Source organism: Exiguobacterium sp. s194, assembly GCF_018618275.1.
Lineage (GTDB): Bacteria > Bacillota > Bacilli > Exiguobacteriales > Exiguobacteriaceae > Exiguobacterium > Exiguobacterium chiriqhucha.
Genome location: NZ_JACSLT010000008.1, coordinates 1 through 114,737 on the forward strand (window position 1 = coordinate 1; position 114,737 = coordinate 114,737).

A 114,737-nucleotide genomic window follows, 5' to 3' on the forward strand; every position below is an offset into this window, starting at 1 on the left:
TCGTTCTACAACCACGAGCGTCTCCAGAAACGACTAAACGGCTTGAGCCCTGTCGAATACAGGTCTCAAGCCGCCTAGGTTGGTTTTCATTATTTGCCCTGTCTACTTGACGGGGAGCAGTTCATTTGCGAATGGTGATCAGTCTTCATATTTGGTGCCATCGAAGTGGTAGTCATGGATGAAAGTCGTCTCGTCGAAGCCATATAGTCGATCATGACGATTCAAGTCCTCAATCGTCTGAATTTCATGCATCGCCGGTTCTCCCGGTAAGGAATCGCGGGCGACGTTCAAATACCGCTCGGTGAAGTCATCATCCTCATACGGTGTCCCGTCGAATGAGAAGTGAACCGAATAGACGTCGTCCTCCAAAGCGCGAATCACGTCGAGCATCCGTTGTTTCTGTGCATCAGTGTTCGCCCAGTCCTCATGGAACATGACCGACACGTCCAAGAACTCTTTCGACTCGACGTCGAAGACGGACGTCGGGGTAGGGCGTACGGTCGTCGCAACGCCTTCATCCACACCGGTCGGCACACTCGCGCGGACCGTCTCTGCCTCCGTCAACAAATCGAGCTGCTCGAGTCGCTCCTTGAACGTGTCTTCGGCCTCTTGTTGCCAGACGTGTTCGAGCACGTTGTCATGGATCGTTTGATCAGACCGATACGTCTCGGCCCAATAGTCCCCTTCGAGTATCGGATCAGTCAGCGTGAACTCGGCCGCATAGCCGCCCATCTTCCAGTCGCGCTTGAGCGTGACCTCGACGTCCTCTCCATATGTATCTTCAATATAGGATGCGTATCGTTCTTCTTCATCTTGTTTTGCATACGTCGACCATGTCGTGCCAAGCGCGGTCACGGCGACAGCGGTCGCGACTAACCATCGTTTTCTCATTTTTGATTCACCTCTCTACCAATGTACCTGAAATGGAAGTGTCCTACCTCGGTCCAAAGTCGTATTCAATTTATTACCAAATACCTGTAAACTGAAAGTGCCCTTGAAGAACTAATATCTTTACGTGTACTAATACATATAATACACTTAAGTTACGTACACAAGAAAGGGTGTGACCCATGTTATATAAAATTGATATGAAGAGCGCGGAACCGCTGTATGAACAAATCGTCAACCAGACGAAAGCGCTCGTCATCCGTGGCATCTTACGTCCGGGGGATAAAGTCATGTCGGTGCGTGAACTCGCGACCGACCTCGTCATCAATCCGAACACGGTCAGCAAGGCGTATCAGGAACTCGAACGGCTCGGCTTACTCGAGATGCATCGCGGACGCGGGACGTTCGTGTCCGAGGACTGGATTGACCAAGACTCGCCGCGCGCGCCGATCCTTGAAGCGATCAAGAAACTCGCCATCGATTGCCATTATGCCAACATTGAGCTCACCGAAGCGCTGACGCTATTTGAGACAGAGTATAAGAAAGTAGGGGAGAACCATGCTGACAGTACAGCAACTGAGTAAGACGATCGATCGCCAGCCAGTGTTAGAAGATATCGACTTCACGGTCAACTCGGGTGAAATCATCGCGCTCGTCGGCCGGAACGGAGCCGGAAAAACGACGCTGCTCCGAACGATGGTCGGCATCATTCGACCGGATAAAGGTGATGTCCGCTACGGACCGTCAAGCATCTTTGAGAAAGCAGAGTTGAAGCGTGACGTCATCTTCGTCCCGGATTCGGCCGATGCCCTCAAACATTATACGATTAACGAAGCGGCTGCGCTCTACGAATCGATTTACCCATCGTTCAACCGATCGATTTTCAGAGAGACGCTCACTCGCTATAACATCGATAACAAGAAGATTCGCCAGCTCTCGAAAGGGCAAAAGGCGATGGTGACGCTCTCGCTCGCGTTCGCCGTCCAAGCGAAATATTATCTGCTCGATGAGCCGACGGACGGACTCGACGTCGTCGCCAAGTCGGACGTGTTGAAGTTGATGATTGCCCAAGTCGAGGCACGGAACTGTTCCATCATCGTCTCGAGTCACCAGTTACATGAGCTCGAACGAATCGCCGACCGCATCATCATGATCGAGAAGGGCCGCGTCAAGGCGATCATGTCGCTCGAGGAGGCGCGCGAGACGAGCGTCAAACTGCAAGTCGTCTTCAACGACCAAGTACCGGTCGAACTGCTCGAGCGCAAGGACATCGAAATCATCAATGTGACCGGACGCGTCGCCTTGTTCATGGCGAAAGAACGGACGAAAGAGCTCGATACGTTCGTCGATGCGCACGACCCGATGCTCGTCGAAGAAATCCCGATGTCGCTCGAAGACATCTTCCGGGTCCAATTAGGAGGTGAGGCAAGTGTCTTTTAAAGTCCTATTAAAGAAAGATTGGAAACAAGTCTCGATTTTGTGGATGTTGCTGGTTTTTCTCGGAGTGATTGCGTTCACGGTACCAGTTTGGTCACAAATGCAATACTTTGACCAGGAACTTCGTAACATTCAAGAAAATCCAGATGAATATGCCGATTGGATCGATGGGGATTCGTCTGATTTGTCCGTCCAAGACTTTTTTAATGAAAATAATGGAACAGGCTATTGGATTGGTGACTTACAATCGCTCATACCGATGGGTGGGGTATTGTTTTTATTCGTTATTTTTGGTGCTCTCATGGCATCCGTCTTGATTGGAGCAGAACGGAACAGTCAAATGTCCGATTTCACGATGTCTCTCCCGTTCACAAGGAATCAGCTTTACATATCGAAATGGTTAATTGGAACGGTAGGAATTATTGTATCGTCTGTGCTCGGTGGTACGCTCATGATAATAATGATTCGCTTCTCGGACTACGCGTTTTTAATGGAAGGAAGCACGAATCGAGTCATCGCGCTTGTCGTTCTTTTGATGCTTAGTGGTATCTCTTTCTTCTCAGCTGCTCTATGGATGGGATCGTTCGGAGGAGAATCGATTTCACAGGTGATTTGGACATTCATTGCGTTAGTCTTCCCAATTGGTTTGATTGCGCTCGTGCAAGGATCTGTCTATGCGTTTTCACAACAGTATGATTCGAGGTATGCATTCTTCGACGATTTGTTCCAGAGTACGTTTTTACGTGTTTTGTCGCCATTCTCTAACTTGGCAAACGTAGACATGTATCAATACTTTACTAACCAAGCTGAATGGCAGAAATTCTTAGCAATTGCGCCATGGAGCGCACTAGCTTTCATCGCATTATCATTTGGACTCGGCCTTTGGATGTTCAACCGAGCACCTCAAGAAAACAACGGACGATTTTTTATGTTTTCGAAATGGCTATGGCTGATCCACATCATCATGGTTCTCTGTTTCGCCATGTTAGGAGGAATCGTTCTCTCAGCATTCTCGATGCAGTCAGGTTTTGCACTATACATCGTTGGCTTCCTGATTGGCGGCTTCATCGCCCACTTGCTCGCGAAACGGTTGCTTTACCGCTTTAACTTGAAACTAAAATCGTAAGGAGGATTCTCATGAAACGGCTCAGTCTGCTCGTCGCCTTGCTCGTCATGCTCGCGGGATGCGGGGATACCCATCGACCGAACGCCTTCCAATACAAAGATTCATACGTCGGGGACAACAGCGCCGTCTCGGGCATCGCCCAGACGTTGCCGATGCATGACTGCTACAAGTCGATCGAGCTACAGACGTCGAAGCGGCCGTACGGCTTAACGGTGCGCTACAGCGACCCGGAAATCGAGCGCATCGAGCAAGAACGGTTGGCAATCCGCAACGCGGCGACGTATTTCACGCTCGTCCAAAACGCGGAAATCGTTCGCTTCGCCTTCCCGAACCGGACGTACGCATTCTCACGCCCGGAGATGGAGGCGTGGCTCGACATCGACTTCTCGACGATCAAGTGGGAAAAAGAGTTGAAGGACCGCTTGGACGAGAAAATCAGCAACGAAGAACAGACGGAAGCCTATTTCAAGAGAATCTGAACGTGTGCGGAAACTTTCATCCGCACACGTTTTTTCGATATTTTCTGAAAATTATCGGGTAAAGGGTAGATGAAAGCGTTTTCTTGGCATTATAATAGAGTTAACTGAATGACTATTCATTCCAAGGAGGAAAAGCGATGAACAAACCGTGGTTGCAAGATTATCCAGCTGACATGCCAAAAACGATTGACTATGAGGTGAAGCCGCTCTATGATGCGCTATCCCGAGCCGCGACCGATTTCCCGAACAAGACCGCCATCTCATTCATCGGCAAAGAGTTGACGTTCGCCGAAGTCGACGATGCGGCGAAACGGTTGGCGACGATGCTTCAATCGAAAGGGCTGCAAAAAGGGGACCGTGTCAGTCTGATGCTACCGAACTGTCCGCAGTTCGTCATTTCGTTCTATGCGGTCCTGTACGCCGGCGGTACGGTCGTCCAGACGAATCCGCTCTACACGGAGCATGAGCTCGAGAACTTGATCACGGACTCCGGTGCGAGCATCATCGTCACGCTCGACCTCCTGTATCCAAAATCACTTCGTGTGAAGCAGAAGACGGACGTCAAAATGATTATCACGACGAGTATCGCCGACTATCTACCGTTCCCGAAAAATAAGCTGTATCCCATCAAAGTGAAGCGCGAGAACAATATCGTCATCGATACGACAGGTTCGGTCGCGTTCAAGGACTATAAACAGTTCGATCCAATCACGCCGGTCACAGTCGACCCGAAAGAAGACGTCGCGGTGCTGCAGTATACTGGCGGGACGACGGGACTGCCGAAAGGCGTTATGCTGACCCACTTCAACTTGACGGCGAACGTCGACCAGATTTCGAACTTCTTCTATAGATATAACCGTGGTGATGAGAAACGCGTCTTATGCGTCGTGCCGTTCTTCCATATTTACGGCATGTCGTGCTGTTTGAACTTCGGGATGGCGAACGGATATGAGCTCGTCCTCGTGCCACGCTTCGACGTCACCGACGTCCTGAAGACGATCAATAAGAAGAAACCACACTTCTTCCCGGGCGCCCCGACGATGTACGTCGGTATCCTCAATGACCCGAAACTGAAGAAATACGACTTGTCGTCAATCGAGGCGTGTATCTCGGGATCGGCCCCGCTGCCGGTCGAAGTGCAGGAGCAGTTCGAGAGTATCACGGGCGGACGCATCGTCGAAGGCTACGGCTTGTCGGAGACGTCACCGGTCACGCATGCGAACTTCTTATGGGATAAACGGATTGTCGGCTCGATTGGGGTGCCGTTGTCGGACACTTCTGCTAAAATTGTAAAGGCAGATGGAGAGACGCTGGCTGATATCGGCGAGATCGGGGAAATCATGCTGCACGGTCCGCAAGTCATGAAAGGGTACTGGCAGAAGCCAGAAGAGACGGCAGCCGTCTTGAAGGACGGATGGCTCGCGACCGGTGACCTCGGCTATATGGGCGAGGATGGATTCTTCTATATTGTCGACCGGAAGAAAGACATGATTATCGCCGGAGGCTTCAACGTCTATCCGCGTGAGATTGAAGAAGTGCTATACGAACATCCGGCCGTCAAGGAAGCTGTCTGTATCGGCGTACCGGACCCGTATCGCGGTGAGACGGTCAAGGCGTTCATCGTGACGCGTGACGGCACCAGCGTGATGGAAGAAGAGCTCGACAAGCACTGTCGCGAGAAGCTCGCAGCGTATAAAGTACCGAAGCTGTATGAGTTCCGGGAAGAGTTGCCGAAGACGTTCGTCGGTAAGATTTTACGTCGTGTCCTCGTCGACGAAGAGAAAGCGAAACAAGTGAAACAAAGCAGTTGACACAAGCGTGTCACATGATAGAATAATAAATGAATGAACCATCATTCATTTTTAAGCAGCGGTAAGGAGCTTGGGTGTTTATGACAAAGAATGGATCAAAAAGTGACCGCATTATCGATGCGGCAGTGAAAGTGATTGCGGATCATGGCTATCACGGTGCAAAGGTGACGGCCATCGCCAAAGAGGCGGGCGTCGCCGACGGAACGATTTATCTGTACTTCAAAAACAAGGAACATCTGTTGATTGAATTGTTCCAGACGAAGATGGGCCTGTTCATCGACTACTCGAAACAACAAATCGAGCGGGAGACGACGGCCGGCGACAAACTGTATCAGTTGATCGAGTCGCACTTGAAGCAACTATCGGCCGATTACGACCTCGCCGTCGTGACGCAAATCGAGCTCCGGCAGTCGAACTTGGCGCTCCGTCAAAAGATTAGCGAAGTGCTCAAACCGTACTTGAACTTAATCGATGCGGTCGTACAACACGGAATCGACACCGGCGAATTCGATCGCGATCTCGACTATCGACTCGCTCGGCAGATGATTTTCGGCACGATCGATGAAGTGGTCACGAGTTGGATGGCGAGCGGCTTCAAGTATGACTTGATGTCGACGCTACCGAAAGTACACCATATGTTAAAAAAAGGGCTTGCTTAACCGTAAGCCCTCTCGCTAGCTCAAAAAATGAACGCTGATTCATGAATGATGGTGCGAACAACTTATAAGGGGGAACTACGATGAATATTTTTGTATTGCTGAAGCGTACGTTCGATACAGAGGAAGCGATTCAGCTCGAGAATGGGGAAATTCAAGAAGACGGCGCTGAGTTCATCATCAACCCGTATGACGAATATGCGGTCGAAGAAGCCATCCGTAAGCGTGACGATCTCGGGGGAGAAGTCACGGTCGTGACGGTCGGACCGGAAGACGCGGACAAAGAACTTCGGACGGCGCTCGCGATGGGAGCGGACAAAGCGGTTCGCATCTCGATCGAGGATGACGTCGAGGACGCAGACCATGTGACGATTTCGAAAGTGCTCGCCACGTACTTGAAAGAGCAAGCACCAGATCTCATCTTCGCGGGGAACGTCGCCATCGACGGCGGTAGCGGCCAAGTCGCACCACGCGTCGCTGAACTGTTGGACATGAACTACGTGACGACGATCACGAAGCTCGACATCGACGGCACAACGGCGACGGTCACACGCGACGTCGAAGGGGACACTGAAGTGATCGAAGTGGCGCTCCCGCTCCTCGTGACAGCGCAGCAAGGATTGAACGAACCGCGTTACCCGAGCCTTCCAGGCATCATGAAGGCGAAGAAGAAGCCACTCGAAGAGCTCGAACTGTCGGACATCGACCTCGATGAAGACGAGATCGAAGCGAAAATCGAGACGATCGAACGTTTCTTGCCGGAAGAGAAGAAAGCTGGGCGCATCCTTGAAGGGGATACGTCGTCACAAGTGAGCGAGCTCGTTCAATTACTTCGCACGGAAGCCAAAGTCATTTAAGGGGGACACATAGATGAAAGCTTTAGTACTCGCAGAAGCGCGTGAAGGCGCGTTACGGAACGTATCATTTGAAGCAATCGCCGCAGCGAAGCAATTGACGGACGACGTGACGGCGGTCGTCATCGGGGATGACGTCAAAGCACTCGCGACGGAACTCGGGGAGTACGGCGCGGGTCGCGTCCTCGTCATCGAAGATGAGCGTCTCAAGCACTACACGCCGGACGGTTATGGGCAAGTGCTCCGCCAAGTCATCGACCAAGAGTCACCGGACATGATCGTGCTCGGTCATACGGCACTCGGGAAAGACATTGCCCCGAAACTCGCGGCGCGTCTTGACGCAGGTCTCATTAGTGACGTCGTCTCAATCGAAGGGTCAGGCAAAGACGCCGAGTTCGTCCGCCCAATCTATTCAGGGAAGGCGTTCGAGAAAGTGAAGTTCAAAGACTCAGTCATGTTCTTCACGATCCGCCCGAACAACATCGACGCACTTCCGCGTACGGCCGGGGTGAGCGCTACGGTCGAGACACCGAGCGTTGAACTGAAAGACCTCGCCATGATCGTCAAAGAAGTCGTCCGCAAGGCGACGGGGAAAGTCGATTTGACGGAAGCGAAAGTCATCGTCGCCGGTGGCCGTGGTGTCAAGAGCGAAGACGGCTTCAAGCCGCTCGAAGAACTCGCTGAACTGCTTGGCGGTGCCGTCGGTGCTTCACGTGGAGCATGTGACGCCGACTATTGCGACTATGCACTTCAAATCGGTCAGACGGGGAAAGTCGTCACGCCGGACTTATATATCGCCTGCGGCATCTCGGGCGCGATTCAACACTTGGCTGGGATGAGCAACGCCAAAGTCATCGTCGCCATCAACAAAGACCCGGAAGCGAACATCTTTAGCGTGGCCGATTACGGCATCGTCGGCGACTTGTTCGACGTCGTCCCACTCCTGACGGAAGAGTTCCGCAAACACCTCGTCAATAGCTGATATGCAGAACGTTTGGGGAAACGTACCCTCCGTGGTATACTCTGAACATGAAATGCATGAGAGTGATTCATTCGGCTCTCACATCTTACTGGGGAGGTATTTACCAAATGGCTATTAAACACGCAACGACTCAAACATTTGAACAAGAAGTAAAAGAGGGCGTCGTCCTCGTCGATTTCTGGGCAGCTTGGTGTGGACCGTGCCGCATGATCGCACCGGTACTCGAAGAGCTTGACCAAGAGATGGGCGACCAAGTCCAAATCGTTAAACTCGACGTTGACGAGAACCCAGAAGTAGCGGGCGCTTTCCAAATTCAAAGTATCCCAACACTTATGATGTTCAAAGACGGACAACCTGTTTCGAAAACAATGGGCTTCCAACCAAAAGAAGCACTCAAAGAGTTTATCGCAACAGCACAATAATCACGTACAGCCGACCGGGCAACTGGTCGGCTGTTTTTTGTTGGGCGTGTTAGGGAAGAAGGAGTTTAGTCGTTTCGCATGGAATATCAACGGTTAAGGTTCGGTACGGATTGAGGGCGAGAATTCGGAAAAATCACCACCTGAAAACGCATACATATAGAGTGCGATTGTAATTTTTTTTCGTCGCTTTTTGTCGACTCCCTTCATATTTAACAGTTCGGGAGAAATCGGGGAGGCGTCAAAATACGCGAAGGTTTTATCATGGAAACAGACTGAAAATTTACGCTATACTCATGAAGAAGACGTGATGGCGTCAAATGACCTTAATAATTAAGCCATCGTTTGTAAGACTCTGTTCGAAGGAGGAATTTTCTTGTCGGTGTTACATTTAGCTATCTTATTGCCGCTTCTCGCGGCACCGTTCATCCCGTTCTTGTTCCGGGCGCTGAAGCGAATCCATACGGGTTGGTTCGTGTTAATCGTTCCGGTCGTCCTATTCGTGTACTTCTTCCGCTTCATCGGAATCACGAGCGCGGGAGACGTCGTGACGGAAACGGTCGAATGGATGCCATCGCTCGGCATCAACTTCACGGCCTACGTGGACGGGCTCGGACTTTTGTTTGCCCTCCTGATTACAGGGATTGGGGCGCTCGTCGTCCTTTATTCGATTTATTACTTGAATAAAGACAAAGAGTCGCTCGGTCATTTTTATGTGTATCTGCTCTTGTTCATGGGCGCGATGCTCGGTGTCGTCCTTTCGGACAACATGGTCGTCATGTACATGTTCTGGGAACTTACGTCGATTTCGTCGTTCCTATTGATCGGGTACTGGTACGAGAAAGAGCGCTCTCGCTACGGGGCGCGTAAATCGATGCTCATCACCGTGTTCGGTGGTCTGTCGATGCTCGGGGGGATCGTGATTCTCGAGTCGATCGTCGGCTCGTTCAGCATCCGCGACATGGTCGCCAATCAGGCGGTGATTGCGGACAGCCAGTTCTTTATCGCGGCGATGATACTCATCTTGCTCGGAGCCTTCACGAAGTCGGCACAATTCCCGTTCCACATCTGGTTGCCGGACGCGATGGAAGCGCCGACCCCGGTCAGTGCGTACCTCCACTCGGCGACGATGGTCAAGGCCGGTCTCTATCTCGTCGCACGGATGAGCCCGGTGTTCCAAGAGTCACCGATTTGGCTATGGACCATCGCCGCGGTCGGGACGTTCACGTTGTTCTGGGGCTCGTTCAATGCGGTCAAACAGACCGATTTGAAAGGGATTCTCGCCTTCTCGACGGTCAGTCAGCTCGGTCTGATCATGTCGCTCCTCGGCCTCGGTGCCGCGGCGCTACATTATGACGGGATGGATGACAACATCTATATGGTCGCGACAATCGCCGCAATTTTCCATTTGATTAACCATGCGACGTTCAAAGGGTCGCTGTTCATGATGGTCGGAATCGTCGACCACGAGACGGGGACGCGTGACATCCGCAAACTCGGCGGTCTCATGACCGTCATGCCGATCACGTTCACGATCGCCGTCATCGGTTCGTTGTCGATGGCAGGGTTACCGCCGTTCAATGGCTTCCTCAGTAAAGAGATGTTCTTGAAAGCGACGACGAAAGTGTTCTCGATGGACTTCTTCGCACTCGATACGATCGGCATCTTGATTCCGGTCGTCGCGTTCATCGCGAGTGTGTTCACGTTCATCTACAGTTTGATCATCTTTACACGGACGTTCATGGGCAAAGCCCAGTTCGACAAGTTGCCGAAACAGCCGCACGAGGCACCAATCGGGATGCTCATCCCGCCGGCGATTCTTGCCATCCTCGTCGTCGTTCTCGGTTTCGTGCCGAACGTCTTATCGAACTCGCTCATCAAGCCGGCCGTCGAATCGATTTATCCGACGCTCGTCGCGAGCGGGCAAGAAGTCAAAGTAGACATCTACTTCTGGCACGGATTGACACCGGAGCTGTTCATGACGATCGGCGTCATCTTGCTCGGGACGCTCATGTTCTATACGATCAACAAGTGGATGGGCATCTATAACCGGATTCCACACCGCCTGACGCTCAACGGCATGTATGACGGGACGCTCGTCTGGTCGAACAAGGCGGCGTACCGCTTCAAAGATAACTATATGACGGGCTTCATCCGCTCGTACTTGGTCTACATCTTCTTGTTCTTGTCAGGCATGATGTTGTTCTCGATGTATTGGTTCGATTTGTTCAACTTCTCGTTCGGCAAGATGGAACCTGTCGCACCGTATGAATACGTCCTCGGGGCTGTTGTCATCTTGGCATCAATCGCGATTCTGTTCATGCGTTCGCGCCTGCCATCGATCATCCTGCTCGGTGTCGTCGGGTATTCGGTCGCGTTGTTCTTCGTCTTCTTCAATGCACCGGACCTGGCCTTGACGCAGCTCGTCATCGAAACGGTATCGGTCGCGCTGTTCTTGCTCGTCTTCTACCATATGCCGGAGATCAGCAAGAAAGAAGTGCGCGTGAAATTCAAAATCGAGAATGCGATCGTCTCGATAATCGTCGGGGTGACGGTCATGCTCCTCAGCTTCATGGCGCTATCGAACCGTTCCCTGTCGTCAATCTCAGAGTACTATAAAGAAAATGTCTATGATTTAGCAGCCGGGAAAAACATGGTCAACGTCGTCCTTGTCGACTTCCGGGGCTTTGATACGTTGTTCGAGATCGTCGTCCTTGCCATCGCGGCCATCGGGATTTACACGATGATCAAATTCAGAACGACAGAACGTACGAAAGGAGCACGCGAACATGAACCGAAAAAATGATCAAGTCAATGACGTCATCTTACAGACGGCCGCGGTGATCATCTTCTTCATCATCATCGTGTTCTCGATCAATCTCTTCTTCGCCGGGCACTACTCGCCGGGCGGAGGCTTCATCGGTGGTTTGATGACGGCAGCTGCGCTCGTATTGTTGCTCCTTGCCTTTGATTCGAAAACGCTCGCCGACGTGCTTCCGTTCGACTATCGCAAGATGACGGCGCTCGGTCTCGCCATCGCGTTACTGACGTCGCTTCACAGCATCTTCTGGGACCGTCCGTTCCTGACGCATGCGTATGGTAAGTTTGACTTGCCGCTCTTAGGCGAACAGACGCTTCACACGGCGATCGCCTTCGACCTTGGTGTTTACCTTGTGGTCATCGGTGTGACGATGACGATCATTCAAACGATTGGAGAGAGTGAATAATGGAAATCTTCGTTAGCATCATCATCGGTGTCTTGACGATGAGCGCTGTCTATATGATTCTCTCAAAGAGTTTGTTGCGCATCATCATCGGCACCGGCCTGCTCAGTCACGCCGCCCACTTACTCGTCTTGACGATGGGCGGATTGAAAACCGGAGCGGCACCAGTCCTCGTCGACGGGGTGACGGAATATACCGATCCGCTCCCGCAAGCGCTCGTCTTGACGGCCATCGTCATCAGCTTCGGGGTGACCGCGTTCTTCCTAGTGCTCGCGTATCGGGCCTATCAAGAACTGAATACGGATAATATTGAGGAAATGAAAGGAACGGAATCGAATGATTAACTTACCGATCTTTCCGATTGTCATCCCGGCGCTTGCGGCCATCATCCTCCTCTTCGCGCCGAAGCAGATTCGTCTGCAACGCGGAGTGGCACTCGGGGCTTTACTTGTAACGTTCGCAGTGACGGTGCTGCTGATCTTCACCGTGTCACAGGACGGCATCTTGACCGTCAATTTAGGAAACTGGCCGGCACCGTTCGGGATCACGCTCGTCTCGGACATGCTGTCGGCATTGCTCGTCGCCACGTCGACGTTGATCGTCTTCTTCATCGTCTGGTTCGCGACCCATTACTTCTCGGACGCGTATGAGTCGAACTACGTCTATGTCGCGATGCTTTTCCTCCTAGTCGGGGTGAACGGTGCCTTCACGACAGGCGATATCTTCAACTTGTTCGTCTTTTTCGAAGTGTTCCTCATCTCGTCATACGTGTTGATCGTCCTCGGAGGGAAAGGGGTCCAACTTCGCGAGTCGATCAAGTACTTGCTCGTGAACGTCATCGCCTCGGCGTTGTTCGTCATGGCCGTCGCGCTACTTTACGGAACGGTCGGCACGCTCAGCTTGGCTGACCTCGCGCAGAAGATTCCGCTCGTCGAGAATCAATCCGTTCTCGTCGTCATCGGGGTATTGTTCATGATTGTCTTCGGTTTAAAAGGGGCACTCGTACCGTTACACTACTGGCTCCCGGGCTCGTATGTCGTGGCACCGACGCCAATCCTTGCTATGTTCGGGGCGCTTCTGACGAAAGTAGGGGTGTACTCGATTTTGCGGACATACACGCTCCTGTTTGATGTCGGGTCGTTCACGCAGAACTTCTTGATTATTCTCGCCGTGTTGACAATCGTCATCGGGATGATCGGCGCCATCGCCTATAATGACGTCAAATTGATCATCATCTACAACATCATGATCGCAGTCGGCGTGATTCTCTATGGGATTGCGCTCAACACGCAGACGTCGCTCGAAGGGGCGCTTTACTACTTGATTCATGACATGTTGATCAAGGCCGCCTTGTTCATGCTCGTCGGCATGATGATCGGCATCACCAAGTCTGGTCAGTTACGCGACATGGGTGGCTTGATTACCCGGTTCCCGCTGTTCGGCTGGACGTTCTTCATCGCCGCCTTGTCGCTCGCCGGGATTCCGCCGCTTAGCGGATTCTTCGGGAAACTGTTAATCGTTCAAGGTGGGGTCGCCGAGGGCAGCCTGTTCGGACCGCTCCTCATCTTGCTGTCGAGTTTGTTCGTCCTCTTCTCCGTCATCAAAATCTTCTTGTACGGATTCTGGGGAGAAGAGAAGCGTGCCTACGACGGTCCGCTCGTTCCGCACATGAAGAAACTCATCGTGCCGACGTTCTTGCTCGTCGCCGTCGCCGTGGCTTACGGGTTCGGCGCCGAGGCGATGCATCCGTTCATTACCCAGGCAATTGAACCGCTCGTGCAACCCGAAATCTATATCGATGCCGTGATTAAGGAGTGATTTAGAGATGGCTTACCAACTACTCATCAACTTTTTCCTGGCGTTCATTTGGATGTTCTTCACGGGTACGTTCACGACGAGCGGATTTCTCATCGGCTATTTGCTCGGATTACTCGTCATCTTCATGATGCGCCGCTTCTTCAAGAATACGGATTTCTATTTCATCCGCGTCTTGAAACTGCTTAAACTGTTCTTGATTTTCTGTCGGGAGCTTGTCCTCGCCAATGTCGAGGTGCTCCGGCTCGTCCTCAGCCCGAAACTGAAAATCCAACCAGGCATCTTCCGGTACCATACCGAGCTCGATGCCGGTTGGAAGGTCAGTTGGCTGTCGATGCTCATCACCCTGACACCAGGGACACTCGTCGTCCAAGTGTCGGACGACAATAAGACGCTCTATATCCATGCGCTCCATATGCCGGATAAAGAGTCGCTCAAGCAAGGCATTCACGATAACTTTGAGACGAAGATTAAGGAGGCGACCAGCTAATGTTAGATATTATTATTTACGTGGCGCTCGCCATCCTCGTGCTCGCCATGCTCGGCATGCTGTATCGGGTCGTCAAAGGACCGACGACGGCTGACCGTGTCATTGCGCTCGACTCGATCGGAATCGGCTTGATTTCCGTCGTCTCGCTGTTGTCGATTCTGCTCGACACGACGATGTTTTTCGAAGTCATCCTCTTGCTCGGGATTTTAGCCTTTATCGGAACGGTGGCGTTCTCGAAATTCCTCGAGAAGGGAGAGATCATCCAACATGACCGCAACAATGATTTATGACATTTTGACCGGTGTCTTCACAATCATCGGGGTATTCTTCACCGTCGTCGCGGCCATCGGTCTCATCCGGCTGCCGGACATCTACTCGCGGGCCCATGCGGCCTCGAAGAGTGCGACGCTCGGCGTCATGTTCGTCTTGTTCGCGGCGCTCCTGCACGTCTGGGTCGACCAGCGCATCTTTGACGCACGACTCCTGCTCGGCTTGTTCTTCGTCTTGTTGACGGCTCCGGTCGGCGGACACTTGATTGCTCGGGCGGCTCACGCCCAAGGGGTCAAGCTCTGGGACAAATCGCTCCAGGACGCCTTGCAAGAAGATAAGGATAAAGGAATCGAATGACGAAAGGCTCTTCCATCGCACGATGGAAGAGCCTTTTTTAGATGAGGTACGAAATATCGGACGCGGACGTCGGATACGCGAACTCCAAGTGTTTGACGTGTTGATGGGTCATATTGTTTTGTATAATGAATGAGAACAAGTTGATCAGTTCCGGTGCGTGTTGCCCAATCAAGTGGGCGCCGAGCACATGACCGTCCTTGCTGAGCAAGATGCGGGAGAACGCCGTCGTGTCGTTGATGCGCTCATACGTGAGGAAATGGGACAAGTCGTTGTCTTTACATTCATAGTCGATGCCTTGCGCCTTGGCCTCGTCGACCGTCAGCCCGACCTTTGCAATCGGTGGTGTCGTGAAGACGACCGTCGGGGCGGGGCGTTCGGGGAGCGGACGCGTGTTGTTGCGGAGCAGGTTGAGCGCGGCGATGCGACCTTCCTGTCCGGCGAACGGGGTGAGGGCCGGGTTGCGGCTCTTGGCGACGTCTCCGGCCGCATAGACGTTCGGATTCGTCGTCTGGAGAAACTCGTTGACCAAGACGCCGCCGTGGTCGGACTCGATGCCGGCCGCATCCAAGCGAAGTCGCTCGATGCTCGGAATCCGCCCGGTGGCGTTAAGCACGAGCCCTTCAAGGGTAGAGTCATCTGATAGTGTCACGACGTCGCCATTGATGTCGACCGGTTCGATTCCATAGCGGACATCGATCCCGATTTGAATCGTCTCATCGACAAGCCGTTTGACGACTTTACGGTCGAATGGCTTCAGCGCCCGCGACCGGACGAGGAGCGTCACGTCACATCCGAACCGGCGCAGAATATGGGCGAACTCGAAGGCGATATAACCGGCTCCGACGATGATGACGTGTTGCGGTAACACCTCAAGGTCGAAGACGTCGTTGCTCGTGATGGCAGCGTCTCCGCCGGGAATGTCGAGTGGACGCGGAATTTGCCCCGATGCGATCAAGAATTGATGCGCCGAGATTTCATGTCCTTCGATGACGATTGAGTCTTCATCGATGAAATGTGGTTCGCCTTCGAACAAATCGATGCCGTGTTCTTGCCAATGATGCATCTTCGTCGTCGGGACGGCAAAACGGTATTCGTCGACACGATGTTTGAAGGCGTGCCAGTCGAGCTTGAGTTCGCCGGTCACACCGAGCGGTTTCATTCGTTCGGCCCGGGCAATCAGCTCGGCTCCTTCCGCGAGCATTTTTTTCGGGTCACACCCGCGCTGCGGGCACGTCCCGCCGAACGTCCAATTCTCGACAATCGCAATTTGTTTACCGGCGTCACGTAACACGCTTGCGGCTTGGCTCGCTGCCGAGCCGCTGCCGATGATGATGACATCGTACCGTTTCATTCCAAAACCCTCCCTCTGAGACTTCATCAATTTTTTCCCGTCTGGAAGGAACCTAAACTGAGGTGATTGAATTTGAGTCATTCTGACCACATTAAACATAAATTGGCGCTCCTCCCGGACGAGCCCGGCTGTTACTTGCATAAGAACGAGTACGGGGAAATCATTTACGTCGGGAAAGCGAAAAATCTGAAGAACCGGGTCCGGTCGTATTTCACCGGGGCGCACGACATCAAGACGATGCGCCTCGTGGCCGAGATTCGCGACTTCGAATATATCGTCACGGCGAGTGAGCTCGAGGCGCTTCTGCTCGAGATGACGCTCATCAAAAAGCACGACCCGAAATATAACATCCGCTTGAAGGACGACAAGTCGTACCCGTATATCAAAATTACGAACGAGCCGTATCCGCGGTTGCTCACGACACGGAAGCTGAAGCGGGACGGCGGCTTCTATTTTGGGCCGTATCCGAACGCCTATGCGGCCAACGAGACGAAGCGGCTGCTCGACAAGTTGTATCCGCTCCGGAAATGCCAACCGATGCCGCGCAAGCTCTGTCTGTATTACCACATCGGGCAGTGTCTCGGACCGTGCGAGCTCGCCATCGACACGGACGAGCAAAAAGAGATCGTCCAAGAGATTCGACGCTTCCTGAACGGGGAGACGAGCGAGACGCTCGCCAAACTCCAAGTCGACATGGGACTGGCTGCCGAAGACATGCAGTTTGAACGCGCCGCCGAGCTCCGTGACCAAATCCGGGCCGTCGAATCGATTATGAACAAACAGAACATGATCACGGCCGACCCGACAGCACGCGACGTCTTTGGCTACACCCTCGACCGCGGCTGGATGTGCGTCCAAGTGTTCTATATGCGAGGCGGCAAGATGATCGAGCGCGACGTGTCCCTGTTCCCACTTCACGGGGAACCGTCCGAGGAGCTCGAGAGTTTCATCGTCCAGTTCTACGAGCAGAACGTCTTGCCGAAGGAAGTGCTCGTCCCTGAGATTGTCCGCATCGATCTTTTGAACGAGGCGATCGGCACGAAAGTGATGCAGCCGAAACGAGGGGCGAAGCGACAGTTGCTCGACTTGGCGACGAAAAATGCGGGAATCGCCTTGAACGAAAAGTTCGAGTTACTCGCTCGCGACGAAGAGCGGACGCTCCTCGCCATGCGTGAACTCGGTGAGGCAATCGGTATCCCGAACTTGTCGCGCGTCGACATCATCGACAACGCCAACATCCAAGGGGCGGACGCCGTCTCGGCGCTCGTCGTCTTCGAGGATGGCAAGCCGCTCAAGAAGGAATACCGGAAATACAAGATTCGTACCGTCCAAGGACCGGACGACTATGAGACGATGCGAGAGGTCGTGCGCCGTCGGTTCCGCCGTCTGTTGACGGAAGAGAAACGTCTGCCGGACCTGCTGTTGATTGACGGAGGCATCGGGCAATTGAATGCCGCCCTTGACGTCCTGCAAAACGAGTTCGGGCTCGACTTGCCCGTCGGCTCGTTGAAAAAAGATGACCGTCACCGGACGAGCCAGCTCTTGTTCGGGGAAGGCGGCGGGGTCGTCGAATTGAACTCACGTTCGAGCGCGTTCTATTTGCTCCAACGTATGCAAGACGAGGTCCACCGCTTCGCCATCACGTTCCACCGCAGCCTGCGGACGAAGAAGATGACGAAGTCGGTGCTCGACGATATACCGGGCGTCGGACCGAAGCGACGTCAGCAGTTGATCCGTCATTTCGGGTCGATGAAGCAGATCCGTCTCGCCTCGCTCGAACAGTTGAAAGAAGCGGGTCTGCCGGAGAAGTTGGCCGAGACCGTAATCCAATACGTCCATGAGGAGACCGATGAATGAACCGAGACGCGTTAGCCGATTTTCCAGACGAGACATCCCCTTTTATTGAACAGTTCGTGCGTGACCTTGCGGACGTGACCGACGCGATTCAACATGCGTACGTGCACGGGTCTGTGACGATGGGAGGCTTTCATCCGAGACAGAGTGACGTCGATTTACTGTTCGTGAGCGACCGAGACCTGTCGGACGAGGAGCGGCTCGGTTTGATGCGACTGTGCCTGGCGACATCGACGCAGCCGTATCCGCTCGAGTTGACCGTGATGACGGAACGAGCGTTACAAGAATGGGTCCATCCGAGTCCGTTCGAGTTTCATTATAGTGAGCAATGGCGCATGCGATTAGAAGAAATGTCAATTGATGAACTGCTCCATGAGCAACAAGGTATGACGGATCCGGATTTGGCCGCCCACCTCAAAGTCATCATGGAGCGAGGCTGTGTCTTGTTCGGGGCTCCGCTGCATGAGTTGTTGGTCGGGTTTGAGGAAGCGCACTACATTCAGGCGATTAAGGACGACGCATTAGATTGCCTGAGCTCGCTTGATAACCATCCCGTGTACAGCGTATTGAACCTCGTGCGGGTGATGGCCTACGAGACGGATGGACGTGTGCTCGCCAAACGAGAAGTGCTCGAGTGGGCGAAGCGACAATCGATTCCGACTGATCTCCTGCATGTCATTCAAAAAGCGGCAGCGGCGTATGCGGGAGAAGACAGTACGTTCTCAAGGTCGGAACTCATCGACTTTTATATCTTTGCCAATGAGCGTCTCTTTCCGTATAAAGAGATGGATGAGTTAGAGGATTAACTCAAAAAGAAAGAGCCGATGCGGTGTAAAAATCGCATCGGCTCTTCGTCATTCATACGTATCTTTTCGGTCTAGTTGGACGGTGATGTGGACGGCCTTGCGCGTCACGTCGGCATATCCTTCGGCGACGCATTGGAAACGACCCGCAATCTGTTCGGCTAAAAAGCCAGCCTCGAGCTGGAAGTAGCCCGTCGCCTTTTCTTGGGTCGCGGGTGGGGGCGTGAGCTCGAACAAGAATTTATTTCCTTTTTCTTTCAACAGCGTCAAATCTCCCCAGCCGGCCTCACTAAAGAAGGCGCTCAGTTCCTCATTGGGCATGACCGGGAACTTGCTTGCGACCCGTTTACCCGACCAATAGATGACTTGGGCGTAATCGTCCCCAAGCAAATCCGTCAACACATAATCGCGCAACAGTTCGATCGCGAAAGTGGGTTGGCTCATCGTTTCCATCTTCTTCCATCACTCCAATCTCTCTATACCATTATAACGACGAATCGGCTTTTGGTCACCGGGTATTTTGCAAAAGAATGTGTCACAAATCGGTCAGGTTGTCTTGTCATACAAAATTCACAAGAGTAGAATAGGAGACAGAAAGCTATATTTACATTTGAAAACGCTTTTATTTACAAAACGAGCCAAGGGCTCGTACAAAGGGGGAACTAGAATGGCTTCGCAGCGTGACTATTTCAGTCGTAAAGTCCATTCGCTACTTGGGGTCATCCCAATCGGCCTGTTTTTGATCGTCCACTTGTCGGTCAACTACTATATCGTCGATGGGGTGGAGTCGTTTAACAAGGCAGCAAAATTCATGGAGAGCTTACCGTACTTGTACTTCCTTGAAGTCACCATCATCGCTTTGCCGATGATTTTCCACGGCGTGTATGGCGTGTATTATGCGTTTCTCGGTTCGATTAACACGAACCGTTACTCATACGCGCGTAACTGGATGTACATGCTCCAACGCTTCACGGGCGTCTTCCTCGTCATCTTTATCGCTTGGCACGTTTGGGAAACGCGCTTGGCGAAGTTACGTGGCGTTGAAGTGAATGCGGAGATGATGCAAAACATCGTCGACAATCCGCTCATGCTTATCTTCTACATAGTCGGGATCCTCTCGGCTACGTTCCACTTCGCGAACGGTCTCTGGTCGTTTGCCATCACGTGGGGGATCACACAGTCGCCTCGTTCACAGCGCTTCATGAGCTACGTCTCAGGCGCGGTCTTCTTGGCACTATCTTTTGTCGGCATCCGTTCAATCTTGACGTTCGCTGGCATCTTGTAATAGGGGGAAAAGTACATGGCAAATCAAAGTTTGATCGTCATCGGTGGCGGTCTAGCTGGACTCATGGCGACAATCAAGTCGGCTGAGATGGGTGTTCCGGTAAAACTATTCTCGCTTGTACCGGTCAAGCGTTCACATTCAGTTTGTGCACAAGGCGGCATCAACGGTGCCGTCAACACGAAAGGGGAAGGGGATTCTCCTTGGCAACACTTCGATGATACGGTCTATGGGGGCGACTTCCTCGCCAACCAACCGCCAGTCCAAAAGATGGCGGAAGCGGCACCGAAAATCATCCACATGTTCGACCGGATGGGTGTCATGTTCAACCGGACGCCAGAAGGTCTTCTCGACTTCCGACGTTTCGGCGGCACGCTCCATCACCGCACGGCTTACGCCGGTGCGACGACAGGGCAACAGCTTCTTTACGCACTAGACGAGCAGGTCCGTCGCTATGAGGCGCAAGGGCTCGTCGAGAAGTATGAAGGCTGGGAGTTCCTCCGGGCCATCATCGATGAATCAGGCGTCTGCCGTGGTGCGGTCTGTCAGGATTTACGCTCGATGGAAATTAAAGCGTTCCCATCGGATGCGGTCATCCTTGCGACAGGCGGCCCAGGAGTCATCTTCGGTAAATCGACGAACTCGGTCATCAACACCGGCCAAGCGGCTGGAGCGGTTTACCGTCAAGGCGCGGTCTACGCGAACGGCGAGTTCATCCAAATCCACCCGACGGCGATCCCAGGGGACGACAAGCTTCGTCTCATGAGTGAGTCAGCACGTGGTGAAGGCGGACGTGTATGGACGTATAAAGACGGCAAGCCATGGTACTTCCTTGAAGAGAAGTATCCTGCCTACGGAAACCTCGTGCCGCGTGATATCGCGACGCGTGAGATCTTCGACGTCTGCGTCAACCAGAAGCTCGGCGTCAACGGCGAGAACATGGTGTACCTCGACTTGTCGCATAAAGACTCGAAAGAGCTCGACATCAAACTCGGCGGTATCCTCGAGATTTACGAGAAGTTCGTCGGCGACGACCCGCGGAAAGTCCCGATGAAGATTTTCCCGGCCGTTCACTATTCGATGGGCGGACTCTGGGTCGATTACGACCAAATGACGAACATCCCAGGGCTATTCGCTGCCGGTGAGTGCGATTACTCGATGCACGGTGCCAACCGTCTCGGTGCCAACTCGCTCCTCTCGGCTGTATACGGCGGGATGGAAGCCGGTCCTGCGGCCGTTCATTACATGCGCGGTCTCGACCAAGCGACAGAGAGCGTGCCAGAAGCACTCTTCAACTTCAACGAACGTGAAGAAATCGAGCGGTTCAACGACATCCTCGCGATGGAAGGTACGGAAAACGCGTATCAAATCCACCGTGAGCTCGGCGAACTCATGACCGACAACGTCACGGTCGTTCGTTACAACGATAAGCTCGAAGCGACGGATCTCAAACTCCGTGAACTTCGTGAACGCTATAACAACATCTCCGCGACCGATACGGCCCGCTGGAGCAACCAAGGGGCATCGTTCATCCGACAGCTCGACCACATGCTCGACCTCGCACGCGTCATCACACTTGGCGCCTTGAAACGCGACGAGAGCCGTGGGGCTCATTACAAGCCGGACTTCCCGGAACGTGATGACGAGCGCTTCATGAAGACGACGATGGCACGTTACGACAATGGGGAAGTCGATATCTCGTTTGAAGAGATCGACGTTTCGTTAATCCCGCCACGTAAACGGGATTACTCGAAGAAAGGGGCGAAGACGAAATGACGACGCCGATGCAAGCAGATCAAAAAGACATTCGTTTTATCATTGAACGCCAGGACGGGCCGGATCAACCGACCTATACGGAAGAGTTTACCGTCCCGTACCGTCCGAATATGAACGTCATCTCGGCACTGATGGAAATCCGCCGGAACCCGGTCAACGCGAACGGGGACAAGACGACACCAATCAACTGGGACATGAACTGTCTCGAGGAAGTGTGTGGCGCTTGTTCGATGATCATCAACGGCAAGCCGCGCCAATCGTGTACGGCACTCGTCGATAAACTCGAGCAGCCGATTCGTCTTGCTCCGATGAAGACGTTCCCGGTCGTCCGTGACCTTCAAGTCGACCGTCAGCGCATGTTCGACGCGTTGAAAAAAGTGAAGGCTTGGGTTCCGATTGACGGGACGTACGATCTCGGACCAGGACCACGGATGCCAGAGAACAAGCGTCAATGGGCGTATGAACTATCGAAATGTATGACGTGCGGTGTCTGCCTCGAGGCATGCCCGAACGTCAACGACAAATCGAACTTCATCGGACCGGCTGCCATCTCGCAAGTCCGTCTCTTCAACTCGCATCCGACCGGCGCCTTCCACGCGGAAGACCGTTTGGAAGCGCTCATGGAAGACGGCGGCCTCGCACAGTGCGGAAACGCACAAAACTGTGTCGAAGTTTGTCCGAAAGGCATTCCGCTCACGACGTCAATCGCTGCGATGAACCGTCAGACGACGCTTCACTCGTTCAAATCGTTCTTCGGTAGCGACAAAGGCCGCACCGGTTCTGCGGTCGAGGCGTAAGGGTTACGGATGACGAAGTACTTCCGGGAAGCCGATTGGGAAACACGTGTCAGAGCAGGGGTCGCGCTAGACGTCAAAGTCCGATTTTCGGAGTGCGATCCGTACGGCCACATGAATAATACGATTCCGTTCATCTATTTTGAGGATGCACGGATCGAGTTGCTTGAAGCGACAGGGTTCTCGTTGAAAGATGGGTTCGTCGTCGTCGCGGACGCCCAATGCGACTATGTCCGCCAGGTGATGCCGCGCCAATCGATCAAGGTGTATGCCAATGTCTTGACGGTCGGAAACACTTCATGTGATATTCATTACGGGGCATATGATGGAGAACAGCTCATGTTCGCGGGGCGCACGAGCCTCGTGCACTTGTCGAAATCCGGTCGTCCGACCGAATGGACTCCAGAATATAAAAATCGCTTGCAGAATTTTTGCGAATCCGCTATCATTTGATAATGAGTTCACAAACAATTATTCTGCAGGTTCACCTGTAGAATTGAAATTTGAAGGGAGACTATCACGTCATGGAAAAAACGTTCACAGTCGTTGCAGATTCAGGAATTCACGCTCGTCCAGCTACACAGTTGGTTAACACAGCTTCTAAGTTCCAATCAGATATCAACCTTGAGTACAACGGTAAGACAGTAAACCTCAAGTCAATCATGGGTGTTCTTTCACTCGGAATCGCAAAAGATTCTACAATCAAAATCACTGCAGCTGGTGACGATGCAGAAGAAGCGGTTAACACGCTTTCTGACATGCTCACAAGCGAAGGTCTTGCTCAGTAATTGAGCGACGGACGAGGCGGCCAATCGGCTACCTCGTCTTTTTTGTTTGTCACGAGACCGTTTCTTTTTCAGAATCGGCTTTTTTGGTAAGATAGATGGGAATGGAAGTGATGATTATGAAACGAGCGATTGGAGTACTCGATTCAGGAGTTGGCGGCTTGACGGTGGTCAAAGAACTGATGCGCCAACTACCGAAAGAAGAAATAATCTATATCGGCGACACGGAACGGTGCCCGTATGGCCCACGTCCGCACGATGAGATTGAAGCCTATACGTGGGAACTGATTGAGTTCCTGTTAAGCAAGAACGTGAAGATGATCGTCATCGCCTGCAACACGGCGACAGCGGTCGTCTTGAAAGAGGCGCGCAAACGCCTCAATATCCCGGTCATCGGTGTCATCGACCCGGGTGCCCGCGCGGCCGTCAAAGGGACGCGCAATAAACATATCGGCGTCATCGGCACGAAGATGACGATTGAGAGCAACTCGTACGAGACGGCACTCCGGCACGTGGCCGGCGAGATCGATGTGTATTCGCTCGCCTGTCCGCCGTTCGTACCGCTCGTCGAAGCCGGTGAACTTGACGGGGAACGTGTCCGCGCCATCGTCGCTGAGACGATTCGCCCGCTCCAGTCTTCCGAGATGGATACGCTCATCCTCGGGTGCACGCATTATCCGCTGCTCGCTCCGGTCATTCAAGACGTCGTCGGACCGGACGTCCATTTGATTTCATCTGGTGACGAGACGGCGCTCGAAGTGGCGGCCATCCTTGATTTCAAAGAGCTTGAGAACGACCTCGACACGGTCCCGGCGCATCAGTTTTATGCGACGGGGGACGTCGTCATCTTTGACCGACTCGCGACAGAGTGGCTCGGTCAGCCCGTGAGAGCGGAGAAAGTAGAGGTGTCCGGTGTCGATGCGTAACGAACGAAACCATGACGAGCTCCGGCCCGTCGAAATCGTTCCCCATGTGAACAAGCATGCGGAAGGATCGGTCCTCATCTCGATCGGGGACACGAAAGTCATCTGTACGGCGACCGTCGAAGAACGTGTCCCGAACTTCTTGCGCGGCAAGAAGCAAGGTTGGATTAACGCCGAGTATGCCATGCTCCCACGCGCGACCGGCAACCGTACGGTCCGCGAATCGGTCCGAGGGAAGCAGTCAGGCCGGACGATGGAGATTCAGCGTTTGATTTCCCGCTCGCTCCGCTCGGTCGTCGATTTGGAACGACTCGGTGAACGGACGATTTGGATTGACTGTGACGTCATCCAAGCGGACGGTGGTACGCGCACGGCCTCGATTACGGGCGGCTTCTGTGCCCTCGTCCTCGCGGTCGATGCGCTCATCCGTCAAGGCAAGCTCGACGACACGCCGATTAAAGAAGGCGTCGCGGCCATCTCGGTCGGTCGGACCGACGAATTGCTCCTCGACTTGAACTACGAAGAAGACGCCGCGGCCGAGGTCGACATGAACGTCGTCATGACGGCGAGCGGACGCTTCGTCGAAGTACAAGGGACGGGGGAAGAAGCAACGTTCACGTTGCTCGAGATGAACGAGATGCTCCACATGGCCCAAAGCGGGATCGAGACGCTATTCAAAGCGGCCGAAGACGCGCTCGGCGCCTCGTGGTGGTATGTCGGGGAACAATTGGAGGAGACAACATGAAACTCATCGTCGCAACACGCAATAAAGGAAAAGTCGTCGAAATCGAAGGGATGCTCACGCCGCTCGGCTTCGAGGTCGAATCGTTGCTTGACTACCCGGACGCACCTGAGACGGACGAGACGGGTACGACGTTCGAAGCGAACGCCGAGCTGAAGGCGACGGAGGCGGCCCGCTACTTCGGCCATGCTGTCCTCGCTGATGACTCGGGGCTTGAAGTCGACGCGCTCGACGGGGCACCGGGTGTTCATTCGGCCCGCTTCGCCGGACCTGAAAAATCGGATGAGGCGAACAACGCCCTCTTGCTCGAGAAGTTGAACGGGGCGACCGACCGGACGGCACGCTTCATCTGTGCCCTCTGTTTGGCCAAACCGTCTGGGGAGACGTTGACGGTACGCGGAACGATCGAAGGGACGATCGGGTATGCGCCGTACGGGGAGAACGGTTTCGGTTATGACCCGCTCTTCATCGTCCCGTCGCTCCATAAGACGGCAGCAGAACTTGAACGCGACGAAAAGGCGGCGGTCAGTCACCGCGGTCAAGCACTACGAAAGTTAGAGGCAGAAATCATTCCGTTCATGAAAGGGTGACCCGTATGCGTTTTCTCGTAGTCAGTGACAGTCACGGATTGACAGAAGAACTATCGATCATCTTTAATCGGCACGAACAAGAAATTGACGACGCGTATCATTGTGGCGACTCGCAACTCGCGCTCGTCGACGAGCACCTGCTCCCGTATCACACCGTGCGCGGCAATTGCGACTTCGGTGGCGACTTGCCGCTCGAGCGAATCGAGGAGACGGCTGAAGGCACGATTCTCATCGTCCACGGCCATCACCACGACGTGAAGTACGACTTGAACCGGTTGCGTTATCGGGCCGAAGAGGTCGGGGCGAACGTCGTGTTGTTCGGCCACTCGCACGTCGCCGGAGCGTTAATTGAGGACGGGGTGCTCTATGTGAACCCGGGCTCGATTCGGATGCCGCGCGGACGGAGTGACAAGACGTATGTACTGATGGATCTCGAGAACGGGCTGGCCAACGTCCGCTTTTATCGGTCTGAGGACGGTTCGGCCGTCGAGGATCTCGATGTGAGCGGAAAGCTGTGACGGAATGAAAAGAAGGAATTGACAGCAAACCATTTTTCTATTATAGTTTTCTTGTCAATGTCCCAATAGCTCAGCTGGATAGAGCAACGCCCTTCAAGACAAATAGGAGCCTTTATAGGGAAACAGAAACCTATGGAGTGGACGACACTATATCGGTGAAGCCTTAACAGATCATGCTGATGGTAATACCGAGGAAACTTATTTCCTTTCGGGGACAAGATGGTTCGAAGGACTAAAGGTCGTCCTTTAGAGGTAGAGCCATTGAAGGAGCACCTTGCTCGTGAGGTTCCGTAGAGACTACACGTGTCGCACCTGAAATGGTGAAGATATAGTCCAGACTACAAACAACACACGTTGGTGGCGAAAGCCATGGTGGTAAGCTAAGGCGTCGGTCGGGGGTTCGAATCCCTCTTGGGACACTTCCATTTAAAATAGAGATAGCCTCCACGGAGGTTGTCTCTTTTTTCGTTTTTCGGGGTATTGATTGACAACGAATCGATTCCTAACGGAAGATGGAGATGAATGGAAAGGGTGTGGAGAGATGGCAAAAGAGAAAGCGTACCCGTTTCCTGGGAACTGGTCGCGGCTTCAGAAGATGATTCAAGAGGCGGACACGGCCGGAGAACGGCAACGGGTCGAACCGATTCTGTGGGATTGGTATGAGGCAGTGCCCGGTGATCCCTTTGTTTTCATGGAACTATTCCAATGTCTGATGGAACGTCCGGAAGAACCGGAGACGCTTGAGAAACTCGAAGAACTCGTCACGACTCAGATGACGGTCGCAGAAGAACCTGCAGCCGGCGGGCTTCAAATCGCCCAGTATTACATCATGCGTGACCAACCGTTCGAGGCGGCCCATTGGATCAATCGCTATCTCGAATGGCAAGAGAAGACTGATCACGTCAACACGCAAGCGCATCAAGTGTTGCAAGTGTTGAAGTTGACCGAGTTCCCGGCGGCAATCGCCAAAGTGAAGCGGATCCTGAATCGTGGCGGAATCGGTGAACAAATCGAGACACTCGAACACGTCCATTTCAACATCGACGACGTCCTCGACAACGTCTTGAAAGAACTTCTCGTCGCCGACCGTCCGAAATTGATGAAGTTGATCGTGCTTCAAAAAGCGTTCGACGAGTTGCCGGTCATCGAATGGACCGATCTTGGGACACGGCATCGGTTGACGCGAGACGAGGCGGCCGTGCATACACAAGCGTGGGAAGCGATGACGAATCAATTGCAGCGGGTCGTATATGGGGACGAAATCGCGACACAACTGCTCATGAACTACATGTATACGCATTACCCGTTCACACCGCAAGAAGCGTCTGACGTGGAGGCGGCGATCGGACAGGCGAAAACGGCCATCTTGCAACACGAGGAAACGGACGGCCTGGCAGCGGAAATCCTCGAGGCGGACATGCGTTTCACCGAGGCGTTTCTAGACTAAATCCTTGTGTGCAGTCGCCGGATTTATGCTATAATACGGATTGTTGTACATTCTTGTACGTATAAACGAATTGTTGGAGGGACTTAGCATGACAGCAAAATGGGAAAAAACATCAGGTAGCCAAGGCGTACTCACGTACGAAGCACCTGCAGAAGCTTTTGATAAAGCAGTCGACGCCGCATTCAAAGATGTCGTCAAAACTTTGAACGTGCCTGGCTTCCGTAAAGGGAAATTGCCACGCCCAATGTTCAACAAAATGTACGGAGAAGAAGCACTCTATCAAGATGCGCTCGATATCCTCTACCGTGACACAGTTCAAGGTGCGGTCGAAGAAGCTGGTTTCGAACCAATCGCTCTCGAAAACATCGATGTAGACGGCACGCTCGAAAAAGGCAAACCAGTAACGTTCAAAGTAACGTTCGTCGTTGAGCCAGAAGCTGAGCTTGGCGAATACAAAGGTCTCGAGTACGAAGCTGTTGAAACAACAGTCACTGACGAAGAAGTTGCAGCTGAACTTGACGCGCTTCAACAGCAAGGCGCAGAGCTTGCTGTTAAAGAAGGCGCAATCGAAAACGGCGATACAGCTGTCTTTGATTTCGCAGGTTTCGCTGACGGAGAGCAATTCGAAGGCGGCACGGCTGAAAACTACACGCTCGAAATCGGTTCAGGCCAATTCATCCCTGGATTCGAAGAGCAAATGGTCGGCTTGACGGCTGGCGAAGAAAAAGACGTTGAAGTAACATTCCCTGAAGAGTACCACGCTGACAACTTGGCGGGTAAACCAGCGACATTCAAAGTCAAACTTCACGAAGTCAAAGCGAAGCAAGTTCCTGAGCTCGACGACGAGTTCGCAAAAGACATCGACGAGTCAGTTTCATCACTCGACGAGTTGAAAGCGAAAATCCGTGAGCGTTTAGAAACTGCGAAGAAACAAGAAGCGGAAGGCACAATGCGCGACCAACTCGTCGAGCAAGCAACAGCTAACGCAACAATCGACGTACCTGCAGTACTCGTTGACCAAGAAGTAGATCGCATGGTTCAAGAGTTCGGCACACGTGTTTCTTCACAAGGAATCGACCTCGACATGTACTTCCAGCTTACTGGAACGACTGAAGAAGCGATGCGCGAAGAGATGAAAGAGCAAGCTGAAGAGCGCGTTAAAGCTCGTCTCGTCTTGAAAGCAATCGCTGAGAAAGAAGCGATTGAAGTGTCTGACGAAGATGCTGAGAAAGAACTCGAAGAAATGTCTAAACTTTACAACATCGCACCGGATCAACTCCGCACGATGCTCGCGCCACAAGGCGGAATCGAGACACTTAAAGGTGATCTCAAATTCCGCAAAGCGATCGACGTTCTCGTTGAAAACGGGAAAGCGAAGTAATCGGATGACAGAAGGACGGCTGCCTAGCAGTCGTCCTTTTTTTCGTCACGACACTTTGCATGTGTTTATCTTTGATGAAGTGATTTGTTCATGCTACAATTATTGCAACGCAGAGATGTAAATGTCTTTTCACGGTGCATGCGCACCTGGGAATACAAATAGGCGATTTATCGCACTTACATCCATTTTCATTTAGAAGGGGTGTACCGAATGTTCAAATTTAACGAGGAAAAGGGGCAACTCAAGTGCTCGTTTTGCGGAAAATCGCAAGAACAAGTCCGTAAATTAGTCGCCGGTCCTGGCGTATACATTTGTGACGAATGTATCGAACTTTGCAATGAAATCGTTGAGGAAGAGCTCGGTGTGGAGGAAGAAGTCGAATTTAAAGACATTCCAAAACCACAAGAGATTCGTAACATCCTAGACGATTATGTCATTGGTCAAGACCGCGCCAAACGTGCGCTTTCAGTAGCTGTCTATAACCACTATAAACGCATCAACGCCGGTGGCCGTTCTGATGATGTCGAACTTTCGAAGTCGAACATCGTCATGATTGGACCAACAGGTAGCGGTAAGACGCTTCTCGCTCAGACGATGGCTCGCGTCTTGAACGTCCCGTTCGCAATCGCGGACGCGACGAGCTTGACGGAAGCCGGTTACGTCGGGGAAGACGTCGAGAACATCTTGCTCAAGTTGATTCAATCGGCTGACTATGATGTCGAGAAGGCTGAAAAAGGGATTATCTACATCGATGAAATCGATAAGATTGCCCGTAAGTCGGAAAACCCATCAATCACGCGTGACGTATCGGGTGAAGGCGTTCAGCAGGCACTTCTTAAAATCTTGGAAGGAACGGTCGCAAGCGTGCCGCCGCAAGGTGGACGCAAGCATCCGCATCAAGAGTTCATTCAAATCGATACGACGAACATCTTGTTCATCGTCGGCGGCGCGTTCGCTGGCATCGAAGCGGTCGTCAAACGCCGCATCGGTAAGAAAGTCATCGGATTTGGGAACGACCAAGAAAATCGCGAGTTGACGCAAGAAGACTTGCTCGCCCGCGCGCTTCCGGAAGACCTTCAGAAGTTCGGATTGATTCCGGAATTCATCGGTCGTTTACCGGTCATGGCGACGCTCACGACGCTTGACGAAGAAGCACTCGTCGAGATCTTGACGAAGCCGAAGAACGCCCTCGTTCGTCAGTACGAGAAAATGCTCGAACTCGACGATGTCGAACTCTCGTTCACAGACGAGGCGTTGGTTGAAATCGCCAAACTTGCGATCAAACGTAAGACAGGCGCACGCGGTCTCCGCTCGATTATCGAAGAAATGATGCTCGATGTGATGTTCACTGTCCCATCGCGCGACGATATCGAGAAAGTCATCATCACGGATGAAACGATTACGGGTCTTGCCGGTCCGAAATACGTCCTTCGCGATGGTACTGTCGAACAGACAGGCGACAATAAAGAGACAGCATAATTTTGAACGAAAAAGGCTCAAACACTCGGCACATCCGAGTTTTGGGCCTTTTTGCACAGGAGGCGTTGTAATGGAACAATTACCAATCCTTCCTTTGCGTGGAGTCGTGGTGTATCCGCTCATCGGAGTGACAATCGACGTGGGGCGTCCGCTCTCCCTACGAGCACTCCTTGCCGCAAAGGAACACGAGACAGATTTGATTGTTGTGACACAAAAAGAGACGGGGAAAGAATCACCTGAACCGGAAGACTTGTACGCGATCGGGACGCGCGTCCATATCGCCAAGATGAGCGAGCTGTCGAACGAGACAGTCCGCGTCCGCTTGGTCGGGAAAGAACGCGTCAAGATCAACTCGATCGAAGAGACGAAGGAAGGCTGGTTCGCAGACGTCGAGCCACTTGAACTCGTCGAAGGGGAAGAAGTCGAGCGGACGGCACTCGTGCGCTTATTGAAAGAACAGTTCGGAAAACTCGTCGGGTCCATCAAAGGATTGTCACCGGACGAGCGTCGTCGTTTCGAGATGTATGAACGGCTCGAGTCGTTGACCGACTATATCGCGTCGAAGCTCGACGTCGACGTCGATATCCGCCAAGCGATGCTCGAAGAACCGGACGCCGTCAAACGCGGCTTAGAGCTGCTCGAGATTATGACGCACGAGGTCGAGATCATCGAGCTCGAGCAAGAGTTGCGCGAACGGACGAAGAAGACGATCGAACAGGCACAAAAAGAGTACTATTTGCGCGAACAGATGAAGACGATTCAGCAAGAGCTCGGCGACCAGTCGCAAGAGTCTGAACCGAACCGTCTCCGTGAGAAACTCGAGGCGCTCGATTTGCCTGAGACGACACGGAAGAACGTCATGCGCGAAGCCGAGCGGTTGAACGTCGTCCCGGCGACGTCACCCGAGTATGCCGTCATCCGCAACTATCTCGACTGGATCGCCTCGCTCCCGTGGGGCATCGAGACGGAAGATAAACTCGACGTCAAACATGCGGCCGATGTGTTAGATGACGACCACTACGGGCTCGAGTCGGTGAAAGACCGGATCCTCGAGTACTTGGCGGTCCGTCAATTGACGAACTCGCTCCGTGGACCGATTCTTTGTCTCGCCGGACCTCCAGGGGTCGGGAAGACGTCACTCGCCCGCTCGATCGCGTCGGCGCTCGAACGTCACTTCGTCCGTGTCTCGCTCGGTGGGGTACGTGACGAGGCCGAGATTCGTGGGCACCGTCGCACATACATCGGTGCGATGCCAGGCCGCATCATCCGTGGCTTGAAACAGGCCGAGAGCAAAAACCCGGTGTTCTTGCTCGACGAGATCGACAAGATGGCGTCCGATTTCCGAGGTGACCCGGCGTCGGCTATGCTCGAAGTGCTCGACCCGGAACAGAACGTTTCGTTCTCGGACCACTATATCGAGGAACCGTTCGACTTATCGAACGTGCTCTTCATCGCGACGGCGAACGACGTCTCGCAAATTCCGGCGCCGCTCCTTGACCGGATGGAACTCATCCAAATCGGCGGCTACACGGAACTCGAGAAAGTCGAGATCGCCAAGCGTCACTTAGTACCGAAACAGTATAAAGAGCACGGCTTGAAGAAGAGCCAGCTCACGATTAAAGAGGACGCACTTTACGAAGTCGTTCGCCGTTACACGCGTGAGGCCGGTGTCCGGAACTTGGAACGCGTCATCGGTTCACTTTGCCGGAAAGCGGCGAAGCAAATCGCCATCGGCGAGAAGAAACGCGTCACCGTCTCATTGAAGAGCCTCGGCGACTACCTCGGGAAACCGAAGTACCGCTATGGCAAAGGGGAGACGGAAGACTCGATCGGTGCTGTCACCGGACTCGCCTACACGGCGTTCGGGGGCGACACGCTCACGATTGAAGTCGCACTCGCACCTGGTAAAGGCAAGCTCCAGTTGACGGGGAAACTCGGTGACGTCATGCAAGAGTCGGCGCAGACGGCGTATAGCTACGTCCGTTCAAACGCGGAACGGTTCGGGATTGACCCGACGTTCTACGAGCGCCAAGACGTGCATATCCACGTGCCGGAAGGTGCCGTCCCGAAAGACGGACCATCGGCCGGGATCACCATCGCAACGGCGCTCATCTCGGCGTTGACCGGGAAGAAAGTCCGCCGCGACATCGGCATGACCGGGGAAATCACACTCCGCGGCCGTGTCCTGCCAATCGGTGGCTTGAAAGAGAAAGCGCTCGCCGCGCACCGAGCCGGCTTGACGACCATCGTCATTCCGAAAGACAATGAGCGTGACATCGATGACATTCAAGACACCGTCCGTGAGAAACTGACGTTCGTCCCGGTCACGACGCTCGATCAAGTATTAGAAGTAGCATTTGGAGGAAATTAAATAATGAAAATCACTAAAGCAGAATTCGTCACAAGTGCCGTCGCACCGGACCATTACCCGATTCACGAGTTGCCGGAAGTCGCACTCGCCGGACGTTCGAACGTTGGGAAATCATCGTTCATCAACAAGATTTGTCAGCGCAAAGCACTTGCACGGACGTCTTCGAAGCCAGGGAAGACGCAGACGCTGAACTTCTTCAACATCAACGATGAAATCATGTTCGTCGACGTCCCGGGCTACGGCTACGCGAAAGTCTCGAAGACGGAGCGCGAGAAGTGGGGCGTCATGATGGAGCAATATTTGACGTCACAGAGCGCGCTTCGCGGCGTCGTCCTGTTGGTCGATATCCGTCATGAGCCGTCAAGTGACGACGTGACGATGTACAACTTCTTGAAGCATTACGAAATTCCGGTCATCGTCGTGGCGACGAAACTCGATAAAATCAAGAAGGCGCAACGTCAAAAACATGAGGCGGCGGTGAAACGCAAGCTTCAGTTTGAATCGACTGACCGGTTCGTCGCATTCTCGGCGGAGACGGCAGAAGGAAAAGACGAGGCATGGAAAGCAATTTATGATTTATTGACACGCGAAGAAGATTGACCGAAGACGAGGGCAACCCCTCGTCTTTTTTGTTTTCAGGGTTACGAGAGCGGGTAATTATCGTATAATTGTCCTAATTACATAAGACAAGAGAATAGAGAACGAGGTGGAAAGATGCAAATCATGTTTCAGAACAAATGGTACCGCTTTTTATTTTGGACGCTGACGATTTTCTTGGTCATCTGGGTCGGGACGGAAATTTCATTCGTGTTCCAACCAGTCCAAGTCATTTTGGCGCTCGTCACGGTACCGCTCATCATTGCCGGACTTTTTTATTATTTCTTAGTCGGGATTGTCGATTTCTTAGAAAAACGGATGGACGGCAAACGGCCGCTCGCCGTCGGAATTACGCTTGGCGGACTCGTGCTCGTGTTCACGCTCGTCTTCAGCATCCTTGGACCGGTGCTCGCGGAACAGGTGACGTCACTCGTCAACGCGATGCCGAGCATCGCCAAAGAGTTGCAGGTACAGGCGTTCGCCGTTCGTGACTCGCTCATGCAAAATGAGTTCTTGTCACGCTTCATCGCTGAAAACGATGACATGTTCACTGACTTCACGAATAACGTGACGTCATATCTCGGAGACGTCTTCGGAAATATCGCCTCGTCATTCGGTCGTCTGGTCGGCTTCATCACGTCGGCCGTCATCACAATCGTCGTCATCCCGTTCATGCTTTTGTATATGTTGCTTGATGGGAAACGTCTTCCGGACTCGATCGTGAAGTTGTTGCCGTCGAGTTATGAGACGGAGACACGCAAAATTTTGCATGACATGCATACGACGGTTAAAAACTACGTCCATGCCCAGTTGATCGTGGCGTTCTTCGTCGGAATCACGTCGCTCATCGGATTATGGATTATCGGACTCGACTATGCCATCCTACTCGCGCTTTTCATGATGGTGACGAACATTATCCCGTACGTCGGACCGTTCCTCGGTGCGGCACCGGCCGTTGTCGTCGCTTTCATCCAAGATCCGATTAAAGTGCTTTGGGTCATCGTCGTCATCATCATCGTCCAACAGATCGAATCGAACGTCATCTCGCCGCTCATCCAAGGTAAGTCGCTCAAGGTGCACCCGCTGACGATCATCATCGTCTTACTCGTCGCCGGGAACTTGGCCGGGATTATAGGGATGCTTATCGCGGTCCCATTCTACGCGGTGGCAAAAGTCGTCGTGAAAAACATCGTCCGCATCTACAAGCTGAGGGAACGGAAGCATTATCTCGAAGCGGAAGAAGAGGAAAAGAAACAAGAGAGTACAATCATCACCGATCCGAAAACTTTTAATTGATGGAACAAGTAGAAATGGTCGTCATGTCCGTTTCTACTTTTTTCTGTCACAAAAAATTCTTATTTTATTTCAGGAAAATCAAACAGAAGATTATAGTTCACAGATAAGAACTGTTATAATGTACGGTAGAGATTGATATAGAAAAGACAACCGTCGGTGGATTTTGGATGAGGGGAAGAGATACATGCATATTGTCGTCGTTGGACTAAATAACAAGACAGCCCCTGTCGCGATTCGGGAGCAGTTCTCGTTTGGGGAGCAAGAAATCGTGGATGCGATGATTGCACTTCGCGAAGAGAAAAGCATTTTTGAATCGGTTATTTTGTCTACGTGTAACCGGACGGAGCTATACGTCGTCACCGACCAGCTCCACACAGGACGCTATTATACAAAACGGTTTTTAGCCAACTGGTTTGATTTAGAGATGGACCAATTCACACCGTATTTATCGATTCGTGAGGGAGAAGAGGCGATTCGCCACTTGTTCCGTGTCACGTCTGGACTTGATTCGATGATTATTGGGGAAACACAGATTTTAGGGCAAGTAAAATCGAGCTTCTTCCGTGCCCAAGAGAACGGGACGACGGGAACGGTGTTCAACAAGCTGTTCAAAGAAGCCGTGACGCTCGCCAAACGTGCCCATACTGACACGCAAATTGGGGAAATGTCGGTATCGGTCAGCGCGGCAGCGGTCACGCTCGCTCAAGAGATGTATACGTCGCTCGATGACAAACAAGTCGTCGTCGTCGGGGCGGGGGAGACAGGCGAGTTGACGACGCTCAACTTGTTCGAGGCCGGTGCGAAACAGATTGCCGTCTTTAACCGGACCGAGAGCAAAGCGAAAGCGGTCGCCGACAAGTTCAAAGGTCGGGCCCACTCGATTCGTGAGATTGCTTGCGGCTTGCTCGACGCCGATATTTTAATCAGCTCGACCGGTGCGAAAGAAGCGGTCATCGCCTATGATGACGTCGCCGCAGCTCAACTGCTCCGCCGGGAACGTCCACTGTTATTAATCGACATTGCCGTGCCGCGAGATATCGATCCAGCGGTCCGGGCGCTTCCAGGCGTCCACTTGTTCGATGTTGATGACTTGAACGGCATCGTCAATAAAAACTTGGCGGCCCGTCTCGTTGAAGCCGAAAAGATTGAAATCAAAATCGATGAGGCGATTCAAGAGTTTCAAGCGTGGCTCATCACGCTTGGTGTCGTGCCAATCATGAATGAATTGCGCGCCCGTGCGCTCAACATTCAAGAAGAGACGATGGAAAGCCTTGAGCGCAAGCTCGATCATCTATCTGACCGGGATAAAAAAGTCATCGGAAAACATATGAAGTCAATCATTAACCAGATGCTTCGTGAACCGATCGACTATATTAAAGACGCCGCCGCGCAACCGGATGCGAACACACGCATCAATCAGTTCGTGGAGACGTTCGGTCTGGATGTCGACGTCCCTGACGCCGAACCGGAAACGGAAGAAACGGAAGCGATGTCAGCCAAAGCACCACTTCGAGCCTTGATGCGCTAATACAAAACAAAAAAGGCGGCGGATCTCGTCGCCTTTTTCTATGAAGGGGATAACCGATTATGCGTAAAATTATCGTCGGCTCACGCCGCTCACAACTTGCGATGACACAGACGAAATGGGTCATCGACCAATTGAAGAAAGCCGGGGCTCAAAACGAGTTCGAAATCAAAGAAATCGTGACGAAAGGGGACCAAATTGTCGACGTACAGCTATCAAAGGTCGGCGGCAAAGGCTTGTTCGTCAAAGAGATTCAACAACAGATGATTGCCGGCGATATCGATTTCGCCGTCCACAGCATGAAAGACGTCCCGGCCGAGCTGCCGGAAGAACTCTATATCAGCTGCATGCCGAAACGAGTCGACGCCCGTGACGTGCTCATCTGCGAGAACGGCTATACGCTCGAGACGCTCCCGGAAGGTGCCGTCATCGGGACGAGCTCACTTCGTCGCGGTGCCCAGATGCTCGCCGCTCGTCCGGACTTCGACATTCAATGGATTCGTGGCAACATCGACACGCGCCTCAAAAAACTCGAGACGGAACACTTCAACGCCATCTTGCTCGCCAAAGCCGGGCTCGAACGGATGGGGTGGACGGACCGCGTCGACTTCGAAGCGCTTGACGCCGACATGATGGTCCCGGCCGTCGGACAAGGCGTGCTCGCCATCGAGAGCCGGAAAGACGATGCCGAAGTGACGGCCATCTTGCAACTATTGCACGATGACGTGACAGCGAAAGCCGCGACGGCCGAGCGGACGTTCCTCAAGGCGATCGAAGGCAGTTGCCATGTACCGGTCGGCGGTTATGCGACGGTCGACGGGGATGACGTGACGCTCACAGGTCTCATCGCCTCGGTCGACGGCAAAGAAGTGCTCCGCGTGACGAAGACGTCGTCAGACGCGGTCGCACTCGGGAAAGACGTAGCAGACGACCTGCTCGGACGCGGCGGGCGCGAAATTCTCGCCTCGGTCAATGCGTGACGTCTGGTACACAGGGACAAAACGACTGACCGCTTCGCAGCGAGCCCGGCTCACCGCGAGCGGTCTTTCCGTTCATCACGTCCCGCTCATCGAGACGAGATTGACACATGAGCCGATGCCGATTACAGATTTCGATTGGCTCGTCGTGACGAGCCAGACGGCAGTGCCGGCACTCCGTGACGTCCCGCGTGACGTCCGGGTCGCGGCCGTCGGCGAGAAGACGAAACAAGCACTCGAGGCCGTCGGGTTCACCGTCGCGCTCATGCCGGAGACGTACACGGGCGAGGCGTTGTTCCGCGACCTCGCGGAAGTCGTCCAGACAGGCGAGGTCGTCCTGTTCGCCCGGGGTGACTTGGCGAATACGGCGCATATGGCACGACTCGAACGCGTCCATGACTGGGTCGTCTATGAGACGATCGGCCGTGAACTGACGGAAGCAGAGGTCAAAGAACTCGAACAGGTCGAGGCGCTCCTCGTCCTCAGCCCGTCCGCCGTCCGAGCGCTCAAGCCGTACCTCGACCATTTTCACGGGACGTGGTACGCCATCGGTGAAGTGACCGAGCGCGCCGTCCTGGAAGTGTCGACGTTACCGGTCCGAGTGCCTGAGTGTTATACTATGGATGCATTAATACAGTGTATAGGGGAGGATTTTTCATGAACCAGTTTGACCGTCACCGTCGCCTTCGTTCCTCGAAGTCGATGCGTGCACTCGTACGTGAAAATCATGTTCGGAAAGAAGATTTGATTTACCCGCTCTTCATTATCGAAGGGACAGACATTAAACGTGAAGTCAGCTCGATGCCGGGCGTCTTCAACTTCTCGCTCGACCGTCTCGAGGACGAGATCAACGAGATTGTCGACCTCGGCATTCAATCGGTGCTCTTGTTCGGCGTGCCGGAACATAAAGACCCGGAAGGTACGGAAGCGTATCATGACCACGGCATCGTCCAAGAAGCGATCCGTAAAGTGAAAGAGTGGGCACCACAGCTCACGGTCATCGCCGACACGTGCCTGTGCGAATATACGTCGACAGGCCATTGCGGCATCGTGAAGAACGGTGACGTCGATAACGACGCGTCGCTACCACTTCACGTCCAGACGGCCATCACGCAAGCGCAAGCAGGCGCTGACATCATTGCGCCGAGCTCGATGATGGACGGCTTCGTCGCCGCCATCCGTGAAGGACTCGACCAAAACGGGTTCAACCATATCCCGATCATGAGTTACGGCGTTAAGTACGCATCGGCGTATTACGGACCGTTCCGTGACGCAGCGCAATCGGCACCTGGTGAAGGCGACCGCAAAGGCTATCAGATGGACCCGGCCAACCGCCGTGAAGCGTTCCGCGAATCACAATCGGACGTCGAGCAAGGCGCCGATTTCATGATCGTCAAACCGGCGCTCGCGTTCATGGACATCATCCGTGACATGCGCGACTCGCTCGATATGCCGATTGTGGCGTATAACGTGAGTGGAGAGTACGCCATGGTCAAAGCGGCTGCTTTGAACGACTGGGTCGATGAGCAACGTATCGTCATGGAGACGATGGTCGGCTTCAAACGGGCCGGTGCGGACCTCATCGTTACGTATTTCGCAAAAGACGTCTGTCGCTATTTGGAAGGAGACTACGCATGACCTACAAACAAACACGCTCAGAAGCGGCGTTCGAACAAGCACGTCCGCTCATGCCGGGCGGGGTGAACAGCCCGGTCCGTGCTTATAAATCAGTCGGCATGACGCCAATCTTTGCTGAACGCGGCGAAGGCTCGCGCGTCTACGACATCGATGGCAACGAATATATCGACTACGTCCTCTCATGGGGACCACTCATCCTCGGCCACCGTGACCCTGTCGTCACGAAGGCGATTCAAGAGCAAGCCGAAAAAGGCTGGACGTTCGGGACACCGACCGAGCTTGAAACGAAAATGGCCGAGCTCGTCATCGAGCGCGTCCCATCGATTGAGATGGTGCGCATGGTCAACTCGGGTACGGAAGCGACGATGGCGGCCCTCCGCCTCGCACGCGGCTACACGGGCAAGACAAAAATCTTGAAGTTCGAAGGCTGCTACCACGGCCACGGCGACTCGCTCCTCATCAAGGCCGGTTCGGGTGTCGCGACGCTCGGTCTCCCGGACTCGCCGGGCGTGCCGAAAGACTTGGCGAGCCAGACGCTCACGGTGCCATATAACGATTTGGATGCTCTCCGCATCGCCTTCGAGAAGTTTGGCGACGATATCGCTGGTGTCATCGTCGAACCGGCGGCTGGTAACATGGGCTTCGTGCCGCCGCAACCTGGCTTCCTCGAAGGACTCCGCGAGATCACGGAACAGTACGGCTCGCTCCTCATCTTTGACGAGGTCATGACCGGATTCCGGGTCGGCTATAACTGTGCCCAAGGCTACTTCGGCGTGACGCCGGACTTGACGTGTCTCGGGAAAGTCATCGGCGGCGGCCTTCCGGTCGGTGCCTACGGTGGGAAACGCGAAATTATGGAACAAATCGCGCCGCAAGGACCGATTTACCAGGCAGGGACGCTCTCGGGCAACCCGCTCGCGATGATTGCCGGCTACACGACGTTGTCGCAACTCAAGCCTGAGCACTATGCCGAGTTCGAACGCAAAGCGGACCGTCTCGCCGAAGGCTATACGAAAGCGGCCGAGAAGTATAACATCCCGCACGACACGAACCGGGCCGGCTCGATGTTCGGATTCTTCTTCACGAACGAGAAAGTGACGAACTTCGAGAAGGCGAAGACGGCGAACCTCGACTTGTTCCGCGCTTACTATCAGAAGATGGCGGCGCGCGGCGTGTTCTTGCCACCGTCACAGTTCGAAGGATTGTTCCTCTCGACCGTGCATACGGACGAAGATATCGACTTGACGCTCGCAGCGGTCGAGGCGACGTTCAAAGAGTTGCAACAAGAGTTTTCACTGTAATCTTGACGGAAACAGCTTCTGTCGCTACAATTGTTTAACAGATACGAACAAAAGCTACGATGAGGAATAGTACGCCAACAACATCCTTTTTCAGAGACGCGGCCGCTTGGTGCGAGGCCGCGAAGGATGGTGCGGAAGTCGCCTCGGAGCTGACCTTTTGAACGAAGTAGGAAGGTCCGGTCCATCGACCGTTATTCGATTTTGAGGGCGCCACATGTTGGCGAACTAAGGTGGTACCGCGGAAGATACGGCTTCTTTCGTCCTTAGCGTTAAGGACGAGAGTAGCCGTTTTTTTGTCCACATTATTAGAGGAGGTTGGGCATATGGCCAACGAGACAAACGAAATCACCATGCCGACGAAGTACGATCCAAGTGCGACGGAAGCGAAATGGTATGACTACTGGTTAGAGAACGACGTATTCAAAGCAGACGAGGACGATTCAAAACAGCCGTACACGATTGTCATCCCGCCACCGAACGTAACAGGGAAACTTCACCTCGGACACGCGTGGGACACGACGCTCCAAGACTTATTGACGCGCCTCAAGCGCATGCAAGGCTATGACGTCCTTTGGCTTCCAGGGATGGACCACGCCGGTATCGCGACACAAGCGAAAGTCGAACAGAAGCTCCGTGAGGACGGCATCATGCGTTATGACCTCGGACGCGAAAAGTTCCTCGAGAAGACGTGGGAATGGAAAGACGAGTACGCCGACACGATCCGTGCCCAGTGGTCAAAACTTGGCCTCGGTCTCGATTACTCACGTGAGCGCTTCACGCTCGACGAAGGACTCTCGAAAGCGGTCCAGGAAGTATTCGTTCGTCTCTATGAGAAAGGCTTGATTTACCGTGGCGAGTATATCGTCAACTGGGACCCGGCACAAAAGACGGCCGTCTCCGATATTGAAGTTATTTATCAAGAAGTCGAAGGCGCATTCTACCACATGAAGTATCCGCTTGCGGACGGCTCGGGCCACATCGAGATCGCAACGACACGTCCGGAGACGATGCTCGGCGATACGGCCGTTGCCGTTAACCCGAAAGATGAGCGTTACGCGCACCTCGTCGGCAAGACGATCATGCTTCCGGTCATGAACCGCGAGATTCCGATCGTCGCTGACGACTACGTCGACATGGAGTTCGGTACAGGTTGCGTCAAGATCACACCGGCGCACGACCCGAACGACTTCGAGATCGGGAACCGCCACGAGCTCCCGCGCATCCTCGTCATGGACGAAGGCGGCAAGATGAACGAGAACGCAGGCAAGTACGAAGGGCTCGACCGCTTCGAATGCCGCAAGCAACTCGTCAAAGACCTAGAAGCAGACGGCACGCTCGTCAAAATCGAGCCGCACACGCACTCGGTCGGTCACTCGGAACGTTCAGGAGCGGTCATCGAGCCTTATCTTTCGAAACAGTGGTTCGTCGACATGGAGCCGCTCGCGAAAGCAGCGCTCGAAGCGCAAGGACATGACGACACGAAAGTCAACTTCGTCCCAGAGCGGTTCGAAGGCACGTACCTCCGTTGGATGGAGAACATCCGCGATTGGTGTATCAGCCGTCAACTCTGGTGGGGCCACCGCATCCCGGCTTGGTACCATAACGAGACAGGTGAGATTTATGTAGGTAAAGAAGCACCGGCTGACAGTGAGAACTGGCACCAAGATGAGGACGTGCTCGACACATGGTTCTCGTCAGCGCTCTGGCCGTTCTCGACGATGGGCTGGCCGGACACGGACTCAGCAGACTTCAAACGTTACTTCCCGACGAGCGCGCTCGTCACGGGTTACGATATCATCTTCTTCTGGGTATCGCGCATGATTTTCCAATCGCTCGAGTTCACTGGGAAGCAGCCGTTCAACGATGTGCTCATCCACGGTCTCATCCGCGACTCGGAAGGCCGCAAGATGTCGAAGTCGCTCGGTAACGGCGTCGACCCGATGGAAGTCATCGACCAATACGGTGCGGACTCGCTCCGCTGGTTCCTCCTCACGGGATCGACACCAGGGAACGACCTTCGCTTCTATTGGGAGAAGATCGAATCGACATGGAACTTCGCGAACAAGATTTGGAACGCGAGCCGTTTCGCCCTTATGAACATGGACGGCATGAAGTATGAGGACATCGACCTGTCAGGGGAGAAGACGCTCGCTGACAAGTGGATTCTCACGCGCTTGAACGATACGATCGACCAAGTGACGCGTCTCGTCGATAAGTACGAGTTCGGCGAAGCCGGCCGTTACTTGTACAACTTCATCTGGGAAGAGTTCTGTAACTGGTACATCGAGATGGCGAAACTCACGCTCTACGGTGAGGACGAGGCGGCGAAAGCGACGACACGTTCAGTGCTCGCGTACACGCTCGACTCGATCATGCGTCTCATGCATCCGTTCATGCCGTTCCTCACAGAGGAAATCTGGCAGCACTTGCCGCACGAAGGCGACTCAATCGTCCGTGCGAGCTACCCGACACGCCGCGACGAGCTCCACTTTGCGGACTCGGTACCAGCGTTTGAAGCGGTCATGAACGTCATCCGTTCGGTCCGTAACATCCGTTCGGAAGTGAACGCACCGATGTCGAAACCGATTCAGCTCTTCATCTCGACGTCGGATGAGGCGACTCAAGATTACTTGAGTGCGAACGAAACGACAATCGGCAAGTTCACGAACGCGACCGAGCTCGAAATCGGACGTGGCTTGACGTCTCCTGATAAGTCGATGTCAGCCATCATGACGGGTGCGGAACTGTTCATCCCACTCGCTGACCTCATCAACTTTGAGGAAGAAATCGCCCGTCTTGAAAAAGAAGTGGCGAAGTATGAGAAGGAAGTCGAGCGCGTTCAGAAGAAACTCGGCAACCCAGGCTTCACTGGCAAGGCACCGGCTCACGTCATCGACGAAGAGAAGGCGAAAGAGAAAGACTACCTCGACAAACGTGACGCAGTCCGTGCGCGTTTGGAAGAGTTGCGTAAATAATGAATCAACCTTCTTTGGAGACTTGTTCTCCGAAGAAGGTTTTTTTGTCGTTTGGTGGAATTTAGGAGAGGAGACGATATAAAGGTGGTGTGACATGAGACGAATCGGAATGATGTTAAGTTTGGCAGTGATGGGACTGAGTGGGTGTGTGGCGGAACGAGCTGAACCGATCGAACCGACGGAATCAGGAGTGACAATTAATGAAAGTGCAGAAGAGACGTCTTCCAAGGATATTCCCGTAACGACGGACAAAGAAGTGTTCGGCTCGATGATTGAGGACGTGCCGAAAGGGACCGTTCGACTAGTCGATGCGGTCACGTCCCAATACACGCTTCAATATACAGATGGCACGTCCGAGCGACCAGCGAGAGACGGTGTGATCTATGAGACGGTCATCGATGATCTCGGGCTCATTGCCATTAAGTTACCAAACCGCGACGATTCGTTCGGCGTATTCAACTATTCACGGGACGAGGAGTGGGGGTTGCACGGGATTCAAAACTTTACGATTCCCGAGGCGGCCGAAAAAGTCCGACACGGGTTGGACTTGCCTGAAGAAGAGCTGTTTGTCGCCAACTTCGAGATGAGTCAGCTCGAGCGGCCGGTGGAGATGTGGACGTTGTATGATGAGACGCAATGCATCACGATTTTAGTGACCGATGCGTCCAGTGTGGCAGACGGAGAATTGATTGACCGGCGAGACGATTCAAATGAGCGGTATCGCTTGAATCAACCGGAAGGGAACGGCTTGTTTTACGTAGACCAGGGCAAGCTCATCGTCGTGACGGGCAATGTGTCGGAAGAGGTGTTGCTCGACCTTTCGGACTCGCTACCGGAGGCGTGGTCGGTGGATTTTCCAATTAAAGAATAAATTGAAGCAGGCGAAAGGATGAGTTCTAATTTGCTAGTGCACGAATTTGATTTATGGGAACGAACATTGAAAGCACCTACACGTAATCCAGATTATAATGGCTACACTGAGGTTGATGATGATTTTATCCAAGAGCTTATGGAAGCGTGCTCGATTATGCGGACCTATTTTCATTCGTATCATCGTCCTGATCTCGGTCTGGATTATTACGGAATTACCCTCATCCCAAACGAATCGTTATCGATGTTTTATGACATCGTCACGCAGTCACGTGTATTCCATCGTTCAGAAGAGTTGAGCGATTTGGCGAGTCTCATCATTCAAGCCGAACGCGAAGGCAAAGACTTGGTTCATTTTGGGATTTAACGGACTAAGAAAATAATTATACATTGCCATTCGTTACATAGACTCTCATTGAGAATGCGTGTTAGGAACGTAGGTCGAAACTTGGTTAAGTCGATGAAGGTATTTAAAGTGTACATATTTTTACAGGGAGGGATGGCCATGCCATACACGCACGAATTCGGTGTATTGGATTCAACAAATCGTCAATCATCATATGATACGTATACACCTGAACACTTCGATTGTGTCTCGGTGGATGGGGAGTGGGTGGATGAGTTTATCGAGGAGCTGAACGAGATGCGCACGTATTTCCACTCCTATGACCGTCCTGGATTCGGATTAGACGAATGCGGGATCACGCTCATTCCATATGAGTCACTGGCGCTGTTCTATCAAGTCGTCAAAGCGATGATGTACACGCATGAGTCGGAACAACTGAATCGACTTATTTCCAAAATCACACAAGCCCAAGTAGACAAGAAGGACATGATTCATTTCGGACTATGAGTCTATAGAAAAAGAACAACCCCGAGCATCGTCATCGATGTTCGGGGTTTCGTTTGCGTTCGATGTAGATTATGCCAAATACAGTGGCGGCAAACAAAACATGCAAGAGGAGCGGTTGAGGATAACCAATGCGGAATAGATGCATGGCATAGACGACATAAAGGATGCTTCCGAATCCTACCAAGACGGAATAAAGAACCTTCATACGTCTTCTTCCTCCGGTTCTGTCCAAAACGGAAGACGACCGGTTGTCACGAAATACGAGGACGTGAGCAGGACGCCGATTGCGAGTCCAGTTACTTGCGGCTGAATCGGCTGACCCGTAAATGACAGATAAAAACTGTAGACGAGATAGGACGTGGATAAGACGATGATTGCCATGAGCAAGATAGTCATCTTCATTTCGATTCATTCCATTCAAGGTTATTCAAATGTCTCATCAAGGTGGAAAAGGAAACAGCAAAGAAAAAGGCAGGCATTAGCCAGGCCCAGTCATCTATGAATGGTCCTTGCAATAGCTCGATTGACATCAAGCAGGCAAACCCTAACGCAATGAGTGAAGTGAGTAGAAGCATGTTGAACCTCCTAAAAGTGATGTTATCTACTTTACGCTCGAAAATGAAAAAGGTTCCAAAAAAACCATCCTGTCGAAGCAGAATGGTTCACGTGCCACAAAACGTCTGATACGGATACGTCCGTGGTGGTCCTGGTGAGACATAGCGTCCATAGTCGGCTTCATAATCGTAAGGCTTCCGCAATACGTCGAGCAGTACTTGCGTCGGACCGAAGTCGCCGCGCTCGGCTGCTGTGAGGGCGGCCTCGACGTGATGGTTGCGAGGAATGACGGCCGGGTTATTCTGACGCATGAGCCGGATGACGTCCTCATCCGGGAGACCTTGCTCCCCGAGGCGTTTTTGCCAAGCGGACAGCCACGCCTTTCCGTCGTCCTGTTTAGCAAAAAAGAGCGCGTCCGTGTCGCCGAGTGTGAGCGCGCGGAACGTGTTCGTGAAGTCAGCCTCAGACTCCATCATGAGCCGGAGCAACTCGTCCGTCAGTTCATCGTCGCCATCTTTTCGGACGTAGAGCCCGATTTTATGGGCGAGGCCAGTAAAGTATGCTTCTTTATACGTTTCCGTGTAGTCGTTCAACAGTTTATTGGCGATATCGACGGCGGTTTCTTGCGTGTCAGCGAGGAGCGGCAACAGCGTCTCGGCGAGGCGGGCCAAGTTCCACGACCCGATATACGGCTGATTCGCATAGGCGTAGCGTCCCTCGCGGTCGATGGAGCTGAAGACGGTGTTCGGGTGATACGTATCCATGAATGCACATGGTCCGTAATCAAGACCTTCACCGCTGATGAACGTGTTATCCGTGTTCATGACGCCGTGGATGAATCCGACGAGTTGCCAATCCGCGATGAGCTTCGCTTGGCGGGTGATGACGCGGCCGAGGAACTGTTCATAGCGATTCGGCTGTCCTTCAAGATCAGGGTCGTGGCGCTGAATCGCATAGTCGGCGAGAGCGATGACGTCATCAATCGAGCCGGCTGCAGCGGCGTATTGGAACGTACCGACACGTAAATGGCTCGCCGCGACGCGCGTCAAGACGGCGCCGTGCTTCGGCCCTTGGCGCATGATCGGCTCACCGGTCGTGACGACGGCGAGCGCCCGGTTCGTCGGGATGCCGAGCGCGTGCATCGCCTCACTGATGAGGAACTCGCGCACCATCGGTCCAACGGCGGCCCGTCCATCGCCTCCACGCGAATACTCGGTCGGACCTGATCCTTTCAATTGAACATCGAAACGCTTTCCGTTCGGGGCGACATGTTCCCCGAGCACGAGTGCTCGTCCGTCACCGAGCATTGTGAAATGGCCGAACTGGTGGCCGGCATACGCTTGTGAGAACGACGTATCCGTCTGGCGGTTGCCGGCAAAGAGTGCGACGTCTTGACGTGCTTCGGCGTCGAGTCCGAGTGTCTCGGCGAGCGCTTCGTTCCAAAGGACGAGCTCGGGCTTATCGACCGGATGGACCGGTCCCCGGTCGTAAAAAATGTCACGGAGATCGAGGTAGGTCGCCTCGAAGTTCCAACTGTTGGTCATAGTAATTCCCCCTTCTTCGCCTCGAGTATAGCACAGCCGATTCCTTGCGTAGCGCTTCGCGAATTTTGGTAAGATGAGAGGGAAGTGTGAAAACAGGAGTGATGGAAGATGGAGACGAGACAAGACGTATTGGAATGGCTGAACGGGCAACTGCGGTTCGGGATTAAGCCGGGATTGAAACGAATCGAGTGGATGCTGAACGCGCTACAAATCAAGGAGTTACCGTCGATTCACGTGGCGGGGACGAACGGGAAAGGGTCGACGGTCGCCTTCTTGCGGGCCATGGCGATGAAACAGGGCTTGAACGTCGGGACGTTCATCTCGCCATACATCATCCAGTTCGAGGAGCGAATCATGTTGAACGGGGAACCGATTCGAGAAGAGGACCTCGTCCAAATCGCCAACCGGGTCCGTGAATGTGCGAGCTCGTCACCGGAGACGTTGACGGAGTTCGAGCTGCTGACCGTCATGGCGTGGCTCTATTTCCACGAGCAACAGCCCGACCTCGTCATTTGGGAAGTCGGGCTCGGAGGACGCCTCGACTCGACGAACGTGTTGACGCGACCGCTCGCGACGGTCGTGACGTCGATTGGACATGATCATCAAGGGATTCTCGGCGACACGCTCGAAGAGATTGCCCTCGAGAAGTTCGGTATCATGAAGTCGAGTGTGCCGATGTTCCATAGCTTGACGGAGAACCGGTTGATTGAGTTGCTCGAACAACAAGGGGAGACGATGGATGCGCCGATTCACGACGTCACGCCGCTCGTCTCATCCGTAGAGGATGGGGCCGACACGGTCGTCACGTATGATGGGATGCCTCCGGTGACACTCGGATTGACCGGACACCATCAAGCGTATAACGGAGCGTGTGCTGTCGCCGTCGCGCGCCATCTCGGCTGGAGAACAGAGGCGATTCAAGCAGGACTCGAATCGGCGCAACATCCGGGGCGTTACGAGCTGATTTCGAGACAGCCTCGTATCGTGCTCGACGGGGCGCATAACGCGGAAGGCGTCGCCGCACTCGTCGAACAGCTGAAACTTGAGCGTGACGTGACCGTCCTTGCCGCCATTCTTGCCGATAAGGACCGGGAGGCGATGGTCGCGTCGCTCCAGACAGTGGCGGGCGTCTATGAGACGACGTTCGATTTTCCGCGTGCCCGGACGAAAGACAGTCTGATTGCGGACGGTGCCCGTTACGTGGACTGGCAGAAGTGGTTGGCCTCGTGGGTGAAAGCACCGAAATCTGAGACGCTCGTCGTGACCGGATCGCTCTACTTTATCAGTGAAGTCAGAACCTATTTCCAAAGTTTGAAAAAAACCGCTTGTGAACAGGAAGAAAAAGGGGTATGAATTAACTGAAGAAGTGTGATGACAAACCGACTGGAGGCACAACGATGAAGAGGCAGCTAAGATCCAAGTACGGGTTCCTCATAGTAATAGGGATGGTCTTATTGTTGTTCGCGTATACATCAACGTTTGCGAATAACGGGAACGGAAGAGGAAATGGGAACAATAACGGCAATAATGGTAACGGTAATGGAAACAAACAGGGCATTGTTTTTCAAACGGATATTAAAGATGAGACAATTCGAACAGTTACACCAGAAGCTGTGCTCATAGGAGACAGTTTTGATTTGACATATGACTTGTCATTGAATAACATTCTTGATTTTACAAACGGTCCGAACATCAATTCTTACAAGTATGTAGAATGGGCTGTGACAATTGAAGAGACAATTCCAGAAGGATTATCTGCAGTCGTAACTCCTTCAACAGCTCACAATTTAAATTTTGATCCTAAAACACGTCTCTTAACGGGAACGATCAATGTACTCTGTGGAAAGAAAAACTCCGGACTTGAATCTTGTAATGATTATAAGAATGCAGCATTCTCTGACCTCATCACCGTCAAATTGATTGCAGAAAAACCGGGTAGTTATACGTTCGAAAACGGACGGTATGCCTATTCGTTGGAAGCTGACCATTCTGGGAATGGGAGCGGTGCGCAAAAACATAATCGTTCGTTCACTGATGCTGGGAGTGGCTTCACAAAAACGACGGTGACGGTAGAAGAACTGAAAATCAACGTTCCAAGTGAAACGACGATTTATTTGGGGAATTCAAAAACGGTAGAAGCTAACTTAGCGACTGTGAAAGCGGCGATTCCACCAAATGCGAAACTCACATGGGAAATTGATAAGTCCAGTTTCGTAAATCAAACGAATTCAACGAATCAAAGCGTTACGTTAAAAGCGTTGGATGCCGGTGAGGCGACTGTGAAAGCCGTTTATGAATACGCGAACGGTCAAAAAGTTAAATCAAATGATATGAAGGTTGTCGTAAAACTACCGGATTTATCATTAACTACAAATGATCAAGAACTTTGGGTGTACAAAAATGAAGCAGGAACATTGGTTAAGCAACAGACTTTATTGACATTGGAACAATTGGTGGAAGATAAACAAGCTCTTGCCAATCCGCTTGCTGTAAAATGGAACGCTGATTCGTCCGCCTTGAAAATTCTCTCAAGTCAAAACACGTCTGCTACCGTACAAGCCGAGCATGGGAGTACGAGCAACGTTTCGGTCGTTGCGAAATTAAAGGATTATATCGGACAGACGATGCCTGTCTTGATTAACGTGAAAGAGTATCCACAAAAAGTCTCGACACCGAACGTCATTCTCTACATGACAGACAGCCCATATAGCTATCCGGTCAAATTCTGGCCGGAGACGGCAAACGTGACGGGTTACGGTTTGACTGTCCTCGAAGGAACGGATGTCATGACCGCAAAAGATGGCGTATTGACACTCTTGAAGCCGGGTATCGCGAAAATCGGTCTGGTCACAGAGGACGTCAGTGCATCATTTAAAGCAGGAGAAGGTCCGAAAATCATCAGCCAAACGTTCTACGTCCGCGTCAAAGCAGGTACGGATCCGAACCCAGGAACCGAAGATCCGTCTGGCGATTTCTATTAATCTCAATCATAGAAAAGAGGCTACTCGTGAGAGCAGCCTCTTTTTCATTTCTTCAATTGTTGACCGACGAACAGTTGGAGCTGGTTTGTGACCGGGAGCGTGTCGATTTGGCGGAATACACCCTCATTATATTCCATGACGAGACGTGAATCGTCGACGTCTGGAGAGGTAATCGCATTCCCAGGAGCGAAGTAAGCTTGTTTATTCGTCTGCTGCGGTAGTGATTTGAACGACCCGCGGAACGTGTTTACTTCGAGTGGTCCTTTGCTGTACAAGCCGCCTTTGATGTTTACAATCGAGCCGACGGCATAGACCCGCGTGGGTTGTTCAGAGTCACTATATAGAAACGCCTGAAGAGGGGACGACGAGTTACGGAATTCGTCGATTCGATTGAGGAGTATTTTTCCTTTTGCGAGCAAGACGAGTGAACTGTCTTGTTCTGAGGAAACACCGCGAATTTCAGCTCGGTCAATAAACACATCCTTCAGAGAATAGACGGTCGTGTTGAAAGCGACTTTACCGCGAATCGTCAAGTTACCGTTCACGATGAGTGGGCGACTGATTGTGATATCGCGCGTTCCTTCGATAACGACGTCCCCGTCAAGTAGAAGCGGTACAGTTGAATCGGCGATTGAATCGCTAATAATTATTGGTGTATCTCTTCCAAGAGGTGACTCAAGGATTTTAAGTTCTTGAATTTGGTCAACTCTTTGTGTGTCGATGTAGTTAGTGAAAAACACGTCTGGTTCGCTGGCGTTTTCTTTCACGAATGTCTGTCTTAAAAACGGAATAAAGTCTGCTTCTTTAGGACGTCCGTAGTCATACGCTGAGAAACGAAGACTGTTTTTTAAAAAGATTGATACATGTGGTGGTTTGTCATAAGGAAAATCTACAGTAGAGGTTCCCTTGTGACGGTTTACATATTGGACAATTGAGTAGTCGAAGTTGAACTTAGAAAACGAGCTTTCGACCGGACCGATATTAGGTTGTTCGGAGGCGCCTGGAGTGGTACTAGTTGCGAAATAGTTGGGGAAGTCGCAACCATTGCACTTTGCGGTATCTCCTAAGTCTATCTTACCGTCTGTGTAGAACCGGCTGGTCGGGTTGTTGTTGAGCGTCTTTTTGCTATTTTCTAGTTGGTAACTCGCATCTCGCTTCAAATCAAGTTGCTTACCAGCGTACATATTACCACTAATGGACGGTGGCCCGTTTATTGTCAGTACATCGTCCGACCCGAGCACGTAATAGAGGAATGACGGCAGCGCCGTCACGTACACTTCCTGGCTATACGAGCTCGTCTGCATCGGCTGTTCCGGTTTCGCTTTCGTCGTCCCGGTCGCGGTCAACGTGAGCACCGTCGTGAACGGGGCGTTCGCCTGATCCGCCGTCGAGCGGGTGATTGAGTAGCGGATATCGTTATCGCCCGATTGGCGCGTTCCTGCATACAACGTATCTTGTTTGAGTACAGTCTCGACTTTCGCCTGGAACAATTGCTCGTTCTCCATATACGGTTGAACGACATTCGCATCGTGAAGCGGGAACGTCGCTCGGAGGTCGGCGACAAGCACATCGAGCACGCCTTTGACGTCGGTATCGAGTTGCGTCTCATCGACACGGAGATTCGTCTGCTTGTTCGTGGCCAAGTTGACTTGAATCGCTGCGAGCGAGAGGACGGCTAGTGCCGCCATCGTCACGAGGACGAGGATGAGGACGTAGCCTCGTTCATCTTGTTTCATTTGACTCCCTCTTTTCATAACGGGATGGTGCTCGTGAACGTTTTGACGAGCGTCGTATCTTCACGAGAGGCGAGTGTCACTTGAATTTCAATCAATCCAGAAGTGATATATGCCTCACGTCCGCGCCTTGGATCGGTCACTTCGTCGCGGAGGTCGATGTCGACGGACTGAACGATGACGTCAGGATTGTTCGTCACAAAGCTCGACGGGTCGAGCTCGAGCACGGCGTCCTCCATATAATCGCCTTGACGATACAGGATCCCTTCCGTCGAGATGCGCGGAGTATGGAGACGGTGGAACGAATATGTATCCCCGTTGACGGTCAAGGCGTCGAACTCGGTCCGGTTGATGTCTTGGAGGACACTCGTGATCAAATAGTCGGCCTCGCTTCGAAGCGAGCTCGTATCGTTCGTCAGACGGAAACCGAGCGAGCCGGACAAGAAGACGGTGATCACGATGCCAGCGAAGATGGCAGAGATGACGAGCGCGAGCAACAACTCGACGAGCGTGACGCCGTCCTCACGGTCACGGAAGCTCCGGAACGTCCGTCTCAGGGAATTTATCTTGAAGCGTCGCATTCGTCACCACTCCTTTCAACGTAATCGGTTGGAGCAACGTCTCCGAGGCGACGGTAATCTCGACGTTGACGAGGTCAGCGGCCGGCTCATTGCCCGGAGAGAGGATGGTCACATCGAAGGCGCGTCCGTTGATGGTGACGTCACACAAATCGCAGACGTTGGCCGGTGTCTGTTGGAGCGCCGCGATATCAATCGGGTCCCGGGTCTCGGCTGCACGGCGCTTCAATGTATTGAGCGTGTTTTGGGCGACTTGGTTCGCCACGGTCCGGTCAAGATCCGAGGAGGTGATTCGCAAGCTTTGGGAGAAGATATTCATGAGCGATAATGCCAGGATCGAGATGACGACGATCGAGACGAGTACTTCGACGAGCGTGAAACCTTGTTCGGAACGGTCCAACGCATTGACCTCCTTTTCAATATTCATTTAAAGATAGGAAAAAAGAGACTTTTCACCTGAAATAATTGTTATTTTCTGTACAATGCATATTATACTAAAGTTACAGTGGGAACGGATAGTAATTCAAAAGTCTCATTTGACTTGAAATAGAGGGGGAAATGGAATGAAGCGATATGGGATGCATTTGTTCATCCTGGCGGGACTTGTCCTGCTCGTGTCATTGCCGACAATCGGGCTCGTGAACTATCTCGACGCCTCGGCGAAGACGAGTGCTACATATAAAGAGACGACCGTGGCCGGCATCGATGTGTCGGGGATGACGAAGGAAGAGGCGGTCGTCCGGCTCGATAACGCCATCAAAGACTTCAACAACACGCCGTTCACGGTGACGCTCGTCGATGGGACGGCCCTCGAAGTCGGCAAGGACGTCGTCTCATTCAACGTCGATGCGACGCTCAAGACGGCTTCTGAACTGGGTACATATCCGCTCGTCACGACGGTCGACGAAGAGCGGTTGACGCCTTACTTAGAGAATCAACCGGTGACGCTATCGATGGTGACACCACCGCTCGTCGAAGCGGCATCGAACTTGAACTCAGATGTGGTCCTCGAGATGACGGCGACGGAGAGCGAAGTCGTCGCCTCGATCACCGTCAGTCCGACACCAGCGATGCGCTCGGCACTCGAACGGATGAACGGCTTCGAGATGGAAGCCGGGGACATCTTCAGCTTGAAAGCGTTCGGGGAAGATTTTGACGCGCTCAGCACGCTCGGGTCATCGATGTATCAGTTGTTTGCGGCGACACCGTTCCAAATCCTTGAACGCGTGCAACATGAGACGCTCCCGACCGGCATCGAGCTCGGCTACGATGTCAAAGTCGACGAGCGCTCGAACTTCGCCGTCCAGAATACGGAACAGACGCCGTACGCGCTCATCGTATTAGAAGAGGGGAACGCGATGACGGTCCAATTGCTCGGTAAAGTATTCGTTGGAGCGTACGAGTCGCGCGTCGAAGACGTGACGAGCGTCCCTTACCAAAACATCGTTCGCTTCTCGCCATCGCTTACAGCCGGTAGTTCGTCTGTGACCCAGTCCGGACAGACCGGCGAGTCAGGCAAGCTGTACCGTGTCCGCATCACGGATACGGGTGAGTCGCTCGAACTGCTCGGGTTTGATTTTTATGAGCCGATCCCGGAGATCGTGACGAAAAGTTCCGTCCCGCTCCCACCTCCAGAGCCTGTCGAACCGGTCATCCCAACTTTCCCAGATGAAACACTGGAAGATGACCCGTTCGATGACGATGTAGAAGATGACGGATTGAATCAGTTTGAAGAACAGCCACCGGTTCATGACACGGATCCGGTACCAAGTGAGGGGGCAGTCGGATGATTGGATATTTAATTTTGATCGCCTTTTGGGTACTCGCCACATTGACCGTGTTCGCCTTGTCGATTCCGTACATTCGGAAGCGCGAGACGAAAGGGGTCATCGTGTTGCTCGTCGCCGTGCTATCGCTCGGCGTCTATAGCCTTTATGTCGAAGGGCTCGAGCGGACGTGGTGGGCGTGGGTCCTCCTCGCCCTCGGTTTGGCCGGCGGTGCGGCACTCAGTGCGTTCATCGAACAGCGAGACGTCGCACAGGAGGTACCACAGAGGATGGTGAAGTAAGTTGAGAAGAATGAAAAAACGGCTCGGCGAGATGCTCGTCGAGGCGGGAATCATCACGCAAGGCCAGCTCGACGAAGCGCTCGCACAAAAGCGGACCGGGGAAAAGCTCGGGGACGCGCTCATGCGATTGAATTATTTGACCGAGACACAACTGATTCAAGTGCTTCACGAACAGTTGAACGTGCCGGTCATTTCATTATATTCAGAAGACATCAACGTGACCGTGACGAAACTCGTCCCGAAAGTCATCGCCCAAAAACATGACATCATGCCGATTTCGTTACAAGGGAACACCCTGTTCATCGCGACGGCGGACCCGCTTGACTTGATTGCCATCGATGACGTCCGGCTTCAGACCGGGATGAACATCGAGGTCGGGATCGCCACACGCGAACAGATTCGCAAAACGATTGGCCGCTATTACGAGATGGACGCGTCACTCATCGAGATTTTAAAAGAAGAAGCGCCGGAACTCGAACGCGAGGAGACGGCGTCGCGAGATGACGCACCGGTCATCCGTCTCGTCAATCAGCTCTTCTTGAGCGCCATCGACCAACGAGCCTCAGATATCCACTTCGACCCGCACGAGAAGCAGTTGCACGTGCGCCTTCGGGTCGACGGTGATTTACGAACCGAAGCGACTTATCCGAAGAAGATTCAAAGTGTCATGCTGACACGGCTCAAGGTCATGAGTAACTTAGACATCACCGAGAGCCGCTTGCCGCAGGACGGACGCATCAAATATACGCTTCGGGGCCGGCCGTATGACTTCCGCGTCTCGACGCTCCCGACGATGTATGGCGAGAAAATCGTCATCCGGGTGCTCGACTCTTCGGAAGGATTGACCGATTTGACGAAACTCGACTTCGGCGACAAGAACGAGGCAGTGTACCGCGATATGTTGAAACGACCGAACGGGATTATCCTTATCACTGGGCCAACCGGGTCAGGGAAATCGTCGACGCTCTATGCGTCGCTGCGCGAATTGAACGATGAATCGAAGAACATCATCACGGTCGAGGACCCGGTCGAGTATCAGCTCGACGGCATCAACCAAGTCCAAGTCAACGCCAAGGTCGGCTTGACGTTCGCGTCGGGTCTGCGTTCGATTTTGCGACAAGACCCGAACATCGTCATGGTCGGGGAAATCCGTGACACCGAGACGGCCGAGATCGCCATCCGGGCATCATTGACCGGTCACTTGGTGTTATCGACACTACATACGAACTCGGCTATCAGCTCAATCACTCGCTTGATTGACATGGGGGTCGAACCGTTCCTCGTCGCCGCCTCGACTTCAGGGCTTGTCGCCCAGCGGCTCGTCCGTCGCGTCTGTCGGGATTGCGGGCACGAACAGCCGGTCTCGAAACGGGAACAGGAACTGTTTGCTGCTGAAGGCGTCCCCGTCGAACGGATCATGCGCGGCAACGGCTGCGCCTCGTGTAACTTCACGGGGTACCGTGGACGGCTCGCCATCCATGAGGTCGTGCCAATCGATGAAGGGTTGCGCCGGTTGATCATGAACCAAGCGACGGAGGCCGATATGGTCGCCTATGCGAAAGATCAAGGCGTCCGCTTCCTCCTCGCCGATGGACTTGAGAAAGTCGCACTCGGACTGACGAACACCGAAGAGATATTGAGAACAGTGATAACGGAGTGAGCCTATGATCCATCAGTCGATTGAAGTGATTTTAACGAAAGCGGTCGAACAACGCGCCTCGGACATCCATTTGACCGCCGGCTCGCCGCCGATCATCCGGGTCGACGGCAGTCTCATCACGATGGGTGACGAGAAAGTGTTGCCGCTCCATATCGAGAGCTATTTGAAAGAGATTATGACCGAAGAAATGCGGGGCCGGCTCGAGATGCAGCGCGATCTCGACTTCTCGTTCGGAGTGCCGCGCGTATCGCGGTTTCGTGTGAACGCCTATTACCAACGGGGCACGGTCGCCATCGCGTTCAGATCCATTTCCGGGGAAATCCCGACGATGAACGAGCTCGATTTGCCGCAAGTGTTAAAGCGGTTGATTGAGAAGCCATACGGGCTCATCCTTGTTACGGGTCCGACCGGGTCGGGGAAGTCGACGACACTCGCCGCGATGATTCACGAGATCAACCGCACGCAGCGGAAACGAATCATCACGCTCGAGGACCCGATCGAGTATTTGCACTCGCACGACCAGAGCATCGTCGACCAGCGTGAGATTGGCTCCGACGTCATGAAGTTCGTCGACGGGCTTCGGGCCGCGCTCCGGCAAGACCCGGACGTCATCTTGCTCGGGGAGATGCGTGACCTCGAAACGATTTCGACGGCGATGACGGCCGCCGAGACGGGTCACCTCGTCATGGCGACGCTCCATACGTCGAGCGCGATGTCGACCGTCAGTCGGGTCATCGACGCGTTCCCGGCCGAGCAACAGGACCAAATCCGGACCCAGCTCGCCAACGTCCTGCTCGGTGTCGTCAGTCAACGCTTGTTCCCGCGTGTCGACGTGCCGAAAGGTCGTGTCGCCGCGATGGAAATCATGATCGGCAATCCGGCCGTCGCCAACTTGATTCGGAACGAGAAGGAATTCCAACTCCCGACCGTCATCCAGACGAACCGGCAGAACGGGATGCAGACGATGGACATGGCGATCGAACAGCTCGTCCGTCAAGGCGTCATCAACCCGAACGCCGTACCAAATGAAGAGAGGTGACTGAATGGCCATCTTCCAATACGAAGGCAAACTGCTGAACGGGAAGCGTAAGAAAGGGCGGGTCACCGCCGTCTCGCTCCGGGAGGCGAAAGAAAAACTACGCCAAGAATCGATTCTCGTCACCGAGCTCGCTGAACTCGAGTCGACGGGATTGAACAAAGAAGTCAACCTGCTCCCCGAGCGGGTCAAGATTGAACATTTGATTATGTACGTGCGCCAGTTCGCGACGCTCATCCGGGCCGGTGTGCCAATCGTCCGGGCGACGTCCATCTTGCGCGTCCAGACCGAATCAAAAGTGTTGAAGAAGACGCTCAGCCAAGTCGAGGACGATTTACGCGAAGGGATTGCCTTTTCGGAAGCGATCAAGAAACATCCGCGTGTATTCTCGAACTTCTTTAGTTCGATGGCGCTCGCGGGTGAGGCGAGCGGGAACTTGGAGGAGGCGCTCGACCAAATCGGGCTCCAGCTCCAAAAACAATATGACGTCAAACGGAAAGTCATCTCGGCGTTGACGTATCCGCTCGTCGTCTCAATTGTCGCCATCGGCGTTGTCGCCTTCCTCATGGTGAACGTCGTCCCGACGTTCGCGAGCATCTTCGGACAGCTCGGCGGGGAACTCCCGCTCATCACGCGTATCGTCGTCGCCGTATCCGATTTTGTCGCCGCCTACTGGTGGCTCATCTTCGGGGGGGCGCTCCTCGCACTGCTCGTCTTCACATGGATGTTGAAGCGCGACAAGGAACGGTATGTGATTGATGGATTGTTGTTGAAGATGCCGATTTTTGGTCCAATTGTCCTAAAATCGCAAATCGCGTTATTGACGCGAAGTTTGGCCGTCTTGCTTCAAGCGGCGGTCCCGATTTTATCGGCAATTGAGATTACCGAGAAGATTGTCTCGAACCGTGTCATCCGTAAAGGTCTTGCTCAAGCACGCAAGATGATGGCACAAGGAATTCCACTCCATGAACCGCTCGAACGGAACGATAGCTTTCCACCGCTCATGACGCAAATGATTGCGGTCGGCGAGGAGAGCGGGGATTTGGACTCGATGTTGAACGAGGTCGCGGAGTTTTATGAGACCGAGGTCGAGACGACGACAGACCGCCTGAAATCAATCATCGAGCCGCTGTTGATCGTCGTCTTGGCGAGTATCGTCGGCGTCATCGTCATCGCGATTGTCGTCCCGATGTTCCAAATTTATGGCGATATCCAAAATCAGTAGAAACTTTTTATTTATTTGCAGATTTGTATCTTTTCAATCCTAAATTTTGAATGTATAGTAAAATTGTTCTACTAGTATTAGGTCAAAGGTAATGAATCTAGCTTACATCACAGCAAAACACACAAAAGGGGAGAATGAATCATGTTAGAAAAAATGAAAATGATTTGGCAAGATGCCAAACAATTGAAAGATGAGCGCGGACTCACACTCGTCGAGTTACTCGTCGTCGTCGTCATCTTGGGAATTATCGCAGCCATCGCCGTTGTCGCGATTGGTGGGATTATCGAGAACTCGAAGAAGGATGCGATGGTATCTGATGCGAAGCAGATGGTAAGTGCGGCTAAACTATACGTGGCTTCTAATGAAGTTGCTGACAATACAGTTATTCGTTTTGTTGGGACTGTGGCGGATACAGAAGCAAATGGTACAAATATGATTGATACGATGAAAGATCCTTTTGGCACAGCATATACAAATGCTGTTGTATTTGTAGATAAAGATGCAAATAATAAATATACTTATAAAGTTTGGCTTGATGGTACAAAAGATATTGGGACTGCAGCTACTGATGCTGGAACTATTGCAAACAGTGCTTTAAATAAAGAAGCTGTAAAATAATTAGAAGATTTTTTACCTCCGGCTGGCGCTGGGCACTCGCTCAGCCTAGCCGGTTTTCTGTTTTTGGCATATACTTACAAGTAAGGAAGTGACCTTGATTGGTTGAACTCATCGGACTCATTTATAGCCTCGTCCTCGGGGCCGTCATCACGTCATTCACGAACGTCGTCGGGCTCCGCGTGCCACGCAAACAGTCCATCGTCACACCGCGCTCGCACTGTCCGTCATGTGGACACGTCCTATCGGCTTGGGAACTGATTCCGGTCTTCGGTTACGTGTTCCTACGCGGGAAATGCCGCGGCTGTGGCGGGCGGATCGCGCCGACGTACCCGCTCTTTGAACTGCTTGGAGCGGTCGGTTACGCCTATAGCTTCTGGCTGTATGGCTTCAGCCTCACGACGCTCCTAGCGTTCGTCTTCTTATCGACCCTCCTCGCCTTGGCGATGTCGGACTTGTCGACGATGCTCGTCCCGAACGTCATTTTGCTGTTCACGGCACCGGTCCTCCTATTGCTCGCCTATAGCGCGGGTGTGGCATGGTGGAGCCCGATTGCCGGGGCGGCACTCGGTTTCTCTGTCCTCGCCACCGTTTTTTTCGTCTCCAAGGGGGGACTTGGGGCCGGCGATGTCAAACTATTTACAGTAATCGGGCTCGTTCTCGGGCCGCGCGACGTCCTCGTCGCACTCTTTTTATCGAGCTTGATTGGCGCGATCGTCGGATTGACGCTCATCGGCTTGAAACGGATGGATCGCAAACAGCCGATTCCGTTCGTGCCGTCGATCGCACTCGGCACGATGCTGACGTTTTGGTTCAGCGAACGCTTCTTTGATTGGTATTTTGATTTGATGTAGGGGGAAACCAGCATGAGCCGGTCTATAGAGAAAGGAACGGTCGCGTATTTCTCGTTCGATGCGCTCAGCATCCACGGGGCCGTGATTAAACAAGGCGTGTTCAAACGCAGCGCGTCCGTCCAATTGGCGAAAGACGCGTACGTGGGGGGACGGATTGAAGACGAGAACGCATTCGGTCTCGCATTCGATGAACTGTGCCGTAAATTGAAAGTACGAAAAGGGATGGTCTGTGCCGTCGATATGGCCGAGACCGAAGTATTGTCCCGTAAAGTCGAGATTCCATCGACGATCCCGAAAGATGAGATTCGAGGCTATCTGTTCATGGAAATCGGCAGCTCGATCATATTGCCGTTCGACGACGTCGCCTTCGACTACGAGGTGCTCGGCGAGACGGAGACAAAGACCGAGGTCATGCTCCACGCCGTCTCGGTCGATTTGACGAAAGCCATCCGCGCTTACATGAAAAAACGAGGATTCCAATTGAAGAAAATCGTCCCACGCCCGGTCGCCATCGCGAACGGGGTGAGCCGACTCGAGACGCTCGACCCGCTTAAATCGACGCTCCTCTGGCACGTGACACCGTTCGCGCACCAGTTGCTCGTCCTCGAGGAAGGACAGGTCCGGTTCATCCGGGCCATCGAGACCGACCTCCCGTACCGCGCCGAGACGACGGACGGAATCATCACGTATACATATAGCGGCTCGAAGGAGACGCTCGCGACGCAGACGGACGAGTGGTTGAACGAACTCGCTCGCTTCCTCGACTTCTATCGCTACTCGCTCCGGACGGACGGACGTCCGATTGACGAATTGCTCGTCTCGGGGACGGTCCCGAACCTTGACGACCTTGTTCGGACGATTGAAAGCGAGGCGATGGTGCCGGTCAAACGCATCGACGACCCGCTCCCGCTCTCTCATGCGACACCGTTGTCGCACCAGATGTTGCCGCTCCTCGGAATGGCGACGCTTGACAAAGAGCACGACGCCAACTTCATCAACTCGACCGATGTGACACTCCGGTGGCCGATTATCGCGAGCCTGCTCGCGCTCTTGATTGGCGGCGGGGCGACCGGTTACTTGTTCTATGAAGTGAACGAATTAAAACAGAACGAGGCCCAGGTCGAAGAACAGTTGCAGCTCGTCCGCATCTATCAAACCGAGCAAGTGAACTCGAAGGGGCAGCAAGTCCTATCGCTCGACCAGACGGTGACGGCGCTCACGGCCGAAGAGAAGTTAGCCGTGCCAGCACTGCGGGCCTTGACGGAACAACTGCCGCCAACGGGCTACGTGTTGACGTACAACTATGCCGACGGTTCGCTCATGAGCGTGCGCACCCAGTTCGAGACGCTCGCCGATTTGAACGTGTTCCAACGCTCGCTCTTGAACGACGTACGGTTTGAGAACGTCAAACTGCTCGGCGTGACGACCGAGACGAAAGCGGAGACGGAACAGGAAGAGACGGAACAGGAAGAGACGGATACCGAAACGGATTCGACGCTGTCGCCGAGCGTGCTCGATTCGACAGACGAACCGCTCCCACGCTACATCGGCGAGTTCACCTTCACGTTCATCGATGCCGAACCGGAGACGCCGGAAGGGGAGAGCCCAGATGGTGAGACACCGGACGGCGAGACGGAAGAGACGACCGATGAGGAGGTGGTGAGCGAATGAAACGCTCGACGATTTATTTAATTTTCACAATCTGTTTGTTCGCGGCCATCGCCGTACCTTCTTACTTCGGTTACCAGTATTTCATCCACCAAGGCAACGTCAAGTCGCTCGAACGGGAACTGTCGCTCGAACAGACGAAGCTCGAACTGTTGCGCCAAGAAGGCGAAGTCGTCGACGTCGCCGATTCGCAGCGCCTGCAGACGCGTGTCCCGACCGAAGCAGCCCTCGACACGGTCGTCGAGACGCTGTCCCAGGCGAGCCAACTGTCTGACGTTCGCGTGACGAGCATCGCTTTCGCCGACGGCATCATCGCTGAATCGGAAGTACCAGAAGACATCGACGAGCCGGAACCGAACGATGTGAGTGCGACGGCTGAACCGGCCGAACCGGTTGAAATCACGCCGGTCAACGCCTCATCGGTCCGCTCGACGGTGTCGCTCCAAGCGGACACGTACGAGTCGCTCGTCCTGTTCCTTGAGTCGGTCGAGTCGATGAACCGGATTCACATCTTGCGCACGGTCCAATTTACTGGACCTACGGAGACGGGACCGAACACGACCGAGACGGCCGAGCCGCTCGACTTCACGGTCGAACTCGACGCGTTCTATCGCCCGGACCTCGATCAACTCGTCGAAGACCGCTACGTACCGGCCCAGACATTCACACCGAAAGACATCCCGGTGTACGACTATACGACACCGTGACCTCACGTCCCTTCGAAAAGAAGGGGCGTTTTTTTTGAGAGGTTTCTGATTGAATTTACGTGCCCGTTTGCCTACAATCGACAGTGAACTGTGATACGGGAAAGAAGCCCGTTACGCACATATAGAAGGAGTCGTTACAATGAAACCAACACAGAAACGTGTCATCCTCGCCTCGATGTCACCGCGACGGACCGAGCTGTTGACCCAGGCCGGCATCACGCATGAAGTCATCCCCTCGAACGTCATCGAAGGGACGAACGGTCGGGAGCATCCGGACGAGTACGTCGGACGCCTCGCCCGCGAGAAAGCGATGGACGTCGCCCGCGACAACCGCGACGCCATCGTCATCGGCTCAGATACGGTCGTCGTCTTAGACGGGACGATTTTAGAGAAGCCGAAAGACCGTGACGATGCGCGGGACATGCTGCAACGGCTTTCGGGAGCGACGCATGAAGTGCTCACCGGCGTCAGCATCATCGGGTCCGAGCGGCAGGACTTGTTCGTCACGACGACGCACGTCACGTTCATCGACATCCCGGACGCGTGGCTCGACGGCTACCTCGATTCGACGGAGCCGTACGATAAAGCCGGCGCTTACGGCATCCAAGGATCGGGCGGTCTGTTCGTCGAACGGCTCGAAGGAGACTTTTATAACGTCGTCGGTCTGCCGATTCGTCCACTCGTCGAGACGCTCGAACGACACGGGGTATCGCCGCGCTTTCTGTGAATGAAGCGAAAGTTGGTGAAGGAATGACCATGGTGCTCGACCGAAGTGTTGAATCCGCGATCGCCCGGCTGCTCCAAATCGGGGGCAGGGGTGGCGACCCGCACGAGACGGCCCGACGGCTGTCCGACGTATATCCGACGCTCCGGGCGCTGTCGCAGGCGTCTGTGAGCGACCTCTGTCAAATCGAGGGCATGACGAAGAAGAAAGCCGAGCAGTTGCTCGCGGCGTTTGCAATCGGTCTCCGTTACGTCGAGGAACCGAAAATGGAGACGCCGACGATCCGTTCGCCGCAGGACGCCTATGAACTGCTTCGTGATGAACTCCGACTGTTGAATCAGGAACATTTCATTTGCCTGTATTTGAACACGAAGAACCAGCTCATCGCCCGGAAGACGCTGTTCGTCGGTGGGCTCAATTCGTCGATTGTCCATCCGCGCGACGTGTTCCGCGAGGCGCTCAAGCTGTCGGCTGCTTGTTTCATCGCCGTCCATAACCATCCGAGCGGGGACGCGACCCCGAGCCGGGAAGACATCGAAGTGTCGGAGCGTCTTGTTGAGGCCGGTCATATCGTCGGCATCGCTTGTCTTGACCACGTCATCATCGGGGAGGACCATTACGTCAGTATGAAGCAACGTGGATATATGAACGGGTGAACAGTGGGCAGGCGTATATGCGTCTGCTTTTTTGTTCAGACTTCATACTTCCTGACGTTCAGTCGCCGTCTTCATCGTAGTCATATTTTAGATGTTGTTGGTCCGTAACAGGAATCGTTCAACCGGTCGTCGAACACCGAGAGTAGACGTTTACATGCGACCTACGAAGAGGGAATGTGATCAGACATGAATGAAGAGACTATTTATAGCGAGCTTGATTTGAAAGTGATTTTGACAGATATCAAGGACGGGACGGTTCGTTTACAGGAATTAGATGAGGAGCGGGTCATCCAATCCATGCTCCATCACATCGGCTCGACGGATGCAGAGCTTCGGGACCAGTTGATTTACACGCTGTTTTATCGCTTCATCATCGAAGACGATCACCTGACGAACGAACAATTGACGGATATGCTCCACACGACGCTCAAATATCATTTGTTCCACGGAATCGGGGAGACGGCATCGGACACCGTCTTCACGCGGGCGTTCTCGACGCTGTTGATCGCCTTGATCGTGTATCAGGACCGGCAACGAGGATTTTTATCGGAAGCGGATCTCGACATGTTGAAGGCGAAGCTCCTGGCCTATCTCGATTGTGAAATCGACACGAGAGGCTATGTGCCTGGGAAAGGCTGGGCCCATTCGATCGCCCACGTGACCGATGCCTTCGATGAGCTCGTCCTGCATCCGCACCTCGATGAGACGGAATTCGGTGAGATGCTCGAGGCGCTATGGAACAAGGTGATGATGCCGACCGTATATATGCATGACGAGGATGAACGGTTGTTGAATCCTATCTTTGCCTTATTGCAGCGCGGGATGGACGAACACGAGCTCATCGTTCTGTTAGAAGACTTGCCTGCCCGATTGAGCGCACAAAAACAGCAACTCGAGCCCGAACACTATTGGCACGTCGTGCATAACGTGAAAACGTTTTTGAAAAGCTTTTTTGTCAAACTGCATGAGACGGAGCGACCTGTGCTTCAAACGGCAGTGCTGCTCACCTTGAAAAATATGTGACGATTGCGAGAGAGAATCCAAGCAGGCGCTTTCACGCGCTTGCTTTTTGATTTGCCTTTTTGTCGAAAAGAAGGCACACTAATATACGGTGAGACAGGACTGAGATGAACGTTATTGTAAATAACCTGTAATCGAATGAACGTTTTCAAACATGATTTTTCCGTTATAATAAAAAATAGTGTAACCAAGAGAGGAGCAGCACGTATGTTTCGTAGTTTTAACCGAGAAATCGGAATCGACCTTGGAACGGCAAATACGCTCGTTTATGTAAAAGGTCAAGGCATCGTTGTTCGTGAACCGTCCGTAGTGGCGTTCCGTACAGATACAGGTAGAATTGAGGCCGTGGGTAACCAGGCCAAGGATATGATTGGACGTACGCCGGGTAACGTCACGGCACGCCGTCCAATGAAAGATGGGGTTATCGCCGATTTCGAAACGACAGCGACGATGATCAAATACTTCATGGAGCAAGCGCAGAAATCGAAGAGCGGTTTGTTCTCATCGAAGACGAACGTCATGATCTGTGTGCCAAGCGGCATCACGTCAGTCGAAAAACGTGCCGTGGAAGACGCAGCCAAGCAAGCGGGCGCGCGTGAAGCGTACACGATTGAAGAACCGTTCGCGGCAGCAATCGGTGCCGGTCTCCCAGTTTGGGAACCGACAGGCTCGATGGTCGTGGATATCGGTGGCGGTACGACCGAAGTCGCAGTGATTTCACTCGGCGGCATCGTGACGAGCCAATCGATTCGTGTCGGCGGTGACGAAATGGATGACGCCATTATTCGTTACATCAAAAACAAATACAACCTCATGATCGGGGAGCGGACGTCAGAGACGCTCAAGATGGAAGTCGGTTCGGCTCGCATCGACGCTTCGAACGAAAATGAGAAAATGGAAATCCGTGGTCGCGATCTCGTGACAGGTCTTCCGAAACAAATCGAAGTATCGGCTGCTGAAGTGTGTGAAGCACTCTCGGATACGGTCGAAGCGATCCTTGCTGGCGTGAAACAAACGCTCGAGCAGACGCCACCGGAACTTGCGGCTGACGTCATGGACCGCGGCATCGTCCTCACAGGCGGTGGAGCACTCCTTAAAAACTTGGATGACGTGATCTCAGATGAGACACACATCCCGACACTCGTCGCGGATGAGCCGCTCGATTGCGTCGCCATCGGGACAGGAAAATCTCTTGAAATGATGGACGTCCTCCGTTCAAAATCAGGCATCTCGTCGCGTCGATGAGTGGTGACACACGATGAGCCGGTTCGTACGGAATAAAAAGCTCATCATCACGCTGATCGGTATCATCTTATTCGTAGTGATTTTAGGGGTTTCGATTCGAGGACGGTCGGAATCCGCTTGGTACCAAGACGTCACGCGTGATGTGGTCGGAACGTTCCAACGGGTGTTCACGGTGCCGATCGGCTGGATGGACAGTACCGTGTCCTCGATTTCGAACGTACGCGATATTTATGAAGAGAACCGTCAATTGAAACAACATTTGACGAAATACGCGGAAGTGTCGGTCGAAGCCGATGACCTGCGCCGCGAGAACGAAGAATTGCGGCAAATGGTCGAGGCGGCCGATACATCGCTCCGTGACTTCGATTTGATTCCCGCCGAAGTGATCGGGCGCACGCCGAACGACTGGCAGCGCTATGTGACGATCAACGTCGGGGAAGAGCGCGGTGTCGAGAAAGGCATGGCCGTCACGGCCGCCGGCGGTATGGTCGGTCGCGTCATTCAAACGAGCGCCTACACGTCGCAAGTGCAACTCCTCTCGGACAACAACCGGACGAACAATGTCTCGGCCGTCGTCAAGGACGAGGACGGCAAAGCGACGTACGGGACGATTGACGGCTTCGACAGCGAGACGAACGAGCTCTTCTTCACGAAGGTCTCGAACAGCGTCAAGTTGAAAGAAGGCGAAATCGTGTCGACGTCAGGTCTCGGTGGCCGTTATCCGGCCGGTCTTGTCATCGGAACGGTCGAGTCGATCGAGACGGATGAATATGGCGTATCTCAAGTCGCCCGCATCAAACCAGAAGCGGACTTCAATGAGTTCTCGCAAATGTTCGTCATCAATCGAACGCTCGACGAACCGTTCTTGACGGGTCCCGAGGAAGGAGGAGAAGCGGGTGAGTAACATGAAAGTGTTCATCGCCCTGTTCCTCCTCTTTCTTATTGAAGGGACATGGGCCGCCATCTTCTCATGGCACTATGTGACGCCGTTCTTGTATTTGACACTGATCGGCTTGATGTACGTCGGTTTGTATGGTCGCTTCGAGGCGGCGTTCGGATTCGGACTCGTCTTTGGACTGTTGTATGACATCGTCTATACCGACTTGCTCGGAATTTACTTATTTACTTTTTCACTCATTCCTCTCTTAGTCAGCTTCGTGTTAAAATATATAGGTGAGAACTTCTTCTCGGTCGTCATCACGTTCACGTTCATGATTCTCGTGTTTTCCTTCGGGATCTTTAGCGTCATGACGGCGGTCGGTGGGACGACCATGACCATTCAAACACTATTAGTTGAACAGATTCCAGGGACGCTCGTCGCCAACGCTGTCGCCATCGCATTGTTATACGTGCCGATGACACGATACGTGGCGCCGCGACCTGTAGCGAAAAGAGGGTAGCCATGATGGAGCGTAAACGACATATTACGATAAAAGGACATCGCAACGGTATTGCAATCCACTTCAATCCACGGAGTGGCATCGATGAGGTGCTCGGAGAGCTTGAGGCCACGTTACAAGAAATGGAGCCGCCCTCTGGGAAGATTGCACTCAAATTGCACGCGGGTACTCGTTATTTAGACGAGGAGCTGTCACGTCAAATTCGTGAAGTCGTCGCTCGTCATGGCGTTTTTTATATCGAGGAGCTATCGAGCGAGGTCATGTTGACCGAAGAAGCGAAAGCGACCTACGGCAAAAAGACGTTCCACTACCATAGCGGGACGATTCGAAGTGGACAAGTGCTCGATTTCGATGGCTCGGTGCTCATTATCGGAGACATCAACCCGGGGTCCGAGGTTCGGGCGACGGGAAGTATCTATTGTTTAGGGACGATACGAGGAAATGTGCGTGCCGGTGTCGAAGGATGGGAGGAAGCGGTCATCACCGCCAGTCTACTCCATCCGAAGTTTTTAGCGATCGGTGAACACGTGCTCGCGTCGGACGACGGCGAAGAGCTTCCGGAGATCGAGATGGGATGCGCATATCAGACGAATCAAGGCATTGAAATGACGCGTCTCCGTCAAGTCATGACTGGGCTGAAAGACGCATATGCAATGGAATTACAGAGAGGGTGAGTTTGATGGAGCAAGTAGTAGAGCCTGTACATACAGCGAAAGAAGTGAAGAAAGGTCGGTCCATCGTCGTGACGTCGGGGAAAGGTGGCGTCGGGAAGACGACCACGACCGCGAACCTCGGGACCGGCCTCGCATTGTCTGGTCACTCGGTCTGTCTCGTCGATACGGATATCGGTCTTCGTAACCTCGACATCATCTTAGGACTCGACAACCGCAGCATCTATAACCTCGTCGACGTCATCAACGGCCAATGCAAATTGCATCAGGCGCTCGTCCGTGACAAGCGGTTCGAAGAGATGTATCTCTTGCCTGCGGCCCAGTCGAAAGACAAGACATCGGTCCAACCGGAGCAAGTGAAAGAAATCATCGACCAGTTGAAGACAGAATATGATTTCGTGTTGATCGATTGCCCGGCCGGCATCGAGCAAGGCTTCATGAACGCCATCGCCGGCGCCGATGAGGCCGTCGTCGTGACGACGCCTGAGAAGGCGGCCGTTCAGGACGCGGACCGGATCATCGGGATGCTCGAGCAAGCGGAACATGTCGCTGCGCCGAAATTGATCGTCAACCGCGTCAAGAACCACCTCGTCGAATCAGGGGACATGCTCGACATCGATGACATCATGCGCATCTTGTCGATCGACCTGCTCGGCGTCGTCGTTGACGATGAAGAAGTCATCGCCGCCGCGAACCGCGGGGTACCGGTCACGATGAACCCGGATAACAATGCCGGACAAGCGTACCGCAACATCACGCGCCGGATTCTTGGGGAGTCGGTGCCGCTCATGTCGATTCAGACCGAACAAAAACCGGTCGGCTTCTGGACACGACTCATGATGAAATTTGGAATGAAAAAAGCCTAAGGCAACGAAAGTTGCCTTTTTGTGTCGAAAGGAGAGACGCATATGCGATTGATCTATGAACGGACCCCGTCCATCGAACGGGCCATGCTCGTCGACGGGGAGCGTCTGCTCGAAGTCGAGGAACGCTTCATCGACCAACTGTCGATCGGGACGATTCTCGAGGCCGCGATCGAACGGATTCATCCGTCGCTCGGCGCCGCGTTTTTGACGACCGGCGAGACGACGCTCTTCTTGCCGATTGCCGAGACGCTGAAAGCGCTCGAGGCATATCCGGAAGTGCCAGCCATCGGTCAGGCGGCCGTCGTCGGTGAGAAGCGGCTCGTCCAAGTGACGAAAGAAGGCATCAACGGCAAACACCATAAAGTGACGGAGAACATCCGCTTCGGCGGACGGTATATCGTTTACTTCCCTTATGGTCGGCGCCAGTTGTATAGTCGCAAGCTCGATTTCGTCACCCAGGACCGGCTATCGAAAGTGTTCGACCTCGAAGAGGCAGAAGGGGTGTTGTTCCGGACCGAGTCGGGGCAGGCTAGCTCTGAAGACCTTCAAGAAGAGCTCGACTTGCTCCGGACGCGTGCCAAGGACGTCATCACGGCACGCGGGGGACAGGATGAGCTGTTGTGCGAACAGTTCGTGAGACGCCATGTGGTCGAATCGGTCATGTTGAATGACAAGGAAGCGCAGGAACGGTTGACGCGGCTCGAGGTCAACGTCGAACGTCACATCGGCAAAGGCCGGATGAAAGAAGCTGTCCGGCTCGACGGGGCAATCGAGAAGCTGGGTCAGCGTGTCGTCTGGCTCGAAGGCGGCTCGTACGTCTTGATTGAACAAGTCGAGACGATGACCGTCATCGATGTCAACAGCGGCAAGAACGTCGCCGTCAAAGACAAGGGGCGCGCCGCCGACACGATTAACGAGGCCGCGCTCTACGCCGTCATGGAACAGCTCCGGTTACGCAATATCGGCGGTATGGTCGTCATCGACTTCCTGAGGGGGTCAAAGGATGGACAAGCCCGGCTCTTGAAGAAGATGAAAGAGCTCGGTGCCCGCGATCCGCGCCGTGTCGAAGTGTACGGCTTCACGCGCATGGGCTTGTTCGAACTGTCGCGAGAACGGACCGGACGTTCGATGCAAGACCGGATGACCTATAACGGTAACCCGTCGAAGCTTGCCGTCTTCTCGCAGGTGGAGCGGACGCTGATGGAGCTCGCGCCTCAAGCCGAGGGTGTCGTCGTGACACTCCCGAGCAAGTGGCATGACGCGTCGTGGGACGCTTTTGACTGCACGGTCTTCCTCGTCGACGGGGAACCGGATGTGGCGTTCTACGGGACGCTCGAGGAATGTCAAAATTTCGTATCTCGTCATTGACAATGATTGAACGAGAGTGGTATTATCTATAACGTTAGTTCGTTTGGAAGCACCCAAATGGCTACAACCGCACAGAACGGGTTGAAATGGTTTCGCCCTGCCCTGGATGGCGAGTCTGAGTTTAATAAGGAGGTGCACGTATATGTACGCAATCATCAAAACTGGTGGTAAGCAAATCAAAGTTGAAGCAGGTCAAGAGATCTACATCGAAAAACTCGATGCTGATGTCGAGGGTACTGTAGAATTCGGTGAAGTTCTTTTCGTTGGTGGTGACGATGTTAAAGTCGGAGCTCCACTCGTAGAGGGCGCTAAAGTCGTAGCAACTGTCGTTAAACACGGTCGCGCGAAGAAGATCACTGTCTTCAAAATGAAAGCTAAGAAAAACTACCGTCGTAAGCAAGGTCACCGTCAGCCTTACACGAAAGTTCGCATCGAGAAAATCGAAGCGTAAGCTATGATTCGAGTAATGGTCAGACGAGACGAGACGAAGTCGATTCGTTCCGTTGAAGTGACAGGTCACGCCAACTTTGCTGAACCCGGTTCTGATTTGGTCTGTGCCGGCGTTTCTGCCATCATCTTTGGGGCATATAACGCTGTCGAGGTACTTGCCGGTCAATCGCTTCTTGTAGAAATGGCAGACAAAACAGAGGGTGGCTACTTTTATGTCGAGACATATCCTGACGTATCACCGGAGGACATGACTCGCACCCAACTGTTATTAGAAGGGATGCTCGTGCAACTAGACACGATCGCCCATAGTTACGGTGATTATATCCAAATTGAACAATAGGAGGTGGACCTCATGTTACAATTGAACCTTCAGTTCTTCGCATCGAAAAAGGGAGTAGGATCGACTAAAAACGGTCGTGACTCGATTTCGAAACGCCTCGGCGCTAAACGCGCTGACGGACAGACTGTTTCAGCTGGATCGATTCTCTACCGTCAACGCGGTACGAAAATTCACCCAGGTGAAAACGTCGGCCGTGGTGGCGACGACACATTGTTTGCAAAAGTTGACGGCGTAGTACGCTTCGAGCGTCTTGGTCGCGACAAGAAACAAGTGAGCGTTTACCCAGTTGCGTAAGTAGAACCACGCAGAAGACTCTAGCCACTTATTTGGTTAGAGTCTTTTTTACTAGTTTTACTAGGAGAGGATTTCATGAACTCACAAGCAGCACTGAAACTATTATCGACCGTCCGTCACGAATGGATGAATCGGCTTCAGATGATCTCCTTGTACGCGGCGCTCGAGCCTGAAAAACTTGAGGAGCTGTATGAGCGATATCGTCAGCACGCCGACGAGGAGAGTGCGCTCATTCGCTTGGACATGCCGACGACGAGTCTCGTCCTCATGCAAGCGAACTGGGAAGGGCGGTTGACCTATAAGGTATCGGCCGACCGCGTGTCGCTAGACGACGCGCGCGTGGCGGACAAGCTTGTCCGTCTTCTGTCAGGAACGGATGGACCGATTCATGTGACGTTCACGGACGGACTGATGGTCCGCGTCTTCGGTCACGTACCGGACGACGTGTTCACGTCAGATGAAGTGTACGAGCAAACAGTAGAATGTTCTACGTTCGTTATAAAGGAGGGGAATTAAATGTTTGTCGATCAGGTTAATATTTTTGTAAAAGCTGGAGACGGCGGTAAAGGGATGGTTGCATTCCGCCGCGAGAAGTATGTTCCAGACGGTGGACCAGCAGGAGGAGACGGAGGTCACGGTGGTGACGTCGTCTTTGAAGTAGAAGAGGGATTACGTACACTCGTTGATTTCCGATTCTCGAAAAAGTTCATCGCCCATGACGGTGAAAAAGGGATGTCGAAAGGCATGCACGGACGAAAAGCGAAGCCGCTCGTCGTCAAAGTCCCACCAGGTACGATCGTGTTCGATGCACAAACAGATACGGTCATCGCCGACCTTACCGAGCACGGCCAACGGGCCACGATCGCCAAAGGTGGACGCGGGGGCCGCGGGAACTGTCGTTTTGCGACGCCATCTAACCCGGCACCAGAGATCGCCGAGAACGGGGAGCCAGGTCAAGAGCGTGAATTGCGCCTTGAGTTGAAATTGCTCGCTGACGTCGGTCTTGTCGGATTCCCGTCAGTCGGGAAATCGACGCTCTTGTCAGTCGTCTCGTCGGCACGCCCGAAAATCGGCGCGTACCACTTCACGACAATCACACCGAACCTCGGTGTCGTCAAGACGGCAGACGACCGTGACTTCGTCATGGCCGATCTTCCTGGACTCATCGAAGGGGCGAGCCAAGGCGTCGGCCTCGGTCACCAATTCTTGCGTCACATCGAGCGGACGAAAGTCATCGTCCACATGATCGATATGAGCGGCATGGAAGGGCGCGACCCGTTCGAAGACTACACGACGATCAACCGCGAGCTCGAGTCGTACAACTTACGTCTCCTCGAGCGTCCGCAAATCGTTGTCGCCAACAAGATGGACATGCCGGATGCGCCGGAATTACTTGAAGAGTTCCAAAAGAAAATCGGAGACGACGTCAAAGTCTTCCCGATCTCGGCACTCGCCAAAGAAGGACTTCGCAATCTGCTCATCGAAGTAGCTAACCTTGTAGACTCGACACCTGAGTTCCCACTCGAAGAGCTCGAAGAGAAGACGGCCACACCACGTGTCGTTTATCGTTACGAGAAGGAAGAGAAGGGGTATCAGATTCATATTGATGAATACGAACGCTTCGTGATCACAGGGCCTCGTATCGAGAAGCTCTTCAAGATGACGAACTTCGATCACGACGAATCCATCAAGCGCTTTGCGCGTCAAATGCGTCAAATGGGCGTCGATGACGACCTTCGCAAGTTAGGTGCCGAAGACGGCAGCGTCGTCGCCATCTTGGACTTTGAATTCGAATTCGTCGAATAATCTTTTTAATTAGGAAATGGAGTGTGAAGTAAACGTGGACCCTGTGCCCTCGTCTAGTTTAATTCTTTATGTAGTTTTAGTTATGTTGTCAGCCTTTTTCTCTTCTGCCGAGACCGCGCTCTCGAGCGTGAACCGTGTCCGGATGATTCGTATGTCGGAAGATGGGGACAAGGGCGCCAAGCGCGTCCTTCACCTCGTCGACCGCTTCGACGATACGCTCTCGACGATTCTCGTCGGGAACAACATCGTCAACATCGGGGCGGCGACCGTATCGACGGCCATCGCCACGAGTATTTACTCGGGCGGGACCGGCCTCGTCATCTCGACGTTCGCGACGACCGTCATCATCTTGATCTTCGGTGAGATTTTACCGAAGTCGCTCGCGAAAGAGTTCGCCGAGAAGTATTCGCTTCTCATCAGCGGCATCTTGCTGTTCCTCGTCAAAATCTTGAAACCGGTGACGATGATTTTCACTGGCTTGAAGAAGTTGGTACTCCGGATGATCGGGATGAACGAAAAAGAACCGTCGGTGACGGAAGAAGAGTTGAAAGTGCTCGTTGATATGGGAGAAGAAGAAGGGGTGCTCGGCGAGACCGAAGCGGAACTCGTGCATAGCGCCTTCGCCTTCAACGACATCACTGTCGACGATGTGTTGACGCCGCGGATTGATATCCTCGCCGTCGACATCGACGATACGCTCGAAGAAATCAAAGACACGATCTTTAGCGGTGGGCATTCTCGTCTACCGGTATATAAAGACTCGATTGACAACGTCATCGGGGTGTTGTCAGAACGTGATTTCCTTCGTTCGATGATGCGGGATGAAGTGACGGACGTTCGTTCGCTCATTCGTCCGCTCACATACGTATCACCGCAGACAAAATTAATTGAACTGCTCCCAGTCCTTCAGCAAAAACAATCGCACATGGCGATCGTCCTCGACGAGTTCGGTGGGACGGCCGGCCTCATCACACTCGAAGACATGCTCGAGGAGCTCGTCGGAGACATTTGGGATGAGCACGATGAGTCGATCGTCTATCTCAAACGACTCCGTGACGGCGTCTACGAGTGTATGGCCGACATGGATGTCGATGAATTTGCGGATGAGATGGGAATTAAAGAACCTGAAGTAGATGCCAACACGATGGGTGGTTGGATCGTCGAACTGTTAGGAGACATTCCAGAGAAAGGTGCGCGTGTCACGTATGAAGACATGACGTTCACCGTTCTCCACGTCGAAAAGCGTCGGATTCGCAAATTGCTCGTCGAAACGGGTCAATCCGAAGCGGCGGAACAAGCGTAAACGAACAAAGGAGGGATCGCCAACCGGCGGTCCCTCCTTTTGTTTATACAGTATGATGGCGCTCGACGCGTTCGAGCAGCTCGTAAGGGCGTACTTTATAGATGGCGTGCGGCATATACGTCGGGTCGATCGCATCAAGCAGGCGCATCTGGAAATGATCGCGCTTGATATAGTCGCCGACGTTCGAGGCGTCGACCTTGAAGAAGCCGACTTCTTGCGTCTCGCCTTCTTGCGGTTGCAGGTCGCCCGAGACATAGCGGGCGCGGAACGTGACACAGAGTACGCGCGAGGACACGTTTTGATAGATGCCGGTGATTCCATCGACCTCGATCTCAATCCCGGTCTCTTCTTTTACTTCGCGATGCACGGCGTCGACGATCGACTCATGTTCCTCGACTTGTCCGCCCGGCATCTCATACGTGTCGTTCCGATGCGTGTTCTGAACGAGGAGCACCTCGCCGTCGGCGTTCGTGACGTAGGCTGTCACGGAGACGATGGTGCGCGGCGGTGTGTAGTGACCGGTCGGCATCATGAACTCCTCGCTCGACTTGATATATAAGTCTTTGCCGAGACGGGCCCGCTTCTTCATCGCCTCGCGGCGCAGGCTGCTCGAGCGGTAATCGCGTTCGACTTGTTCGTAATGCTCGCGGTCACGATATTCCCAGAGGGCCATGACCTCGTCCTTGTCTTCGGTCACCCAACGACCGACGAGACGGGCGCCGTGCGATACCTGTATCGGATACAGGTATGTATGGAAAAACTCGGTGAATTCATCTAAGCGTTCAGGACGGATGGTGTACGTTTTTCGACGATGGAACATGGTAATTCCTCCTTTGAAGGTGGCTGTCTCTATTCCGAGAAAAAAACGCTTTCCTCACTATTCTTAATTCGGTACCAGATCCGATTTTCCCTCTATTCAAAAAAGTCAGTTCGAGCGAATCTGCTCAGGCTGACTTTTTGAATAGACGCGGATTCGCGCGGATATAGCGGATGAGGACATATAGTCCGATGGCGGTGCCGACGTACGGCAAGAACCCGTGCGTGACTTCGCCGATATGACGCCAATTGCTACCAAGCATCATCCCGAGTTTGACGAACACGAACGACCAGACGGCGAAGACGACGACGGTCACCGTCAAAAATTTCCGGAACGACAAGCGCATGACGCCGGCGCTGACGGCGAACAGCTGGCGCCAAATGACGCTCAGACAGACGATCCAGGCGCCATACGTATCGAACCATGTCTCGGCGCGTTGTTGCTTCGCCTCACTGATGCGAAATGACTTGTAGAGCCGAAGGGCGACAGGACGACCGCCGTAACGGCCAATCCAATAGAGAACGATTTGACTGAGGACGAACGCCGACCACGCGAGGAGGAAGACGAGCAGGAACGAGACGTCGAGAGAACCGATTAAGTGACCACCGTAGGCGAGCACGAGCTCATTCGGGATGAATTGGATGAAGATACCGAGCGGGACGCTGAAGACGCCGCAGCCGAGCAACAGTTGTTCAAAGAAATGCCACATGACCGTTCCCTCCTTTCCAAATTTTGTACGGTCTTTGTTCCATCCATCAGTATAACGGACATGGACCGAAAGCAAAAGAAAAGATGTCACGTATTTGTGACATCTTAGTCGAGCTCGGAGACAAGGACCCCGAGCCGCTCGAGTTCCGAGACGGCGGCATCGATGGCATCTTCGCTATCGGCCTCGAGCGTGTGGATATGCAAGCCACCCGTCAAATGCGAAAGTGGGGCGGCCTGGTTCGCCTCGACCCGTTCGAGGAAAGCACGGACGTCGCGACGGCTCTTCACCATCAACTGGCCCGTCAACGAACCGTAGACCGGATGATCGATGATGACGTCCCGAATCGTGACGCCTTCGTCGACGATGGCGTTCATTTCGGCCTCCATGGCCTCGGCCTCGTGACGACAGACGATTTTACGGGTGTAGGCGGACGGTGACGACTCGCCCGGTAGATAGACGTATCCACGGGCGGTCGCGACGATTTGATGGCCCTTCGCCTTCAAGAGCGACAAGTCTTGGACGACGACTTGTCGGCTGACGGCGACACGGCGGGCGAGCTCGGAGCCGGTGATCGGCTCGGAACTCTGTTCAATCATTTCCAATAATGTGCGCCGGCGTTCTTCACCGGCTAAGCGTTTGTTCATAAGATCCGACTCTCCTTGCTAAAGTGACGATGGCTTCGGCGAGCGCCGTCGTGGCCTCGACGGTCGTGTCTTCGCCGAAGGAAATGCGGACGAGGCCGTGGCAGGCGCTCGTCTCATAGCCGAGTGACTCGAGCATCCGGTTCGGTCCGTTCTGGCCGGCCCGACAGGCCGAGCCTGCCGAGACTTGGAAGCCGAGCCCGTCGAGTTCGGTCATCCACCATTGTCCGTCCCGCTGATTCGAGACGAACGAGAAGATGGCGGGACTCTGCTGGTCGAACTCGAGCCAGTCCACGTAAGACGATGTCTTCTCTTTCAAGATAGCACGAAACGCCAAGAAATTTCTTTCATGACGTGTCCGTGCCTCGTGCCGGTCGGTGAACGCTTTAACGAATGCACAGATGCCGGGGACGTCAATCGTGCCGGGACGAATGCCGTACTGGTGGTGTCCCGGATAATAGGGCGGTGGCAACAGCCGTTCCATATAGAGGCCGCCGACGCCTTTTGGACCGCCGACCTTATGGGCGCTGAACGAATAGGCGTCAATCCCGTCGACCGAGACAGGAATCTTGCCGAGCGCCTGGACGCCGTCGATATGGAGCAACACTTTCTTATATTTCAATTGGCAGAGGATGTTGTGGAGCGGCAGCGTCCAACCGGTATCGGAGTTGACGTGCTGGAACGTCACGAGCCCGATATCACGGTCGAGCAGACGCGTGAACGTCTCTTGGTCGAAGCGACCGTCTTTCAGTTTCAGCCGATGGACGGTCACGCCTTCCGCTTCCCATTCGTCGAGAAGGAGGGCGACCGAGTCGTGCTCTTGCCACGACGTGATGACTTCACTGCCTTTCATGCGCTTACGGAGACTCGTTAGCGCGATATAGTTGCTCTCCGAGCCGCTGCCGGTGAAGAGTAACTTCCCGCGGAGTATGTCGAGCCCGAGAGCCTGCTTCACCAAACGCCTTGCCTCGGTCAAGTAATCTTCGGCCATATATCCGTGCGTGTGGAGGGAAGACGGATTACCGTATACGCTCCGCGCCATGGCGACGTAATGGTCGAGGGCGGATTTTGTCATCGGGTGCGTCGCCGCATAATCAAAGTAACGGTTCATCGTAAAGTTCCCCTTTTCTTATGTTGTCTTCTTCACAAAATTATGCGAAACTAGTTTACAAGTCAACATTACATATGAAAAACAGGTGATATACAGATGTCTTTACAGTTTGAACGGGTCGATGTGTTGATTATCGGGGCCGGGTTGGCCGCTGTGACGGTCGCCCTCCATCTGCCCCGGACGTTGAACGTCCTGCTCGTCGCCAAGCATGAAGTGACGAGTGCGAACTCGGACTTGGCTCAAGGCGGAATCGCGAGTTCGTACTTGGAACCGTCGAGCGTCGACCATGAGCGGGATACGCTCGTCGCCTCGAAACTCACGGCCGTGCCCGACCGTGTTTATACACTCGTCGAGGAAGGGCGGACGGCGATTCAAGAGCTGGAGCGGTTCGGCATCGTCTTCGATCGCGACGCGACGGGCTACGCGGTCGGTCGGGAAGGTGCCCATGGCATGAATCGAATCTTTCACGTCGGTGGCGATGAGACGGGACGGCACGTGATGGCGACGCTGCGGCGTCAACTGCCTGACAATGTGACCGTCATGGAGCATGTCCTAATCGATACGTTGACGAAAAGCGATGGCCGTGTGAGCGGGGCGACCGGTTTCAACGGTGAGACACGCCTCCACGTTCAGGCCGGGGCCGTCGTCCTCGCGACCGGTGGCATCGGCGGACTGATTGACTGGACGTCGAACTGTCGCTCGGTCACAGGAGACGGGCTCGTCTTGGCAGAAGCGGTCGGGGCTCGGCTCACGAACTTGTCTCGGATTCAGTTTCATCCGACGCTACTCGCAGTCGATTCACCCCATCTCGTGACGGAAGCGCTACGCGGGGCGGGAGCCACGCTCGTCGATACGTCCGGGAACCATGTGATGGGACAACACCCGCTCGGTAGCCTCGCCCCGAGGGATGAGGTCGCACGAACGCTCACGAACCATGTCGGACCGGTGTACTTGGATACGAGTCGTGTCGAACGGCTCGATGAGCGGTTCCCGAAACTGGTGGCGACATGTGACGCGCACGGCATCGACATCCGGCGCATCCCGGTCCGGCCGGGACTACATTTCCACATGGGCGGTGTCGACGTCGACGCCTATGGACGAACCAAGGTAGCGGGACTATATGCGGTCGGGGAGGTCGCCGATACGGGCGTCCATGGGAAGAATCGACTCGCGTCAAACTCGTTACTTGAATGCTGGGTGTTCGGGAAGCGGGTGGCGGCGACGATGACTTTGGAGGAGAAGCCGTTCGCGGTGAACGAGACGACCGTATTTGAGGTTTCAGATGATCTGTTCGGCCGCTATCGGCAACAGATTGGGGAATGGCTGACAATCTCGCCGCAACTCGGCAAAATCGTAAGTTTCTTAGAAAATACCCAACAACTGCCACGGACGAAACACGTGACAAGACAATTAAGTGAACAGACATTGAGTATAGAAGCGGCACGGCTTTTGGCTCGTGCCATGATGAGGACGGAGGATGGTTATGAACAAGATTGCTTTGCGCGAACAGCTGACGGCATTTCTACATGAGGACATCGGCTTTGGCGATATCTCGAGCGGACTGATCGATCAGCGCGAGACGTCATTCGCCACGGTCACCGCCAAAATGGATGGGGTGTTCTGTGGCATGGATGTCGTCCTGGAGCTGGCCCAGATGCAACGGCTCGTCGTCGAGTCATGCCAACCGGACGGCACGGTTGTCTCGACTGGAGATGAACTGTTCACGTTGCGGGGCAAGACACGGACGCTCCTCGAGACGGAACGGGTGTTATTGAACCTTATCCAACATTTGAGCGGGATCGCCACGATGACGCGGCGCTGCGTCGAACAGCTCAATGACCCGACGATTGCCGTCACGGACACGCGCAAGACGACACCTGGACTCCGCATGCTCGAGAAGCATGCCGTCCGTTCGGGTGGTGGGAAGAACCACCGGCTCCGGCTCGACGATGCCGTCATGATTAAAGACAACCACATCACGGCACTCGGTGGGATCACGAACGCGGTCGCCCGGGCCCGGATGCTTGCTGGCCACACGACGCCGATTGAAGTCGAGGTCGAGACGCTCGAACAGTTGCATGAGGCGATTGCGGCGGACGCCGACATCATCATGTTCGACAACCGGACGCCAGAAGAACTGAAGGCGTGGCGCGCGCTCGTCCCAAGTCTTATCAAGACGGAAGCGTCAGGCGGCATCACGGTCGAGACGATCGCCTCGTATCGCGGTACGGGCGTCGACGTCATCTCAATCGGGCAGTTGACCCATTCGGTGACGGCGCTCGATTGTAGTTTAAATCTCGTAGGAGGAATCAAACATGCAGTTACTCGGAACGATGCCAGCGCTATACGCTGACTTGACGGTTGAACAGATGGAACAACGGATTGAAGCCATTAAAGCACGGCTCGGCAGCCGCCTATTTTTACCGGCTCACCATTATCAAAAGGACGAGGTCGTCCAGTTCGCGGACGCGACCGGAGATTCGCTCCAGCTCGCACGGCTCGCCGAACAGATGAACGAGGCCGAATTCATCGTCTTTTGCGGCGTCCACTTCATGGCCGAGACGGCCGACATGTTGACGCGTGACGACCAGCTCGTCATCTTACCGGATATGCGGGCCGGGTGTTCGATGGCCGACATGGCTGATATCGATCAGACGGAGATTGCGTGGGAAGAGCTGACCGATACGTTCGGCGACAGTATCGTCCCGATCACATACGTCAACTCGACAGCGGCCATCAAGGCATTCGTCGGCAAACATGGCGGGGCGACGGTCACGTCGTCGAACGCCCATGACATCGTGCGCTGGGCACTCGAAGCGGGCGAACGGGTCTTGTTCTTACCGGACCAGCATCTCGGACGCAACACGGCATATGACTTGGGCGTGCCGCTCGAGGCGATGGCCGTCTGGGACCCGCTCCGGGAACGACTCGTCTATGAAGGCGATATTGAGGACGTCCGCGTCATTCTATGGAAAGGGCATTGCTCGGTCCATGAGAAGTTCAACGTCGCCCAAATCGAGGCGTTACGGAAGAACGACCCGGAACGACGCATCATCGTCCATCCCGAGTGCACGTTCGATGTCGTGCAGGCGGCGGACGAGGCCGGGTCGACGTCATATATCATCGACCAAATCGAGGCGAGCGCGCCGGGGACGAAGTGGGCCGTCGGCACCGAGATGAACTTGGTCAATCGACTTGCGGCGACGCACCCTGAGCTCGACATCAATTCGCTCAACCCGTACATGTGCCCGTGCTTGACGATGAACCGAATCGATTTGCCTCATTTGCTCTGGGCGCTCGAGTCACTCGAGACCGATCCCGTAAATATTATTCGCGTCGATCAAGAGACGACAAAGTGGGCGACACTCGCCCTCGAGCGGATGCTCGCACGCTAAGGACAGGCAATCGCCTGTCCTTTTTTCGTGGCGACGGTTATGGTACAATGAATGCAGTTTTCCTATGAAGAGGAGATATGACCGTGATTGAATTCGTAAAAGGCTCCGTCGCCTATGTGTGCGCGGAATATATAACGTTGGATGTTTCGGGCGTCGGCTACAAAGTACATGTGCCTAACCCGTTTTTTTATCGTGAACAAGACGAACATGTAATCGTATTTACGCACCATTACGTGCGCGAAGATCAACAGACGCTGTACGGTTTCCGTTCACGTCGCGAACGCGAACTGTTCAATAAATTGCTCGGCGTCAACGGAATCGGACCGAAAGGCGCACTCGCGATCGTCGCCTCGGGCGATATGGATGCGCTCATCGACGCAATCGAGACTGAGAACGAGAAGTATTTGATGAAGTTCCCAGGTGTCGGCAAGAAGACGGCGAAACAGATGGCGCTCGACTTGAAAGGCAAGCTGTCCGAGCTCGCCCCGGATTATGTACCGAACACCGGACTGTTCGCCCAAGGCGCGTCCGAACTAGACGAGGCGTGCGAAGCGCTCGTTGCGCTCGGTTACTCAGAGCGTGAGATCACCCGTGTCCGCAAGGAACTGAATTCAGAAATATTGACGACAGACGCTTACATAAAGCGCGCCCTGCAATTGCTATTGAAATAAGGAGGAGACCATGGACGAACGATTGTTGTCACAATCCCATCAACAATATGAAGACTCTGAAGAGTGGAGCTTGCGTCCGCAAAAGTTCGAGCAATATATCGGACAGGAGAAGGCGAAAGGAAACTTGTCGATCTTCATCCAAGCCGCGAAGCTCCGCAGCGAAACACTCGACCACGTCCTCCTATACGGTCCCCCGGGACTCGGAAAGACGACACTCGCCCAAATCATCGCCAACGAGATGGGTGTCGGCATCAAGACGACGGCCGGCCCGGCCATCGAACGTCCGGGTGACCTCGCCGCAATCCTCTCGACCCTCGAACCGGGCGATGTTCTGTTCATCGATGAGATTCATCGCTTGAGCCGCACGATTGAAGAGATCCTCTATCCGGCGATGGAGGACTACTGTCTCGACATCGTTTACGGACAAGGCGAGATGGCGCGAAGCGTCCGCATCGACTTGCCACCGTTCACGCTCGTCGGCGCGACGACGCGGGCCGGCATGTTGTCGGCCCCGCTCCGTGACCGCTTTGGTGTCACGTTAAAGCTCGAATACTACGAGACGCATGAGCTCGCCGCCATCGTCAGTCGGACGGCCCAACTGTTCCGCCTGTCGATTTCACCAGAGGCGAGCGGTGCCATCGCGAAACGTGCACGCGGCACGCCGCGGATTGCCAACCGGCTGTTACGCCGGGTACGTGATTTCGCCCAAGTAGCAGGAACGAAAGAAATCGATCCGGTGCTTGCCTCAGACGCACTCGACCGGTTACACGTCGACGCCCTCGGGCTCGACGAAGTCGACCACCGGCTCTTACGGGCGATGGTTGAACGGTTCGGCGGTGGACCGGTCGGACTCGAGACGCTTGCCGCGACGATCGGGGAAGATGCCCAGACGATCGAGGACGTGTATGAGCCGTATTTGTTGCAGCAAGGTTTCCTGCAACGGACGCCGCGCGGCCGCATGATCACCCAGTACGCAAAGACGCATTTTGGCTATGAAGAGGAGTAAACGATATGCAAGACATTCAATTGAACGTAAACGATTATGATTTTGACTTACCGGAAGAACTGATCGCCCAAGTACCGCTCCTCGATCGGACGAGCTCACGACTGCTCGTCCTCGACCGCGACACGGGCGACATCGAGCATCGCCACTTCCGCGACGTGCTCGACTATTTACAGGCAGGCGATGCCCTCGTCGTCAACGACTCGCGCGTGCTCCCGGCTCGACTGTTCGGGGCGAAGCAAGAGACGGGCGGGAAAGTCGAGCTTCTTCTTTTGAAGCAGACGGAAGATGATGTCTGGGAAGCGCTCGTCAAACCGGCGAAAAAAGTCCGCGTCGGCGCCATCGTCGAGTTCGGCAACGGATTGCTCCGGGCTGAATGTGTCGAAGAGCTGCCGGAAGGGGGACGCCGCTTCAAGTTCGATTACGACGGTATCTTCTATGAGATTTTAGATGAGCTCGGCACGATGCCGCTCCCGCCCTACATCCGTGAACAGCTCGACGACCAAGACCGTTATCAGACGGTGTACGCCCGTGAACGCGGGAGTGCGGCCGCACCGACGGCAGGTCTTCACTTCACGGAAGAACTGCTCGCAGCGGCAGAGGCGAAAGGCGTCAAGTTGATTCCGCTCACGCTCCACGTCGGGCTCGGTACGTTCCGTCCCGTCACGGCGGATACGATTGAAGAACACACGATGCACAGTGAGTATTTCGAGCTGTCGGCCGCTTCGGCCGAGGCACTCCGTGACATCCGTGCAAATAACGGACGCGTCTTCGCGGTTGGGACGACATCGACCCGGACGCTCGAGACGATCGTGCGCGACCATGGGGATTTCGTCGAGTCATCGGGCTGGACGGACATCTTTATCTACCCAGGCGTCGAGTTGAAGGCGATTGATGGACTGATCACGAACTTCCATCTGCCGAAGTCGACACTCGTCATGCTCGTCTCGGCGTTCGCGTCGCGCGACATCATCTTGAACGCGTACCGCACGGCGGTACAAGAACGTTACCGCTTCTTCAGCTTTGGAGACGCGATGCTCATCACGAGGAAGGAAGAGAACAAATGACCAAACACGCAGTCACATACGAACATATCCACACATGTAAACAGACGGGAGCGCGGCACGGAATCGTCCATACGCCGCACGGCTCGTTCGAGACACCTGTCTTCATGCCGGTCGGCACGCAGGCGACCGTCAAGACGATGGCCCCGGAACAAGTCAAGGCGATGGGAGCGAACATCATCCTCTCGAACACGTATCACCTTTGGATTCGCCCAGGACACGAAGTCGTCAAACAAGCTGGTGGCCTTCATAAGTTCATGAACTGGGACGGCGCGATTTTGACGGACTCGGGCGGCTTCCAGGTCTTCTCGCTCGCCGATCTGCGCAACATCCAAGAAGAAGGCGTCCATTTCCGCAACCACTTGAACGGCGACAAGTTGTTCTTGTCACCGGAGAAAGCGATGGAGATTCAAAACGCGCTCGGTTCGGATATTATGATGGCGTTCGACGAGTGCCCGCCGTTCCCGGCGACACATGAGTACATGAAGAAATCGGTCGAGCGGACGAGCCGTTGGGCTGAGCGTTGCCTCGCGGCACACGAACGTCCGGAAGACCAGGCATTGTTCGGTATCATCCAAGGCGGCGAGTACGAAGATCTCCGTCGTCAAAGTGCGGCTGACCTCGTCTCGCTTGATTTCCCAGGTTATGCCGTCGGTGGATTATCGGTCGGCGAACCGAAAGATGTCATGTACCGCGCGCTCGAGTTCACGACACCGTTCATGCCGGAGAACAAGCCGCGCTACTTGATGGGCGTCGGTTCACCGGATGCGTTGATTGAAGGCTCGATTCGCGGCATCGACATGTTCGACTGCGTCTTGCCGACCCGAATCGCCCGCAACGGGACGCTCATGACATCGAAAGGCCGTGTCACGATCAAACATGCGAAACATAAGACGGACTTCGGCCCAATCGACGAGAAGTGCGACTGCTACACGTGTAAGAACTATTCACGTGCGTACGTCCACCACTTGATTCGTGCCGACGAGATGTTCGGTCTCCACCTCTGTTCGACACACAACCTTCACTTCCTCGTGAACTTGATGAGTCAAGTACGTCAAGCCATCCGCGAAGACCGTCTTTTGGACTTCAAGGAAGAGTTTTTCGAAGAATATGGGTATAACAAACCAAACGCCAAGAATTTCTAATTGTTCTAACAGCGATTATGTGACAACGTTTCAGTTTCACGGTATAATGAACCTGATATTGAAGGAAAGGGTGAATTTTACGCATGGAAACTCTCGTAGCACTATTACCGATGATCCTTATTTTCGTCGTGTTCTACTTCTTGTTGATCCGTCCGCAGACGAAACGTCAGAAGGAAGTACAATCGATGCAAAACGCGCTTGAGCGTGGGGATCACGTCGTAACAATCGGCGGCCTTCACGGCGTCGTCCACCAAATCGAAGACACACAAGTCACATTGAAATGTGACCAGTCACTCCTCAAGTTCAATCGCAGTGCGATTGCTGAAGTGACGAAAAAAGGCAACTCATCATTCGCTGAGTAACCAAACCACGCCTGACCATCCCTGGTCAGGCGTCTTTTTTTTGTCATACTTTGAAAAATGATTTATTTTTGACAAACTTCGTCAATCCGACGAATCATCCACCTTATTTCCAAAAATCAAATTGAATCGTGAAAACGTTTGCATTATCGTCAAGTTGAGAAGAGTTGGAAAGAAGGAGAAGAAGACATGGATGTGAAACGATTGCTACGCCCACTCAAAAATTGGAAGGTACGACGTCGCCCTGACCGCGTGAAAGGACGCTCGTCGATGCGCCGTAAGATGGCGATGGCGCTCGTGCCGACACTGATCGCCTTATTGATCGTCGGTGCGCTCGGCTCGTATCAATTACAGAATGCGACGTCAGAGTATGACCGCGTCTTGAACGAGCGGCTCCAAGATATGCTCGTCGCCGAAGATTTGGCGTTGACCGTGACCGATGCCGAGCGTTATTTGAACTACTATCTGCTCGTCTCGAACCCGAAGACACTGATTAGTCTCGAAGCGGCGCAGACAAAACGTGACGAACTGATGGATACGCTCAAGCAGTCGTCGTCAGATTCGAAAGTCATCGCCTGGATCGGTGATCTTGAGAAGTTCAATCAACATCTCGACACGGAAATGGCGCGCATCATCGATCTCCGTCAACAACAAGACGAGATCGGATACAAGACGGTGCTCAATACGAGCGTGACACCGACGACGGATCGCGTCCGGATGACGGTGACCGACCTCGTCACGTATCAAGGCGAAGCGCTCGCAGCTGAGTCGGAAGCGGTCCAGGCGAGTGCCGGGCAGTCGATCATCTGGATGGTTGTCATCAGCATCATCGGCGTCGCTGTCGGTCTACTTTCATTAGTAGCACTCCAAAAGTTGTTCTTGAAGCCGATCAATCGACTCGTGAACGAAGCGCGCGTCGTCGCCGAAGGTGATTTGACCGGGGGTGATATCGAGGTCGGTTCGAACGATGAGCTCGGTGACCTCGTCACGGCGTTCAACGATATGAAACGCAACCTTGTCGGCTTGATTCGTCAAGTCGGGGCGGCCTCAGACAAAGTGACGGCCTACTCGGAAGAACTGTATGCCAGCACGGACCACGTCGCCACGACGACGCAAGGTGTAGCCGGTCTATTTGAACAGATGAACCTTGCCGCCCAAGTGTCGGCGAAACGGGCCGAAGAAGGGACGTCCGGCGTCAATCAAGCCGTCGTCGGCTTGAACCAAATCGCCGCTGCCTCGCAAGGCGTGAACGAGCAGACGATTCATACACTCGAAGCGGCGAGTGGGGGACTGGAGACAATTCAGTTGGCCGAGCAGCAAATGCGGGAGATTCAACAAGCGAACGACTTGACGCAACAGATGGTCGAGCGCTTATCTAATCAATCGCTCGAGATTGAGAAAATCACTCGTTCCATCACGGCCATCACGGAACAGACGAACCTGCTCGCCTTGAACGCGGCGATTGAAGCGGCTCGGGCCGGGGAACACGGCAAAGGGTTTGCCGTCGTCGCGGCCGAGGTCAGAAAACTGGCCGAAGAATCGAAACAGTCGGCAAAACAGATTCAAGCGGTCGTCGTCGATATTCAGCGCGACACGTCGGAAGTCGAGGCGGCGTTCGATGTCACGAGCCAGCATGTGACAAGCGGTGTGATCCAAATGGGCGAAGTCGCCGGTGCGTTCCGTGAAATCGTCACCGTCATTCAAGAGACGTCCCGTCAAATGAGTGAGATTGCGGCAGCGACAGAAGAAGTAAGTGCGAACACGACCGAGGTCGCCGTCTCGGTCGAAGATATGTCAACGAACGCCGTCTCAACGCAACGAAGCGTCGAAGAGGCGGGCGCGAACGTCGAAGAGCAACTCGCCGCGATTCAAGAAATCAACGGCATCGCCGAGACGATGAGTCATATGTCGGTCGAGTTGAAAGACCTCGTCCACTTGTTTAAGGCATAAAAACAGCGTCTCCTCGACAATCGAGGGGACGCTGTTTCGATTACATCAACAATATCAGGCTTGCTGCCATGACCATCATACCGGCGACCATGCCGTACACCGCATGGTGGGCCCGTCCGTATTCACGAGCGGCTGGGAGCAATTCATCGAGCGAGATGAACACCATGATGCCGCCGACAGCCGCGAAGATAATTCCGAATACCGTGTCGCTCAAGAACGGCATCAACAACAGGAAGCCGACGGCCGCGCCGATCGGTTCAGCGAGTCCGGATAAGAAGGACAGTTTCAGCGCCTTCTTCCGAGAGCCGGTCGCGTAGTATATCGGGACCGAGACGGCGATCCCTTCCGGAATGTTGTGCAGTGCGATGGCGATGGCGATCGCTAAACCGACGGCCGGGTCATCGAGGGCCGAGATGAACGTGGCCAAACCTTCCGGGAAGTTATGGATGGTGATGGCGAGTGCCATGAAAATCCCCATCTTATGAAGCCGCTGCTTCGTCTCGTGATTCAATGGGACGCGTTCGGTCGCCGTCGTCGCGAGTTCTTGGGACGACGGGTCGTTTTGCATCGTCTCGACGAATTTGACTTCATGCGGGTTCTCGGGAGACGGGATGAACTTGTCGATCAAGGCGATCAACAGCATACCGCCGAAGAACGCGAGGACCGTATAAAGTGTCCCGGTCTGCTCGCCATGGGCGCCGACGAGTTCATCGAGCGCTTTTGGGAAAATCTCGATAAAGGATACGTAAATCATGACCCCGCCTGAGAAGCCAAGGGACACCGACAAGAAGGCTGTGTTGGTCCGTTTGGCGAAGAAGGCGATCATACTTCCGATCCCCGTCGCGAGTCCAGCGAACAACGTCAGTAAAAAGGCATAGATAATCGTGCTATCCATTGAAAAGGACTCCTTTACGTGTAGTGTAAGTTGATAATCACATCATAGCTCAAGTTTTGCCCTAATGCAACTTTTAGTCGCATACGCAAAAAAAGCGTGGGAAATCAACGCTCCCGTGTTACAATTTTAGGAAAACGATTGATAAATGTTTAGAATATTTGTAATGTTAACGAGAGAAGTTTTTTTACGAGAACATGTGTTTAGAAAGGAATTTGTCGTATGTACAAAAAAGGGAATATCGCGATCTTTGCGGTCATCATGATTGCAACGATCCTACTCGCCGTCTTGACGACACCATGGGTCGTGAAGAACACGAACCTTGGCCTTGACCTCAAAGGCGGATTTGAAGTGCTGTACGAAGTCCAGCCGCTTGAAGACGGCGATGTCATCGATCAATCTGCGATGAATGCAACCGTTCGCGCTATCAACAACCGGGTCAACGTGCTCGGTGTGTCTGAACCGGACATTCGGATTGAGGATGATAACCGGATCCGTGTCCAACTCGCGGGTGTATCGAACCAAAACGATGCCCGAGAAGTGCTCTCGTCGACGGCGCAGCTTACGTTCCGCGACATCGATGACAACGTCCTGCTCGACGGAAAAGATCTCGCGCCGCGCGGCGCCTCAATCAGCTACGATCAGCAAGGCAACCCGGTCGTTGAATTGACGCTCCAATCGGCAGAACAGTTCGGTGAAGTGACGTCTGAGATCGCTCAGCGCCCGGCACCGGAAAACCGCCTTGTCATCTGGCTCGATTATGAGGAAGGTGACTCGTACGAAGAAGAGATTCAAAAAGAGAACTCGAAAATCGTCTCGGACGCTTCGGTCAACGGACCGATTCTTTCGGATAAAGCCATCATCTCCGGTGGAGATATCGACGCCGAGAGTGGTCAACGTCTCGCTGACATCTTGAACGCCGGGGCACTCCCGGTCAAACTTGAAGAGATTTACTCGACGTCGGTCTCGGCCCAATTCGGTCAAGATGCACTTGAAAAGACCGTGTTCGCTTCGGTCATCGGTGTCGTCGCTATCTTCTTGTTCATGTTGTTCTTCTATCGTTTACCCGGTCTCGTCTCGATCATCACACTCATTTTGTATATCAATTTGATTATGTTGTTCTTTAACGGGATTAACGCCGTCTTGACGCTCCCGGGGATTGCCGGTCTCGTCCTCGGTATCGGTATGGCAGTCGATGCCAACATCATCACGGCCGAGCGAATTAAAGACGAACTCCGCTCAGGGAAGTCGGTCCTATCGGCGTTCCGTGCCGGTAACCGTCGCTCGCTCAGTACGATCATCGATGCCAACTTGACGACGCTCATCTCGGCAGCGGTCTTGTTCTATTTCGGAACGAGTTCCGTCAAAGGGTTCGCGCTCATGCTCATGATCTCGATCGCGATGACGTTCATCTCGAACGTCTTCATCTCGCGCTATTTGATGCACCTCCTCGTCGCAAGTCGTCTCTTCGACAAGCGCAAAGGCTGGTTTGGTGTGAAGGAGAGTGAAATCCGTGAACTTTAAGCTCACTGAATTAAACTATATTAAACCGATGCGCACGTTGTTCCTCATCTCATGTGCCGTCGTCATCATCGGGCTCGGGATCTTGTTCTTCCGCGGCTTGAACCTCGGAATCGACTTCGCGTCTGGAACGCGGGTCGAAGTCCAGACCGAGTCGCAAGTGTCGCAAGACGATTTAGCGGCCGCCTTCACCGAGGCAGGCGTGGATGAAGACATCTCTTCTGTCCAATATGCAGAAGGCGGGACGCTCGCGAACGTGACGTTCGTCGGGCAGCTCACTCAAGATGAAGTCGCTTCGGTGAAGACTGTGTTCACGGAGACGTTCGGGAACGACCCGAACATCAGCACCGTCTCAGCCGAAGTCGGTCGAGACATCGCCCGTAATGCGATTTATGCCGTCTCGCTCGCATCGCTCGGGATTATCTTGTATATCACGTTCCGCTTCCAATTCTCTTACGGTGTCGCCACCGTCGTCGCCATGCTCCACGATGCGTTCTTCATGCTTGTGGCGTTCTCGATTTTTGGCATCGAGGTCAACTTGTACTTCGTCGCCGCTATCTTGACGATTATCGGTTATTCGGTCAACGATACAATCGTTACGTTCGACCGGGTGCGCGAGAACATTCAAGCGTATGAGAAAGAACGGAAAATCAAGACGATGGACGAGTACCGTATGATCGTGAACAAAGCGATTCAAGAGACGATCGTCCGCTCGATCAATACGGTCGTCACTGTATTGTTCACCGTCATCGCCTTGTACATCTTTGGTGCCGAATCGATTCGCGGCTTCTCGCTCGCGCTTCTCGTCGGCCTCATCATGGGAATGTACTCGTCGATCTTCATCGCTTCGTACCTTTGGTTGCTCATCAAAGGTATGTCGCTCAACAAAAAGAAATCAGCTGCCCCAGAGGCGTAACCACTGGTCTCCCGAATTAATCGGGGGACCTTTTTGAATGTCAAGACGGCACTTCACTCGCTCGTTCTGATATAATCTACAATTGATTGGAGTGAGGCATTATGTATCATGCGAAGAAACGTTGGGTGTATCCGGAGACGGATACAACGGCTGTTGAACAGTTACAGACAGAACTGAATATATCGGAGCAACTCGCGACGCTCCTCACACAACGGGGGCACCGCGACGTCGAGGCGGCCAAGGCGTTTTTATACGTCGAGGATGAATTGACGTTCCACGACCCGTTTTTATTTGAACAGATGCCAAAAGTCGTCGAACGTTTGAAACGGGCGGCTGACGAAGGCGAGATGGTGCTCATCTATGGCGACTATGACGTCGATGGCGTCAGCGCATCGGCCGTCATGTGGCACGCCTTGACCGAGATTGGCGTCATGGCGGAATGCTATATCCCGAACCGGTTCACCGAAGGCTACGGACCGAACAAAGAGGCGTTCAGCTGGGCCGCCGGTGAAGGGTTCACCCTCATCATCACGGTCGACTGCGGCATCTCGGGGATTGAAGAAGCAGCGCTCTTAAAAGAGCTCGGTGTCGACTTGATTATCACCGACCACCACGAACCGAAAGAGACGTTACCGGATGCATTCGCTATCATCCATCCTCATATCGACCCGTCGTATCCGTACGACAAACTCGCCGGGGCAGGCGTCGCCCTCAAAGTGGCGCACGCCGTGCTCGACCGGATGCCGGACGAGCTTCTCGACTTGGCCGTCCTCGGCACGATCGCCGACCTCGTCCCGCTCGATGGGGAGAACCGTCTGCTCGCCAAGCTCGGGCTCAAGGCGCTCGATGATTCGAAACGCCCGGGTATTTTGGCGCTCCGTGAAGTGTGTGCGTTGACGGACGGGACATTGAACGAGGAATCGGTCGGGTTCGCGTTCGGTCCGCGCATCAACGCCGCCGGTCGTCTCGACTCGGCGATGCCGGCGCTCCAGATGTTGCTCGCCGAGAGCGAGGAAGAAGCGCTCGCACTGGCACAACAGCTCGACAAACAGAACAAAGAACGCCAAGACATCGTCAAGACGATCGCCAAAGAAGCGACGGAACTCGTCGAAGCCTCGATGACGGACGACCGCGTCCTCGTCGTCGCCAGTGAACGCTGGAACCCAGGCGTCGTCGGAATCGTCGCGTCACGTCTCGTCGAGGCGTACTATCGTCCGGTCATCCTCTTGTGCCATGACCCGAAGACAGGGAAGGCGAAAGGGTCAGGCCGGTCGATTGACGGTTTCGACTTGTTCAAAGAACTATCGAAGAACGAAGACATCTTGCCGCACTTCGGTGGCCACCCGGCCGCAGCCGGGATGACGTTGTTATCGGAAAACGTGGCCGAACTGCGCCGTCGTCTGAACGAACAAGCCGAATCGATTCCGGACGAGACGTTCGTCGCCCGCGTCAACGTCGACTTGAAGCTCGACGTGAACGATGTGTCGCTCGACTTGATTTCAGAGATTGGCAAGCTCGCCCCGTTCGGGATGGGTAATCCGTCACCGCGTGTCGTCGTGGCAGACGCTAGACTTCGCGACATCCGTCAAATCGGGCGCGACAACACCCATTTGAAGGTTCAGCTCGCCGGGGACAAACGGGAACTCGATGGCATCGGCTTCGGTTTCGGTCACGTCGTCTCTGAAATATCGAAGATGGCAAACGTCTCGGTCATGGGTAGTTTGCAAGTGAATGAATGGAACGGGATGCGCAAGCCGCAGCTTATGATTCAAGACATCCGTGTCGACGGGTTCCAAGTGTTCGATTATCGAGGCAAGAAAAATTCGCTCGACGAATTGAAACAGCTCCCGGGCGACACGACGTCGTTCATCTCGTTCCAAGGGCGGGACGACTTCCCGCTCCACGATCTCGATACGCCGCTCAAGCCGTTTGTCGTCTTGCTCGATTTGCCGGACGAGGAAGACGTATTGGCGGACTTGTTGACCGAGGACGTCGAACGCATCTACTGTGCGTTCGGACAAGGCGGCTCGTTCTTCGAGAAGTTGCCGACGCGTGAAGATTTCCGAACATACTACGTCCACATGGCGACGTGCGAACGGAAAAACCTGCGCGAAAACTTGATTCGTTTGTCAATCGAGCGAAAATGGTCAAAAAATACGATTCAATTTATGCATCAAGTATTCTCTGAACTCGAATTTCTTGTTACAATGGAAGACGGACTGCCTGGAGTGAATCCAGAAGCGCCGAAACGCGATTTGACCGAAGCGCCGTGTTATAAGCGCCGGGTCGGACGAGTCCAACTCGAGGAGCGTTTCATCTATGCGTCGTTGGCAGAACTGAAAGAGCGGTTACAATCATTGCGATCGAACAAGATGCAGGAGGCTTACACATAAAATGGATTTCAAACAGCATATTAAAGAAGTAGCGGATTACCCGAAAGAAGGAATCAGCTTCAAAGACATCACGTCACTCATGCAAGACGGGCCGGCTTACAAAAAAGCGGTCGATGAGCTCATCGCTTACGCTCAGGAGCGCGGTGCTGAACTCATCGCTGGTCCGGAAGCACGCGGATTCGTCGTCGGTTGCCCGGCAGCGTACGCACTTGAACTCGGGTTCGTCCCGGTCCGTAAAGAAGGCAAGTTGCCACGTGAGACGGTTCGCGTCGCATACGGCCTCGAATACGGCACAGACATTTTGACGATGCACAAAGATTCAATCAAACCGGGCCAACAAGTCGTCATCTTGGATGACTTGCTTGCAACAGGCGGCACGATTGAAGCGACCATCAAAATGATTGAACAACTCGGCGGCGTCGTCGCGGGGATTGGATTCTTAATTGAACTTGATGGACTTGGTGGACGTGAGCGTCTCGAAGGATACGACGTGTTCTCACTCATCCGTTACGAAGATTGACCTAGACGGGAAGCGATTAGCTTCCCGTTTTTGAATAGTTTTTGAGGAAAATAACCCACAACCTTTGACAGGTCGTCAGATTTTTTCGATAATAGTAAGTAAAATTACATTACTCATGCACGTTAACTACTACCATGCTGCGACGAGTCCAAGTCGATTGGAGCGGTAAGAAAAAGGGTGTCGAATGTTATGACCAAAAAACAAATCGTAAGTATTGAGGACCTTCTCGACGCGCTCGGGGAGTATATGGGTGAAGACGAGATTGCCGAAGTGAGACGCGCTTACGAATACGCAAAACTGCATCATACCGGTCAGTTCCGACGTTCCGGCGAACCCTACATTCTGCATCCGGTCCAAGTGGCCGGTATTCTCGTTGATATCGGGTTAGACGCGACGACGATTATCGGTGCGCTTCTTCATGATGTCGTTGAAGACACGGACATCACGCTCAAACAACTCGCTGACGAGTTTGGGGTCGAGGTGGCCATGCTCGTCGACGGTGTGACGAAGCTCGGTAAAATCAAATATAAATCGAAAAAAGAAGAGCTCGCCGAGAATCACCGCAAGATGATTATCGCGATGGCTGAAGACGTACGTGTCATCTTGATCAAACTCGCCGACCGTCTGCATAACATGCGGACGCTTCAACATATGCCGAAAGAGAAGCAAGTTCAAAAAGCGGAAGAAACGCTCGAGATTTTCGCGCCGCTCGCCCACCGGATGGGGATCTCGACGATCAAATGGGAGCTCGAGGATATTTCGTTACGTTATATCAATCCGCAGCAATACTATAAAATCGTCTCGATGATGAAACAGAAACGGACCGAGCGGGAAGCGCTCGTCACTTCGGTCATCACAGAAGTGAACACCGTCCTTGAGGACGTGAGCATCGAGGCCGACGTCAACGGTCGTCCGAAGCACATCTACTCGATTTATAATAAGATGGTGAAGCATAAGAAAGAGTTCAATGAGATTTATGACTTGATGGCGGTCCGCATCATCGTCGATTCGATTCGTGACTGCTACGCCGTCCTCGGTATCATCCACACGCAATACAAGCCGATGCCGGGCCGGTTCAAGGATTATATCGCTATGCCGAAACCGAACATGTATCAGTCGCTCCACACGACGGTGATTGGACCGAAGGGTGAGCCGCTCGAAGTGCAAATCCGCACGAAGGACATGCACTTTATCGCCGAGTTCGGAATTGCCGCGCACTGGGCCTATAAAGAAGGAAAGAGTGTCGCGACGAACGGGTTCGATGAAAAAATCGCCCATCTGCGCGAGATTTTAGAGCTACAAAAAGATACGACCGACGCCGAGGAGTTCATGGAATCGCTCAAAGTCGATTTCTTCAGCGATATGCTCTACGTCTTCACACCGAAAGGGGACGTCTTCGAGTTGCCGAAAGGATCGGTCCCGATCGATTACGCCTATCGCATCCATACCGAGATCGGTCACCGGATGACGGGGGCGAAAGTGAACGGACGGATGGTGCCACTCGACCATAAACTCGAGACAGGTGACATCATCGAGATCATCACGTCGAAACATAGCTATGGGCCGAGCAAGGACTGGCTCAAGCTCGCCGTCTCGAGCCAGGCGAAGAACAAGATTCGCCAATGGTTCAAGCGCCAACAGCGTGAAGAGAACGTCGAGAAAGGCAAAGAGCTCGTCGACGTCGAGATTAAGAAGCTCGGCTTCGAGCCGAAAGAAGTGATCGATGACCAGTCGCTCGCCGTCGTCGTCGAGAAGTTCAACTTCGGGAACGAGGAAGAGATGTACGCCGCGGTCGGCTATCATGGCATCACGGCCGCCCAAGTCGCCCACAAGTTGACGGAGAAGCAGCGCAAAGAGCCAAAACTCGAGCTGTCGGACGCGATCAACGAATTGAAAGTCAGTCAGTCGCCGAAGAAGAAGACGGCCGAGGCCGGCGTCTCGGTGAAAGGGATTGACAACATGCTGATCCGCATGAGCCGCTGCTGTAACCCGGTACCGGGCGATGAAATCGTCGGGTATATCACACGTGGACGCGGCGTGTCGATTCACCGGAAGGACTGCTTGAACATCATCAATGAGCAGCACCCGGAGCGACTCCTCACGGTCGAGTGGGAAGTCGGTCAGGCGAAGGAGAAGAACTATAACGTCGACATCGAGATCACCGGCTACGACCGTTCCGGTTTGTTGAACGACGTGCTCCAAGCCGTCTCGGCGACGAACACGAACATCGTGGCGGTGAGCGGACGCGGGGACCAGAACAAACAGGCCCGTATCTCGATGACGATCTCGATTCCGAACGTGAACCATTTGCAAAAAGTCGTCGACCGGATTAAGCAAATCTCGGACGTGTACTCGGTCAGCCGAGTCATGATGACGTGACGAAAGGAAGATTTCTGTGCGTGTATTGTTGCAACGAGTAAAAGAAGCATCCGTCACCGTCGATGAGGAGACGATCGGTCAAATCGAGGCCGGTTATTTGCTCCTCGTCGGGGTGACGCACGAGGACACCGAGACGGAAGTAAACTGGCTCGCCGACAAGGTGGCCGGACTCCGTGTCTTCGAGGACGCGGACGAGAAGATGAACTTATCGATTCAAGACGTCGCCGGCAAAGTGTTGTCCGTGTCGCAGTTCACGCTTTACGGGGACACGCTCAAAGGCCGTCGTCCCGCGTTCACGCAAGCAGCGAAGCCGGATATCGCCGAACGCCTTTACGAGAAGTTCAACGAGCGTTTGCGGACGCACGGGCTCGTCGTCGAGACCGGGAAGTTCGGGGCGATGATGGATGTCGCGCTCGTCAATGACGGTCCGGTCACGCTCATGCTCGAAAAAAACGCTTGACAGAAGCAGGCGTGATTCGGCATCATGAACCATATAACCTAACACCTACGATAAAGAAAAGTACGGTCACCCCACCAGCAAAGAGAGCGATGCCTAGGCTGAAAGCATCGACTGGATGATGACCCGAACGACACTTTGGAGGTGCTTCCTTGAACTCGAGTAGGGGGAGCCGTTTCATCGGGCGTTAACCGATTTCGAGTGGCAGAGTATCGATTATGGCTCTGCAACGAGGGTGGTACCACGGGAAACTTTAACAGGCTCTCGTCCCTTTGCGGACGAGGGCCTTTTTGTATTCTAAGGAGGGAATTTTAGATGAAAGCACCACGCGGCACACAAGACCTGCTTCCGGGCACGGTCGAGACGTGGCAGTATGTCGAAGAGAAACTACGCGACATCAGCGCCCGTTACAACTATAAAGAGATTCGTACCCCGATTTTTGAAACGACCGACCTGTTCACACGCAGCGTCGGCGAGACGACGGACATCGTCCAAAAAGAGATGTTCACGCTCGTCAAGAAAGGCAAGGACGAGTATACGCTCCGTCCGGAAGGGACGGCCTCGGTCGTCCGCGCATTCGTCACGAACAAGCTGTTCGGCAGCCCCGACCAGCCGACGAAACTGTACTACATGGGACCGATGTTCCGCTACGAACGTCCACAAAAAGGCCGGTTCCGCCAACTGCACCAATACGGTGTCGAGGCGATCGGTAGCAGTGACCCTGCCATCGACGCAGAAGTGATCAGCCTCGCCTACACGATTTACAAATCGTTCGGCCTGAAGCAAATCAAGGTCGTCGTCAACTCGCTCGGTGACGCCGAGAGCCGCAACGCTCACCGCGAAGCGCTCATCCGTCACTTCGAACCGGTCCAGCACGAGCTGTGCCAAGATTGCCAGACGCGATTGCACCAAAACCCGCTTCGCGTCCTCGACTGTAAAGTCGACCGCGACCACCCGTCGATGAAGTCGGCACCTTCGATTCTCGACTTCTTGAACGAAGAGTCGAAGACGTATTTCGAGAAAGTACTCGCGCACTTGGATGCGCTCGGCGTCGCTTACGTCGTCGACCCGACGCTCGTCCGCGGTCTCGACTACTATACGCACACAGCGTTCGAGATCATGTCAGAGGCAGAAGGCTTCGGCGCCATCACGACGCTATGCGGCGGTGGACGCTATAACGGTCTCGTCCAAGACATCGGTGGACCGGACATGCCGGGCATCGGTTTCGGGATCGGGCTCGAGCGTCTCGTCCTCGCTCTCGAGAACGAAGGGGTGCTCCCGGCGCTCGAGACGGGACTTGACGTCTTCGTCGTCGCCCAAGGCGGATCAGAAGTTGAAGTGACGGCGACACGCCTGTTGCAATTGCTTCGCATCGAAGGCTTCAAGGCGGACCGCGACTATCTCGGCCGCAAATTCAAAGGACAATTCAAACAAGCCGACCGCTTGAACGCGAAATTCACCGTTATCCTCGGAGACGATGAAGTCGAACGCGGCTCGGCCTCCCTCAAGGTCATGGCGACCGGGGAACAAGTCGACGTGCCACTCTCGGCCGTCGCAGACAAAATTCGTGAACTATCGGAAGGAGCAGGACAATGATCGGACGCACACATATGAACGGCCGCGTGACAGAGTCACTCATCGGCCAAGATGTACAATTGAAAGGATGGGTCCAGAAACGTCGCGACCTCGGAGGCCTCATCTTCATCGACCTTCGTGACCGCACGGGAATCGTCCAAGTCGTCGTTCGCCCGGAAAACGAAGCGGTGCACAAGCTCGCCGAGTCAATCCGCAGCGAATACGTACTCGACATTAAAGGTACCGTCCTCGAGCGTGAGAACAAGAACCCGAACATGCCGACTGGGAACATCGAAGTCATCGCCTCTGAAATCAACATCTTGAACGCAGCGAAGATGACACCAATCCCAATCGGGGACGAGGCCGAGAACGTATCGGAAGACCTCCGTCTCAAATACCGTTATCTCGACCTCCGTCGTCCGGCACTCCAAGAGACGTTCCGTCTCCGCTCGAAGGCGTCGAACACGATTCGTAACTTCTTGACAGAAGAGGAGTTCCTCGAAGTCGAGACGCCGATTTTGACGAAGTCGACACCGGAAGGCGCGCGTGACTACCTCGTCCCGAGCCGTGTTCACGGCGGCGAATTCTACGCACTTCCACAGTCACCACAGTTGTTCAAACAGCTCCTCATGGTAGCTGGATTCGACCGTTATTTCCAAATCGCACGCTGCTTCCGTGACGAAGACCTTCGGGCCGACCGTCAACCGGAATTCACGCAAGTCGATATCGAGACGAGCTTCATGGACGTCGAAGACTTGATGGCGATGATGGAATCGATGATGGCGCAAGTCATGGAAGCGACGCTCGGTCGTACCGACACGCCGGCCAAGTTCGAGCGCATGACGCATGAAGAGGCGATGCGTCGTTTCGGTTCAGACAAACCTGACACACGTTTCGGTCTCGAACTCATCGACGTCGCGGATGCGGTAACAGGTGCCGGCTTCAAAGTGTTCGACATGGCGCTCGAGTCTAACGGACAAGTGAAAGCGATCAACGTCAAAGGCGAGGCGGACAAGTTCTCGCGTAAAGACATCGACAAGCTTCAAGAGTTCACGGCCGTCTACGGTGCTAAAGGCCTCGCTTGGCTCAAAGTGACGCCAGAAGGCTTGAACGGACCGATCGCCAAGTTCTTCGACGAGACGTACGCCCAGAAGTTGATGGAAGCGACGAACGCAGAAGCGGGCGACTTGCTCCTCTTCGTGGCATCAAAACCGACAGTCGTCGCCGACAGCCTCGGCGCGCTTCGCGTCAAGCTCGGTCATGAGCTCGGACTCATCGACGAGTCGAAGTTCAACTTCCTTTGGGTGACGGACTTCCCGCTCGTCACGTTCGAAGAAGAAGACGGCCGTTTCTATGCCAACCACCACCCGTTCACAATGCCAAACCGTGAAGACCTCCACTTGCTCGAGACGGACCCGGCGAGCGTACGCGCTCTCGCCTATGACCTCGTCTTGAACGGCTATGAGCTCGGTGGCGGATCACAACGGATTTATGAGCGTGACATTCAAGAACGCATGTTCAAATTGCTCGGCTTTACAGAACAAGAAGCAGTCGACCAGTTCGGCTTCTTGCTCGAAGCGTTCGAGTATGGTACACCGCCACACGCGGGTATCGCGCTCGGTCTCGACCGTCTCGTCATGATCCTCGCGGGTCGTTCGAACCTTCGTGACACGATCGCCTTCCCGAAAACGGCGTCGGCGAGCGACTTGCTCACACAAGCACCAAGCCCGGTCGCGGATGCGCAACTCCAAGAGTTGTCGATTCGGACCGCGGTCAAAGAGAAAAAATAACAACTAGTCACAAGGACCCGTCAATTGGCGGGTCTTTTTGCGTATATCTTGTTAAATAATAATATGTTACATTTATGGTATAAAATGTATTTTAACGATGAGGGGAAATGGGGAAACATGAAATTAAAAAGCATAGTGCAATCACTTGGAATGACGATTGGGTTGGCAACTATTTTAGCGGGCTGCAGTCAAGAATCGGAAGTGTTGCCAAAAGTGGGGGACGTCGTTCAAGACACGGAATCAGAAGTCGATGTAGAAGTGGAGATGATTCAATTGCGTCCGGTCGGAGAGACTACTTCCCTTGGGACGTTGAAGAATTACGACTTATCTCCGTTCTTCCAACATAAAGTCACGATGATTGCACCGGAACATATAGATGATGAACATATTATTTATACGGATTCGATCGGTGAAGTAGGCTATGAAATCTATGTCTACGATACGGAACAAGCAACCAATCGGTCGTTACATAAAACGTCAAAGACAATCGGTAATCTTGTCGGGGTTAAAGATAACATCTACTGGAGCGAATACGAAGCGACGGAAGACAATGGATACGCTTGGTCTATTTTTCGAATGAAGCTCGACGCTTCTGAACTAACGGAGATATATAACGGTGTAAGTATGTTCGAGACGCCTGTTCCTCATTTGTGTGCAGCGGATGGACACGTCACGTGGGTCGATTATGAGGCATCCGAAACAATGACGACGACATCGGTAAAGCAGTTCTCGTCTACTTCAGAGAAGGTGGAGACACTTCGAACTTACACGCTTCAAGAAGGGGAGAATCGAAACGGAGAGTACGTGTTCGATTATCGTGATAGCGAAGGGGGAGTCATTCTTCATCGAAGTCTGTTCGAAGCAGGAAACAAGACAACGAGATTGACCACGCTCGACGGGAAGTTTGATGAAGAAATGGGCGCATTAATTGATTTTCAAGTAGGACCTGACTATGCGGCTTTTGGAAAAGAAGGACGAGCCGAGTTTTTAGGACTAACACAGGAAGCTAAGCCGTTTCAATACATGGGGGCGCAGTCGAAAAGTTCATTTGACGCCTTTCGCTTTTTACCGGACAATCGAATTCTGTTCCGAGAAGGCATGGACCGTTTGATGATTGCCGATGTGTATGAAGGGACGGTCTCGTACTTGCGAAGTCAGGGGGGGATGACGTCCAAACCGCTTTATGTAGATGGAAAAATTGCATATGCAGAACATGGCAATGAGGGTGAGATTCGATTTTATACAATCGATGTAGAATAAGGGCAGGTCAAAATCATCTGTGCGATGAAAGAGAGAGTGGCCGATGCGGCAACTCTCTCTTTTTTAGTGATTCTGTTGTTCCATCTTCTTCGCCGTACGCTGAAGCGCAAACCCGAAGGCGAACAGTGACGCAATCACGGCCGTCATCGTGTAAACCGAGTCCGCGAACGCGAGGTAAATGCCGAACAGGCCGAGCCCGAAGCTGAGGATGAACCACAGCCAGAGGCTCGGATGGTCGCGTAACGCCTGCTTCATCGGCTTGGGACGTTCAGCTGGCAACCGGTCCCATCGGTCACGAGCAAGTTCGAGTTGAACACTTGGCCGTTACTCTTCAAGACGAGCGTCCGTTTATCGTCACGATAGTCAATGATCATGTCCTCGTCCAAAAAGATTTTCGTCCAGTTCTTGATGAGAATCGGGCCGACGTTCGAATCAATCTTGACATCTTCTGGTGTCGTCTCGGTCACGTAGCGAATCTCGAAGATGCCGCTATTGCCACAGCCGCAACCTTCCGTCTCATAAAACAAGTGCATTTGTCCGTCACGGTCGCCTTTTAAGGCATCAATCCGCGCCTGAGCGCGTTCTGTAATCTGTACGTTCATGTGTATCACTCCTTAACTCTATTATACCTCGCTGGAAAAAAGATTGAAAAAGACGTGCTTCCCGTTTTCCACTTCCTGCAAAAAGGCGTAAACTATTTGTTTAGAAGGGGGAAACGACATGATCTCACGTTTTTTTAGTTATTACCGTCCACATAAGAAGTTATTCATCCTCGATTTCTCGTTCGCCATCCTCGTCGGCCTGCTCGAGCTCGGTTTTCCGCTCGCCGTACAATGGTTCATCGACGACCTGTTGCCGGGTGGGGAATGGAATTGGATTATCATCATCAGCATCGGCCTATTGATTCTTTACATACTCGCCATGATGATGCAGTACGTCGTCAACTATTGGGGGCATAAGCTCGGCATCAATATCGAGACCGATATGCGGGAAGAGCTGTTCACCCACATCCATAAACAGTCGTTCCGGTTCTTCGATAATCATAAGACCGGCCATCTGATGAGTCGGGTGACGAACGACTTGTTCGATATCGGCGAAGTGGCGCACCATGGTCCTGAAGATTTCTTCATCGCCATCATGACACTGCTCGGTGCGTTCGGAATCATGTTCTCGATCGACCCGCAACTCGCGCTCGTGACGGTCGTCGCCGTGCCATTCCTTGTCATCATGATCACGTACGCCAACAAAAACATGAACAAGGCGTGGCAAAAGATGTATACGAACATCGGTGAAGTGAACGCCCGTGTCGAGGACAGCGTCTCCGGCGCGCGTGTCGTCCAATCGTTCACGAACGAGACGTTCGAAATCAACCGATTCCAGAAAGACAATAACTTCTACCGCGGCTCGAAAATCGAGGCGTATCGAGTCATGAGTAAATCGCTTGCGGGCATTTATATTACGACGCGGCTCATGACGCTGCTCGTACTCGTTTACGGCGCCTATTTGACGTATCAAGGTCAACTGTCTTACGGGCAGCTCGTCGGGTTCATCCTCTATATGAACTTGCTCATCAAGCCGATTGAGAAAATCACAGCCCTCCTCGAGATGTATCCGAAAGGGATGGCCGGCTTCAAACGATTCACGCAACTATTGGACGAGGCGCCGGACATCGAGAACCGTCCGGACGCCGTCGACGTCACGGCACTGAAAGGCGACATCGCCTTCCAAAACGTCTCGTTCGGCTACTCGGACTATCGCCAAGTGTTGACCGACATCGACCTCGACATCAAGTCGGGTACGACGGTCGCCCTCGTCGGGACGAGCGGGGCCGGGAAGACGACGATTTGTTCGCTCATCCCGCGTTTCTATGACGTGACGAGTGGCGCCATCACAATTGACGGTATGGACATCCGCGATATGACGAAAGAGAGTCTGCGACGCCAAATCGGAATCGTGCAACAGGACGTGTTCTTGTTCGCGGGAACACTCCGTGAGAATATCGCTTACGGGAAGCTGGACGCGACCGACGCGGAAATTATGCATGCGGTCGAGAAAGCACATCTGAACTCGCTCGTCGACGAGTTGCAGTACGGCCTCGATACGCAAATCGGGGAACGGGGCTTGAAGCTGTCGGGCGGACAGAAACAACGGATTGCCATCGCCAGGATGTTCCTCAAAAATCCACCGATTTTGATTTTAGATGAGGCGACGTCCGCGCTCGACACGGAGACGGAAGCGATCATTCAAGACTCGCTCAATGAACTCGCGGCCGACCGGACGACGCTCATCATCGCCCACCGCTTAGCGACGGTGAAAAATGCCGACCGTATCCTCGTCGTCACCGCTGACGGCATCGTCGAGGACGGGACGCACGATGAATTGAGCATGAAAGGCGGCGTGTTCGCCGGATTGCTCAGACGCCAACAACTATAAGGAATGGGCAGCCACCAATAATTTTTGGTGGCTGTCGTGCGTTAGTGGGGTATAGACAGGAATATAGTTGTGATGAGGAGGAAAACAAGTGATGAAAGCAATACAGGTCATCGGTTACGGTGACGTCGATCAATTACAAGTCGTCGATGTCGCGATTCCGAGCCTAAAACAAGGAGAAGTGCTCGTGCGTGTGAAGGCGTGCGGGATTAACAATACCGAGATTTGGATGCGAGAAGGGGCGTATGGGACGGACAAAGAGTCAGGCTGGCGGCCGGAAGGGGTCCAGTTCCCACGGGTCCCGGGTTCAGATATCACCGGGGAAGTCGTGAAAGTCGGCAGCGGGGTCGAGGAGACGATGGTAGGACGTCGTATCATCCTGTTCCCGTTCACATCGAGCGGGCAGGACGGGGAAGAGCATATCGCTGACGATATGTCGTTCATCGGTTCCGAGTACGATGGCGGTTATGCCGAATATGTCGCTTGGCCGGCCGCACTCTGTTACGATATGCCGCTCGACAGTTTCGTCGATAGCGCCGTCTTCACGGTGAGCGGGTTGACGGCGTGGCATATGAATGAACAGATTGAGATTCAGCCGGGGCAGACGATTGTCGTCACCGGTGCAAGCGGCGGGGTCGGTTCGTTCAACGTCCAAATCGCGGCGAATGTGCATGGCGCGAACGTATTTGCTATCGTCGGCGATTTGAAAGATGAAGCGAAGCTGAAAGAACTTGGAGCGAGCCGTGTCTTTTCATATCGCTCCGAGACACTCGCCGATGAGATTCTTGAGGCGAACGGCGGACCGGTCGATGCCGTGCTCGATGTCGTCGGCGACGCCTTGTTCACGACATCGCTCGAGGTGTTGAAAAATGGCGGCAAGTTCTGTATTTCCGGATCGGCCGGTGGGCAACAGACGAACCTCGACTTCCGGACGATGTATTTGAAACATATCACCATGTATGGATCCGTGCTCGGTACGCGGGCCGAGTTCCAAGCGATGCTCGAGGCGATTGAAGCCGGGAAGAGTCGGCCACTCGTCGACCGGACGTTCCCGCTCGTTGAGGCACGGGACGCGCAGACGTACTTCAAGCAACGGGGCAAGTTCGGAAAAATCGTCCTCGTCCCATAACGTAAAGAAAAGAGAGGAGACCGGACTGTGTCCGATTTCCTCTCTTTTTATGCGGCCACTTTCGCCCGGTCGATGACCGAGACGAGGCGCCGGAACTGTTCAAGCCAAAACTGGAAGAACGGGCCAATCAAGAAGATTGACAGCACCGTTCCGAAAAAGACCGGTCCGCCGAGCACCCAACCGATGAGGCAAGCCGTCAGTTCCATCCATGTCCGCATCATACGGACCGATGTGTTGAATCGGTCGGCCAAAGCGAGCGTCAACCCGTCCCGTGGGCCGGCCCCATAGCCGATGGCGACGTACAAGCCGGCACCCATCCCGATGACGAAGATGCCAAGGATAAGCCAGGCGATATTGAGTGCGATGCCGTCAAGTTGCGGCAACCACTGATGGTCGAGAATCAAGTTCATAAACACGCCGACGAAGACGGCGTTGACGAGCGTCCCGAACTGGGGCCGAATCCGGTCCAGTATGTACTTGCAGAAGACGAGCGAGAGACCGACGAGCAAGATGATCGTCCCGACAGAAATCGGGGTGTGACGGGCGAGCCCGAGATGGAGCACGTCCCATGTCGATACGCCGAGATCGGCCGTGATCATCATCGAAGATCCGAGGGCGAGCAAGAATAGACCACCCATGAATAACGCCCACTTCAAACTGATTCGTAAAGATTGTACCCATACCGCGTGCATGATGGTCGCCTCGATTCCCTAAAATGTTCCATCATCATATCATATCTGGTTTCACGACAAGAAAAAAACGCCTCGGACGAGGTCCGAAGCGCTTGGCTCACTTTTTAGGTGTCGATGCTTTTTTTGCTTTGTTCTTTTTATAGTAATCGTAGACAAACGGTGCGACCGCCGTCGCGACTTTAATGAGTGTACCAAATTTACCTTTTCTAGCCATGTTGCTGCACCCCTTTCTGTTCTAATGATGTATATTCCACCCGTTCCAGAAATGAAAACATGTTTCGTACAGTTTCGTCTAAGCGAACACCGGGATTCATGTTCCATAATGAGGGGAGGAGGCGAACTATATGAAGACGATTATCTGGTATCAAAATGATTTACGGGTCGACGACCATCGTCCGCTCGAGGAGGCGCTCCGGCATGACGATCCGATTGAAGGTCACTACATCATTCCACAAGAAGAGCTCATTGAAAACCGGTTCGGCCATACGCCGCTCGGCCCACGGCGACTTCAGTTTTTGAACGAGTCACTCGACGACTTGGCCGGTACGCTTGCAGCGCTCGGCATCCCGATCTTCGTCCATGTCGGTCATCCGCTCGACATGTTCGAACCGACTGACCGCCTGTTGTTCCAACGGTCGATCGGCTATAACGAACGGAGGCGCGAACGTGAGGTCATGAACGCGTGGCGGGGTGATTGTCAAGCGTTCGACGGGTTCACGCTCTATCCACGCGACGAGATTCCGTTCGAGAAACTACCATTCCTCTTCACCGAGTTTCGGAAAGCGATGGAAGCCGATGCAAGACCGGACCGCTTGATTGAGCGCTCACCTGCGAAGGAACCGTATGCGGTCGATTTTCCGGTCGCTTATGAACAGCCGGAGCATGACGCACGGACTGCGTTTCCGTTTCGAGGCGGGGAACGGGCGGGGCGAGAGCGACTCGCGGCATATTTGGCCGGTCCGGTCCGGACGTATAAAGAGACACGGAACGGCTTAAGGGTCGACGACTCATCGAAACTGTCGGCTTATCTTGCCAACGGCTCGTTGTCACCGCGCCGGGTGCTGCACGAGCTCGAGCAACATGAGCGGTCACACGGGGCGAACGAGTCGACGTATTGGCTCTATTTCGAGCTGCTCTGGCGCGAGTTCTTCCAATGGGTCGCCCTCGAGCAAGGGAAACGACTGTTCCGCGCCCAAGGCATCCGTTCGAAACAGAAGACATGGCGCGTGGACGATGACGTCATCGGGCGTTGGCAAGCGGGAGAGACGGGCGTCGACTTCGTCGATGCGTTCATGCGCGAATTGAACGCGACGGGATGGATGTCAAACCGGGGGCGTCAAATCGTCGCGAGCTATTTTGCGAAAGAGCTCGGGCAGGACTGGCGTATCGGCGCGTCGTATTTCGAATCGATGCTGATCGACTATGATGTTGCCAGCAATACCGGCAATTGGGCGTACCAGGCCGGCGTCGGCAACGACTCGAGAGATCGCCGTTTCAACGTCACGCGGCAACAAGATACGTACGACCCGACCGGTGCGTTTCGTAACAGCTGGTTGTGACGAAACTGTCATAAGAAGTCGTCGTTTCTGATTGACTTCTTTTTACAGACAGTGCTATAGTAAGGGCAACAGATGGGATACCTGAGGTGTACGAGAGCCGCCTTCGTTATTTTGAGCCAACACTTTGAATACGGGAGACCGAACTGCCATCCAGATCAACTGCCTCATCACGTGCAGGAGGACTTGTGAAGGGGATGCTAGGTCACCCACCTGCTTAAGCAGGTTCAAAAGCAGGGCATCGTCACGGCACTCCGGGTCCCATCGATTTTATTGTAAAAACGTCGCTAGACGTCTTTTTTTTGATTATAATTCCGAGTAAAATAGTGTGAGAAAATAGGATTCATTTGGAGGAAGAGTATGTTACACCAGTTTTCACGTAATGAGTTGGCCATCGGTCAAGAAGGTTTAGAAGCATTAAAAGGTAAGACGGTCGCCATCCTCGGTGTCGGCGGTGTCGGGTCGTTCGCGGCCGAGGCACTTGCCCGGAGCGGAGTCGGACGCATCGTCCTCGTCGATAAGGATGACATCGACATCACGAACGTCAACCGCCAAATCCACGCGCTCTTGTCGACGGTCGGGCAACCGAAAGTCGAAGCGATGGGAACACGTCTCCTCGACATCAACCCGGAGCTCGAGCTCGTCAAACTGAAAATGTTCTATACGGAAGAGACGTTCGAAGAATTCTTCGCCCAAGACCTCGATTTCGTCATCGACGCTTCGGACACGATTATCTATAAGATTCATTTGATCGTCGAGTGCAAACGCCGGGGCATCCCGGTCATCTCGAGCATGGGCATGGCCAACAAGATGGACCCGACGCGCATCAAAGTCGTCGACATCAAGGATACGACGTACGACCCGATCGCCAAGATGGTCCGGACACGTCTCCGTAAAGAGCGTATCCATAAAGGCGTCCCGGTCGTCTTCTCGGACGAGTCACCGATCGTGACACGCGAAGACGTGAACGAGGTCGTCGGGAAGAAAGATGCCCCGATCCGTAAAGCGAAGATGCCGCCGAGTTCGAACGCGTTCGTCCCGTCGGTCGCAGGCCTCGTCGCTGCGGGCTATGTCATCAATCAAATGCTCGAGACAGCGGGTGTCGAGATCAACCGCATCCAGAAATGAAAAAACGACGCCGGCTCATCAGAGTCAGCGTCGTTTTTCCCAATAGTCGAGCCGTTTTTGCAGCTGTTGCTCGAAGCCACGGCTCGTCGGCGTATAATATTTAGGACGTTTCCGGGCCAGATTCTCGGGCCAATAGTTTTGCGGGACGTAGCCATCTTTCTCGTCGTGCGGGTATTTGTAGCCGGCACCGTTGCCGAGCTCACGGGCACCCGGGCTATGGGCGTCGCGGAGATGGACCGGGACCGGACCGCCCTCGACGGTACGGACGTGATGAATCGCCTTGTCGATGGCGGTGATGACCGCGTTCGATTTCGGTGCCGTCGCAAGATAAAGGACGGCCTGTGCCATCGGGATGCGCGCTTCCGGGAAACCGACATGTTCGCTCGCGCGGGCGGCCGCATCGACGATGACGAGCGCGTTCGGGTCACTGAGCCCGATATCTTCGGCCGCATGGACGTAGAGCCGGCGCATGATGAAGCGCGGTGATTCACCGGCCTCGATCATGACGGCGAGCCAGTATAGAGCCGCGTCCGGGTCTGAGCCACGAATCGACTTGATGAACGCCGAGATGACGTCATAATGCCGGTCGCCCGTCTTGTCGTACTTGATTGCTTTTTGTTGAATCGACTCTTCGGCGACTTCGAGCGTGATGTCGATTTTGCCGTCAATCTCGGGTGTCGTCAACACGGCCAGTTCGAGCGCGTTCAACAGCACGCGGTAGTCACCGTCCGCCATTTTGATATAATGCTCCACGGCGGCTTCCTCAATCTTGACCGGATAATTGCCAAGTCCTTTTTTATCAGCTAGAGCCCGTTCCAAAACGACACGAAGTTCGTCTGGTCCAGGCGGTTCGAGCCGAAACACGGTCGCGCGCGACAGCAACGCCGCGTTGACCTCGAAACTCGGGTTTTCGGTCGTCGCCCCGATCAAGATGAGCTTTCCGGCCTCGAGTGCCGGGAGCAGGGCGTCTTGCTGCAATTTATTGAAACGATGAATCTCGTCTAAAAATAAAATCGTTCGTTCTTGTTCGAAGTCGAACCGGGACTCGGCCTCACGGATGACACTTCGTAGTTCATCAAGTTTGGCCGTGACGGCGTTCAATTGGACGAACGTCGCTTTCGTATAATTTGAAATGACGCGGGCGAGCGTCGTCTTGCCCGTTCCCGGCGGTCCATACAGGATGATCGTGCCGAGACGGTCGGCCTCGATGGCCCGGCGCAACAATTTGCCTTCGCCGATGATGTGGCGTTGACCGATGACTTCGTCTAACGTTTCCGGCCGCATCCGATTGGCGAGTGGGCCGCTATTCGATTGCTGAAATAAATCACTCATACGTACACATTCCTTTCGACAAACGTTTGTTCGATTAGTATAGCAGAAGGAGACATGAAGATGAAAATATCTACAAAAGGTCGTTATGGATTGACGATCATGATCGCACTGGCTCGGGAAACGGACAACAAACCGCTCAGCTTGAAAAAGATTGCGGCCCGGCATGAACTGCCGGAACATTACTTAGAGCAATTGATCGGTCCACTCCGCAACGGTGGTCTCGTCAAGAGCGTGCGCGGGGCGTATGGCGGCTATCAGCTCGTCAAACCGGCGACGGACATCACGGCTGGAGAAATCATCCGTCTGCTCGAAGGCCCGCTCACGATTGTCGAAGATTCAGAGGCAGATGACGCCGTGAAACGGAAGCTATGGGATAAAATCAAAGCCGCAATCGAGAAAGTGCTCGAAGAGACGACACTTGCCGATCTTGCTGAAGAAGATTCAGACGGCTATATGTTCTATATTTAAAGGTGAGGTGAACGAATATGAACTACTTTGATCATGCCGCAACGACACCGATGCGTCCGGAGGTGCTCGAGGCGATGACGCCGTATTTGCTCGAACAATACGGTAATCCGTCGAGCATCCACGGCATCGGACGGACGGCCCGCGCCGCGTTAGACGCTTCACGCCGGACACTCGCCACGTGGATCGGGGCGACCTCGAACGAGATCGTCTTCACGTCGGGTGGGACCGAGTCGGACAACTATGCGTTGTTCGGCGCGGCGTACGCGAATCAACATAAAGGCAAACATTTGATTACGACGAAAGTCGAACACCACGCCGTCTTGCACGCGATGGAGCAACTCGAACGGGAAGGCTTTGATGTGACGTATCTCGATGTCGACGCGACGGGTGCGGTGACGCTTGACTCCGTTCGTGCTGCGCTCAGGGACGATACGATTCTCGTCTCGGTCATGTACGGCAACAACGAGGTCGGCACATTGCAACCGATTGCGGAAATCGGGGCGCTCCTCGCCGACCATCAGGCCTATTTCCATACGGACGCGGTCCAAGCGCTCGGTACGGAAACGATTGACGTTAAGGCGCTCGGTGTCGATTTATTGTCGGCCTCGGCCCATAAAATCAACGGCCCGAAAGGTATCGGTTTTCTTTTTATGAAAACAGGTGTAAAATTAGCGACGCGTTCTTTTGGAGGACAACAAGAACGGAAACGTCGAGCCGGCACGGAAAACGTTCCGGGTGCCGTCGGGTTCCAACAAGCGGCCGAACTGGCCAAAATCGAACAGGCCGAACGGGTGAGCACGTATCAGCAAATGGCTGAGGCGCTCTTCGGGCGACTCGATGAACTTGGAGTCGAGTATGACGTGAACGGGGCGAATCGCTTGCCGCACATCGTCAACTTGTATCTCCCGGGCATCGAGCTCGAACCGTTCCTGATCATGATGGATATGCGCGGTTTTGCCATCTCGAGCGGCAGTGCCTGCACGGCCGGGTCGATCGAACCGTCACACGTATTGACGGCGATGTTCGGGACGTCGGAACGGACGAAACAGTCCGTCCGCATCAGCTTTGGACACGGCAACTCGGTCGAAGACGTGGAACGGCTCGCCGAACGACTCTCTGAGGTCGTCTCGACATTCACGAACGGAGTGAGATAACGAATGAACTTACGCACAAAAGCCCCTGCTGAGACGACGGTCGTCGTCGGGATGTCAGGCGGCGTCGATTCATCGGTGACGGCCCATCTGCTGAAAGAGCAGGGCTATAACGCCATCGGAATCTTTATGAAAAACTGGGATGATACGGACGAGAACGGTGTCTGTACGGCGACCGAAGACTATGAAGATGTCATCGCGGTCGCGAACCAAATCGGAATCCCTTATTACGCGGTCAACTTCGAAAAAGAATATTGGGACCGCGTATTCGAATACTTCTTGGCCGAGTACCGTCTCGGACGGACGCCGAACCCGGACGTCATGTGTAACAAGGAAATCAAGTTTAAGGCGTTCCTCGATCACGCGCTTCGTCTCGGTGCCGACTTTGTCGCAACCGGGCACTACGCACGGGTCGAGTATGTCGACGGTGAGCATCGACTCCTTCGTGGGAAAGATGACAATAAAGACCAAACGTACTTCTTGAACCAGTTGTCACAAGACCAACTCGCGCGGACGATGTTCCCGATTGGTCATATGGACAAGAAAGACGTCCGTGTCATCGCCGAAGAAGCGGGACTCGCGACAGCGAAGAAAAAAGATTCGACCGGCATCTGCTTCATCGGAGAGCGCAACTTCAAAGAGTTCCTCTCGGAGTATTTGCCGTCACAACCAGGCATCATGCAGACGCTCGAGGGGGAACAAAAAGGAAACCATGACGGACTCATGTATTACACGCTCGGTCAACGCCACGGTCTCGGTATCGGTGGCGACGGGGATCCATGGTTCGTCGTCGGCAAAAACGTGGAAGAAAACATCCTCTACGTCGGCCAAGGGTTCCATCATGACGCGCTCTATTCGGACGCGTTGCTCGCCTCGAAGTTGTCATGGACAGGTGCCGTCCCAACAGGTGAGTTCCGGGCGACGGCGAAATTCCGCTACCGTCAACAAGACGTACCGGTGACGATCGCACCACTTGAAAATGGCGAAGTGCTCGTGAAATTTGATGAGCCGCAACGCGCCATCACGCCAGGCCAAGCGGTCGTCTTCTATGACGGCGACATCTGCCTCGGCGGTGCGACGATTGACGAAGCGTATCGAAACGGAAAACGACTCGACTATATCGGATGAGGTGATGATTTTGAACGCAAACGAATTAGGCATCCAAGCGATGCAACAAGGTGAGTTTGAACAGGCGGCCAAGCAGTTCAACGCTGCCATCGAAGCGGACTCAACCGACCCGACTGGTTACGTCAATATGGGTACGCTCCTGCAAGCGATCGGTGACCATGAACGGGCCGTCGTCTTTTACGATAAGGCGCTTGAACTCGACAACGCGTTCGGCGCGGCGCATTATGCGAAGGGAGCGCTCGCCTATGAACTCGAACAGCTCGACTTGGCGGAGGCTTCGCTTCGTCAGGCACTCCTTGCCGGGATGGACGACGCCGACCTTCATTTCATGCTCGGCTTGACGTACAAGGCGATGGGCGACTTCGTCCGGGCGTTGCCACGTCTTCGCGAGGCGATGAAGCAGGCGCCGGAAGACGTCGAGATTTCGTTCCAGTACGGGCTCGCGCTCGCACAGAACGAACAGCTCGATCTGGCCGTTGAAGCGCTCGAGCATACGCTCGACCTCGACGCGAGCCATACGGACGCCCGCTACAACTTGGCGATCGCTTACGCGTTCCTCGGTGAACAAGACAAGACGTACGCTGAACTCGAGCGTGTGCTCGAGTTGCAACCGGACCATGCGCTCGCGTATGACGCGAAAGCGAAAATGGATGAGCTGCTCGGTAACTAAATCAATAAAGCGCTTCTCGCAGTGTTTGCGAGAGGCGCTTTTTGTTAGTCCCAATAATGGAAGATGACGTTACCAATTGTTTCTGGTTCCCAATATTCGATTTCTCCGCGTTCCGCCTTGTTCAGAAACGGCTGTAGCGACAAATCGAACCGCTCATTCAACTCCGCCGCTGATGGGATTTGATATAAATCAGGAAACAAATCGGTCAGTTCGGGCACATCGATATACTCGTACTGAAACGGTTCATATTTTGAGATGCCGATGACGGGATAAACTCTGCTGAGCAGCACATAGATGCTACGTCCACGGATGGTGATGGTCGCTTGGTCATAGTTCGGGGTGACCGAGTCCCCGAGGATGATGCTACACGTCCCACCTTTACGACGGGCGTAATCGAAACAAACCGTTCGGAACGATTGATCATCGAACTCGGGGGCGGGGCAGTCGCCGTATGAAAAGCCGGTGATGCATTCTGGTAAGATGAGCGTCATGACGCCACCTCCCCGATGATCCAAACCGAAACATTAAAAATCGTCACGAATAACGCGCCGGTGAGCGCGATATAGCTCCACACGACGCCCGTTCCTGATTTGGTCCGACGTACCCCATCCGTTAAGATGAGCAACATGGCGCCGAATGACAAAAACGATAAGGCGGCAAACGAAGTCGGCCGGTCGAGCGTAGGAAACGCATCGAACACGAAATAGAGTCCGAGCGTGAGAACGGTTAACCCAGTCATGATCAGAATTGGGAAGAAACGCATAAAACACAACCTTTTCCATTTTCTCTCATCGTATCATGTGGGGTTGTCGAGCGTATACGTGAATCAGAGTTGCTTCGTCGTGATTTTTACGGGCTCGCCACCGAACTTCTCGTACGCCTCGTCCATGTTTTTCGTATACAGCTCGATGACGTTCTTGCTCGGGTCTTTAAAGTAGGCCGAGCGCTCTTTGCCGTTGACCGTCTCGTCTTCGTCCCACGTCCGGAGCTTCGTCGGGATGTTTGACGCCTCTAATACCTCGAGCGCTTGGTCGAACGAGTCCATCGGCACATAGAACGCGCAGTGGACGTGGGCGCCGCCCTCATCATAGAGCGTATCCCACTCGGTCACCTCTTCTTGCCGATTCGATTCTTCTTCCGATGTGAAATCACGTTTCAGCCAGAGGCCGAGACGGGTGTTCCCCCCGACATAGAGCCACGTCGCCCATGGTTCGTCCGCCTGTTCCTGTGCTTCGCTCGGCTCGGCATCGTCACCGACCCATTGTTCGACGACGGGAAGTCCGAGCTTGCCGTGCCAAAAGTCGACGGCCTCCGCCATATCGGTCACTTCTAACACGAGTTCACACAGGCCACTGATTGGAATACGTTTCGTCATACATAGTCCCTCCTTCATAGGTTCACTCGAACAGTTCCCGCTTTGATTCGACGAAAAACGTGCATAGCCGTCCAATTGTTCGGGAAATGGAATAACAATTGAGAGGGGAGAAGTGTATGCGATTGATCAGTCTGGTCAGTGTCCTTGTTTTTTTTATCATCGAATGGTTTATGCTCGGTCGTCTGTTTGCCGCCATCGACGAACGTTTAGCGACGGGCGAATGGACAAACAATCTGTTGTTCCGGGTCGTCGTCGAGTCGGAGCGGGCGTCGACCGTCCTGTTAGTCTTATTCGCGACGTTCTTCGTGCTCGGTATCATCATGCATTGGGTGTTGTCGACTCATCGCTCTTGGTCCGTAACGCTCGGGACGGTCGGGGTGGCCTGGGTCGTACCAGCCCTGCTCGCGATTGTGGCTTGGTTCATCCCAAATCCATACATCCAGCTCGCCATCATCGTGTTGCAGTTGTCGTTCATCCCGCTCATCCCGTTCGTCGGACAGACGGTGCGGCTCGGTCATGTCGTGCTCAACTGGGGCGTCCATGTCGTTGCCGCAGGTCTCGTGTTGTTGATTCAGCGGCCATCTTTGGAGCAATTGTTCCGCATCGAGCGGACCGAACTGTTCGAGCGGCTCGAAGGGTATGTCAATTCGGGCGAGTTGGAACGGTTCGAACGGTTGCTTGAAACCGTGGACTTAGATCAACTTGAACGGATCTTGAACCGAATCGATCTCGATCAACTCATTCAAATCTTGGAACGGGTCGACCTCGATCAACTTGAGCGCATCTTGAACCTGTTCAGTTAGGCGA

117 protein-coding genes, 1 other RNA gene and 3 other annotated features are annotated in these 114,737 nt (G+C 53.8%); of the genes, 97 read left to right on the top strand and 21 right to left on the bottom strand.

Translation table 11 applies throughout. The annotated features are described in order from the left end of the window. On the top strand, positions 1-78 hold a 78-nt coding region (locus tag KNP85_RS15910; protein WP_214803152.1), incomplete at its 5' end, for an IS3 family transposase. Positions 79-138: 60 nt separating this feature from the next. On the opposite strand, the gene KNP85_RS10790 is transcribed toward KNP85_RS15910, so the two are convergent. Then, positions 139-891, bottom strand: a complete 753-nt coding sequence (locus KNP85_RS10790; protein WP_058763172.1) for a hypothetical protein — start codon at positions 889-891, stop codon at positions 139-141. A 179-nt stretch (positions 892-1,070) separates the two neighbouring features. Here KNP85_RS10790 and KNP85_RS10795 point away from each other — a divergent pair, with 179 nt between their 5' ends. From KNP85_RS10795 to mnhG, 16 genes are all read left to right on the top strand, one after another. Then, complete coding sequence (locus tag KNP85_RS10795; protein ID WP_021066814.1) at positions 1,071-1,472, top strand: GntR family transcriptional regulator; 402 nt, start codon at positions 1,071-1,073, stop codon at positions 1,470-1,472. After that, positions 1,447-2,328, top strand: coding sequence for an ABC transporter ATP-binding protein (locus KNP85_RS10800; protein WP_214802986.1), 882 nt, complete (start codon positions 1,447-1,449; stop codon positions 2,326-2,328). Before KNP85_RS10795 ends, KNP85_RS10800 begins: the two co-directional genes overlap by 26 nt. Then, positions 2,318-3,451, top strand: a complete 1,134-nt coding sequence (locus KNP85_RS10805; protein WP_214802989.1) for an ABC transporter permease subunit — start codon at positions 2,318-2,320, stop codon at positions 3,449-3,451. The genes KNP85_RS10800 and KNP85_RS10805 overlap by 11 nt, the downstream gene beginning before the upstream one ends. An 11-nt stretch (positions 3,452-3,462) precedes the next feature. Next, positions 3,463-3,930 carry a DUF4825 domain-containing protein gene (locus KNP85_RS10810; RefSeq protein ID WP_029595873.1) on the top strand — a complete coding sequence of 156 codons (468 nt, stop codon included), beginning with the start codon at positions 3,463-3,465 and terminating at the stop codon, positions 3,928-3,930. A gap of 137 nt (positions 3,931-4,067) precedes the next feature. Beyond that, positions 4,068-5,741: an AMP-binding protein gene (locus tag KNP85_RS10815; protein WP_029595872.1), complete on the top strand. Its 1,674-nt coding sequence runs from the start codon at positions 4,068-4,070 to the stop codon at positions 5,739-5,741. An 80-nt stretch (positions 5,742-5,821) separates the two neighbouring features. Then, entirely contained in the window at positions 5,822-6,400 is a 579-nt protein-coding gene (locus KNP85_RS10820; RefSeq protein WP_021066819.1) for a fatty acid metabolism transcriptional regulator FadR, read from the top strand. Between the two features lie 80 nt (positions 6,401-6,480). Continuing rightward, positions 6,481-7,254, top strand: coding sequence for an electron transfer flavoprotein subunit beta/FixA family protein (locus tag KNP85_RS10825; RefSeq protein ID WP_021066820.1), 774 nt, complete (start codon positions 6,481-6,483; stop codon positions 7,252-7,254). 13 nt (positions 7,255-7,267) lie between these two features. Beyond that, positions 7,268-8,233 (top strand): electron transfer flavoprotein subunit alpha/FixB family protein, encoded by a 966-nt coding sequence (locus KNP85_RS10830; RefSeq protein ID WP_029595871.1) that lies wholly within the window; start codon positions 7,268-7,270, stop codon positions 8,231-8,233. Positions 8,234-8,340: 107 nt separating this feature from the next. Beyond that, positions 8,341-8,655 (top strand): thioredoxin, encoded by a 315-nt coding sequence (gene trxA, locus KNP85_RS10835; RefSeq protein ID WP_021066822.1) that lies wholly within the window; start codon positions 8,341-8,343, stop codon positions 8,653-8,655. Positions 8,656-9,028: 373 nt separating this feature from the next. Next, a complete protein-coding gene (locus KNP85_RS10840) occupies positions 9,029-11,458 on the top strand; it encodes a Na+/H+ antiporter subunit A (RefSeq protein WP_214802992.1) in 2,430 nt (809 codons plus the stop codon). Beyond that, a complete protein-coding gene (locus tag KNP85_RS10845; protein ID WP_021066824.1) occupies positions 11,442-11,879 on the top strand; it encodes a Na(+)/H(+) antiporter subunit B in 438 nt (145 codons plus the stop codon). The genes KNP85_RS10840 and KNP85_RS10845 overlap by 17 nt, the downstream gene beginning before the upstream one ends. Beyond that, a complete protein-coding gene (locus tag KNP85_RS10850; protein WP_021066825.1) occupies positions 11,879-12,220 on the top strand; it encodes a Na(+)/H(+) antiporter subunit C in 342 nt (113 codons plus the stop codon). Before KNP85_RS10845 ends, KNP85_RS10850 begins: the two co-directional genes overlap by 1 nt. Next, positions 12,213-13,694, top strand: a complete 1,482-nt coding sequence (locus tag KNP85_RS10855) for a Na+/H+ antiporter subunit D (RefSeq protein WP_021066826.1) — start codon at positions 12,213-12,215, stop codon at positions 13,692-13,694. The genes KNP85_RS10850 and KNP85_RS10855 overlap by 8 nt, the downstream gene beginning before the upstream one ends. Positions 13,695-13,701: 7 nt before the next feature. After that, positions 13,702-14,181, top strand: coding sequence for a Na+/H+ antiporter subunit E (locus KNP85_RS10860; protein WP_058763184.1), 480 nt, complete (start codon positions 13,702-13,704; stop codon positions 14,179-14,181). Next, on the top strand, positions 14,181-14,471 hold the full coding sequence (locus tag KNP85_RS10865; RefSeq protein WP_021066828.1) for a Na(+)/H(+) antiporter subunit F1: 291 nt from the start codon (positions 14,181-14,183) through the stop codon (positions 14,469-14,471). Before KNP85_RS10860 ends, KNP85_RS10865 begins: the two co-directional genes overlap by 1 nt. Further along, positions 14,449-14,808: a monovalent cation/H(+) antiporter subunit G gene (gene mnhG, locus KNP85_RS10870; protein WP_031200113.1), complete on the top strand. Its 360-nt coding sequence runs from the start codon at positions 14,449-14,451 to the stop codon at positions 14,806-14,808. The genes KNP85_RS10865 and mnhG overlap by 23 nt, the downstream gene beginning before the upstream one ends. 37 nt (positions 14,809-14,845) lie before the next feature. On the opposite strand, the gene KNP85_RS10875 is transcribed toward mnhG, so the two are convergent. Continuing rightward, positions 14,846-16,159, bottom strand: a complete 1,314-nt coding sequence (locus KNP85_RS10875; RefSeq protein ID WP_214802995.1) for a dihydrolipoyl dehydrogenase family protein — start codon at positions 16,157-16,159, stop codon at positions 14,846-14,848. A gap of 72 nt (positions 16,160-16,231) precedes the next feature. Here KNP85_RS10875 and uvrC point away from each other — a divergent pair, with 72 nt between their 5' ends. Together uvrC and KNP85_RS10885 are read left to right on the top strand one after the other, a co-directional pair. Next, entirely contained in the window at positions 16,232-18,016 is a 1,785-nt protein-coding gene (gene uvrC, locus KNP85_RS10880; protein WP_214802998.1) for an excinuclease ABC subunit UvrC, read from the top strand. Further along, positions 18,013-18,819 carry an aminoglycoside adenylyltransferase domain-containing protein gene (locus tag KNP85_RS10885; RefSeq protein WP_214803002.1) on the top strand — a complete coding sequence of 269 codons (807 nt, stop codon included), beginning with the start codon at positions 18,013-18,015 and terminating at the stop codon, positions 18,817-18,819. Before uvrC ends, KNP85_RS10885 begins: the two co-directional genes overlap by 4 nt. Positions 18,820-18,867: 48 nt before the next feature. Here the strand turns inward: KNP85_RS10885 and KNP85_RS10890 are convergent, their stop codons facing one another. Next, on the bottom strand, positions 18,868-19,260 hold the full coding sequence (locus KNP85_RS10890) for a YslB family protein (protein WP_251136285.1): 393 nt from the start codon (positions 19,258-19,260) through the stop codon (positions 18,868-18,870). 223 nt (positions 19,261-19,483) lie between these two features. Between KNP85_RS10890 and KNP85_RS10895 the strand changes: the two genes are divergently transcribed. The 24 genes from KNP85_RS10895 to KNP85_RS11010 all read left to right on the top strand — a co-directional run bounded on the left by KNP85_RS10895 (position 19,484) and on the right by KNP85_RS11010 (position 44,936). Then, positions 19,484-20,101: a succinate dehydrogenase cytochrome b558 subunit gene (locus tag KNP85_RS10895; protein ID WP_021066834.1), complete on the top strand. Its 618-nt coding sequence runs from the start codon at positions 19,484-19,486 to the stop codon at positions 20,099-20,101. A 15-nt stretch (positions 20,102-20,116) separates the two neighbouring features. Then, the gene (gene sdhA, locus KNP85_RS10900) at positions 20,117-21,874 is read left to right on the top strand and encodes a succinate dehydrogenase flavoprotein subunit (RefSeq protein WP_029595861.1); all 1,758 of its coding nucleotides are present in this window, start codon (positions 20,117-20,119) and stop codon (positions 21,872-21,874) included. After that, positions 21,871-22,671 carry a succinate dehydrogenase iron-sulfur subunit gene (gene sdhB / locus KNP85_RS10905; protein WP_021066836.1) on the top strand — a complete coding sequence of 267 codons (801 nt, stop codon included), beginning with the start codon at positions 21,871-21,873 and terminating at the stop codon, positions 22,669-22,671. Before sdhA ends, sdhB begins: the two co-directional genes overlap by 4 nt. 9 nt (positions 22,672-22,680) lie before the next feature. Next, complete coding sequence (locus KNP85_RS10910) at positions 22,681-23,121, top strand: acyl-CoA thioesterase (protein ID WP_029595860.1); 441 nt, start codon at positions 22,681-22,683, stop codon at positions 23,119-23,121. Positions 23,122-23,192: 71 nt separating this feature from the next. Beyond that, positions 23,193-23,456: a phosphocarrier protein HPr gene (locus KNP85_RS10915; protein ID WP_021066838.1), complete on the top strand. Its 264-nt coding sequence runs from the start codon at positions 23,193-23,195 to the stop codon at positions 23,454-23,456. A 116-nt stretch (positions 23,457-23,572) separates the two neighbouring features. Further along, positions 23,573-24,379 (top strand): glutamate racemase, encoded by an 807-nt coding sequence (gene racE, locus KNP85_RS10920; RefSeq protein WP_031200117.1) that lies wholly within the window; start codon positions 23,573-23,575, stop codon positions 24,377-24,379. Next, entirely contained in the window at positions 24,372-25,121 is a 750-nt protein-coding gene (gene rph, locus KNP85_RS10925; protein WP_214713962.1) for a ribonuclease PH, read from the top strand. Before racE ends, rph begins: the two co-directional genes overlap by 8 nt. Next, positions 25,118-25,708: an XTP/dITP diphosphatase gene (locus KNP85_RS10930; protein ID WP_214803013.1), complete on the top strand. Its 591-nt coding sequence runs from the start codon at positions 25,118-25,120 to the stop codon at positions 25,706-25,708. Before rph ends, KNP85_RS10930 begins: the two co-directional genes overlap by 4 nt. A gap of 5 nt (positions 25,709-25,713) precedes the next feature. Next, positions 25,714-26,226, top strand: a complete 513-nt coding sequence (locus KNP85_RS10935) for a metallophosphoesterase family protein (RefSeq protein ID WP_214803015.1) — start codon at positions 25,714-25,716, stop codon at positions 26,224-26,226. A gap of 541 nt (positions 26,227-26,767) precedes the next feature. Then, on the top strand, positions 26,768-27,673 hold the full coding sequence (locus tag KNP85_RS10940) for a hypothetical protein (RefSeq protein WP_214752635.1): 906 nt from the start codon (positions 26,768-26,770) through the stop codon (positions 27,671-27,673). An 88-nt stretch (positions 27,674-27,761) separates the two neighbouring features. Further along, positions 27,762-29,054 carry a trigger factor gene (gene tig, locus KNP85_RS10945; protein WP_021066844.1) on the top strand — a complete coding sequence of 431 codons (1,293 nt, stop codon included), beginning with the start codon at positions 27,762-27,764 and terminating at the stop codon, positions 29,052-29,054. 210 nt (positions 29,055-29,264) lie between these two features. Then, positions 29,265-30,533 carry an ATP-dependent protease ATP-binding subunit ClpX gene (gene clpX / locus KNP85_RS10950; RefSeq protein ID WP_021066845.1) on the top strand — a complete coding sequence of 423 codons (1,269 nt, stop codon included), beginning with the start codon at positions 29,265-29,267 and terminating at the stop codon, positions 30,531-30,533. A gap of 70 nt (positions 30,534-30,603) precedes the next feature. Continuing rightward, positions 30,604-32,904: an endopeptidase La gene (gene lon / locus KNP85_RS10955; protein ID WP_021066846.1), complete on the top strand. Its 2,301-nt coding sequence runs from the start codon at positions 30,604-30,606 to the stop codon at positions 32,902-32,904. A 3-nt stretch (positions 32,905-32,907) separates the two neighbouring features. Further along, on the top strand, positions 32,908-33,504 hold the full coding sequence (yihA, locus tag KNP85_RS10960; protein WP_214803017.1) for a ribosome biogenesis GTP-binding protein YihA/YsxC: 597 nt from the start codon (positions 32,908-32,910) through the stop codon (positions 33,502-33,504). Between the two features lie 114 nt (positions 33,505-33,618). Continuing rightward, positions 33,619-34,797: an AI-2E family transporter gene (locus tag KNP85_RS10965; protein ID WP_214803020.1), complete on the top strand. Its 1,179-nt coding sequence runs from the start codon at positions 33,619-33,621 to the stop codon at positions 34,795-34,797. 184 nt (positions 34,798-34,981) lie between these two features. Next, entirely contained in the window at positions 34,982-36,325 is a 1,344-nt protein-coding gene (gene hemA / locus KNP85_RS10970) for a glutamyl-tRNA reductase (RefSeq protein WP_214803022.1), read from the top strand. A 59-nt stretch (positions 36,326-36,384) separates the two neighbouring features. Next, positions 36,385-37,302 carry a hydroxymethylbilane synthase gene (gene hemC / locus KNP85_RS10975; RefSeq protein WP_214803025.1) on the top strand — a complete coding sequence of 306 codons (918 nt, stop codon included), beginning with the start codon at positions 36,385-36,387 and terminating at the stop codon, positions 37,300-37,302. After that, positions 37,295-37,960, top strand: a complete 666-nt coding sequence (locus KNP85_RS10980) for a uroporphyrinogen-III synthase (protein ID WP_214803028.1) — start codon at positions 37,295-37,297, stop codon at positions 37,958-37,960. Before hemC ends, KNP85_RS10980 begins: the two co-directional genes overlap by 8 nt. Beyond that, positions 37,957-38,937 carry a porphobilinogen synthase gene (gene hemB, locus KNP85_RS10985; protein WP_214752645.1) on the top strand — a complete coding sequence of 327 codons (981 nt, stop codon included), beginning with the start codon at positions 37,957-37,959 and terminating at the stop codon, positions 38,935-38,937. Before KNP85_RS10980 ends, hemB begins: the two co-directional genes overlap by 4 nt. Beyond that, the gene (gene hemL / locus KNP85_RS10990; RefSeq protein ID WP_029595852.1) at positions 38,934-40,238 is read left to right on the top strand and encodes a glutamate-1-semialdehyde 2,1-aminomutase; all 1,305 of its coding nucleotides are present in this window, start codon (positions 38,934-38,936) and stop codon (positions 40,236-40,238) included. The genes hemB and hemL overlap by 4 nt, the downstream gene beginning before the upstream one ends. A 47-nt stretch (positions 40,239-40,285) precedes the next feature. After that, positions 40,286-40,506, top strand: a binding site (T-box leader). Between the two features lie 55 nt (positions 40,507-40,561). After that, a complete protein-coding gene (locus tag KNP85_RS10995; protein WP_214803031.1) occupies positions 40,562-43,213 on the top strand; it encodes a valine--tRNA ligase in 2,652 nt (883 codons plus the stop codon). A gap of 94 nt (positions 43,214-43,307) precedes the next feature. After that, positions 43,308-44,084, top strand: coding sequence for a hypothetical protein (locus tag KNP85_RS11000; protein WP_214713947.1), 777 nt, complete (start codon positions 43,308-43,310; stop codon positions 44,082-44,084). 156 nt (positions 44,085-44,240) lie between these two features. Continuing rightward, complete coding sequence (locus KNP85_RS11005; protein ID WP_051622744.1) at positions 44,241-44,450, top strand: hypothetical protein; 210 nt, start codon at positions 44,241-44,243, stop codon at positions 44,448-44,450. A 138-nt stretch (positions 44,451-44,588) separates the two neighbouring features. Continuing rightward, positions 44,589-44,936 (top strand): hypothetical protein, encoded by a 348-nt coding sequence (locus KNP85_RS11010; protein ID WP_029595848.1) that lies wholly within the window; start codon positions 44,589-44,591, stop codon positions 44,934-44,936. A gap of 201 nt (positions 44,937-45,137) precedes the next feature. On the opposite strand, the gene KNP85_RS11015 is transcribed toward KNP85_RS11010, so the two are convergent. The 3 genes from KNP85_RS11015 to KNP85_RS11025 all read right to left on the bottom strand — a co-directional run bounded on the left by KNP85_RS11015 (position 45,138) and on the right by KNP85_RS11025 (position 47,035). Further along, positions 45,138-45,338, bottom strand: a complete 201-nt coding sequence (locus KNP85_RS11015; RefSeq protein WP_029595847.1) for a hypothetical protein — start codon at positions 45,336-45,338, stop codon at positions 45,138-45,140. Next, entirely contained in the window at positions 45,335-45,511 is a 177-nt protein-coding gene (locus tag KNP85_RS11020; RefSeq protein ID WP_158001045.1) for a hypothetical protein, read from the bottom strand. Before KNP85_RS11020 ends, KNP85_RS11015 begins: the two co-directional genes overlap by 4 nt. An 87-nt stretch (positions 45,512-45,598) precedes the next feature. Continuing rightward, entirely contained in the window at positions 45,599-47,035 is a 1,437-nt protein-coding gene (locus KNP85_RS11025) for a protein adenylyltransferase SelO (RefSeq protein WP_214803034.1), read from the bottom strand. Positions 47,036-47,143: 108 nt separating this feature from the next. Here KNP85_RS11025 and KNP85_RS11030 point away from each other — a divergent pair, with 108 nt between their 5' ends. Both KNP85_RS11030 and KNP85_RS11035 read left to right on the top strand, forming a co-directional pair. Continuing rightward, a complete protein-coding gene (locus tag KNP85_RS11030; protein WP_214803037.1) occupies positions 47,144-48,388 on the top strand; it encodes a bifunctional folylpolyglutamate synthase/dihydrofolate synthase in 1,245 nt (414 codons plus the stop codon). Between the two features lie 44 nt (positions 48,389-48,432). Further along, on the top strand, positions 48,433-50,016 hold the full coding sequence (locus KNP85_RS11035; protein ID WP_214713939.1) for a hypothetical protein: 1,584 nt from the start codon (positions 48,433-48,435) through the stop codon (positions 50,014-50,016). 44 nt (positions 50,017-50,060) lie between these two features. Here KNP85_RS11035 and KNP85_RS11040 read toward each other — a convergent pair whose 3' ends face one another. Genes KNP85_RS11040 through KNP85_RS11050 form a run of 3 tightly spaced genes read right to left on the bottom strand, consistent with a single transcriptional unit; the run spans position 50,061 to position 52,727 of the window. Then, complete coding sequence (locus tag KNP85_RS11040; RefSeq protein WP_214803039.1) at positions 50,061-51,752, bottom strand: hypothetical protein; 1,692 nt, start codon at positions 51,750-51,752, stop codon at positions 50,061-50,063. 14 nt (positions 51,753-51,766) lie between these two features. After that, positions 51,767-52,330, bottom strand: a complete 564-nt coding sequence (locus KNP85_RS11045) for a PilW family protein (protein ID WP_214803043.1) — start codon at positions 52,328-52,330, stop codon at positions 51,767-51,769. Further along, entirely contained in the window at positions 52,278-52,727 is a 450-nt protein-coding gene (locus tag KNP85_RS11050) for a type II secretion system protein (protein ID WP_214803046.1), read from the bottom strand. Before KNP85_RS11050 ends, KNP85_RS11045 begins: the two co-directional genes overlap by 53 nt. 163 nt (positions 52,728-52,890) lie before the next feature. Between KNP85_RS11050 and KNP85_RS11055 the strand changes: the two genes are divergently transcribed. From KNP85_RS11055 to KNP85_RS11170, 24 genes are all read left to right on the top strand, one after another. After that, complete coding sequence (locus KNP85_RS11055; RefSeq protein WP_214803049.1) at positions 52,891-54,117, top strand: G5 domain-containing protein; 1,227 nt, start codon at positions 52,891-52,893, stop codon at positions 54,115-54,117. Beyond that, positions 54,114-54,395, top strand: a complete 282-nt coding sequence (locus tag KNP85_RS11060) for a hypothetical protein (RefSeq protein ID WP_021066864.1) — start codon at positions 54,114-54,116, stop codon at positions 54,393-54,395. The genes KNP85_RS11055 and KNP85_RS11060 overlap by 4 nt, the downstream gene beginning before the upstream one ends. A 10-nt stretch (positions 54,396-54,405) precedes the next feature. After that, positions 54,406-56,055, top strand: a complete 1,650-nt coding sequence (locus KNP85_RS11065; protein ID WP_251136287.1) for a GspE/PulE family protein — start codon at positions 54,406-54,408, stop codon at positions 56,053-56,055. A 4-nt stretch (positions 56,056-56,059) separates the two neighbouring features. After that, positions 56,060-57,094, top strand: coding sequence for a type IV pilus twitching motility protein PilT (locus KNP85_RS11070; RefSeq protein ID WP_021066866.1), 1,035 nt, complete (start codon positions 56,060-56,062; stop codon positions 57,092-57,094). Positions 57,095-57,098: 4 nt separating this feature from the next. Then, complete coding sequence (locus tag KNP85_RS11075; RefSeq protein WP_029595836.1) at positions 57,099-58,316, top strand: type II secretion system F family protein; 1,218 nt, start codon at positions 57,099-57,101, stop codon at positions 58,314-58,316. A gap of 141 nt (positions 58,317-58,457) precedes the next feature. Beyond that, the gene (locus tag KNP85_RS11080) at positions 58,458-58,934 is read left to right on the top strand and encodes a prepilin-type N-terminal cleavage/methylation domain-containing protein (RefSeq protein ID WP_214803053.1); all 477 of its coding nucleotides are present in this window, start codon (positions 58,458-58,460) and stop codon (positions 58,932-58,934) included. 98 nt (positions 58,935-59,032) lie between these two features. Further along, positions 59,033-59,785: a prepilin peptidase gene (locus KNP85_RS11085; protein ID WP_214803054.1), complete on the top strand. Its 753-nt coding sequence runs from the start codon at positions 59,033-59,035 to the stop codon at positions 59,783-59,785. A 12-nt stretch (positions 59,786-59,797) separates the two neighbouring features. Continuing rightward, on the top strand, positions 59,798-61,456 hold the full coding sequence (gene pilM / locus KNP85_RS11090) for a pilus assembly protein PilM (RefSeq protein ID WP_214803056.1): 1,659 nt from the start codon (positions 59,798-59,800) through the stop codon (positions 61,454-61,456). Next, positions 61,453-62,160: a hypothetical protein gene (locus KNP85_RS11095; protein ID WP_058763221.1), complete on the top strand. Its 708-nt coding sequence runs from the start codon at positions 61,453-61,455 to the stop codon at positions 62,158-62,160. The genes pilM and KNP85_RS11095 overlap by 4 nt, the downstream gene beginning before the upstream one ends. 139 nt (positions 62,161-62,299) lie before the next feature. Continuing rightward, positions 62,300-62,887, top strand: coding sequence for a Maf family protein (locus tag KNP85_RS11100; protein ID WP_214803058.1), 588 nt, complete (start codon positions 62,300-62,302; stop codon positions 62,885-62,887). Positions 62,888-62,916: 29 nt separating this feature from the next. Continuing rightward, positions 62,917-63,540, top strand: a complete 624-nt coding sequence (radC, locus tag KNP85_RS11105) for a RadC family protein (protein WP_021066873.1) — start codon at positions 62,917-62,919, stop codon at positions 63,538-63,540. Between the two features lie 186 nt (positions 63,541-63,726). Beyond that, the gene (locus tag KNP85_RS11110) at positions 63,727-64,563 is read left to right on the top strand and encodes a DUF2785 domain-containing protein (protein WP_214803060.1); all 837 of its coding nucleotides are present in this window, start codon (positions 63,727-63,729) and stop codon (positions 64,561-64,563) included. 204 nt (positions 64,564-64,767) lie between these two features. Further along, positions 64,768-65,805 (top strand): rod shape-determining protein, encoded by a 1,038-nt coding sequence (locus KNP85_RS11115; RefSeq protein WP_021066877.1) that lies wholly within the window; start codon positions 64,768-64,770, stop codon positions 65,803-65,805. Between the two features lie 13 nt (positions 65,806-65,818). Continuing rightward, positions 65,819-66,709, top strand: a complete 891-nt coding sequence (gene mreC, locus KNP85_RS11120; protein WP_214713915.1) for a rod shape-determining protein MreC — start codon at positions 65,819-65,821, stop codon at positions 66,707-66,709. A 1-nt stretch (position 66,710) separates the two neighbouring features. Further along, complete coding sequence (gene mreD / locus KNP85_RS11125; protein ID WP_052013683.1) at positions 66,711-67,205, top strand: rod shape-determining protein MreD; 495 nt, start codon at positions 66,711-66,713, stop codon at positions 67,203-67,205. 5 nt (positions 67,206-67,210) lie between these two features. Beyond that, on the top strand, positions 67,211-67,879 hold the full coding sequence (locus KNP85_RS11130) for a septum site-determining protein MinC (RefSeq protein ID WP_021066880.1): 669 nt from the start codon (positions 67,211-67,213) through the stop codon (positions 67,877-67,879). 5 nt (positions 67,880-67,884) lie between these two features. Continuing rightward, complete coding sequence (gene minD, locus KNP85_RS11135; protein ID WP_021066881.1) at positions 67,885-68,742, top strand: septum site-determining protein MinD; 858 nt, start codon at positions 67,885-67,887, stop codon at positions 68,740-68,742. A gap of 42 nt (positions 68,743-68,784) precedes the next feature. Continuing rightward, positions 68,785-70,110 carry a ribonuclease E/G gene (locus KNP85_RS11140; protein WP_214803063.1) on the top strand — a complete coding sequence of 442 codons (1,326 nt, stop codon included), beginning with the start codon at positions 68,785-68,787 and terminating at the stop codon, positions 70,108-70,110. 55 nt (positions 70,111-70,165) lie between these two features. Beyond that, positions 70,166-70,237 (top strand) — a sequence feature (ribosomal protein L21 leader region). Positions 70,238-70,252: 15 nt separating this feature from the next. Continuing rightward, a complete protein-coding gene (rplU, locus tag KNP85_RS11145; RefSeq protein ID WP_016508528.1) occupies positions 70,253-70,561 on the top strand; it encodes a 50S ribosomal protein L21 in 309 nt (102 codons plus the stop codon). 3 nt (positions 70,562-70,564) lie between these two features. Continuing rightward, positions 70,565-70,900, top strand: coding sequence for a ribosomal-processing cysteine protease Prp (locus KNP85_RS11150; protein WP_031200131.1), 336 nt, complete (start codon positions 70,565-70,567; stop codon positions 70,898-70,900). A 12-nt stretch (positions 70,901-70,912) separates the two neighbouring features. Further along, positions 70,913-71,194 carry a 50S ribosomal protein L27 gene (gene rpmA, locus KNP85_RS11155; RefSeq protein ID WP_016508537.1) on the top strand — a complete coding sequence of 94 codons (282 nt, stop codon included), beginning with the start codon at positions 70,913-70,915 and terminating at the stop codon, positions 71,192-71,194. Between the two features lie 75 nt (positions 71,195-71,269). Next, on the top strand, positions 71,270-71,710 hold the full coding sequence (locus KNP85_RS11160) for a Spo0B domain-containing protein (protein ID WP_021066884.1): 441 nt from the start codon (positions 71,270-71,272) through the stop codon (positions 71,708-71,710). Next, positions 71,711-73,000, top strand: coding sequence for a GTPase ObgE (gene obgE, locus KNP85_RS11165; RefSeq protein WP_021066885.1), 1,290 nt, complete (start codon positions 71,711-71,713; stop codon positions 72,998-73,000). It abuts the gene before it with no gap. A gap of 16 nt (positions 73,001-73,016) precedes the next feature. Next, a complete protein-coding gene (locus KNP85_RS11170; protein WP_052013679.1) occupies positions 73,017-74,303 on the top strand; it encodes a hemolysin family protein in 1,287 nt (428 codons plus the stop codon). Positions 74,304-74,346: 43 nt separating this feature from the next. On the opposite strand, the gene KNP85_RS11175 is transcribed toward KNP85_RS11170, so the two are convergent. The 4 genes from KNP85_RS11175 to KNP85_RS11190 form a co-directional block, all read right to left on the bottom strand. Then, positions 74,347-75,123, bottom strand: coding sequence for an NUDIX domain-containing protein (locus KNP85_RS11175; RefSeq protein ID WP_058763233.1), 777 nt, complete (start codon positions 75,121-75,123; stop codon positions 74,347-74,349). Between the two features lie 124 nt (positions 75,124-75,247). Continuing rightward, positions 75,248-75,829 (bottom strand): DedA family protein, encoded by a 582-nt coding sequence (locus KNP85_RS11180; RefSeq protein WP_214713909.1) that lies wholly within the window; start codon positions 75,827-75,829, stop codon positions 75,248-75,250. A gap of 104 nt (positions 75,830-75,933) precedes the next feature. Continuing rightward, a complete protein-coding gene (locus KNP85_RS11185; RefSeq protein WP_021066889.1) occupies positions 75,934-76,473 on the bottom strand; it encodes a transcription repressor NadR in 540 nt (179 codons plus the stop codon). Then, positions 76,451-77,581 (bottom strand): cysteine desulfurase family protein, encoded by a 1,131-nt coding sequence (locus KNP85_RS11190; RefSeq protein WP_214803066.1) that lies wholly within the window; start codon positions 77,579-77,581, stop codon positions 76,451-76,453. Before KNP85_RS11190 ends, KNP85_RS11185 begins: the two co-directional genes overlap by 23 nt. 96 nt (positions 77,582-77,677) lie before the next feature. On the opposite strand from KNP85_RS11190, the gene KNP85_RS11195 reads away from it, so the two are divergent. The 9 genes from KNP85_RS11195 (at position 77,678) to KNP85_RS11235 (ending at position 87,168) form a co-directional block, all read left to right on the top strand. Next, the gene (locus KNP85_RS11195; protein WP_214803068.1) at positions 77,678-79,111 is read left to right on the top strand and encodes an L-aspartate oxidase; all 1,434 of its coding nucleotides are present in this window, start codon (positions 77,678-77,680) and stop codon (positions 79,109-79,111) included. Next, the gene (nadC, locus tag KNP85_RS11200) at positions 79,065-79,934 is read left to right on the top strand and encodes a carboxylating nicotinate-nucleotide diphosphorylase (protein WP_214803070.1); all 870 of its coding nucleotides are present in this window, start codon (positions 79,065-79,067) and stop codon (positions 79,932-79,934) included. The genes KNP85_RS11195 and nadC overlap by 47 nt, the downstream gene beginning before the upstream one ends. After that, positions 79,897-80,976 carry a quinolinate synthase NadA gene (nadA, locus tag KNP85_RS11205; RefSeq protein ID WP_214803073.1) on the top strand — a complete coding sequence of 360 codons (1,080 nt, stop codon included), beginning with the start codon at positions 79,897-79,899 and terminating at the stop codon, positions 80,974-80,976. Before nadC ends, nadA begins: the two co-directional genes overlap by 38 nt. 83 nt (positions 80,977-81,059) lie before the next feature. Continuing rightward, a complete protein-coding gene (gene ruvA, locus KNP85_RS11210) occupies positions 81,060-81,647 on the top strand; it encodes a Holliday junction branch migration protein RuvA (RefSeq protein ID WP_021066894.1) in 588 nt (195 codons plus the stop codon). Positions 81,648-81,657: 10 nt separating this feature from the next. Beyond that, complete coding sequence (gene ruvB, locus KNP85_RS11215) at positions 81,658-82,653, top strand: Holliday junction branch migration DNA helicase RuvB (RefSeq protein ID WP_021066895.1); 996 nt, start codon at positions 81,658-81,660, stop codon at positions 82,651-82,653. 20 nt (positions 82,654-82,673) lie between these two features. Further along, positions 82,674-83,717, top strand: coding sequence for a tRNA preQ1(34) S-adenosylmethionine ribosyltransferase-isomerase QueA (gene queA, locus KNP85_RS11220; RefSeq protein WP_087576471.1), 1,044 nt, complete (start codon positions 82,674-82,676; stop codon positions 83,715-83,717). Beyond that, positions 83,714-84,859 (top strand): tRNA guanosine(34) transglycosylase Tgt, encoded by a 1,146-nt coding sequence (gene tgt / locus KNP85_RS11225; protein ID WP_021066897.1) that lies wholly within the window; start codon positions 83,714-83,716, stop codon positions 84,857-84,859. The genes queA and tgt overlap by 4 nt, the downstream gene beginning before the upstream one ends. 83 nt (positions 84,860-84,942) lie before the next feature. Continuing rightward, complete coding sequence (gene yajC / locus KNP85_RS11230; RefSeq protein ID WP_021066898.1) at positions 84,943-85,221, top strand: preprotein translocase subunit YajC; 279 nt, start codon at positions 84,943-84,945, stop codon at positions 85,219-85,221. Positions 85,222-85,407: 186 nt separating this feature from the next. Beyond that, positions 85,408-87,168, top strand: a complete 1,761-nt coding sequence (locus KNP85_RS11235) for a methyl-accepting chemotaxis protein (protein WP_214803076.1) — start codon at positions 85,408-85,410, stop codon at positions 87,166-87,168. 40 nt (positions 87,169-87,208) lie between these two features. On the opposite strand, the gene zupT is transcribed toward KNP85_RS11235, so the two are convergent. Continuing rightward, positions 87,209-88,063, bottom strand: a complete 855-nt coding sequence (gene zupT / locus KNP85_RS11240; protein ID WP_214803078.1) for a zinc transporter ZupT — start codon at positions 88,061-88,063, stop codon at positions 87,209-87,211. 219 nt (positions 88,064-88,282) lie between these two features. Between zupT and secD the strand changes: the two genes are divergently transcribed. From secD to KNP85_RS11285, 9 genes are all read left to right on the top strand, one after another. Then, the gene (secD, locus tag KNP85_RS11245) at positions 88,283-89,584 is read left to right on the top strand and encodes a protein translocase subunit SecD (protein WP_131471102.1); all 1,302 of its coding nucleotides are present in this window, start codon (positions 88,283-88,285) and stop codon (positions 89,582-89,584) included. Further along, positions 89,574-90,497 carry a protein translocase subunit SecF gene (gene secF / locus KNP85_RS11250; protein ID WP_214803080.1) on the top strand — a complete coding sequence of 308 codons (924 nt, stop codon included), beginning with the start codon at positions 89,574-89,576 and terminating at the stop codon, positions 90,495-90,497. Before secD ends, secF begins: the two co-directional genes overlap by 11 nt. Positions 90,498-90,598: 101 nt before the next feature. Then, the gene (gene recJ / locus KNP85_RS11255; protein ID WP_214803083.1) at positions 90,599-92,890 is read left to right on the top strand and encodes a single-stranded-DNA-specific exonuclease RecJ; all 2,292 of its coding nucleotides are present in this window, start codon (positions 90,599-90,601) and stop codon (positions 92,888-92,890) included. A 1-nt stretch (position 92,891) separates the two neighbouring features. Beyond that, a complete protein-coding gene (locus KNP85_RS11260; RefSeq protein WP_021066904.1) occupies positions 92,892-93,410 on the top strand; it encodes an adenine phosphoribosyltransferase in 519 nt (172 codons plus the stop codon). 189 nt (positions 93,411-93,599) lie between these two features. Beyond that, on the top strand, positions 93,600-95,789 hold the full coding sequence (locus KNP85_RS11265) for a RelA/SpoT family protein (protein WP_021066905.1): 2,190 nt from the start codon (positions 93,600-93,602) through the stop codon (positions 95,787-95,789). A gap of 16 nt (positions 95,790-95,805) precedes the next feature. Continuing rightward, positions 95,806-96,249 carry a D-aminoacyl-tRNA deacylase gene (gene dtd, locus KNP85_RS11270; protein ID WP_021066906.1) on the top strand — a complete coding sequence of 148 codons (444 nt, stop codon included), beginning with the start codon at positions 95,806-95,808 and terminating at the stop codon, positions 96,247-96,249. 38 nt (positions 96,250-96,287) lie between these two features. Further along, positions 96,288-96,521 (top strand) — a binding site (T-box leader). A gap of 40 nt (positions 96,522-96,561) precedes the next feature. Further along, a complete protein-coding gene (gene hisS / locus KNP85_RS11275) occupies positions 96,562-97,842 on the top strand; it encodes a histidine--tRNA ligase (RefSeq protein ID WP_214803085.1) in 1,281 nt (426 codons plus the stop codon). Next, positions 97,839-99,611, top strand: a complete 1,773-nt coding sequence (gene aspS, locus KNP85_RS11280; protein WP_214803087.1) for an aspartate--tRNA ligase — start codon at positions 97,839-97,841, stop codon at positions 99,609-99,611. Before hisS ends, aspS begins: the two co-directional genes overlap by 4 nt. A 117-nt stretch (positions 99,612-99,728) precedes the next feature. Next, complete coding sequence (locus KNP85_RS11285; RefSeq protein WP_214803090.1) at positions 99,729-100,871, top strand: hypothetical protein; 1,143 nt, start codon at positions 99,729-99,731, stop codon at positions 100,869-100,871. Between the two features lie 63 nt (positions 100,872-100,934). On the opposite strand, the gene KNP85_RS11290 is transcribed toward KNP85_RS11285, so the two are convergent. Both KNP85_RS11290 and KNP85_RS11295 read right to left on the bottom strand, forming a co-directional pair. After that, positions 100,935-101,126, bottom strand: a complete 192-nt coding sequence (locus tag KNP85_RS11290) for a hypothetical protein (RefSeq protein ID WP_214719548.1) — start codon at positions 101,124-101,126, stop codon at positions 100,935-100,937. Beyond that, positions 101,123-101,473, bottom strand: coding sequence for an iron-sulfur cluster biosynthesis family protein (locus KNP85_RS11295; RefSeq protein WP_214803093.1), 351 nt, complete (start codon positions 101,471-101,473; stop codon positions 101,123-101,125). Before KNP85_RS11295 ends, KNP85_RS11290 begins: the two co-directional genes overlap by 4 nt. A gap of 118 nt (positions 101,474-101,591) precedes the next feature. Here KNP85_RS11295 and KNP85_RS11300 point away from each other — a divergent pair, with 118 nt between their 5' ends. Further along, positions 101,592-103,304, top strand: a complete 1,713-nt coding sequence (locus KNP85_RS11300) for an ABC transporter ATP-binding protein (RefSeq protein ID WP_214803096.1) — start codon at positions 101,592-101,594, stop codon at positions 103,302-103,304. A 91-nt stretch (positions 103,305-103,395) separates the two neighbouring features. Continuing rightward, positions 103,396-104,430, top strand: a complete 1,035-nt coding sequence (locus tag KNP85_RS11305; RefSeq protein ID WP_214803099.1) for a zinc-binding dehydrogenase — start codon at positions 103,396-103,398, stop codon at positions 104,428-104,430. 47 nt (positions 104,431-104,477) lie between these two features. Here the strand turns inward: KNP85_RS11305 and KNP85_RS11310 are convergent, their stop codons facing one another. Continuing rightward, positions 104,478-105,122 (bottom strand): YczE/YyaS/YitT family protein, encoded by a 645-nt coding sequence (locus KNP85_RS11310; RefSeq protein ID WP_214803102.1) that lies wholly within the window; start codon positions 105,120-105,122, stop codon positions 104,478-104,480. A gap of 344 nt (positions 105,123-105,466) precedes the next feature. On the opposite strand from KNP85_RS11310, the gene KNP85_RS11315 reads away from it, so the two are divergent. The 3 genes from KNP85_RS11315 (at position 105,467) to KNP85_RS11325 (ending at position 107,806) form a co-directional block, all read left to right on the top strand. Continuing rightward, complete coding sequence (locus KNP85_RS11315) at positions 105,467-106,681, top strand: DASH family cryptochrome (protein WP_214803104.1); 1,215 nt, start codon at positions 105,467-105,469, stop codon at positions 106,679-106,681. Between the two features lie 75 nt (positions 106,682-106,756). Continuing rightward, a non-coding RNA gene (gene ssrS / locus KNP85_RS11320) (6S RNA) lies at positions 106,757-106,943 on the top strand. A gap of 95 nt (positions 106,944-107,038) precedes the next feature. Further along, positions 107,039-107,806 (top strand): tRNA threonylcarbamoyladenosine dehydratase, encoded by a 768-nt coding sequence (locus KNP85_RS11325; RefSeq protein WP_021066918.1) that lies wholly within the window; start codon positions 107,039-107,041, stop codon positions 107,804-107,806. A 24-nt stretch (positions 107,807-107,830) separates the two neighbouring features. Here KNP85_RS11325 and KNP85_RS11330 read toward each other — a convergent pair whose 3' ends face one another. After that, complete coding sequence (locus KNP85_RS11330) at positions 107,831-109,138, bottom strand: replication-associated recombination protein A (protein ID WP_021066919.1); 1,308 nt, start codon at positions 109,136-109,138, stop codon at positions 107,831-107,833. Between the two features lie 60 nt (positions 109,139-109,198). Here KNP85_RS11330 and cymR point away from each other — a divergent pair, with 60 nt between their 5' ends. From cymR to KNP85_RS11350, 4 genes are read left to right on the top strand one after another with little or no spacing between them, the layout of a single operon-like run. Next, complete coding sequence (cymR, locus tag KNP85_RS11335; RefSeq protein WP_058763254.1) at positions 109,199-109,606, top strand: cysteine metabolism transcriptional regulator CymR; 408 nt, start codon at positions 109,199-109,201, stop codon at positions 109,604-109,606. 17 nt (positions 109,607-109,623) lie between these two features. After that, positions 109,624-110,760 (top strand): cysteine desulfurase family protein, encoded by a 1,137-nt coding sequence (locus tag KNP85_RS11340; RefSeq protein ID WP_058763255.1) that lies wholly within the window; start codon positions 109,624-109,626, stop codon positions 110,758-110,760. 3 nt (positions 110,761-110,763) lie between these two features. Next, positions 110,764-111,885, top strand: a complete 1,122-nt coding sequence (gene mnmA / locus KNP85_RS11345) for a tRNA 2-thiouridine(34) synthase MnmA (protein ID WP_214803106.1) — start codon at positions 110,764-110,766, stop codon at positions 111,883-111,885. A gap of 4 nt (positions 111,886-111,889) precedes the next feature. Beyond that, complete coding sequence (locus KNP85_RS11350) at positions 111,890-112,555, top strand: tetratricopeptide repeat protein (RefSeq protein ID WP_201455023.1); 666 nt, start codon at positions 111,890-111,892, stop codon at positions 112,553-112,555. 44 nt (positions 112,556-112,599) lie between these two features. Here KNP85_RS11350 and KNP85_RS11355 read toward each other — a convergent pair whose 3' ends face one another. From KNP85_RS11355 to KNP85_RS11365, 3 genes are all read right to left on the bottom strand, one after another. Beyond that, on the bottom strand, positions 112,600-113,046 hold the full coding sequence (locus tag KNP85_RS11355) for a hypothetical protein (protein WP_021066924.1): 447 nt from the start codon (positions 113,044-113,046) through the stop codon (positions 112,600-112,602). Continuing rightward, complete coding sequence (locus KNP85_RS11360; RefSeq protein WP_058763256.1) at positions 113,043-113,318, bottom strand: hypothetical protein; 276 nt, start codon at positions 113,316-113,318, stop codon at positions 113,043-113,045. The genes KNP85_RS11355 and KNP85_RS11360 overlap by 4 nt, the downstream gene beginning before the upstream one ends. 63 nt (positions 113,319-113,381) lie before the next feature. Beyond that, the gene (locus tag KNP85_RS11365) at positions 113,382-113,930 is read right to left on the bottom strand and encodes a VOC family protein (RefSeq protein WP_021066926.1); all 549 of its coding nucleotides are present in this window, start codon (positions 113,928-113,930) and stop codon (positions 113,382-113,384) included. A 116-nt stretch (positions 113,931-114,046) separates the two neighbouring features. On the opposite strand from KNP85_RS11365, the gene KNP85_RS11370 reads away from it, so the two are divergent. Then, on the top strand, positions 114,047-114,733 hold the full coding sequence (locus KNP85_RS11370; protein WP_021066927.1) for a magnesium and cobalt transport protein CorA: 687 nt from the start codon (positions 114,047-114,049) through the stop codon (positions 114,731-114,733). Positions 114,734-114,737: the final 4 nt, after the last annotated feature.

What these genes read in the sequence shown, in the direction of transcription:
- KNP85_RS10790 (WP_058763172.1), bottom strand. Translation starts at nt 891, where the DNA reads ATGAGAAAACGATGGTTAGTCGCGACCGCTGTCGCCGTGACCGCGCTT.
- KNP85_RS10795 (WP_021066814.1), top strand. Translation starts at nt 1,071, where the DNA reads ATGTTATATAAAATTGATATGAAGAGCGCGGAACCGCTGTATGAACAA.
- KNP85_RS10800 (WP_214802986.1), top strand. Translation starts at nt 1,447, where the DNA reads ATGCTGACAGTACAGCAACTGAGTAAGACGATCGATCGCCAGCCAGTG.
- KNP85_RS10810 (WP_029595873.1), top strand. Translation starts at nt 3,463, where the DNA reads ATGAAACGGCTCAGTCTGCTCGTCGCCTTGCTCGTCATGCTCGCGGGA.
- KNP85_RS10815 (WP_029595872.1), top strand. Translation starts at nt 4,068, where the DNA reads ATGAACAAACCGTGGTTGCAAGATTATCCAGCTGACATGCCAAAAACG.
- KNP85_RS10820 (WP_021066819.1), top strand. Translation starts at nt 5,822, where the DNA reads ATGACAAAGAATGGATCAAAAAGTGACCGCATTATCGATGCGGCAGTG.
- KNP85_RS10825 (WP_021066820.1), top strand. Translation starts at nt 6,481, where the DNA reads ATGAATATTTTTGTATTGCTGAAGCGTACGTTCGATACAGAGGAAGCG.
- KNP85_RS10830 (WP_029595871.1), top strand. Translation starts at nt 7,268, where the DNA reads ATGAAAGCTTTAGTACTCGCAGAAGCGCGTGAAGGCGCGTTACGGAAC.
- trxA (WP_021066822.1), top strand. Translation starts at nt 8,341, where the DNA reads ATGGCTATTAAACACGCAACGACTCAAACATTTGAACAAGAAGTAAAA.
- KNP85_RS10845 (WP_021066824.1), top strand. Translation starts at nt 11,442, where the DNA reads ATGAACCGAAAAAATGATCAAGTCAATGACGTCATCTTACAGACGGCC.
- KNP85_RS10850 (WP_021066825.1), top strand. Translation starts at nt 11,879, where the DNA reads ATGGAAATCTTCGTTAGCATCATCATCGGTGTCTTGACGATGAGCGCT.
- KNP85_RS10855 (WP_021066826.1), top strand. Translation starts at nt 12,213, where the DNA reads ATGATTAACTTACCGATCTTTCCGATTGTCATCCCGGCGCTTGCGGCC.
- KNP85_RS10860 (WP_058763184.1), top strand. Translation starts at nt 13,702, where the DNA reads ATGGCTTACCAACTACTCATCAACTTTTTCCTGGCGTTCATTTGGATG.
- KNP85_RS10865 (WP_021066828.1), top strand. Translation starts at nt 14,181, where the DNA reads ATGTTAGATATTATTATTTACGTGGCGCTCGCCATCCTCGTGCTCGCC.
- mnhG (WP_031200113.1), top strand. Translation starts at nt 14,449, where the DNA reads ATGACCGCAACAATGATTTATGACATTTTGACCGGTGTCTTCACAATC.
- KNP85_RS10875 (WP_214802995.1), bottom strand. Translation starts at nt 16,159, where the DNA reads ATGAAACGGTACGATGTCATCATCATCGGCAGCGGCTCGGCAGCGAGC.
- KNP85_RS10885 (WP_214803002.1), top strand. Translation starts at nt 18,013, where the DNA reads ATGAACCGAGACGCGTTAGCCGATTTTCCAGACGAGACATCCCCTTTT.
- KNP85_RS10890 (WP_251136285.1), bottom strand. Translation starts at nt 19,260, where the DNA reads ATGAGCCAACCCACTTTCGCGATCGAACTGTTGCGCGATTATGTGTTG.
- KNP85_RS10895 (WP_021066834.1), top strand. Translation starts at nt 19,484, where the DNA reads ATGGCTTCGCAGCGTGACTATTTCAGTCGTAAAGTCCATTCGCTACTT.
- sdhA (WP_029595861.1), top strand. Translation starts at nt 20,117, where the DNA reads ATGGCAAATCAAAGTTTGATCGTCATCGGTGGCGGTCTAGCTGGACTC.
- sdhB (WP_021066836.1), top strand. Translation starts at nt 21,871, where the DNA reads ATGACGACGCCGATGCAAGCAGATCAAAAAGACATTCGTTTTATCATT.
- KNP85_RS10910 (WP_029595860.1), top strand. Translation starts at nt 22,681, where the DNA reads ATGACGAAGTACTTCCGGGAAGCCGATTGGGAAACACGTGTCAGAGCA.
- KNP85_RS10915 (WP_021066838.1), top strand. Translation starts at nt 23,193, where the DNA reads ATGGAAAAAACGTTCACAGTCGTTGCAGATTCAGGAATTCACGCTCGT.
- racE (WP_031200117.1), top strand. Translation starts at nt 23,573, where the DNA reads ATGAAACGAGCGATTGGAGTACTCGATTCAGGAGTTGGCGGCTTGACG.
- rph (WP_214713962.1), top strand. Translation starts at nt 24,372, where the DNA reads ATGCGTAACGAACGAAACCATGACGAGCTCCGGCCCGTCGAAATCGTT.
- KNP85_RS10930 (WP_214803013.1), top strand. Translation starts at nt 25,118, where the DNA reads ATGAAACTCATCGTCGCAACACGCAATAAAGGAAAAGTCGTCGAAATC.
- KNP85_RS10935 (WP_214803015.1), top strand. Translation starts at nt 25,714, where the DNA reads ATGCGTTTTCTCGTAGTCAGTGACAGTCACGGATTGACAGAAGAACTA.
- KNP85_RS10940 (WP_214752635.1), top strand. Translation starts at nt 26,768, where the DNA reads ATGGCAAAAGAGAAAGCGTACCCGTTTCCTGGGAACTGGTCGCGGCTT.
- tig (WP_021066844.1), top strand. Translation starts at nt 27,762, where the DNA reads ATGACAGCAAAATGGGAAAAAACATCAGGTAGCCAAGGCGTACTCACG.
- clpX (WP_021066845.1), top strand. Translation starts at nt 29,265, where the DNA reads ATGTTCAAATTTAACGAGGAAAAGGGGCAACTCAAGTGCTCGTTTTGC.
- lon (WP_021066846.1), top strand. Translation starts at nt 30,604, where the DNA reads ATGGAACAATTACCAATCCTTCCTTTGCGTGGAGTCGTGGTGTATCCG.
- yihA (WP_214803017.1), top strand. Translation starts at nt 32,908, where the DNA reads ATGAAAATCACTAAAGCAGAATTCGTCACAAGTGCCGTCGCACCGGAC.
- KNP85_RS10965 (WP_214803020.1), top strand. Translation starts at nt 33,619, where the DNA reads ATGCAAATCATGTTTCAGAACAAATGGTACCGCTTTTTATTTTGGACG.
- hemA (WP_214803022.1), top strand. Translation starts at nt 34,982, where the DNA reads ATGCATATTGTCGTCGTTGGACTAAATAACAAGACAGCCCCTGTCGCG.
- hemC (WP_214803025.1), top strand. Translation starts at nt 36,385, where the DNA reads ATGCGTAAAATTATCGTCGGCTCACGCCGCTCACAACTTGCGATGACA.
- KNP85_RS10980 (WP_214803028.1), top strand. Translation starts at nt 37,295, where the DNA reads ATGCGTGACGTCTGGTACACAGGGACAAAACGACTGACCGCTTCGCAG.
- hemB (WP_214752645.1), top strand. Translation starts at nt 37,957, where the DNA reads ATGAACCAGTTTGACCGTCACCGTCGCCTTCGTTCCTCGAAGTCGATG.
- hemL (WP_029595852.1), top strand. Translation starts at nt 38,934, where the DNA reads ATGACCTACAAACAAACACGCTCAGAAGCGGCGTTCGAACAAGCACGT.
- KNP85_RS10995 (WP_214803031.1), top strand. Translation starts at nt 40,562, where the DNA reads ATGGCCAACGAGACAAACGAAATCACCATGCCGACGAAGTACGATCCA.
- KNP85_RS11000 (WP_214713947.1), top strand. Translation starts at nt 43,308, where the DNA reads ATGAGACGAATCGGAATGATGTTAAGTTTGGCAGTGATGGGACTGAGT.
- KNP85_RS11005 (WP_051622744.1), top strand. Translation starts at nt 44,241, where the DNA reads ATGCGGACCTATTTTCATTCGTATCATCGTCCTGATCTCGGTCTGGAT.
- KNP85_RS11010 (WP_029595848.1), top strand. Translation starts at nt 44,589, where the DNA reads ATGCCATACACGCACGAATTCGGTGTATTGGATTCAACAAATCGTCAA.
- KNP85_RS11015 (WP_029595847.1), bottom strand. Translation starts at nt 45,338, where the DNA reads ATGAAGATGACTATCTTGCTCATGGCAATCATCGTCTTATCCACGTCC.
- KNP85_RS11020 (WP_158001045.1), bottom strand. Translation starts at nt 45,511, where the DNA reads ATGCTTCTACTCACTTCACTCATTGCGTTAGGGTTTGCCTGCTTGATG.
- KNP85_RS11025 (WP_214803034.1), bottom strand. Translation starts at nt 47,035, where the DNA reads ATGACCAACAGTTGGAACTTCGAGGCGACCTACCTCGATCTCCGTGAC.
- KNP85_RS11030 (WP_214803037.1), top strand. Translation starts at nt 47,144, where the DNA reads ATGGAGACGAGACAAGACGTATTGGAATGGCTGAACGGGCAACTGCGG.
- KNP85_RS11035 (WP_214713939.1), top strand. Translation starts at nt 48,433, where the DNA reads ATGAAGAGGCAGCTAAGATCCAAGTACGGGTTCCTCATAGTAATAGGG.
- KNP85_RS11040 (WP_214803039.1), bottom strand. Translation starts at nt 51,752, where the DNA reads ATGAAACAAGATGAACGAGGCTACGTCCTCATCCTCGTCCTCGTGACG.
- KNP85_RS11045 (WP_214803043.1), bottom strand. Translation starts at nt 52,330, where the DNA reads ATGCGACGCTTCAAGATAAATTCCCTGAGACGGACGTTCCGGAGCTTC.
- KNP85_RS11055 (WP_214803049.1), top strand. Translation starts at nt 52,891, where the DNA reads ATGAAGCGATATGGGATGCATTTGTTCATCCTGGCGGGACTTGTCCTG.
- KNP85_RS11060 (WP_021066864.1), top strand. Translation starts at nt 54,114, where the DNA reads ATGATTGGATATTTAATTTTGATCGCCTTTTGGGTACTCGCCACATTG.
- KNP85_RS11065 (WP_251136287.1), top strand. Translation starts at nt 54,406, where the DNA reads ATGAAAAAACGGCTCGGCGAGATGCTCGTCGAGGCGGGAATCATCACG.
- KNP85_RS11070 (WP_021066866.1), top strand. Translation starts at nt 56,060, where the DNA reads ATGATCCATCAGTCGATTGAAGTGATTTTAACGAAAGCGGTCGAACAA.
- KNP85_RS11075 (WP_029595836.1), top strand. Translation starts at nt 57,099, where the DNA reads ATGGCCATCTTCCAATACGAAGGCAAACTGCTGAACGGGAAGCGTAAG.
- KNP85_RS11080 (WP_214803053.1), top strand. Translation starts at nt 58,458, where the DNA reads ATGTTAGAAAAAATGAAAATGATTTGGCAAGATGCCAAACAATTGAAA.
- pilM (WP_214803056.1), top strand. Translation starts at nt 59,798, where the DNA reads ATGAGCCGGTCTATAGAGAAAGGAACGGTCGCGTATTTCTCGTTCGAT.
- KNP85_RS11095 (WP_058763221.1), top strand. Translation starts at nt 61,453, where the DNA reads ATGAAACGCTCGACGATTTATTTAATTTTCACAATCTGTTTGTTCGCG.
- KNP85_RS11100 (WP_214803058.1), top strand. Translation starts at nt 62,300, where the DNA reads ATGAAACCAACACAGAAACGTGTCATCCTCGCCTCGATGTCACCGCGA.
- radC (WP_021066873.1), top strand. Translation starts at nt 62,917, where the DNA reads ATGGTGCTCGACCGAAGTGTTGAATCCGCGATCGCCCGGCTGCTCCAA.
- KNP85_RS11110 (WP_214803060.1), top strand. Translation starts at nt 63,727, where the DNA reads ATGAATGAAGAGACTATTTATAGCGAGCTTGATTTGAAAGTGATTTTG.
- KNP85_RS11115 (WP_021066877.1), top strand. Translation starts at nt 64,768, where the DNA reads ATGTTTCGTAGTTTTAACCGAGAAATCGGAATCGACCTTGGAACGGCA.
- mreC (WP_214713915.1), top strand. Translation starts at nt 65,819, where the DNA reads ATGAGCCGGTTCGTACGGAATAAAAAGCTCATCATCACGCTGATCGGT.
- mreD (WP_052013683.1), top strand. Translation starts at nt 66,711, where the DNA reads ATGAAAGTGTTCATCGCCCTGTTCCTCCTCTTTCTTATTGAAGGGACA.
- KNP85_RS11130 (WP_021066880.1), top strand. Translation starts at nt 67,211, where the DNA reads ATGGAGCGTAAACGACATATTACGATAAAAGGACATCGCAACGGTATT.
- minD (WP_021066881.1), top strand. Translation starts at nt 67,885, where the DNA reads ATGGAGCAAGTAGTAGAGCCTGTACATACAGCGAAAGAAGTGAAGAAA.
- KNP85_RS11140 (WP_214803063.1), top strand. Translation starts at nt 68,785, where the DNA reads ATGCGATTGATCTATGAACGGACCCCGTCCATCGAACGGGCCATGCTC.
- rplU (WP_016508528.1), top strand. Translation starts at nt 70,253, where the DNA reads ATGTACGCAATCATCAAAACTGGTGGTAAGCAAATCAAAGTTGAAGCA.
- KNP85_RS11150 (WP_031200131.1), top strand. Translation starts at nt 70,565, where the DNA reads ATGATTCGAGTAATGGTCAGACGAGACGAGACGAAGTCGATTCGTTCC.
- rpmA (WP_016508537.1), top strand. Translation starts at nt 70,913, where the DNA reads ATGTTACAATTGAACCTTCAGTTCTTCGCATCGAAAAAGGGAGTAGGA.
- KNP85_RS11160 (WP_021066884.1), top strand. Translation starts at nt 71,270, where the DNA reads ATGAACTCACAAGCAGCACTGAAACTATTATCGACCGTCCGTCACGAA.
- obgE (WP_021066885.1), top strand. Translation starts at nt 71,711, where the DNA reads ATGTTTGTCGATCAGGTTAATATTTTTGTAAAAGCTGGAGACGGCGGT.
- KNP85_RS11170 (WP_052013679.1), top strand. Translation starts at nt 73,017, where the DNA reads ATGGAGTGTGAAGTAAACGTGGACCCTGTGCCCTCGTCTAGTTTAATT.
- KNP85_RS11175 (WP_058763233.1), bottom strand. Translation starts at nt 75,123, where the DNA reads ATGTTCCATCGTCGAAAAACGTACACCATCCGTCCTGAACGCTTAGAT.
- KNP85_RS11180 (WP_214713909.1), bottom strand. Translation starts at nt 75,829, where the DNA reads ATGTGGCATTTCTTTGAACAACTGTTGCTCGGCTGCGGCGTCTTCAGC.
- KNP85_RS11185 (WP_021066889.1), bottom strand. Translation starts at nt 76,473, where the DNA reads ATGAACAAACGCTTAGCCGGTGAAGAACGCCGGCGCACATTATTGGAA.
- KNP85_RS11190 (WP_214803066.1), bottom strand. Translation starts at nt 77,581, where the DNA reads ATGAACCGTTACTTTGATTATGCGGCGACGCACCCGATGACAAAATCC.
- KNP85_RS11195 (WP_214803068.1), top strand. Translation starts at nt 77,678, where the DNA reads ATGTCTTTACAGTTTGAACGGGTCGATGTGTTGATTATCGGGGCCGGG.
- nadC (WP_214803070.1), top strand. Translation starts at nt 79,065, where the DNA reads ATGAACAAGATTGCTTTGCGCGAACAGCTGACGGCATTTCTACATGAG.
- nadA (WP_214803073.1), top strand. Translation starts at nt 79,897, where the DNA reads ATGCAGTTACTCGGAACGATGCCAGCGCTATACGCTGACTTGACGGTT.
- ruvB (WP_021066895.1), top strand. Translation starts at nt 81,658, where the DNA reads ATGGACGAACGATTGTTGTCACAATCCCATCAACAATATGAAGACTCT.
- tgt (WP_021066897.1), top strand. Translation starts at nt 83,714, where the DNA reads ATGACCAAACACGCAGTCACATACGAACATATCCACACATGTAAACAG.
- yajC (WP_021066898.1), top strand. Translation starts at nt 84,943, where the DNA reads ATGGAAACTCTCGTAGCACTATTACCGATGATCCTTATTTTCGTCGTG.
- KNP85_RS11235 (WP_214803076.1), top strand. Translation starts at nt 85,408, where the DNA reads ATGGATGTGAAACGATTGCTACGCCCACTCAAAAATTGGAAGGTACGA.
- zupT (WP_214803078.1), bottom strand. Translation starts at nt 88,063, where the DNA reads ATGGATAGCACGATTATCTATGCCTTTTTACTGACGTTGTTCGCTGGA.
- secD (WP_131471102.1), top strand. Translation starts at nt 88,283, where the DNA reads ATGTACAAAAAAGGGAATATCGCGATCTTTGCGGTCATCATGATTGCA.
- recJ (WP_214803083.1), top strand. Translation starts at nt 90,599, where the DNA reads ATGTATCATGCGAAGAAACGTTGGGTGTATCCGGAGACGGATACAACG.
- KNP85_RS11260 (WP_021066904.1), top strand. Translation starts at nt 92,892, where the DNA reads ATGGATTTCAAACAGCATATTAAAGAAGTAGCGGATTACCCGAAAGAA.
- KNP85_RS11265 (WP_021066905.1), top strand. Translation starts at nt 93,600, where the DNA reads ATGACCAAAAAACAAATCGTAAGTATTGAGGACCTTCTCGACGCGCTC.
- hisS (WP_214803085.1), top strand. Translation starts at nt 96,562, where the DNA reads ATGAAAGCACCACGCGGCACACAAGACCTGCTTCCGGGCACGGTCGAG.
- aspS (WP_214803087.1), top strand. Translation starts at nt 97,839, where the DNA reads ATGATCGGACGCACACATATGAACGGCCGCGTGACAGAGTCACTCATC.
- KNP85_RS11285 (WP_214803090.1), top strand. Translation starts at nt 99,729, where the DNA reads ATGAAATTAAAAAGCATAGTGCAATCACTTGGAATGACGATTGGGTTG.
- KNP85_RS11290 (WP_214719548.1), bottom strand. Translation starts at nt 101,126, where the DNA reads ATGAAGCAGGCGTTACGCGACCATCCGAGCCTCTGGCTGTGGTTCATC.
- KNP85_RS11295 (WP_214803093.1), bottom strand. Translation starts at nt 101,473, where the DNA reads ATGAACGTACAGATTACAGAACGCGCTCAGGCGCGGATTGATGCCTTA.
- KNP85_RS11300 (WP_214803096.1), top strand. Translation starts at nt 101,592, where the DNA reads ATGATCTCACGTTTTTTTAGTTATTACCGTCCACATAAGAAGTTATTC.
- KNP85_RS11305 (WP_214803099.1), top strand. Translation starts at nt 103,396, where the DNA reads ATGAAAGCAATACAGGTCATCGGTTACGGTGACGTCGATCAATTACAA.
- KNP85_RS11310 (WP_214803102.1), bottom strand. Translation starts at nt 105,122, where the DNA reads ATGCACGCGGTATGGGTACAATCTTTACGAATCAGTTTGAAGTGGGCG.
- KNP85_RS11315 (WP_214803104.1), top strand. Translation starts at nt 105,467, where the DNA reads ATGAAGACGATTATCTGGTATCAAAATGATTTACGGGTCGACGACCAT.
- KNP85_RS11325 (WP_021066918.1), top strand. Translation starts at nt 107,039, where the DNA reads ATGTTACACCAGTTTTCACGTAATGAGTTGGCCATCGGTCAAGAAGGT.
- KNP85_RS11330 (WP_021066919.1), bottom strand. Translation starts at nt 109,138, where the DNA reads ATGAGTGATTTATTTCAGCAATCGAATAGCGGCCCACTCGCCAATCGG.
- cymR (WP_058763254.1), top strand. Translation starts at nt 109,199, where the DNA reads ATGAAAATATCTACAAAAGGTCGTTATGGATTGACGATCATGATCGCA.
- KNP85_RS11340 (WP_058763255.1), top strand. Translation starts at nt 109,624, where the DNA reads ATGAACTACTTTGATCATGCCGCAACGACACCGATGCGTCCGGAGGTG.
- mnmA (WP_214803106.1), top strand. Translation starts at nt 110,764, where the DNA reads ATGAACTTACGCACAAAAGCCCCTGCTGAGACGACGGTCGTCGTCGGG.
- KNP85_RS11350 (WP_201455023.1), top strand. Translation starts at nt 111,890, where the DNA reads ATGATTTTGAACGCAAACGAATTAGGCATCCAAGCGATGCAACAAGGT.
- KNP85_RS11355 (WP_021066924.1), bottom strand. Translation starts at nt 113,046, where the DNA reads ATGACGCTCATCTTACCAGAATGCATCACCGGCTTTTCATACGGCGAC.
- KNP85_RS11360 (WP_058763256.1), bottom strand. Translation starts at nt 113,318, where the DNA reads ATGCGTTTCTTCCCAATTCTGATCATGACTGGGTTAACCGTTCTCACG.
- KNP85_RS11365 (WP_021066926.1), bottom strand. Translation starts at nt 113,930, where the DNA reads ATGACGAAACGTATTCCAATCAGTGGCCTGTGTGAACTCGTGTTAGAA.
- KNP85_RS11370 (WP_021066927.1), top strand. Translation starts at nt 114,047, where the DNA reads ATGCGATTGATCAGTCTGGTCAGTGTCCTTGTTTTTTTTATCATCGAA.